Annotated in this window: 103 protein-coding genes, 2 tRNA genes and 2 pseudogenes (1 of these 107 cut by a window edge); 50 read left to right on the forward strand and 57 right to left on the reverse strand. The window is 54.7% G+C overall.

Annotated features, from left to right (window positions below; genetic code table 11):
• Positions 1–44 precede the first annotated feature (44 nt).
• Positions 45–1,247 carry a zinc metallochaperone GTPase ZigA gene (gene zigA, locus KP708_RS03400; protein ID WP_215750395.1) on the reverse strand — a complete coding sequence of 401 codons (1,203 nt, stop codon included), beginning with the start codon at positions 1,245–1,247 and terminating at the stop codon, positions 45–47.
• A gap of 89 nt (positions 1,248–1,336) precedes the next feature.
• On the opposite strand from zigA, the gene KP708_RS03405 reads away from it, so the two are divergent.
• Positions 1,337–1,942 (forward strand): DUF1826 domain-containing protein, encoded by a 606-nt coding sequence (locus KP708_RS03405; protein ID WP_215750396.1) that lies wholly within the window; start codon positions 1,337–1,339, stop codon positions 1,940–1,942.
• Between the two features lie 324 nt (positions 1,943–2,266).
• Here KP708_RS03405 and KP708_RS03410 read toward each other — a convergent pair whose 3' ends face one another.
• The 5 genes from KP708_RS03410 to KP708_RS03430 all read right to left on the reverse strand — a co-directional run bounded on the left by KP708_RS03410 (position 2,267) and on the right by KP708_RS03430 (position 15,483).
• Positions 2,267–2,491, reverse strand: a complete 225-nt coding sequence (locus KP708_RS03410) for a hypothetical protein (RefSeq protein ID WP_252347409.1) — start codon at positions 2,489–2,491, stop codon at positions 2,267–2,269.
• A 256-nt stretch (positions 2,492–2,747) separates the two neighbouring features.
• Complete coding sequence (locus KP708_RS03415) at positions 2,748–10,397, reverse strand: GH36-type glycosyl hydrolase domain-containing protein (protein ID WP_252348075.1); 7,650 nt, start codon at positions 10,395–10,397, stop codon at positions 2,748–2,750.
• Positions 10,398–11,713: 1,316 nt separating this feature from the next.
• Complete coding sequence (locus KP708_RS03420) at positions 11,714–13,960, reverse strand: xanthine dehydrogenase family protein molybdopterin-binding subunit (RefSeq protein WP_215750398.1); 2,247 nt, start codon at positions 13,958–13,960, stop codon at positions 11,714–11,716.
• A gap of 12 nt (positions 13,961–13,972) precedes the next feature.
• On the reverse strand, positions 13,973–14,980 hold the full coding sequence (locus tag KP708_RS03425; RefSeq protein WP_215750399.1) for a xanthine dehydrogenase family protein subunit M: 1,008 nt from the start codon (positions 14,978–14,980) through the stop codon (positions 13,973–13,975).
• Positions 14,977–15,483 (reverse strand): (2Fe-2S)-binding protein, encoded by a 507-nt coding sequence (locus KP708_RS03430; RefSeq protein WP_202208280.1) that lies wholly within the window; start codon positions 15,481–15,483, stop codon positions 14,977–14,979. Before KP708_RS03430 ends, KP708_RS03425 begins: the two co-directional genes overlap by 4 nt.
• A gap of 271 nt (positions 15,484–15,754) precedes the next feature.
• Between KP708_RS03430 and KP708_RS03435 the strand changes: the two genes are divergently transcribed.
• The 4 genes from KP708_RS03435 (at position 15,755) to KP708_RS03450 (ending at position 19,595) form a co-directional block, all read left to right on the forward strand.
• Positions 15,755–16,981: an MFS transporter gene (locus KP708_RS03435; RefSeq protein ID WP_215750400.1), complete on the forward strand. Its 1,227-nt coding sequence runs from the start codon at positions 15,755–15,757 to the stop codon at positions 16,979–16,981.
• A 132-nt stretch (positions 16,982–17,113) separates the two neighbouring features.
• A complete protein-coding gene (locus KP708_RS03440) occupies positions 17,114–18,250 on the forward strand; it encodes an acyl-CoA dehydrogenase family protein (RefSeq protein ID WP_215750401.1) in 1,137 nt (378 codons plus the stop codon).
• Positions 18,247–18,978 carry a PIG-L family deacetylase gene (locus KP708_RS03445; RefSeq protein ID WP_215750402.1) on the forward strand — a complete coding sequence of 244 codons (732 nt, stop codon included), beginning with the start codon at positions 18,247–18,249 and terminating at the stop codon, positions 18,976–18,978. The genes KP708_RS03440 and KP708_RS03445 overlap by 4 nt, the downstream gene beginning before the upstream one ends.
• The gene (locus KP708_RS03450; RefSeq protein ID WP_215750403.1) at positions 18,975–19,595 is read left to right on the forward strand and encodes a class I SAM-dependent methyltransferase; all 621 of its coding nucleotides are present in this window, start codon (positions 18,975–18,977) and stop codon (positions 19,593–19,595) included. Before KP708_RS03445 ends, KP708_RS03450 begins: the two co-directional genes overlap by 4 nt.
• Here the strand turns inward: KP708_RS03450 and KP708_RS03455 are convergent.
• The 7 genes from KP708_RS03455 to KP708_RS03485 all read right to left on the reverse strand — a co-directional run bounded on the left by KP708_RS03455 (position 19,477) and on the right by KP708_RS03485 (position 26,576).
• Positions 19,477–20,751, reverse strand: a complete 1,275-nt coding sequence (locus tag KP708_RS03455) for a glycosyltransferase family 2 protein (protein ID WP_215750404.1) — start codon at positions 20,749–20,751, stop codon at positions 19,477–19,479. The genes KP708_RS03450 and KP708_RS03455 overlap by 119 nt on opposite strands.
• A 762-nt stretch (positions 20,752–21,513) precedes the next feature.
• Positions 21,514–22,284 (reverse strand): ABC transporter ATP-binding protein, encoded by a 771-nt coding sequence (locus KP708_RS03460; protein ID WP_215750405.1) that lies wholly within the window; start codon positions 22,282–22,284, stop codon positions 21,514–21,516.
• Positions 22,278–23,273 carry an ABC transporter permease gene (locus KP708_RS03465; protein WP_215750406.1) on the reverse strand — a complete coding sequence of 332 codons (996 nt, stop codon included), beginning with the start codon at positions 23,271–23,273 and terminating at the stop codon, positions 22,278–22,280. The genes KP708_RS03460 and KP708_RS03465 overlap by 7 nt, the downstream gene beginning before the upstream one ends.
• The gene (locus KP708_RS03470) at positions 23,273–24,349 is read right to left on the reverse strand and encodes an ABC transporter substrate-binding protein (RefSeq protein ID WP_215757148.1); all 1,077 of its coding nucleotides are present in this window, start codon (positions 24,347–24,349) and stop codon (positions 23,273–23,275) included. Before KP708_RS03470 ends, KP708_RS03465 begins: the two co-directional genes overlap by 1 nt.
• 23 nt (positions 24,350–24,372) lie before the next feature.
• Positions 24,373–24,918, reverse strand: coding sequence for a flavin reductase (locus KP708_RS03475; RefSeq protein ID WP_202208262.1), 546 nt, complete (start codon positions 24,916–24,918; stop codon positions 24,373–24,375).
• A complete protein-coding gene (locus tag KP708_RS03480) occupies positions 24,908–25,594 on the reverse strand; it encodes a peroxiredoxin-like family protein (RefSeq protein WP_215750408.1) in 687 nt (228 codons plus the stop codon). Before KP708_RS03480 ends, KP708_RS03475 begins: the two co-directional genes overlap by 11 nt.
• A gap of 97 nt (positions 25,595–25,691) precedes the next feature.
• The gene (locus KP708_RS03485; protein ID WP_202208258.1) at positions 25,692–26,576 is read right to left on the reverse strand and encodes a LysR substrate-binding domain-containing protein; all 885 of its coding nucleotides are present in this window, start codon (positions 26,574–26,576) and stop codon (positions 25,692–25,694) included.
• A gap of 142 nt (positions 26,577–26,718) precedes the next feature.
• Between KP708_RS03485 and KP708_RS03490 the strand changes: the two genes are divergently transcribed.
• From KP708_RS03490 to KP708_RS03510, 5 genes are read left to right on the forward strand one after another with little or no spacing between them, the layout of a single operon-like run.
• Positions 26,719–27,813 (forward strand): LLM class flavin-dependent oxidoreductase, encoded by a 1,095-nt coding sequence (locus KP708_RS03490; RefSeq protein WP_215750409.1) that lies wholly within the window; start codon positions 26,719–26,721, stop codon positions 27,811–27,813.
• A gap of 3 nt (positions 27,814–27,816) precedes the next feature.
• A complete protein-coding gene (locus KP708_RS03495) occupies positions 27,817–28,812 on the forward strand; it encodes an NAD(P)-dependent oxidoreductase (RefSeq protein ID WP_215750410.1) in 996 nt (331 codons plus the stop codon).
• A gap of 19 nt (positions 28,813–28,831) precedes the next feature.
• Entirely contained in the window at positions 28,832–29,638 is an 807-nt protein-coding gene (locus KP708_RS03500; protein WP_202208252.1) for a class II aldolase/adducin family protein, read from the forward strand.
• Positions 29,639–29,652: 14 nt separating this feature from the next.
• Entirely contained in the window at positions 29,653–30,249 is a 597-nt protein-coding gene (locus KP708_RS03505) for a cysteine dioxygenase (RefSeq protein ID WP_215750411.1), read from the forward strand.
• Entirely contained in the window at positions 30,246–31,853 is a 1,608-nt protein-coding gene (locus KP708_RS03510; RefSeq protein ID WP_215750412.1) for a rhodanese-like domain-containing protein, read from the forward strand. Before KP708_RS03505 ends, KP708_RS03510 begins: the two co-directional genes overlap by 4 nt.
• 52 nt (positions 31,854–31,905) lie before the next feature.
• Here KP708_RS03510 and KP708_RS03515 read toward each other — a convergent pair whose 3' ends face one another.
• Together KP708_RS03515 and KP708_RS03520 are read right to left on the reverse strand one after the other, a co-directional pair.
• Positions 31,906–33,075: an acyl-CoA dehydrogenase family protein gene (locus KP708_RS03515; protein WP_215750413.1), complete on the reverse strand. Its 1,170-nt coding sequence runs from the start codon at positions 33,073–33,075 to the stop codon at positions 31,906–31,908.
• Between the two features lie 44 nt (positions 33,076–33,119).
• Entirely contained in the window at positions 33,120–34,058 is a 939-nt protein-coding gene (locus KP708_RS03520; RefSeq protein ID WP_215750414.1) for an ABC transporter substrate-binding protein, read from the reverse strand.
• A 186-nt stretch (positions 34,059–34,244) separates the two neighbouring features.
• On the opposite strand from KP708_RS03520, the gene KP708_RS03525 reads away from it, so the two are divergent.
• The 4 genes from KP708_RS03525 (at position 34,245) to KP708_RS03540 (ending at position 37,670) form a co-directional block, all read left to right on the forward strand.
• Positions 34,245–35,084: an ABC transporter permease gene (locus tag KP708_RS03525; protein WP_202208242.1), complete on the forward strand. Its 840-nt coding sequence runs from the start codon at positions 34,245–34,247 to the stop codon at positions 35,082–35,084.
• Complete coding sequence (locus KP708_RS03530; RefSeq protein ID WP_215750415.1) at positions 35,081–35,815, forward strand: ABC transporter ATP-binding protein; 735 nt, start codon at positions 35,081–35,083, stop codon at positions 35,813–35,815. The genes KP708_RS03525 and KP708_RS03530 overlap by 4 nt, the downstream gene beginning before the upstream one ends.
• Positions 35,816–35,842: 27 nt before the next feature.
• The gene (locus tag KP708_RS03535; protein ID WP_215750416.1) at positions 35,843–36,448 is read left to right on the forward strand and encodes a nitroreductase family protein; all 606 of its coding nucleotides are present in this window, start codon (positions 35,843–35,845) and stop codon (positions 36,446–36,448) included.
• Positions 36,449–36,584: 136 nt separating this feature from the next.
• The gene (locus tag KP708_RS03540; protein WP_215750417.1) at positions 36,585–37,670 is read left to right on the forward strand and encodes an LLM class flavin-dependent oxidoreductase; all 1,086 of its coding nucleotides are present in this window, start codon (positions 36,585–36,587) and stop codon (positions 37,668–37,670) included.
• A gap of 39 nt (positions 37,671–37,709) precedes the next feature.
• Here the strand turns inward: KP708_RS03540 and KP708_RS03545 are convergent, their stop codons facing one another.
• The 4 genes from KP708_RS03545 to KP708_RS03560 form a co-directional block, all read right to left on the reverse strand.
• On the reverse strand, positions 37,710–38,054 hold the full coding sequence (locus tag KP708_RS03545) for a ferredoxin family protein (protein WP_215750418.1): 345 nt from the start codon (positions 38,052–38,054) through the stop codon (positions 37,710–37,712).
• Positions 38,051–39,610: an FAD-binding protein gene (locus KP708_RS03550; RefSeq protein ID WP_215757149.1), complete on the reverse strand. Its 1,560-nt coding sequence runs from the start codon at positions 39,608–39,610 to the stop codon at positions 38,051–38,053. The genes KP708_RS03545 and KP708_RS03550 overlap by 4 nt, the downstream gene beginning before the upstream one ends.
• On the reverse strand, positions 39,607–40,620 hold the full coding sequence (locus KP708_RS03555; RefSeq protein ID WP_215750420.1) for an ABC transporter substrate-binding protein: 1,014 nt from the start codon (positions 40,618–40,620) through the stop codon (positions 39,607–39,609). Before KP708_RS03555 ends, KP708_RS03550 begins: the two co-directional genes overlap by 4 nt.
• Before the next feature lie 183 nt (positions 40,621–40,803).
• Positions 40,804–43,200 (reverse strand): TonB-dependent receptor, encoded by a 2,397-nt coding sequence (locus KP708_RS03560; protein WP_371822739.1) that lies wholly within the window; start codon positions 43,198–43,200, stop codon positions 40,804–40,806.
• A gap of 343 nt (positions 43,201–43,543) precedes the next feature.
• Here KP708_RS03560 and KP708_RS03565 point away from each other — a divergent pair, with 343 nt between their 5' ends.
• Both KP708_RS03565 and KP708_RS03570 read left to right on the forward strand, forming a co-directional pair.
• Positions 43,544–44,674 carry an LLM class flavin-dependent oxidoreductase gene (locus tag KP708_RS03565; RefSeq protein WP_215750421.1) on the forward strand — a complete coding sequence of 377 codons (1,131 nt, stop codon included), beginning with the start codon at positions 43,544–43,546 and terminating at the stop codon, positions 44,672–44,674.
• 30 nt (positions 44,675–44,704) lie between these two features.
• Positions 44,705–46,885, forward strand: a complete 2,181-nt coding sequence (locus KP708_RS03570) for a TonB-dependent siderophore receptor (RefSeq protein WP_252347412.1) — start codon at positions 44,705–44,707, stop codon at positions 46,883–46,885.
• 1,196 nt (positions 46,886–48,081) lie between these two features.
• Here the strand turns inward: KP708_RS03570 and KP708_RS15690 are convergent.
• The gene (locus tag KP708_RS15690) at positions 48,082–48,462 is read right to left on the reverse strand and encodes a hypothetical protein (protein WP_252347413.1); all 381 of its coding nucleotides are present in this window, start codon (positions 48,460–48,462) and stop codon (positions 48,082–48,084) included.
• 223 nt (positions 48,463–48,685) lie between these two features.
• Here KP708_RS15690 and KP708_RS15990 point away from each other — a divergent pair, with 223 nt between their 5' ends.
• The gene (locus tag KP708_RS15990; protein WP_305798407.1) at positions 48,686–49,840 is read left to right on the forward strand and encodes a CatB-related O-acetyltransferase; all 1,155 of its coding nucleotides are present in this window, start codon (positions 48,686–48,688) and stop codon (positions 49,838–49,840) included.
• 248 nt (positions 49,841–50,088) lie between these two features.
• Here the strand turns inward: KP708_RS15990 and KP708_RS03590 are convergent, their stop codons facing one another.
• The 8 genes from KP708_RS03590 to KP708_RS03620 all read right to left on the reverse strand — a co-directional run bounded on the left by KP708_RS03590 (position 50,089) and on the right by KP708_RS03620 (position 55,782).
• Entirely contained in the window at positions 50,089–50,616 is a 528-nt protein-coding gene (locus KP708_RS03590) for a hypothetical protein (protein WP_215750423.1), read from the reverse strand.
• Positions 50,617–50,618: 2 nt separating this feature from the next.
• Positions 50,619–51,329 carry a hypothetical protein gene (locus tag KP708_RS03595; protein WP_215750424.1) on the reverse strand — a complete coding sequence of 237 codons (711 nt, stop codon included), beginning with the start codon at positions 51,327–51,329 and terminating at the stop codon, positions 50,619–50,621.
• Positions 51,326–51,457, reverse strand: a complete 132-nt coding sequence (locus KP708_RS15925) for a hypothetical protein (RefSeq protein ID WP_256445249.1) — start codon at positions 51,455–51,457, stop codon at positions 51,326–51,328. The genes KP708_RS03595 and KP708_RS15925 overlap by 4 nt, the downstream gene beginning before the upstream one ends.
• Before the next feature lie 73 nt (positions 51,458–51,530).
• Complete coding sequence (locus KP708_RS03600; protein WP_215750425.1) at positions 51,531–51,746, reverse strand: hypothetical protein; 216 nt, start codon at positions 51,744–51,746, stop codon at positions 51,531–51,533.
• Between the two features lie 130 nt (positions 51,747–51,876).
• Positions 51,877–53,562 carry a hypothetical protein gene (locus KP708_RS03605; protein ID WP_215750426.1) on the reverse strand — a complete coding sequence of 562 codons (1,686 nt, stop codon included), beginning with the start codon at positions 53,560–53,562 and terminating at the stop codon, positions 51,877–51,879.
• The gene (locus tag KP708_RS03610) at positions 53,562–54,938 is read right to left on the reverse strand and encodes a hypothetical protein (protein ID WP_252347414.1); all 1,377 of its coding nucleotides are present in this window, start codon (positions 54,936–54,938) and stop codon (positions 53,562–53,564) included. Before KP708_RS03610 ends, KP708_RS03605 begins: the two co-directional genes overlap by 1 nt.
• Entirely contained in the window at positions 54,935–55,141 is a 207-nt protein-coding gene (locus tag KP708_RS03615; RefSeq protein ID WP_215750427.1) for a hypothetical protein, read from the reverse strand. The genes KP708_RS03610 and KP708_RS03615 overlap by 4 nt, the downstream gene beginning before the upstream one ends.
• Positions 55,142–55,539: 398 nt before the next feature.
• On the reverse strand, positions 55,540–55,782 hold the full coding sequence (locus tag KP708_RS03620; protein WP_215750428.1) for a DUF5681 domain-containing protein: 243 nt from the start codon (positions 55,780–55,782) through the stop codon (positions 55,540–55,542).
• Positions 55,783–56,074: 292 nt separating this feature from the next.
• On the opposite strand from KP708_RS03620, the gene KP708_RS03625 reads away from it, so the two are divergent.
• Positions 56,075–56,428, forward strand: a complete 354-nt coding sequence (locus tag KP708_RS03625) for a hypothetical protein (protein WP_215750429.1) — start codon at positions 56,075–56,077, stop codon at positions 56,426–56,428.
• 91 nt (positions 56,429–56,519) lie between these two features.
• Here KP708_RS03625 and KP708_RS03630 read toward each other — a convergent pair whose 3' ends face one another.
• The 10 genes and pseudogenes from KP708_RS03630 to KP708_RS03680 all read right to left on the reverse strand — a co-directional run bounded on the left by KP708_RS03630 (position 56,520) and on the right by KP708_RS03680 (position 62,625).
• Entirely contained in the window at positions 56,520–57,467 is a 948-nt protein-coding gene (locus tag KP708_RS03630) for a hypothetical protein (RefSeq protein ID WP_215750430.1), read from the reverse strand.
• A 112-nt stretch (positions 57,468–57,579) separates the two neighbouring features.
• A pseudogene (locus KP708_RS15700) lies at positions 57,580–58,334 on the reverse strand (IS5 family transposase); the annotation flags it as partial.
• 154 nt (positions 58,335–58,488) lie between these two features.
• Positions 58,489–58,671, reverse strand: a complete 183-nt coding sequence (locus KP708_RS03645; RefSeq protein WP_215750433.1) for a hypothetical protein — start codon at positions 58,669–58,671, stop codon at positions 58,489–58,491.
• 69 nt (positions 58,672–58,740) lie between these two features.
• The gene (locus tag KP708_RS15930) at positions 58,741–58,908 is read right to left on the reverse strand and encodes a DUF2256 domain-containing protein (protein WP_215750434.1); all 168 of its coding nucleotides are present in this window, start codon (positions 58,906–58,908) and stop codon (positions 58,741–58,743) included.
• 305 nt (positions 58,909–59,213) lie between these two features.
• Positions 59,214–60,212 carry a DnaB-like helicase C-terminal domain-containing protein gene (locus tag KP708_RS03655; RefSeq protein ID WP_215750549.1) on the reverse strand — a complete coding sequence of 333 codons (999 nt, stop codon included), beginning with the start codon at positions 60,210–60,212 and terminating at the stop codon, positions 59,214–59,216.
• A gap of 358 nt (positions 60,213–60,570) precedes the next feature.
• Positions 60,571–60,666: pseudogene (locus KP708_RS15710) on the reverse strand (hypothetical protein); the annotation flags it as partial.
• 147 nt (positions 60,667–60,813) lie between these two features.
• Positions 60,814–60,904, reverse strand: a tRNA-Ser gene (locus KP708_RS03665).
• 40 nt (positions 60,905–60,944) lie between these two features.
• A complete protein-coding gene (locus KP708_RS03670; RefSeq protein ID WP_215750435.1) occupies positions 60,945–61,574 on the reverse strand; it encodes a phosphoribosylanthranilate isomerase in 630 nt (209 codons plus the stop codon).
• Positions 61,571–62,281: an orotidine-5'-phosphate decarboxylase gene (gene pyrF / locus KP708_RS03675; protein ID WP_215750436.1), complete on the reverse strand. Its 711-nt coding sequence runs from the start codon at positions 62,279–62,281 to the stop codon at positions 61,571–61,573. Before pyrF ends, KP708_RS03670 begins: the two co-directional genes overlap by 4 nt.
• A gap of 8 nt (positions 62,282–62,289) precedes the next feature.
• On the reverse strand, positions 62,290–62,625 hold the full coding sequence (locus tag KP708_RS03680; RefSeq protein WP_046901703.1) for a lipopolysaccharide assembly protein LapA domain-containing protein: 336 nt from the start codon (positions 62,623–62,625) through the stop codon (positions 62,290–62,292).
• Positions 62,626–63,208: 583 nt separating this feature from the next.
• Between KP708_RS03680 and KP708_RS03685 the strand changes: the two genes are divergently transcribed.
• From KP708_RS03685 to KP708_RS03705, 5 genes are read left to right on the forward strand one after another with little or no spacing between them, the layout of a single operon-like run.
• Positions 63,209–63,724, forward strand: coding sequence for a protein-export chaperone SecB (locus KP708_RS03685; protein WP_252347416.1), 516 nt, complete (start codon positions 63,209–63,211; stop codon positions 63,722–63,724).
• 50 nt (positions 63,725–63,774) lie between these two features.
• Positions 63,775–66,975 carry a glycosyltransferase gene (locus KP708_RS03690; RefSeq protein ID WP_215750438.1) on the forward strand — a complete coding sequence of 1,067 codons (3,201 nt, stop codon included), beginning with the start codon at positions 63,775–63,777 and terminating at the stop codon, positions 66,973–66,975.
• A gap of 4 nt (positions 66,976–66,979) precedes the next feature.
• Positions 66,980–68,401, forward strand: a complete 1,422-nt coding sequence (locus KP708_RS03695) for a M20/M25/M40 family metallo-hydrolase (RefSeq protein WP_215750439.1) — start codon at positions 66,980–66,982, stop codon at positions 68,399–68,401.
• Position 68,402: 1 nt separating this feature from the next.
• Positions 68,403–69,401 carry a 4-hydroxythreonine-4-phosphate dehydrogenase PdxA gene (pdxA, locus tag KP708_RS03700; RefSeq protein ID WP_215750440.1) on the forward strand — a complete coding sequence of 333 codons (999 nt, stop codon included), beginning with the start codon at positions 68,403–68,405 and terminating at the stop codon, positions 69,399–69,401.
• Entirely contained in the window at positions 69,398–70,099 is a 702-nt protein-coding gene (locus KP708_RS03705) for a pyridoxine 5'-phosphate synthase (RefSeq protein ID WP_215750441.1), read from the forward strand. Before pdxA ends, KP708_RS03705 begins: the two co-directional genes overlap by 4 nt.
• Before the next feature lie 33 nt (positions 70,100–70,132).
• Here the strand turns inward: KP708_RS03705 and KP708_RS03710 are convergent, their stop codons facing one another.
• A complete protein-coding gene (locus tag KP708_RS03710; RefSeq protein ID WP_202207579.1) occupies positions 70,133–70,732 on the reverse strand; it encodes a hypothetical protein in 600 nt (199 codons plus the stop codon).
• A gap of 189 nt (positions 70,733–70,921) precedes the next feature.
• On the opposite strand from KP708_RS03710, the gene KP708_RS03715 reads away from it, so the two are divergent.
• Positions 70,922–71,146: a DUF3126 family protein gene (locus tag KP708_RS03715; protein ID WP_215750442.1), complete on the forward strand. Its 225-nt coding sequence runs from the start codon at positions 70,922–70,924 to the stop codon at positions 71,144–71,146.
• 11 nt (positions 71,147–71,157) lie between these two features.
• Here KP708_RS03715 and KP708_RS03720 read toward each other — a convergent pair whose 3' ends face one another.
• Positions 71,158–71,691, reverse strand: coding sequence for a DUF2939 domain-containing protein (locus KP708_RS03720; RefSeq protein ID WP_215750443.1), 534 nt, complete (start codon positions 71,689–71,691; stop codon positions 71,158–71,160).
• 97 nt (positions 71,692–71,788) lie between these two features.
• On the opposite strand from KP708_RS03720, the gene KP708_RS03725 reads away from it, so the two are divergent.
• From KP708_RS03725 to pyk, 4 genes are all read left to right on the forward strand, one after another.
• The gene (locus tag KP708_RS03725) at positions 71,789–72,562 is read left to right on the forward strand and encodes a HesA/MoeB/ThiF family protein (RefSeq protein WP_215750444.1); all 774 of its coding nucleotides are present in this window, start codon (positions 71,789–71,791) and stop codon (positions 72,560–72,562) included.
• On the forward strand, positions 72,559–72,936 hold the full coding sequence (locus tag KP708_RS03730; protein WP_215750445.1) for a DsrE family protein: 378 nt from the start codon (positions 72,559–72,561) through the stop codon (positions 72,934–72,936). The genes KP708_RS03725 and KP708_RS03730 overlap by 4 nt, the downstream gene beginning before the upstream one ends.
• 79 nt (positions 72,937–73,015) lie before the next feature.
• Positions 73,016–73,945, forward strand: coding sequence for an SH3 domain-containing protein (locus KP708_RS03735; RefSeq protein ID WP_215750446.1), 930 nt, complete (start codon positions 73,016–73,018; stop codon positions 73,943–73,945).
• Positions 73,946–73,969: 24 nt separating this feature from the next.
• The gene (pyk, locus tag KP708_RS03740) at positions 73,970–75,400 is read left to right on the forward strand and encodes a pyruvate kinase (RefSeq protein WP_215750447.1); all 1,431 of its coding nucleotides are present in this window, start codon (positions 73,970–73,972) and stop codon (positions 75,398–75,400) included.
• A gap of 51 nt (positions 75,401–75,451) precedes the next feature.
• Here the strand turns inward: pyk and KP708_RS03745 are convergent, their stop codons facing one another.
• Together KP708_RS03745 and KP708_RS03750 are read right to left on the reverse strand one after the other, a co-directional pair.
• Positions 75,452–76,330 carry a prephenate dehydrogenase/arogenate dehydrogenase family protein gene (locus KP708_RS03745; RefSeq protein ID WP_215750448.1) on the reverse strand — a complete coding sequence of 293 codons (879 nt, stop codon included), beginning with the start codon at positions 76,328–76,330 and terminating at the stop codon, positions 75,452–75,454.
• Entirely contained in the window at positions 76,330–77,499 is a 1,170-nt protein-coding gene (locus tag KP708_RS03750) for a lysylphosphatidylglycerol synthase domain-containing protein (RefSeq protein WP_215750449.1), read from the reverse strand. The genes KP708_RS03745 and KP708_RS03750 overlap by 1 nt, the downstream gene beginning before the upstream one ends.
• A 138-nt stretch (positions 77,500–77,637) precedes the next feature.
• On the opposite strand from KP708_RS03750, the gene hpnA reads away from it, so the two are divergent.
• From hpnA to hpnC, 3 genes are read left to right on the forward strand one after another with little or no spacing between them, the layout of a single operon-like run.
• Complete coding sequence (hpnA, locus tag KP708_RS03755) at positions 77,638–78,633, forward strand: hopanoid-associated sugar epimerase (protein WP_215750450.1); 996 nt, start codon at positions 77,638–77,640, stop codon at positions 78,631–78,633.
• Complete coding sequence (locus tag KP708_RS03760) at positions 78,633–79,775, forward strand: glycosyltransferase (RefSeq protein ID WP_215750451.1); 1,143 nt, start codon at positions 78,633–78,635, stop codon at positions 79,773–79,775. Before hpnA ends, KP708_RS03760 begins: the two co-directional genes overlap by 1 nt.
• Positions 79,772–80,632, forward strand: coding sequence for a squalene synthase HpnC (gene hpnC, locus KP708_RS03765; protein ID WP_215750452.1), 861 nt, complete (start codon positions 79,772–79,774; stop codon positions 80,630–80,632). The genes KP708_RS03760 and hpnC overlap by 4 nt, the downstream gene beginning before the upstream one ends.
• A gap of 39 nt (positions 80,633–80,671) precedes the next feature.
• Here hpnC and KP708_RS03770 read toward each other — a convergent pair whose 3' ends face one another.
• Both KP708_RS03770 and KP708_RS03775 read right to left on the reverse strand, forming a co-directional pair.
• Positions 80,672–81,847, reverse strand: coding sequence for a pyridoxal phosphate-dependent aminotransferase (locus KP708_RS03770; protein WP_215750453.1), 1,176 nt, complete (start codon positions 81,845–81,847; stop codon positions 80,672–80,674).
• A gap of 83 nt (positions 81,848–81,930) precedes the next feature.
• Positions 81,931–82,374, reverse strand: coding sequence for a cupin domain-containing protein (locus KP708_RS03775; RefSeq protein WP_215750454.1), 444 nt, complete (start codon positions 82,372–82,374; stop codon positions 81,931–81,933).
• 136 nt (positions 82,375–82,510) lie between these two features.
• On the opposite strand from KP708_RS03775, the gene hpnD reads away from it, so the two are divergent.
• The 4 genes from hpnD to KP708_RS03795 all read left to right on the forward strand — a co-directional run bounded on the left by hpnD (position 82,511) and on the right by KP708_RS03795 (position 87,381).
• Positions 82,511–83,386 (forward strand): presqualene diphosphate synthase HpnD, encoded by an 876-nt coding sequence (hpnD, locus tag KP708_RS03780; RefSeq protein WP_215750455.1) that lies wholly within the window; start codon positions 82,511–82,513, stop codon positions 83,384–83,386.
• 5 nt (positions 83,387–83,391) lie between these two features.
• On the forward strand, positions 83,392–84,687 hold the full coding sequence (gene hpnE, locus KP708_RS03785) for a hydroxysqualene dehydroxylase HpnE (RefSeq protein WP_215750456.1): 1,296 nt from the start codon (positions 83,392–83,394) through the stop codon (positions 84,685–84,687).
• Positions 84,688–84,760: 73 nt separating this feature from the next.
• Entirely contained in the window at positions 84,761–86,749 is a 1,989-nt protein-coding gene (gene shc, locus KP708_RS03790; protein WP_215750457.1) for a squalene--hopene cyclase, read from the forward strand.
• The gene (locus KP708_RS03795; protein ID WP_215750458.1) at positions 86,749–87,381 is read left to right on the forward strand and encodes a hypothetical protein; all 633 of its coding nucleotides are present in this window, start codon (positions 86,749–86,751) and stop codon (positions 87,379–87,381) included. Before shc ends, KP708_RS03795 begins: the two co-directional genes overlap by 1 nt.
• Here the strand turns inward: KP708_RS03795 and KP708_RS03800 are convergent.
• From KP708_RS03800 to KP708_RS03810, 3 genes are all read right to left on the reverse strand, one after another.
• Complete coding sequence (locus tag KP708_RS03800; RefSeq protein WP_215750459.1) at positions 87,349–88,710, reverse strand: sodium:solute symporter family transporter; 1,362 nt, start codon at positions 88,708–88,710, stop codon at positions 87,349–87,351. The genes KP708_RS03795 and KP708_RS03800 overlap by 33 nt on opposite strands.
• An 85-nt stretch (positions 88,711–88,795) precedes the next feature.
• Positions 88,796–89,596, reverse strand: a complete 801-nt coding sequence (locus tag KP708_RS03805) for an RlmE family RNA methyltransferase (protein WP_046901679.1) — start codon at positions 89,594–89,596, stop codon at positions 88,796–88,798.
• The gene (locus KP708_RS03810) at positions 89,593–90,717 is read right to left on the reverse strand and encodes a Ppx/GppA phosphatase family protein (protein ID WP_046902098.1); all 1,125 of its coding nucleotides are present in this window, start codon (positions 90,715–90,717) and stop codon (positions 89,593–89,595) included. The genes KP708_RS03805 and KP708_RS03810 overlap by 4 nt, the downstream gene beginning before the upstream one ends.
• 158 nt (positions 90,718–90,875) lie before the next feature.
• Between KP708_RS03810 and KP708_RS03815 the strand changes: the two genes are divergently transcribed.
• From KP708_RS03815 to KP708_RS03825, 3 genes are all read left to right on the forward strand, one after another.
• Positions 90,876–90,949: transfer RNA gene (locus tag KP708_RS03815), tRNA-Gln, on the forward strand.
• 150 nt (positions 90,950–91,099) lie between these two features.
• Positions 91,100–92,593 (forward strand): IMP dehydrogenase, encoded by a 1,494-nt coding sequence (gene guaB / locus KP708_RS03820; protein WP_202207559.1) that lies wholly within the window; start codon positions 91,100–91,102, stop codon positions 92,591–92,593.
• 56 nt (positions 92,594–92,649) lie between these two features.
• On the forward strand, positions 92,650–93,984 hold the full coding sequence (locus tag KP708_RS03825) for an RsmB/NOP family class I SAM-dependent RNA methyltransferase (protein ID WP_215750460.1): 1,335 nt from the start codon (positions 92,650–92,652) through the stop codon (positions 93,982–93,984).
• Here KP708_RS03825 and KP708_RS03830 read toward each other — a convergent pair.
• Positions 93,926–94,456 carry a GNAT family N-acetyltransferase gene (locus KP708_RS03830; RefSeq protein WP_202207557.1) on the reverse strand — a complete coding sequence of 177 codons (531 nt, stop codon included), beginning with the start codon at positions 94,454–94,456 and terminating at the stop codon, positions 93,926–93,928. The two genes, KP708_RS03825 and KP708_RS03830, sit on opposite strands and share 59 nt — an antisense overlap.
• A gap of 97 nt (positions 94,457–94,553) precedes the next feature.
• Between KP708_RS03830 and KP708_RS03835 the strand changes: the two genes are divergently transcribed.
• A complete protein-coding gene (locus tag KP708_RS03835; RefSeq protein WP_215750461.1) occupies positions 94,554–96,377 on the forward strand; it encodes a sodium:proton antiporter in 1,824 nt (607 codons plus the stop codon).
• Here the strand turns inward: KP708_RS03835 and KP708_RS03840 are convergent.
• Positions 96,374–96,883 carry a L,D-transpeptidase gene (locus tag KP708_RS03840; protein ID WP_215750462.1) on the reverse strand — a complete coding sequence of 170 codons (510 nt, stop codon included), beginning with the start codon at positions 96,881–96,883 and terminating at the stop codon, positions 96,374–96,376. The genes KP708_RS03835 and KP708_RS03840 overlap by 4 nt on opposite strands.
• A gap of 157 nt (positions 96,884–97,040) precedes the next feature.
• On the opposite strand from KP708_RS03840, the gene KP708_RS03845 reads away from it, so the two are divergent.
• Complete coding sequence (locus KP708_RS03845; protein WP_086633203.1) at positions 97,041–97,775, forward strand: response regulator transcription factor; 735 nt, start codon at positions 97,041–97,043, stop codon at positions 97,773–97,775.
• A 17-nt stretch (positions 97,776–97,792) separates the two neighbouring features.
• Here KP708_RS03845 and KP708_RS03850 read toward each other — a convergent pair whose 3' ends face one another.
• The gene (locus KP708_RS03850) at positions 97,793–98,590 is read right to left on the reverse strand and encodes an exodeoxyribonuclease III (RefSeq protein WP_215750550.1); all 798 of its coding nucleotides are present in this window, start codon (positions 98,588–98,590) and stop codon (positions 97,793–97,795) included.
• An 80-nt stretch (positions 98,591–98,670) separates the two neighbouring features.
• On the opposite strand from KP708_RS03850, the gene KP708_RS03855 reads away from it, so the two are divergent.
• From KP708_RS03855 to KP708_RS03870, 4 genes are all read left to right on the forward strand, one after another.
• Entirely contained in the window at positions 98,671–99,678 is a 1,008-nt protein-coding gene (locus KP708_RS03855) for a dipeptidase (protein ID WP_215750463.1), read from the forward strand.
• Positions 99,679–99,992: 314 nt separating this feature from the next.
• On the forward strand, positions 99,993–101,912 hold the full coding sequence (gene uvrC, locus KP708_RS03860) for an excinuclease ABC subunit UvrC (RefSeq protein ID WP_371822742.1): 1,920 nt from the start codon (positions 99,993–99,995) through the stop codon (positions 101,910–101,912).
• Between the two features lie 109 nt (positions 101,913–102,021).
• Complete coding sequence (gene pgsA, locus KP708_RS03865; RefSeq protein WP_202207615.1) at positions 102,022–102,624, forward strand: CDP-diacylglycerol--glycerol-3-phosphate 3-phosphatidyltransferase; 603 nt, start codon at positions 102,022–102,024, stop codon at positions 102,622–102,624.
• Positions 102,625–102,725: 101 nt separating this feature from the next.
• Complete coding sequence (locus KP708_RS03870) at positions 102,726–103,331, forward strand: hypothetical protein (RefSeq protein WP_215750464.1); 606 nt, start codon at positions 102,726–102,728, stop codon at positions 103,329–103,331.
• A 52-nt stretch (positions 103,332–103,383) separates the two neighbouring features.
• Here KP708_RS03870 and lexA read toward each other — a convergent pair whose 3' ends face one another.
• Positions 103,384–104,109: a transcriptional repressor LexA gene (gene lexA, locus KP708_RS03875; RefSeq protein ID WP_215750465.1), complete on the reverse strand. Its 726-nt coding sequence runs from the start codon at positions 104,107–104,109 to the stop codon at positions 103,384–103,386.
• 307 nt (positions 104,110–104,416) lie between these two features.
• Between lexA and rpmG the strand changes: the two genes are divergently transcribed.
• Positions 104,417–104,584 carry a 50S ribosomal protein L33 gene (gene rpmG / locus KP708_RS03880; protein ID WP_046901668.1) on the forward strand — a complete coding sequence of 56 codons (168 nt, stop codon included), beginning with the start codon at positions 104,417–104,419 and terminating at the stop codon, positions 104,582–104,584.
• A gap of 115 nt (positions 104,585–104,699) precedes the next feature.
• On the opposite strand, the gene KP708_RS03885 is transcribed toward rpmG, so the two are convergent.
• Together KP708_RS03885 and eno are read right to left on the reverse strand one after the other, a co-directional pair.
• On the reverse strand, positions 104,700–105,029 hold the full coding sequence (locus KP708_RS03885) for a septum formation initiator family protein (protein ID WP_046901667.1): 330 nt from the start codon (positions 105,027–105,029) through the stop codon (positions 104,700–104,702).
• A 147-nt stretch (positions 105,030–105,176) separates the two neighbouring features.
• On the reverse strand, positions 105,177–106,457 hold the full coding sequence (eno, locus tag KP708_RS03890; RefSeq protein ID WP_064272901.1) for a phosphopyruvate hydratase: 1,281 nt from the start codon (positions 106,455–106,457) through the stop codon (positions 105,177–105,179).
• A gap of 102 nt (positions 106,458–106,559) precedes the next feature.
• Here eno and KP708_RS03895 point away from each other — a divergent pair, with 102 nt between their 5' ends.
• Positions 106,560–107,045 carry a DUF3429 domain-containing protein gene (locus KP708_RS03895; protein ID WP_252347418.1) on the forward strand — a complete coding sequence of 162 codons (486 nt, stop codon included), beginning with the start codon at positions 106,560–106,562 and terminating at the stop codon, positions 107,043–107,045.
• Here the strand turns inward: KP708_RS03895 and kdsA are convergent.
• The 4 genes from kdsA to tpiA form a co-directional block, all read right to left on the reverse strand.
• Entirely contained in the window at positions 107,033–107,857 is an 825-nt protein-coding gene (gene kdsA / locus KP708_RS03900; RefSeq protein ID WP_215750466.1) for a 3-deoxy-8-phosphooctulonate synthase, read from the reverse strand. The two genes, KP708_RS03895 and kdsA, sit on opposite strands and share 13 nt — an antisense overlap.
• Entirely contained in the window at positions 107,854–109,485 is a 1,632-nt protein-coding gene (locus tag KP708_RS03905) for a CTP synthase (protein WP_046901663.1), read from the reverse strand. The genes kdsA and KP708_RS03905 overlap by 4 nt, the downstream gene beginning before the upstream one ends.
• Before the next feature lie 62 nt (positions 109,486–109,547).
• Positions 109,548–109,889: a preprotein translocase subunit SecG gene (gene secG / locus KP708_RS03910; protein ID WP_215750467.1), complete on the reverse strand. Its 342-nt coding sequence runs from the start codon at positions 109,887–109,889 to the stop codon at positions 109,548–109,550.
• A complete protein-coding gene (gene tpiA / locus KP708_RS03915) occupies positions 109,886–110,680 on the reverse strand; it encodes a triose-phosphate isomerase (RefSeq protein WP_215757151.1) in 795 nt (264 codons plus the stop codon). Before tpiA ends, secG begins: the two co-directional genes overlap by 4 nt.
• 123 nt (positions 110,681–110,803) lie before the next feature.
• Between tpiA and KP708_RS03920 the strand changes: the two genes are divergently transcribed.
• The 4 genes in view from KP708_RS03920 to trpD are tightly spaced (at most 48 nt apart) and all read left to right on the forward strand, a layout consistent with a single transcriptional unit that may run on beyond the window.
• The gene (locus KP708_RS03920; protein WP_215750469.1) at positions 110,804–112,741 is read left to right on the forward strand and encodes a peptidylprolyl isomerase; all 1,938 of its coding nucleotides are present in this window, start codon (positions 110,804–110,806) and stop codon (positions 112,739–112,741) included.
• A complete protein-coding gene (gene trpE / locus KP708_RS03925) occupies positions 112,741–114,153 on the forward strand; it encodes an anthranilate synthase component I (protein WP_202207545.1) in 1,413 nt (470 codons plus the stop codon). The genes KP708_RS03920 and trpE overlap by 1 nt, the downstream gene beginning before the upstream one ends.
• Positions 114,154–114,201: 48 nt before the next feature.
• Positions 114,202–114,798, forward strand: a complete 597-nt coding sequence (locus tag KP708_RS03930; protein WP_215750470.1) for an aminodeoxychorismate/anthranilate synthase component II — start codon at positions 114,202–114,204, stop codon at positions 114,796–114,798.
• On the forward strand, positions 114,795–115,343 hold the 5' portion of the coding sequence (gene trpD, locus KP708_RS03935) for an anthranilate phosphoribosyltransferase (protein WP_215750471.1). The gene runs 543 nt beyond the window's last position; 549 of the gene's 1,092 nt are visible here — the first part of the coding sequence; its start codon is at positions 114,795–114,797; its stop codon lies beyond the right edge, outside the window. The genes KP708_RS03930 and trpD overlap by 4 nt, the downstream gene beginning before the upstream one ends.

Consider the following 115,343-nt stretch of genomic DNA (forward strand, 5'->3'; position numbering starts at 1 on the left):
TATTCTACCGTTCCGTCTGGCCTATGAGGTAAAATAGCTGGCAATCAGGACCACAGAGGGAATGGATCAGGAAGATGGTCATAGTGCCATGGCATGAAAATTTCGTCCTGTGACGGTGGGACAAGGCAACCGTCTAGTGCGGTACGAATTGCAACCTCGTCCATGCCAGCACCAATAAAGACCAGTTCCTGCCGGCGATCGCCATAAATATCGTCCCAGTATTTGGCCAGTGTCGCTCGCCAGCCTTCATCATCAGGCCAGTTGTCATGCGGGACACTCGCCCACCAACGCCCAGCCGCCTGATGCCGCGCCAATGCACCCGCAATACTCAGATCTCCGACCCAATCCGGGCGGGTTGCAAGCCAGAAATAACCTTTTACCCGCACTACCCCATGCCATGACTGCTCGATGAAGTCTGCAAACGCTTGAGGTTTGAAAGGCCGATGGGCACGGTAGACAAAACTGGAAATTCCGTATTCTTCCGTTTCGGGACGATGTTCAGCATGCCCGTACAACTCTTTGAACCACAAGGGGTTCTGGTGTGCACGCTCGAAATCAAAGCGACCCGTATTCAGAACCTGGTTTAAAGAAACCTTGCTCTGGCTCGTTTCAATCACGGTCGCATCCGCATTGAGGGATCGGATGATCAACCGTGCAGCGTCTGCCTGCTCAGCAGTTGCCGTATCGATTTTATTGAGAACAATGACATCCGCGAATTCGATTTGATCAACAAAAAGATCTACGAGCGCACGTTCGTCTTCCTCTCCAGCAACCTCGCCCCGATCACGAAGAAAATCGCTTGATCCATAATCCTTCAGCAGGTTCACGGCATCCACAACAGTCACCATCGTATCGAGCCGAGCGACGTCGCTCAAACTCCGGCCTTCTTCATCACGGAATTCGAAAGTGGCCGCGACGGGCAGGGGTTCTGCGATGCCCGTTGACTCAATCAGAAGGTAATCAAACCTTTTTTCTTCTGCCAGTCGCGTCACTTCGGTCAGAAGATCGTCCCGCAACGTGCAGCAGATGCATCCATTCGTCATTTCCACGAGCTTCTCGTTGGTCCGGGACAGATTGCTCCCGCCATTACGGATCAGTTCGGCATCAATGTTCACGTCACTCATATCATTGACGATGACCGCCACTTTCAGGCCCTCGCGATTGTTGAGAACATGGTTGAGAAGCGTTGTCTTGCCAGCCCCCAGAAAGCCGGAGAGAACGGTCACAGGCAATCGGAAATCCGACATAAAGTAAGCCCTTGAAGAGGAGGAAAAGTTGCTACATTTGCCAATAATAGTTATGTTATAACATATCAATAGCAAGGATAAGCTTTTCCATGCCGTCATGTCCCACCCGCTGCCGTCTGGAGCATCAATCGTCGTTCAGAAACATCCTGCTTCCTCACAGCAGCATTGGTCTTCATCCGTGCGATATGTCTTCATCACTAACCCAGGCGACAAAAGATTATCTGACGGAGGGAGCTCAATCTCTGACAAGACGAGGTTACCTACCCGATCTGGAAAAACAGCTGCAGAGCGGATTTTCAGAACGCACACGGCCACTCCTGACGGATATTTTGGAAACAGCCGCACTTTACAGGGATATTTCCGGACACCAGGCGCTACGTGTACGACTGGAAAAGATCACAACAGATAGTTGTCGGAAATTCCACGTTGACTGCGTCGATCTGCGTTTGCTTCGAACCTATGCTGGCCCCGGTGTGCAATGGACAACTGACAACGGATCAACCGTGCATCAGGCGCCCACAGGTGCCCTTGTTTTTCTCAAAGGAAAGCACTTTCCTGGGTGGGAGAAAGCAGAGAAAATTCTCCATCGCTCACCCCCTCTCTCAGATCGTCCGCTCAACGAGCGTGTCAGACTTTTGCTCACTTTTGACGAAGCCAGCGCCTGTGCAGATGCATCTCTCGAAATGGCCGCGTAAAAATTGGCCTAGCCTATTTCAACACTAGCCCGCCCAGATATCTGCACGCAGGCATACTTCCCGTCTTTTGATGTCAGAACAAAGGACCATGGGCGTCGAATGGTATGTTTGTTGCAAGATAGCTTTCGCGCACTTGAGCGAAACCTTGCAAGTCTGGACGTGCGTTCTAAGGATGAAGAGTTAACCCACGGTTTGGATTGAACTGCGAGACGTCCAGACAATGATGATCTGCCCCAACGCGGAAGATGCCCCCCGAAGCCCTGCTATAGCTTTAGGGAAGCAAGCACGGGTTGCTCATCTTCTGCTACCGGGAGAGCCTAAACCTTAATTGGTTGGATTTTCAGGCGCATCAGGAAGAACTGGCGGCTGGTCGGGATTCGGATCGGGGGAGCCTTTCTCGGGCGGATACCTTTTGCCGGGCTTTTCTTCTTCCGGGGGCTCATCCGTAATCGGGCTTTTGTCGGGATACGGATCAAACGGCTCCCGCTCATCAGGAGAACCAGGAGCTTTTGTTGGATTTTTAGGGAGAGTGCTGCTGTGGAAAGACATGATCGCCTCCAGTGGTAAGATCATTCAATGGCTCAGCACGATAAGAGTTCAGATCACGTTAAAAAGACGGCCAGGCATCTGTCATAGCGTGTGGTGATACGCTACCAACCTCTGCGACATTCGAACATGACCTCAAGGCGGCTGAGGTGGCGGGGTTTGCGTCCTAGAATGCAGGAGTTGATCCCTTTTCCGTTAGATGGGCCGCCCTGAGCCTTATGAGGCTCAGGGAAGAAAACGATTGAGTCACGCCACGCTCTCAACCCTCTGGAATAAGAGCTGCCGATTTTCTGAGCACGAAACTTAAATTGTGCATAAGCCCATCATCTTGCATGTAGAATGGCTGTGTGAATGCAGTTGGCTCCCCATCGACCAGCATAAAGAGATCTCCCTGGCAGACATGGTCAGGGTTTTCTATCTGGATATGATAGTCCGATGTCTTCCAGCGCAGCTGGACTGTGTATGACGGCCAGGCTGAGGGGAGGTGCGGCTTAAGTGACAACCGATCTCCTTCGATCTGCACTCCCAGCAACGTCTCCACCCCAACCCGTTGCATCCATCCTGCTGACCCGGTGTACCAAGACCATCCCCCACGACCGACATGCGGGTCAGAGGAATACACGTCTGCCACCACGGCATATGGTTCGACCTTGTAACGGTCCGCTGCTGCTTGATCCCGGGCATGGTGAACGGGATTGAGCGTAGCAAACATCTCGTRTGCCGCATCGCCGTCCCCCAGAAGGGCAGTCGCCATAACCGTCCAGAGAGCAGCATGCGTGTACTGACCGCCATTCTCCCGGATACCTGGCGGATAGCCCCGAATATAACCCGGATCAGGCTCTGACGTATTGAAGGGAGGTGTCAGGACCATGATGATCTCCTTGTCCAGATCAACAAGCTGCTCCTGAACGGCTTGCATGGCCTGTCGGGCTCGGGCGGGAGATCCGGCCGCTGAAATTACTGCCCAGGACTGAGCAATGGCATCAATTCGCCCCTCGCTGTTTGCATGACTACCTAGAGGGCTGCCGTCGTCGAAATAGGCGCGCCGATACCAAGAGCCGTCCCACGCTGCCTCCAGCGCAGTTTCAAGTTCTGCCATGATCCGCGTCCACTTCGTGACGTGCTCAGTATCCTGCCGAGCCCGGGCCAGTGGAAGAAATGCTGACAGCGCAGCATGCGTGAACCATCCCAGCCAGACGCTTTCTCCGCGCCCGGCTTCGCCAACGCGGTTCATCCCGTCGTTCCAGTCGCCGGTTCCCATAAGCGGGAGGCCATGCGCGCCTCTTTGCAGGCTGTGATCGAGCGCAAGAACGCAGTGAGCATAGAGAGACGCTGTTTCGTCCGTGACTTCCGGCTGGAGAAAACGCTCATGCTCTCCATCGGCCAGAACTGGAGCCTCCAGAAATGGAATTTCCTCATCCAGAACCGTCGTGTCACCACTCACGCGAACGTAGTGCGCAACTGTGTAAGCCAGCCAGGCACAGTCATCAGAAATCCTCGTGCGAACACCATTTCCCTTTTGGGGAAGCCACCAGTGTTGGACGTCTCCTTCAGGAAACTGTCTGGATGCAGCCCGAAGAAGATGCTCACGCACCAGTTGAGGAGCCGACAGAACAAGAGACATCCCATCCTGAAGTTGGTCCCGGAACCCATAGGCACCGCTGGCCTGGTAAAAGCCAGCCCGTGACCAGATGCGGCTGGACAGGGACTGATACAACAACCAGCCATTCAGCATGATATCCATGGCGCGATCAGGTGTGTGGACCTGTACGGCCCCCGTGATCTTGTCCCATCTGCGATGAACTGCATCCAGAACCGTATCCAGATTTTCTGTTCTATACTGCCGAACCAGTTGACGGGCATGCTCAGCATTTCGTCCCTGACCCAGCAGGAAGACAATTTCCGTGCTTTCCCCAGGCTCAAGCGTAATGACAGTCTGCAATGCAGCACAGGGGTCAATACCTGCCCCGACAATACCCTCAAGCGGACCTCCACGGATAATGGCTCTCGGGGAAGAAAGAGTGCCATTGCGACCGATGAATGTACGCCTGTCATCCGTGCTTGAAGTCTGCTGACTGGCTAGATCCGCAAATGCGATCTTTTCCCCAAACGTCTCGCCCCACTTGTTCCTGACAAACAGCGCGCCCGTGTCAGGATCCTGCTCGGTAAACACAAAAGGTGCCGTCGTGCTGCGAGACTGCCCTAAAACCCACTCGGTATAGGTGGTCACCCTCAAAGTGCGGGAGCGTGAGGACGTATTGGTCAGTTTAAGTCTGGAAATTTTTACAGGATCTTCAAGCGGAACATATTGCAGCAGGCTCGCGGCAATCTCGTTGGCATGACGATCAAACCGGCTATATCCGCGCCCGTGTCGGCAAACATAGACAGCATTGTCATCAGAGCAGACGGCGGCCAAAGGGGACCAGAACTGACGACTTTCTTCGTCGCACAGATAAAAGGCCTCGCCAGTCGGGTTAATAACCGGATCATTGGACCAGGGTGTTAGCTGATTTTCTTTGCTGTTTTCAGCCCAGGTGTAACCGCTGCCTTCCGCCGAGACCTGAAAGCCAAAATGAGGACTGGAAACAACATTGATCCAAGGGGCAGGGGGCCGGGTTTTTCCGCGGATGATAACAGCATATTCCTTGCCGTCTGACGTGAACCCTCCATATCCGTTTGCCAGTTCAAGCTGGGGTGCTTCAGGCGCTTCCTGTGGTCCATGGTAGGCTTTGCAGGGACGTACAGCAGTCTGCACAACTTTTGTGCGCTGCATCATCTCGATATGGGTTATCTGATGTTGCAGGTTTCCGCCTTTCCCCGTCAAAACGACGTAGGCCACCGAGAACAGAAGCTCCCTGACTGTCTCTGACATGAGACTTCCGCGCAGAAGACGAACCGTTCCAGTCTGCCCGGATGATCGAACAAGCGCTTCGAGAGCATGTTGTAAATCCTGGGCATAAGACGTCGGATGGTCATTCAGAATGACGAGATCAAACGCTAGTCCCTTGAAATTCAGATAGTCATGCGCCGTGAGAAGGGTACGGGCGAGATCGAAATCCTCGTTTTCAGTGATGACCAACAGCAGGATCGGCAAATCACCCGAAACGCCCTGTCCCCATAGGTCTGCCTGTTTACCTGCGCCCCGTTTGATACGAACAGCAGACGAGCGCAGGGTGGGCCCCTGAAACAGAAGATAACCCCCAAGCTGCTGAAACAGGTCTGCCTGTACGGGCTGGATATCGAGATGCCTCAAGTGAACCTGAGCATGCGTCCAGGCCAGTGTCAGGGCACGATCAAGATCAGCCTCACTCTGGTGACGCTCAATACTCTGCATGAGCGCCTCACGTGTGGACGCAACGATTGTCCAGAATGACACATGCCGCGTAGAGCGTGCAGGAATTGTCAGCTTACACCGAGCAGAGAAAATGGGATCCAACACCGTTCCGGTTGATCCAGAGAGCGGGCCTTCCTGAATTACGGCAATCGGCGCCCGCAAATCCCGTCCACGGCCAATAAAACGAGAGCGATCAGTCTCGATGGAAAGAGTGTTACCCCCAACAATCAGATGCGCGGCCCAGATCTCCGCATCAGAAGGATTTCTTTTTCGCCGGGTTGCAATGATAGCCCTGGAGGAAGGAAGATATTCCGTCTGTACAAACATCTTGGCAAACGCAGGATGGCTGATGTCCATACCGGGCGGGCACAAGGCAAGTTCAACGTAAGAGGTTACGTTGACTTCAACTGTTGATGTACCGGAGTTCCGCACCGAAACACGCCGAAGTTCTGCGTCGTCTTCCGCTGAAACCAACACCTCCATCGTCGTCGTCAGTTTGTTGTCTTGCCGCGTATAGGTGGCACGATCTTCCCGGAATTCGATATCGTAGCTTTCGGCTTCTGCTCCGGAAGGCTGTAATCCCGCGGTCCAGAAGTGATTGTTTCCGGGGCTCTGGAGGTAAATATAGTTCCCTAGGTTATCGAGTGTAGAGTCCTGTCTCCATCTCGTAACAGCCTGATCACCCCACTTGCTGTATCCGGACCCTGCGGCCGTCAGCATCACGCTGTAGCGTCCATTTGAAAGAAGATGAGTCACAGGAGCGCTTGTGTCTGCTGTCCGCAGATGACGGCCTCCAGACTGCACCTGTACAGTCAGTGCAGCAGGCGCGAATTCTTCTTCCTTCAATGGGGTTGTAATCGCACCGCCTGTTGGTGCGCGCTCCTGAAGCAGGAGCTCCGCAGCCCCGATAATAGGCTCCGCATGGAAGCGGGATCGCATGAGGCCCTTCAGAACCGTGTCAGCTATTGCAAGGATCGACATGCCCTGATGATGGGCCATGTAAGAGTGAATAATTGCGACGGTCTGATTGGGTTGCAGGCGGGCTTTTGTATAGTCCAGTGCCTCATAAAACCCATAGGTTCCCTGCGCTCCAGCCGCCTGCAAAACCCGAAAATTTTCCGTAGCCAGCCGTGCATCAACCATAGTGGCCAAGGCAGTGGCGTAAGGAGCGATGACCAGATTTTGCGCCAGTCCTCTTTTCATTCCTAATCCGGGGACGCCGAAATCGGAATATTGATAATTATAGTCCAGATCCCGCGCATTGTAGGCAGATTCCGAAATACCCCAGGGCACACCGCAGAACTGGCCATACTCAATCTGACGACGGACAATCTGGCGGCTGGTTTCTTCCAGAAGACTGTCAAAGGGGGCGGCCATAATCAGGGAGGGCATGAGATACTCGAACATGGACCCCGACCAGGACACCAGAGCCTCCCCATGGGCGACTGCGGCGAGGGGCCTTCCCAGACGGAACCATTCCCACGCAGGGATATCGCCTTTTGCAATGGCAAAAAAGACAGCGAGCCTGGCTTCCGAAGCCAGCAGATCGTAGCAGTTATTGTCGAGAGTGCCTTCATTGACGACAAACCCGATTGAAAGGAGTTTCCGGTCGGAATTTCTGAGAAAACCAAACTCCATTTCCAGTGCCATGGTTCTGGCGATCTGTGCAGTTTTACGGAGTTCGTCATGAAGTAAAGGATTGTTCTCCAGATCCCTGCGTTCACTCTGAATGCAGGTTTGCGCAGCGTGCAGCCAGAACAGAAGGTTCTCGGCTCCTGTGATAGACGGGCCCTTTCCCGCACTCCCTGCCATGGCACGCCTTTGCAGCAGATGCGCCAGTTCCTCCGCCTGACTGACAAGCATCTGCACTCGGTACGCAACCGTGATCTGGCTGGCATGACCTTCCTTCATATTCTGCAGGAGGGTCTCAATGAGTTGAGCGATTTCGGAAGAGCGGAAGGTTCCACTGCCTGACGTAGCTTCTTCGAGTGCCAGGTTGAGAGCATCCTGCACACCCTCCCGCCAGGTATCGGACTTTCTTCCTTTTTGAATCCACTCTTCGCAGGCACCAGCCAGCGTGATCAGATGGCCAGCAAGGTTTCCGCTATCGACCGTTGAGACGTAAATGGGAGGAAGCGGAGAGAGGTCAGTAGTACTGTACCAGTTATAGAAATGTCCCCTGAAGCGAGAAAGCTTCAGCATGGTGTCAAGGGTAGCCCTTAGACGCGCGGTTGCGTCAGCAACACCGATCCATCCAAAATCGCATGCTGCGACGATTGCGAGAAGATAAAGTCCCATATTGGTGGGAGACGTACGATGCGCGACCAGAGGGGCAGGGGTTTCCTGGAAGTTATCTGGCGGAAGCATATGATCAGCGTCAGAAACGAATGTTTCGAAATACCGCCATGTTCGCCGTGCCTGCATTCGCATGAAAATGGTTTCGGCCTCAGTAGCCTCAAGCCTGCGAGCCGAAGGACGATACTGGCTGACCTTCCATGCAATTGCTGGTGACAGGCTCCAGGCAAGGGCAAATGGAAGAATGACGATCCAAACCCACGGCGCTGCCACGAACATGACGCCCACCGCGAGGAAAGCAGTCAGAACAGCCCCGCTCATCTGACGGAAATATCCCTGCATCTCTTCACGTGGAGCCTCTGCCGCCTGCGCTGCCGTCACCCATTGGAGAAGATGCTTTCTGGTGACGAAAACACGTCCTAATGTTCGGGTAATGGCATCGCCCATCAGGCACGCTTGGTCAGCCAGAAATGCAAAGCATAGAGCAGTTGTCAGAGCGGTACGTTTGAGATCGACTGTCAGAAGAGAAAAATAGCTCCGAAAAGTTTCTCCTCGTCTTCGCCTGATAATATCAACCAGAAGAGGTAAAGAGGCCGGAATGGCGAGCGTCGAGACAATGCAGAGGCTCCAGACGACTGCATTATGTAGACCGAGAAACCAGCCTGCAAAGAGGGCGCTGACAGCCATGGGGGCTGAAAGGCTGCGACGCAGATTATCCAGCATCTTCCAGCGCGCAATGCCCGTGAGAGGGCGGGTTTTTATCCGAATGGTTGGGAAATAGCCCATCCATGAGAATATCCATGGAAGAAGCTGCCAATCTCCCCGCACCCAACGATTGAGGCGGGCCACAGAGACCAGATAGTCTGTTGGATATTCCTCAATAACCTCAATATCGGTCACGAGACCTGCGCGGGCAAAAACGCCTTCGAAGAGATCATGGCTGAGAAGCGTTCCATCTGGAACCCGGCCAGCTAACGCAGCTTCGAAAGTGTCAATTTCGTAAATACCTTTGCCCGCAAAAGAACCCTCTGCAAACATATCCTGGTACAGGTCGGATACGGCGGCCGTATAAGGTTCTATTCCATTCGGGCTTGAGAAAACCCTCTGAAAAAGTGTGCTCTGTCGCGCTTCCGGCAAGGATGGCGTAACCCGCGGCTGGAGAACCGCATATCCCTCCGTGACGCGCCCTTCTTCTGGATCGAAACGGGCATTATTGAGCGGATGCGCGATCTTGCCGACGAGCCGCCTGACAACCTCATGTGGCAGACGTGTATCGGAATCCACAGTCACGATATACCGTACGTCCTGAGGGATGCTCTGACCGGACAGGGTTAGAAAACTGGTATCCGTTGCGCCACGGAGAAGGCGGTTCAACTCATGGAGTTTGCCACGTTTACGCTCCCATCCGATCCATTTCTCTTCGCTTGCGCTCCACACCCGCCTACGATGGAGAAGGAGAAATCTTGTCCCGGCAGGCCCCGCTTCATAAGTCTGATTCAGGCGCGCAATCTCTCGCGTAACAACATCAAGAAGATCCTGATCTCCTTTCCGGCTTTCTGTGGGAGAGTCCGTCCAGTCTGTCAGTAGTGCAAAATAGATCTCACCATCGCGGCTGGAGAGATAATGCTTCTCAAGGCGGTTCACCATTTCCACGATGGAGGACCGTTTTGTCAGCAGGGTTGGGACGACAACCATGGTTCGCAGATGCGCTGAGACGCCCTCTTTAAGCTCCAGCGCGGGAAGCTCTGACACTCTGATGGCCCACATCAGGAAGCGGTTCACGCCGGCAACAACAGCATCCGTCGCTGGAATAAATCCTAGAATAATCAGGATGAGAGCTGCATGACCTGAGAGGTTTCCGCTCATGAAGGACAGGAAGGCCGACAAGAGCAGAAGCGTCAGTAACGTAACGCCCAGGCTGTATCCTGTTATGCCCAGCTTGCGGCATGCCTGTCCGACTTGCACACGGAGAGGTGCGTGGAACTTCAGCTGCGCTTCGAGCCACGGACGCCCTTCTGCCAGAAGGTAATAGCCGGGGTCTGACCGACGAGGATCAAAATTCTCCTCCTCTTTCGTCATCGCCGCGAGAGACGTCACCTTCTGCGCGATTTCACATTCCGTATAGTTAGATCCCTTGGCAAGCGCCTCAACAGCTTTGCTGTATAAATTCCGGGTTGCAGCATCCATCTCGGCAAAGCCGGCATGTCGATAAAGTATTTGGCTTACTGCGCTAATTTTTTCGACAATGCTGTTCCAATCCAGCATGGTCGTTAGCCGCATACTCGTGATAATATTTCTGATAGTGGCGTTTAAAGAGCTTTGTTCTTGTAATTCTTCATGAACGATCTGATCCAGATCTGTTCCTTTTTCCTGCAATATTCCTTCCAGCCACAAAAATGCCGGATCTTTCTGTGGATCTCGCCCTTTCAAACGATGCGCAAATTGTACAAGAAACGCCGGGCTTAATATTTCCGTATTGATTTTGGAAAGGCTTTTAAGGATTTTTGCATTGCTGGCCTGAACATCAAGAAACAACGTATTAGCAAGGTTATCAGCCTGCTTCCGTTCTTTCAGGTTCTGACAGATTTTGTCTGCTACGCGCCGCAGGTTCTCAATCAGGACTATTCTGATCTGCGTGGGGATGGCCCAAAGCTCTCTGATTAAGAGAGGTCTGTTTTTCTGATAGGCACCCAAAAACTGACATATCGTTTTAGGCTCAATATGGCTGTCCGTATGAGCCACAAGCGCCCAGGCTATTTCGAACACCCTCGGTAAACCGGAGAATGGCCCAAGGGAAAGTTCAGGGAGGTCTTTGTAATATCTGGAGGGAAGATCAAATTTAATGGCCTGTATCTGCGCGTCCATCAGGTAATAATTATCGATCAACCATCCCCCGGCGGGGGTAATCTGCTCCCCTCTCTCGGATGCCTGAGATAAAACGATGTTTGATTCCAGAAGAACCTTGGCATTTTCGTCTAATCGGCCAGGCAATATATTTTCGTGCGTGGCAACAACAATATTTTCATGATTTTCTGCCAAGCTTTGAGCATGCTGCAACAGTCGATCACCACTAAAAAGATCGGACCGAATAATCCTTCCATCATGAAACCGAAACGAATTTGCGGCAGTTTTCCTGGAAAAAATAGCCATTTCTGCGGTTCCTTTAGGCGGGAAGCATCCAGCCATTGTTAAGACTGTGTTGCAGAGGTACTTCTAGAATGTATATTTTTCGTTATATTTCTGATCGTTATGTATTACGAAATTAACAATTTTACGGAAGTTATGATTACCTAAAACGACACACTAAAAACATAACGCGCGATCAGTATGTTAGTTAGCGGTCTGAAAATATTTCCTGAGAAAAGAGAAACAGGCTCAGCTCACGCGCCTTCGATCTGACGAGGAACGCTGTTTCAGATCAAAAATATCAATTCCTGCTGGACCTAAGTAACGCGGGAATGAAAGACCTGGAGACAGACAGGTTATGATCAGTGAGAAACAGCAGCTCTATAAAACGTGTTGCTGAACCGTGTTATTTGATTTTTGACTGCGGTTTCTCCCTGTTGGACTCATATAAGCCCAACAGGATACGAGCCTCAGCTTCCAGGGATGATAGGAAGATTGCGATAGCGGTGGCCTGTTGCATGAAAGATGGCATTTGCAATCGCCGCAGCAGTCCCACACATACCAATCTCTCCCACACCCTTGACGCCAAGAGGGCTCACTTCCGGATCGTTTTCCTCAACAAAGAGTACATCCATGTCCGGAATGTCTGCATGTGCCGGGATATGGTATTCGGAAAAGTTGTGATTCATGAAGCGACCAACGCGCTCGTCCATCAGAGATTCCTCGTGAAGGGCCATCCCGGTTGCCATCACCATGGCACCACGAACCTGACTGGCTGCCGTCTTGGGATTCATAATACGGCCAGCCGCAACGGCATTGACCAGCCGGGTTACACGTATGATGCCGAGGTCCTCATCCACACGAACCTCGCAAAAGACTGCGCTATGGGTGAAACGGGCCTTTCTCATCTGGCTAAGAGTTCCGCGCAGTCCCGGTTTCGCAGTTTCTTCAACTTCGAGCATTTCTTGACCAGTCAAAGAAATGGCTTCTGGTAGGGAAAGTTTAAGTGTTTCACTTGTCTCTGCGCTTTGAAGGAACCCATCTTTCAGCACTATGGTGTTGTTCAACAGCCCTTCGGTCAGCCACGCGGAATTACTACCATTTTTGCTGAGCGTTTTGAACAGCTTCTCTCGCAAACTCTGACATGCAAGCCAGACCGCAGCGCCAGCCGAGGCGGCTGTCCAGGAGCCGCCTTCTGTCGGGCACTCAGGGAGAGTTGAATCCCCCAGTTCGATATCAATTTTTTCGATAGGAACGCCAAACGCCTCGGAGGCTGTCTGTGCCAGGATCGTATAGGTTCCTGTCCCGATGTCAGATGCGGCTGTTGCAATACGCAGACGCCCATCAGCGGTCAGGGTGGCGCGAGCAGAAGTGGGGGAGAACATCGCATCCCAGATGCCTGTCGCCATACCCCAGCCGACCAATTCCTTGCCATCTCGCATACTTTTGGGCGCCATTGGACGATCATGCCAGCCAAAACGTTCCGCGCCCTGAAACATGGCCTCTTTCAAGGCTTTGCTGGTCAACGGCATGTCATGCATGGCGTCGACATCGGAATAGTTGTGCAGGCGGAATTTCAAGGGATCCATGTTGCAGGCATAGGCCATTTCATCGATGGCCATTTCAAAGAGATTGACCCCCGTGGCTGCACCCGGTGCCCGCATATCGCTGGATGTATAGGTATCACGTGGCGCGACTTTGTAGTCGGCTGTTGCATTGGGACATTTGTAATTGATCAAACCCCAGACAACGAGATTCTCCATATTATGCTCAAAGCGGGAAGTATCTGTAACGCCTTGGACGATCATGGATTGCAGGGTTCCGTCCGGCGTGGCGCCGAGCGCGATGTCCATAATAGCCTCCGGGCGGAAGACATGCGTAAACATTTGCTGGCGTGTCAGGGAAACGCGTACCGAACGCTTCAGCATTTTCGCACCTAGTGCTGCCAGAAATACATTGTGCTGCGCGCGCAGGCCTGATCCGAAAGCGCCACCCACATAGGGATTACGAACGCGTACTTGATCTTTCGAGAGAGAAAGCGCGCTTGTCAGGTAAGCCTGTACGGCCTGCGGGCCCTGCGTTTTGTCCCAGACTGTAAACGTCCCATCGTCCTCGACAATAACGGTGGTAGCGTGCATTTCCATGGGATTGTGATGCTCAGGCGCCAGATGATAATGACCTTCAACCTTCACAGGGCTTAAAGCGTATGCCTCCGCTGCATTGCCGCGTGATTTGGGCGGCACGTAATTGCTACGAGGTTTCTCAGGCATGTATTTCTGATGCAGGGCGGCTTCGAAGTCCGCATTATGGGGCCAGCGCTCATAGTCGACTTCCACAAGCATCGCGGCCTCGCGCGCGGCTTCGAATGTTTCTGCAAAGACCACAGCCACCGGCTGACCATTAAAACGAATTTCCCCATCGTGGAGGGGCCGGTAAGGCGAGCCAGGAACGCCAAGACCATCGACATAGGATTTCTCGAAAAGAGCCGTGTGCGGTCTGTTAAGGTGGGTCATGATCTCCACCACACCCGGCACCGCACGAGCGGCTTCATCACGAATGGCCTCGATCTTCCCTCGGACAACAGGGCTGTTCACGATGAAGCCATACAGCATACCTGCAGGATGCGGTTCGGCAGCATATCTGGCTTGGCCTGTCACCTTGGCAAAGCCATCGACCCGAGAGACGGATTGTCCAATTTTTGCTGACACAAGAGTCATGTCCGGCCTCTTTCAGAAAATGCTTTTGTACGTCTGGGACTGGGGAGTGCCCCCGGCAGCCTGAAACAAAGCCCGGATGATCACACGGGGGGCGAGTTTGAGCTTTGCCGCATTGTCGCGATCTGTGACTGCACCTTGCAGAAGACATTCGGCCACATCCCGGAACAGGGAGGGAGACGGCGCTTTCCCTTCAAGAAGTGCCTCCGCTTCGGGAACACACCAGGGTTTTGTGCCAACGCCCCCCATGGCAATACTGGCCTTCCGGATCGTAGTGTTTTCAACTTGCAGACCCACAGCGACCGATACGATGGCAAAGGCAAAAGACAGGCGATCACGGACCTTGAGATAGGTGTGATTTTTGCCGAAAGAGATGGGCGGCAGATCTATGGACGTGACAATTTCGCCTTTACGCAGAACGTTGTCCTGCCACGGTGTATCTTCCGGAAGGCGATGATAGTCGCGTAAGGCAACAGCGCGCTCACCTTCCGGGCCGATAAGATTGACCGTCGCATTCAACGCAGCCAAGGCGACGCACATGTCCGAAGGGAAGGTGGCAATACAGGCGTCACTGGTCCCCAGAATGGCCATGATCCTGTTGCGTCCGCCCTTCGCAGAGCATCCCGTTCCGGGAGAACGTTTATTGCAGGCCATATCGGGATCATAAAAATAATGGCAGCGCGTTCTCTGGTTCAGGTTTCCGCCGTTCGTCGCCCGGTTTCGAATTTGCGGACTGGCCCCAGCAAGAATGGCAGACGCTAAAAGAGGATAGCGTTCTGTAACAAGCGGATGCGCCGCAGTGTCAGCATTGGTGACAAGAGCGCCGATACGTAGACCCCCGGCAGGTCTTTCCTCAATCTGGCTCATGGGCAAAGCATTGAGGTCCACGACATGCTCGGGCCGCTCAACGTCGGATTTCATGAGGTCAATCAGATTTGTGCCGCCTGCGAGATATCGCGCATGGTCAGGGATATGACTGGCGTTCTCGAAGGTCTCGGGACGAGAATAGGAGAAATGCCTCATGCTGCTTCTCCGGCTCGGTTCTGAAGCTGCTGCGAAACAACCTGTTCGATGGCATCGATGATGCCGTTATAGGCTCCGCAACGACAGAGATTGCCGCTCATGAACTCACGGATTTCTTCACGAGTTCTGACATGCCCTTCTTCCAGGAGCGCCACAGCAGACATGATTTGCCCTGGCGTACAGTATCCGCACTGAAAGGCGTCACGGTCGATAAAAGCTTGCTGCATAGGATGCAAATGACCGTCTGAACCAAGGCCTTCGATCGTGGTGATCTCAGCGTCCGGTATTGAAACGGCAAGGATGAGGCAGCTTTTCACGCGCTTTCCATTAACCAGCACAGTACAGGCGCCGCATTGCCCGTGATCGCATCCCTTCTTTGTGCCTGTCAGATCAAGACGCTCCCGGAGCAAATCCAGCAACGTCACGCAGGGTGGAAGATCAGCAGTGTGGCTCTTACCATTTATTTTGAGGCGACATGGGCTGGCGACAGACAGATCAGTCATTGGAAATCGCTCCGTTCAGCGTCAGTTTTTCGGCTGTTCAGAGTGTAAGAGTATGTGCTCCGGTGAGTTTCATATGAATTTCGTGCACCCGAAGCATGAAATCTTTATCGGCCCAAAATATAAGCTGATATTTGAGGGTAAACCGGCCTTTCGTGTCGATTAGAGATTTCTTTTTCTGTTTTTCCGTAACGTATCCGTGACTTGCTCGTTCATGATGGGAGCGATGGAGATCCAGTTTCCGCCGCTTTTTTAAAACACTTTGACTGGAAACATGGTGACGGAAAACAGAGCACAGACCCAACAACGAAAGGATGACCTTTCGCTAGACGGACTGAGTTTTCTCCTCGCGGACGTACAGGACAATCTGGGTAACTTCCTAACGGCTTTTCTGACGATCCATAACTGGCCTTCGAACCGGATTGGGGCCGCCATCGCTGCGGGTGGGCTGGGGGCGGTTCTGGCCCGTTCTGTAGGAGGCTGGGCTTTGGATATCGTCGCCTGCCGGCGCGTGATGCTTGCCATCTGCTGTGGTGTGACTTTTGTCTCTGTCGCCATCATGGCCTGGGCTCCGGTCTTTTATCCTATTGTTCTGGCACATTTCATCGCCGGTGGAGCAGGAGCACTTTTTACGCCAATTCTGGCAGCAATCAGCCATCATACCGCAGGAGCCAGCGGCTATATCGGACGTATGGGCCGCAATGAATCTTTTAATCATCTGGGCAACGCGTCTTCCGGATTTTTGATGAGTCTTCTCGGAAGGATGTTAGGGCCGGTAGCGCCCTTATGGGGCGTTGGTGGCCTTGCGGCGGTCAGTCTTCTTCTTGTCGCTGGCTTTTCAGCTCAGGCGGACGAACCGTCAGGTCAATCCCGGGAAGCGGCATCCTTCAAAGAGACCTTGCATGCTATCCGCACGCTACTCTCAGAGCCGCGGCTGGCGATCTTCCTGACGACTTATCTTCTTTTCAATGTGGCAAATGGCGCCGTGGTCCCGCTTATGATCGAGCGTTACGCCTTTTTGCATCTTGGTGACCCTGCCATCGTCACAGCGATCTGTATCGTCGTCGCTCAGATCACCATGGCACCCATTGCTTTTCTCGTCGGCAAGAAGGCTCCGCAGTGGCCGCGCAAGCCTCTTTTTATTCTGGCACTTTCCCTTCAGCCCGTACGCGATGGCTTGGTGGTTCTGAGCGCAGGGTGGCCAACTCTTGCTCTTGTTCAAATTTTGGATGGACTGTCTTCAGGCATTATTCTGGTACTGTTCTACGCCATTCTTTCGGATATTGCTTCGGAAAGTGGACGACGAAATCTGCTGATCGGACTGGGTTTGGCTCTGGGGACCATCGGCGCGCTTCTGTCCAATCTTGCAGGGGGCGCTCTGACGTCAGGATACGGATTCAACACAACTTTCCTGCTCCTCGGTCTTACGGGCGCGGCTGTAGCCTGTCTTTTTGCGTGGGGCATGCCGGAAACCCATCGCACAGGTTCATATCCCGCATGATGTGGTCTGTGCCGCTTATAGATATTGCACCCCAGCCCTCAAAAGAGTGACCGGGAGAGGGCTTTCGAATGGGGATCTCAGCCCAGCCGCCGAGCGTTGCCTAAAATGGGTTGTGCGGAAGGATACTCGGGCATGTCGAATTCAGGTCAGTGTTTCTCTGACGAAGGCCTTGTTGCTTTTCGAGCCACGCTGCAAGACCTCTTTAAAGACTGGAAAGACAGGCCCTTCAGTTCAACAGAAAATCTTTTCCCCAAAGACCTTTTGAAATCCCTTCAGGAAATCGGGGCACTGGATGCCCTTCTTCCTGCAGATGAGGGCGGCTTCGGACTGGCCTGCTCAGCGGAAGGACATGGTGTTCTTCTGACTCTCCTTCGACGGACGGGCTATCTGAGCCTGTCTCTGGGGCGATGTCTGGAAGGGCATGTGAATGTTATTCGTCTTGTCACGCTGTATGGCACAAGGCAGCAGTGTCACACACTGAGCCAAACTCTGAAAAAAGGCGTTCTGGCAGGCATATGGGTCACAGACGGCAACCCTTCCGTGCTGATCAGCAAAGACGATGGGGGTTATAGGCTTTCCGGGATCAAAGGATTTGCCAGCGGCGTCAGTGAAGTCGGCTTAGCGCTGATCACAGCCACCACAGAGCAGGGCACGTCCGTCATGGTTCTTGTGCCCACCACTGACCCTAAACGCAGGCTCTCCGGGCCTGGCAAGCTTACCGGTATGCAGGCAAGTGGGACAGGCGCTTATGATTTCACGGATCTGCCTGTGGCTGACGAGAATGTTCTGGGCGCTCCGGGAGACTATCTTCACCAGCCTGAATTTTCTGGCGGGGCATGGCGAGGATCAGCAGTTGCCCTTGGAGGCATGGACCGGCTGGTCGATCTGCTGAGGCAGGAGCTTGTGGCGCGGGAGCGGGCAGATAATCCCCACCAGCTGTGCCGGATCGGAGAAGCCCTCATTCTGCAAAAAACTGCTGCCCTCTGGATCGAGCAGGCGGCTCTTGCCGCGTGCGGGAGCGTAGCGATGAGGCCGGAAGAGATCGTCGCTACGGTCAATCTTGCGAGACTTGCTGTCGAACGAGCAGCTCTGGAACTGATCACGCTTGTACAACGAGGTCTTGGACTCTCCGCTTTCGTGAAAGGCCGCGCGGTTGAGCAAGTCATGCGGGATCTGGCAACGTATCTGAGGCAGCCAGCCCCAGACGAAGCGCTGACCGAAGCCGCCGCCTGGTTTGTCAGGCACGACTGGCCGGAGACACGTTTGTGAAAATCAAGGACATGCTTCGGCACTTTGCCACCTTTCCAGTGACCTCTCTCGACAGGATGGCGCCGGGCACCACGCTTGTCCTCTCTCCCCATCCGGATGATGAAAGTTTGGGATGCGGGGGCTTCATCGCCACTGCGGTAAAAGAAGGCAGGCCACCAGTTGTCGTCATCGTTTCTGATGGCTCTGCATCTCACCCCGGTTCCGTGACGTGGCTACCCTTGCGCCTTGCAAGCCTTCGTCAGGAAGAAAGTAGACAGGCCTTAAAGGCGCTTGGCTTGGCTCCTGACCGACTAATGTTTTTAGGATTGGCAGATACCGCAGTTCCAATGGACGGACAGGACTTTGATGCTGCGATCCATCACCTTCTTGAAATCGTCGGCCGCCATAATTGCCAGACAGTTCTGGTTCCTTGGCGTCATGACCCTCACTGCGATCATGAAGCCGTCTGGATCATGGGGCAGAAACTGAAAGCTTTGCGACCGCAACTGCGAATACTGGCTTACCCGGTCTGGGGGCTAACCCTTCCACCTGAGCAGGAGATCAAAGAAGGCCCCCCTACAGGATGGCGGCTCGATGTAAGGGCCTTTCTAAACAAAAAACGGGAGGCTATTCGAGCACATCGAAGCCAAAGAGGACTGGTTATAGAGGATGACCCGGATGGTTTTGTCCTGCCAGATCAGCTTCTCGAAAAAATGCTCCAGCCTTATGAACTCTTCATCGCATCATGAGCAACGAGACCTGGAAGCCGGAAGTCTTCGACAAGCTGTTTCAAAGCAACCCTGACCCATGGGATTTTGAAAACAGTCCATATGAACACAAGAAACTGGCACGGGTTCTGGACTGCCTTCCAGCCTCGCCGATTTCCTTTGCCGTAGAACTTGGATGTGCGATCGGCGTCAGTACACTTGCGCTTTCGAAGCACTGCAAACGCATTCTGGCCGTCGACGCATCGGAAAATGCGCTTGCTATCGCAAAGCAGCGCTTGGGAAAACAGGAAGACGTGTGCTTTCTTAAAGCTTTTTTGCCGACAGGCTATCCGATCGCTGAAGCGTCCGGCTGCGATCTTCTCCTTATTTCCGAAGTTCTTTACTTCCTGACGGCCAGCGACATTCAGCGCCTTGCGGCCATGGCTACGAAGAGCCTGACACCGGAGGGACATATCCTGATCGTAAACTGGACGGGGCAGACCGATACCCCGTGTACCGGCGATGAGGCTGCCGAAGGGTTCATTCAGGCCTGTCGTGAAAGACACTGGCACCCTGACCTGTCAGAGCGAGGCGAGGGGTATCGTATTGATCGGCTGTCGCAGATTGCAGATTTTCAGGGACACGATGCTTTACTATAGAAAGAAAGTTGAGAACCCGTTCAGCACGTTCATGGTGTCTTTGCAGCTCATTACGACGAATACGGATAACGGGTAGTTCCGGATATGGCTGGTTGGACATGGATAACCGGCTTTCGCGCAAGTATTTGAGTTCTTTGCGGATACGAAGAAGACGTCTCGAAACCGGTTCGAAAATATCGTCGATACATTCGTCCTGTGCGATCAGTCTCCGGGCAAGAGTTTCCGCCATACCTCCTTGAGCGCGCCCCTGAAGACGCGCGGATACATACACTTTAACGTCCAGGGCATGGCGAACCGGAATCCCGTTCTGCCGCAATGCCTGATAAAATCCACGATCTTCTCCAGATGGGATGTGCGGAATCCCACCGACCTTGCTCCAGGCCTGGTGCGTGACGGCGATGCTGGCTCCTGAATGTTCAAGATGCCGGGGCCAAGGGTCGTAAGGTTCAGGATTGAGCAGCAGCGCGATCTGTTCGAGAAGTGCCCCATAAGCCTGTTCTGCCTGCTCGTCCTCGTGAAGATGTGCAGGAATCTTCTTATATTCATCTGGCAGGAGAAGAACCCGGCCAAAAACAGCATCGACCGGATACCGGACAAAAGCCGCAAGAATGCTTTCGATCCAGTCAGAGGCAACTTCACTATCGGCATCTGTAGTGAAAAGAATGGCATCGGACGAGGCGGCTCTGGCAGCATGAGCCATCGCATCCCGTCGTGCCAGACCTGCACTTGCCAACGCCGCATCATAGAAAACCGTGACCGTTTCCAGTTCGAACGGCAGCTGATCAATCAGAGAACGCGCTCGCAGACATGTATCATCTGTGGTGTTGTTGATCCAGAGAATAACCTTGTCTGCCTTATACTTCTGCGCTGCCAACGCCAGAAGACAGGGAACAATATAGTCTTCCTCATTGCACACTGGGATCGCGACAATTCGCTGTTTTTTCCAGACCAGCGAGTGTCTGCTTGCCGATGTAAGGCTTAAATTGAGGACCGGGTTTTCTGGCCCGTAAGGACGTCCCGAAGGCTCACCAGGAGCCGGAGTGTAAACTTTTCTCTCTGGAAAATATGATCTTTCAGATGCCTCTTCTTCGGGGAGATCATCCGTAGTCTTCGCTGTTGTCGGAGTTCCGAGGCCGGCGCTATTGAGAAAAGACATGTTCGCCTCCGTTGAGGAAACGAATCAATGGCTGAAGGCACCAAGAGTTCAGATCAATTTAAAAAGATATGATTTATTCTTGAACAACCGAGCACCAAGAAAATACGATCTTCGTAGCCGGTACCGTAATTTGAACTTCGTAGTGCCAGATTTGACGGGCACTTCTGAAGTTTATCACTCCATCCTGTTAATTCATTCGAACCGCAGGGCAATCCTTTTCTCGTATACTAAGGCTGGCGGGCCATTGGTTATCGTATCTGGATAACCCAAAAAAAAGTTTCTCTCGGAGCCTTGGCTGAAAAAAGCAGTTTTTAATGACTCTGTAATATCTGTTGTTAGGCACTCTCTATGCGCGCCACCCTTTCGCTCCTGGGGTAGGGTTCGCATGCTCCGTGCGCCGTTCGCCCAAGGAGGGTGCAACATGCCGAGAAAGAGACATAGCAAGAAGCATCAACGCCACCAGCACGATGCACGTGACCAAGATAATCCATTTATGTCTCATGACAGGCTCCCGTTTTCATGTCTGGCTATGAATACCAGAAAATAGGGCGTTGCGGGGCTTGTTGGTGACGGCGACAAAGCCACTCTGTGAGCAAGCTGATATGAGCCTATCTGTGAAACGCTGGCGTCGGGCGAGTTACACGACGCCCTTAGAAGCCATGAACTCGCCCGACCTGTAAAAAATCATCATCTGCTGCGTATGAAGCTAGGCCGCCCTTGGTGGCACATTGCACGAAATACTATGCAAAGTAGAGAAAATCTTCAGAGCATGGCAGCTTCAAGCTGAAGCAGGATATCGGCTCGTAGCTTCTGAAGGGAAGGGTCATCCCGATGGCGAGGTTGAGCCCCGTCAATGCGTATATCCGCTATGATTTGAGCAGGCCGCGGACTGAATATAATCACGCGCGTTGCCAGAAGAAGGGCCTCTTCAACGTCATGTGTGACCATCAGGGCTGTAAAGCCCTGGGAGCTCCAAAGACGATACAGTTCAGTCTGCATGGCCAGACGGGTCAGGCTGTCAAGTTTGCCGAGGGGCTCATCCAGAATGAGTAACCGTGGATGATTGATCAGGGCACGGGCCAGAGCAACGCGCTGGGCCATGCCACCAGAGAGTTGATGCGGCCATGCTGCGGCAAATTCTTCCAAACCGACAAGGCGAATGGCGGCGTCAATCGCCTCCGCATCTTTTTCCTTCCGAATATCCAGTCCAAGGGCAATGTTGCCACGCACTGTCCGCCATGGATAAAGCGTAGGGTCCTGGAACATGATGATGCGGCTGGGATCAGGGCCAGCAATGGGAACTCCATCGGCCAGAAGTGTTCCGGCATCTGGCGCTTCCAGCCCCGCCACCAGACGCAGAAGGGTTGATTTTCCGCATCCCGATGGTCCGATCAAGGCTACGAATTCACCCGGCGCCACATCGAGGCTCACATCCTCCAATACAAGTCGCGAGCCTGACGGCAGATCGTAGCTGTGATGAACATGGGACAATGTCAGCCCAAGAGGCGCCTCTGGAGCGGAGGAATTTACCATTTGAGCCCGTCCTTCTGCCACTTGAGAAGATGATCCCTTACCTTGAACAGCAATGTCATGAGCGTTGTGCACATCAGGGACATGACGCACAGAGCCGCATACATGTTCGGATAGGCCGCCCAGCCCTGAGCCCATTGCATGTAGAAGCCTAATCCTGATTTCACTCCAAGCATCTCAGCCACAACCAGCATGGCGAAAGACGCACCCAGCCCCATGAAGAGACCGACAAAGATCTGTGGGGTTGCGGCCGGGAGCGCGACACGAAGAACCAGAAAGCGATTTCGGGCTCCCATGGTTCTGGCAACATCGTAATAGGCCGGATCAACAGCCGACACGCCTGACCATGTCAGAACAGCCACTGGAAAACCCGCTGCGAGCGCCATGAGAGCCTCACCCGCCAGTCGTGTTGAGGGAATAACGACAAATGCCAGGGGAAGAAGGGCAACGGGTGGCAATGGCCCAACAACCCGCATAATCGGTCGAACCCAGTAGCGGACGTAATGAGAACGGCCTAATGCGACGCCGACAATAATCCCCAGGATGGAACCAGAAACATATCCGCCCGCGAGAAGCAGCAAGGAATGAAAAAGACTGTCTCCGAGGCGTTTCCAGTCCGTCAGGAACACATCAAGCAGATCCTGGGGTGTTCCGAAAAATGGTCTCGGCAGCAGCAGAAGCTTGGCCTGTACCGTTTCCCACACCCCCAGTCCGATCCCGAGAACAAGCGCCCATGGAGCACGGTTCTGTAAGCGGCCAATCGCGGCAAGAACAATCAGAAAAAGGCCTACTGCCGCCAAGAGCGCTGCGAACTGGTTTGTCGCGGGGAAATCATCCGCATCAGGCCACTTCCACGTTACCAGCGCAGCGAGCAGCCATGCTGGACCCGCGCCCCATCGCCAGAAAAGAGAGCGAGACAACACTCTTGTTTGTGTTGCCTCCGGTGGGTTTAACGATTGCGATTGTGGCGCTGCAAAGGACGTCTCGCTCATCAGCTGAACAGGTCCTGAGTGACGCGCTGTGCGTAGCGATCCGTATTCAAAGAAGGGCGAAAAACCCCAATCTGTTTAAGCGCTTCCGCATAACGTACGATTTCCTGCCTGAAATTTCCTGTCAGGGTCTGATGGTGATGGCCCTGCATCTGGAGCATCGCGGCCAGATCCTTGACACTGACCTTCGGAGCATAAGGCTGGAAAATGGTAGCGGCTTCTTCAGGGTTGCAGGCCAGCCACGCGCCAGCGTCCATAATCGCGCGCGTTACTGCCGCAGCGACCTTGGGCTCATTCCGGATAAGGCTCCCTCGCAGGCCTATAACGCAGCAGGTCAGGTGAGCCCATTCGCCTTTCATGTTATTATCAATGTCCAACAGGCCGAATTGACGACGTTGCGGATAGGAGAACGGGTCAGCATCCGAAATGGCCTGGACCTCTCCACGCTGCAAAGCCAAAGGCAGCAGATCCGCCGGGAACTGTCTCCACTGAACGTCTGTTTCCGGATCCAACCCGGCTTCTTTCAGGCGAATACTGAAAAAATTCCGATCCGGACCACCAATATCCGTCACGCCGACGGTTTTACCTTTCAGGTCGGCAAGCGTTTTGATCCCGGTGGAAGGAGTGGTCATGAGGTACATGCATCCCGCGTGCAGCCCCGCCACAAGTTTGACGTCAAAGCCCTGCTGAAGCGGCTTGAGCCACCGGAGAGCCATACCAGGTGCGCCATCAGCCTTGCCTGTTGAAAGCGCCTCCAGCAGCTGATCGGTCGCTCCTGCAAAATTCACGTAATCGATGTTCAGATTGTATTTCTTGAAAAACCCTTTTTCCTTGGCCACGGGAACGGCGGCCGTGCAGATCGAAGCTTCGTTCCATGCAATTGTCAGGTTGCGAGGCGATCCGGGAATGGGTTCAACAGTGGCGGGGCCCGCAGCCKGACACTGATTTTGCGCTCCTCCCATATCCATGTGGTCCATGGACTGTGCGAAAGCACGGTGTCCGTGAATTCCCAAAGCAGTTACACCGGCCAGAGAGCCAGTCAGGACAGTGCGGCGCGAGGGATGGAGCGCATTGAGCATTATTCTTTATCCTGAAAAATCATTCAGGCCCGCTTGACGGGCAGATGGTGAAAACCCCTGGAAAACCAGGCGAGACCGTGGTTGGCGTCTGTGCTGGTGGAAATGGATTTGACGGCACAGAACAGAACATCGTGGGTACCTGCGCTCTGAATGGCGTCAATCTCACAGTCGAGCGTGACGAGTGCATCTGACAGCAGTGCGGATCCGGTTTCACCAAGAACCCAGTTGCCGTGAGCAAACTTCTCGTCAGGTTCCACGGATCGGCTTGCAAAAACCCGCGCCAATTCATGATGGACTGGTGAAAGAACACTAATTCCAACCACCCCATTCTTCAGGAACGACTGATGAGAGCGGTTACTGCGATTAAGGCAGACCAGGACCGTCGGGGGTGTGTCGCTGACGCTGCTGATAGCGGAAACGGTCAATCCCTGACGTCCTCCCGGTCCATCCGTCGTCACCAGCACAACAGGAGCACCGAGCAAACTCATGGCTTCACGAAACAGTTCCTGGCTGACGGCAGGCGTGTCGAGAGTGTTCTGTGGAAATAGGGTGACGGTATTATGCGGCATGAGAGACGCCTCTGTTTTCAAGCCCGAGGGCTTTCAGGATGGTTAGAGTTTCAGTTCGGCGCATCCAGTCTGGGGAGATATCGATAAATCTCACCACCCGTCCGGGGCTAAGAACCAGAACCGTTGGTTTGGGAAGCTCCCAACTGGATGTACCATTCAGAGCTTCACTGCGACCGCCTTTGGAAATGGCGGCTTCCCGCGCAGCGTCATCAAAGACATAGGTAATGCCCAGAGCCCGGGCCAACGTCAGGCCTGCATCATTCAGAACCGGGAAAGACAGGGCATTTCGCGTTCTGATGCTAGCGAGTTCAGGAAAAGGCTGGGAGGACACCGCAACCAGCGGAATGCCTGCGGCCTTCAGAAGGGGCGCTAGGGTTTCTGAGTAGTAGGGCAAAGCCACGTTACAGGCTGGACAGCCTGCGAACCTGAAAAAAATCAGGACTGCTGACCCTGACAAGACCAGATCATCCAGTGAAATCGTGGAACCATCTGCATCCGAGAGAGTATGCGGAGACAGAACGTCCCCGGCTTTTGCGTGCGCTGTTTGAGAATGAGACCGGACAAGAGCGTCCCGCTGAGCAATATTTCCAGCCAAAGCTTCAGGAGACCACGCTCTGCGACGTTCGGTCTCAAGAGCTTCATACCGGCTTTGAAGGGAAGACGTGGAAGTGCTCATGCTTAATATACCCCGAGGGTGACCTGATCGGTGCACCATGCGGGATAATTGAACACGGATTCCAAAGAGTTTTTCTTATGTGGCAATTTGCGCGCGATCATTGATCTGCTGTCGCCTGAGCCAGCAGTTCGGCCAGATCCTGTGCGGCATCCGGCAGGCCGTTTCTCTGAACGAGAATGGTCTCGATCTCCGGGACTTCCGGTAAAATACCCGTCGGCAGGATGGAAAGCCCTTCCGCTGTCGCAAAACGCCGTGTCCGGCAACTGGCCCCCAAGCCGCTCCGGACACCAGCACGCATGGCGGGAAGGTGAGGAGTTTCCAGCACAATGCGGTAATCTCTGCGGGCCTTTGCAAGGGTTCTGAGGGCCGCTTCCCTGAAACGGCAGGGAGGTTCCAGCAGAACAAGCGGGATTTCAGACTGATCCAGAACGCCGGGATCACCAATCCAGACCATTCTGTCATGCCCGACGATACGCCAAGACGAATTGGGACGATCCCCATGCTGGCCGAGGCACAGCACGATATCCAAGCGGGAGCGGTCGAACATTTCCAGCAGCTCCGCTGAACCGCCCACGCGCACGGTCAGCCTGCACCGGGGATGTTCGAGACGGAAACGGGCAAGAACGTCGGGGAGGATAGTATCAGCAAAGTCCTGCACCATGCCGATCGTGATCGGTTCCGGTTCTGAAACATCGCCAAGTTTGTGCATGATCCGGTCATTGAGGGCGAGAAGCTGCCGCGCATAGGCCACGAGTTCTTCACCCGCAGGTGTAAGAACCAGCTTTCGCCCATCCCGTCGAAAAAGCTTCTGCTGGAGCACGTCTTCCAGTCGCTTCATCTGCAGACTCAGGGCGGACTGGGTCAGAAAGATCGTCTCTGTTGCCTGCGCCATGGAGCCGGCCTCCACGATCGCGACGAAAGACCGCAGAAGTTCAGTCGGAACATTGCGTGCCATGCGCTGGGGAAGGGACGTGTGGGACATAGCAGCGCTCCGTGCTGGAGGCATGGTAGTATATTTAACCATGCAAAAGTGTGGCATTTGTGTTTCTTGCTTGAATTATGACGTAATAAAATGAGTATATTGTCAATACAACAATTTATTATAGTCTTTTAGGGGCTTAGCCATGCCTGTGGAATTCATCGGGTTCGTGAGCAGTCAGAACCATTCTGAGATCATTCCGCCGGCGGAGCCGGTCATTGATCTCTCCCATATCGAAACTGCCGCCAAAATTCATGAGAATGGCGGTTTTGATCGGGTGCTGATTGCTTTCCACTCTAATTCTCCCGAGAGCATCCTGCTTGCCCAGCATGTTGCTGCCACGACGCGGACGCTTGGCCTTATGGTCGCACATCGCCCCGGGTTTACGGCACCGACTCTGGCTGCCCGCCAGTTTGCAACGCTTGACCAGATCAGTCGGGGCAGAGCTGCGGTGCATATCATCACAGGGGGAAGTGATACGGAGCTTCAGGCTGATGGTGATCATACCGTCAAGACGGAGCGATATGAACGGACCCGCGAGTACCTTGAAATCGTGCGCCGCGAATGGAGCAGCCAGAAGCCATTCGATTATCAGGGTAAATTCTATCGCGTTCGAGGTGCCCAGTCCCGGGTGCTGCCGTATCAGGGTGATGCCATTCCGGTTTATTTCGGTGGCTCCTCGGAGGAAGCCATCGCAGTAGCAGGTGAGCAGGCTGATGTTTATGCTCTCTGGGGTGAAACCTATGAGCAGGTTCGTGAAACTATAGCCCGTGTTCGCGCTGCGGCGGAAAAGGCCGGCCGTAGCAATCTGCGGTTTTCGCTCTCTCTTCGGCCAATATTGGCTGAGACAGAGGAAGCCGCGTGGGCCAAAGCCGATGCCATTCTCGAGAAGGCCCGGGCTCTTCAGGAAAAGACGGGCTACACCCGCTCCACTATCATTCCGAATGAAGGATCACGTCGCCTTCTGGCTGCGGTCGAACAAGGCTCAAGGCTGGACAAGCGTCTCTGGACGGGCATTGCAGCACTAACAGGCGCCAAGGGAAATTCGACGTCTCTTGTAGGAACGCCGGATCAGGTGGCTGAAGCACTCCTTGATTATTACCGCTTGGGAATTTCGACGTTCCTGATCCGTGGGTTCGATCCGCTGGTGGATGCCTACGACTATGGGCGCGATCTGTTGCCGCGCGTTCGAAAGCTGGTTGCAGAAGAAGATCAACGCACCGGTCTGAAGGCTGCCTGACGCATGAGAGACGCCTCCGTACCCTTGACGGTCATCAACCAGATCGGACCTGAAATCGGGAAACTCCTCACCGGACTGGACCACCATGTCCGGGTCATCACTCAAAACAGGGATGTGCCCGATCCATGGAATACGGGTACGGCTGATATCCTGCTGACTGGCCCGTCAGTAGCATGGCGAAATGCTCCTGCGAGCCCACCACCGAGCTGGAATTCTTCCCTGCGCTGGGTGCAGATTGCTTCGGCTGGAATTGACGGTTTTCCAGAATGGCTGCTTCAGGGGCGAGAGATTACGACAGGTCGCGGCAATGCGGCTGGCCCAATTGCTGAGTACGTCCTTCTTGCCCTTCTGGCCCAGGCCAAGCGGTTCGAAACGTTCAAGCCCTTATCTCCCGAGGATTGGGGCCAGCAGGCTTCCGTCGTCAAGCATGAGACGCCATTGGGATCGCTGGCAGGGCGGACACTTGGTCTGGCGGGGTATGGGGCCATTGGGCAGGCAATTGCCCGTCTGGCACGGAGTTTCGGGATGTCCGTTCTCGTCTGGCGCAGAAGCGCTTGGACAGATGGAGAAGCCGTCCGGGAAGATGTGCAGCCTGTAGCTGATCTCGGGACGCTGTTTGAACGCTCCGATCATCTGGTGCTGGCTCTGCCGCTGACTTCAGAAACGGACAGGATCGTGGGAGCGGCTGTTTTGGCGCGAGCAAAGCCCGGGCTGCATCTCGTCAATGTGGCACGTGGAAAGCTGATAGATGAAGCAGCGCTTCTCAGCAGTCTGGATCATGGACGTGTCGCGGCGGCTACGCTTGATGTTACGGCGCCGGAGCCTCCTCCTGCGGGGCATCCTTTTTATACCCACCCCAAAATTCGGCTGACGCCACACATTTCCTGGTCCGGGCCAGACGTGTTGGCCAGTCTGGGGCAGCGCATTACCCGAAATTTCGAAAATTTCCTTCAGGGGCGGCCGCTGGAAGCCCGGTTGGATCTGATCCGCGGATACTGATTTCTCAAGGAAGACTCTCATGAGTGCGACACAACATAACATCTCGTCCCTGCAGGAAGTCCGTGCACGGACTCACCGGCTTCAGCCCCGCAAGCCTGCGGCGACGTTTGAAGAGGAGCGGCTACACCGTAAGCAGCGTCTTGCCGCGACTTTTCGGCTATTCGGACGCTATGGCTTCGATCAGGGGCTTGCGGGGCATGTGACAGCACGTGATCCTGAGTTCCCGGAGCGGTACTGGATCAATCCGCTGGCCGTGCATTTCTCGCAGATCAAGGTTTCCGATCTTCAGCTTGTGGATCATGAAGGAAATATCCTGATCGGGGATCGCCCGATCAATACAGCGGGCTTCACCATTCATTCGGCTCTGCATCGAGCGCGTCCGGATGTGGTCGCTGCGGCGCACACCCATTCCACATATGGCAAGGCGTTTTCTGCATTAGGGACCGAATTGCTTCCCATCACGCAGGATTCCTGCGCTTTTTACGAAGATCATGCAGTCTTCGATCCTTTCAGTGGGGTGGTTCTGGATGACAGTGAAGGCGACCGTCTGGCCGCGACGCTGGGAAACCGGAAAGCTTTGATCCTTCAGAACCACGGTCTTCTGACCGCCGGGCCGACCGTTGAGGCCGTGGCATGGTGGTTCCTGGCTATGGACAACGCTGCCCATACCCAGCTTCTGGCGCAGGCCGCCGGACCGCTGAAGCCTATTGCGCCGGATATTGCACGGCTGACCGCCAGCCAGGTCGGAACTGCACAGGGCGCCTATTATTCGTTCCAGCCTCTTTGGGACTGGATCGTCGCACTTGAGCCAGATCTGCTCGATTAAGGACTGCTAAATCAATGACGAGTATTGAGCCATTACGAGAGTTCGTTTCCGGATTTACGCGGCTTTTCGAAACACATTCGGACGCGGCGTCCATCCAGAAAGCGGGTGCAGAGCTTCTGAAAACCCTCGTCTCGCAAGATGACTGGTTGCCCGAAACTTATACCCGGCCGCATCCGGAACGCTACAGCCAGTATCTCCTTCACTGTGATCCACTGGAGCGGTTTTCTGTCGTCAGTTTCGTCTGGGGTCCGGGGCAGAGAACGCCTTTGCACGATCATCGCGTCTGGGGGCTGATTGGGATGCTGCGCGGGAAGGAAAGCGAAACGCAGTTCACACGAAAGGACAACGGAAGCTTTGAAAAAGGCGAAACGGATTTCCTCGAACCGGGTGAAGTCGCGTTTCTTGCGCCGGGGGTGAATGACTATCATCTCGTGGCCAATGCCCTGCCAGATAAGACATCAATTTCCATCCATGTGTATGGCGCCAATATCGGTGGGGTTTCGCGCGCCGTCTACGATGAGACCAGTGGCACCGAGAAGACCTTCATATCCGGATATTCGAGCGAGGATGTTCCCAATCTCTGGGATCGTTCCAGGAGCAAAGCTGCATGAACAGCATTACAAACCTTCTGCCAGTGACCTCTTCGGAAGACGTCCGGCAGAGCCTGAAAAACGGTGCTGAAATCGCGCTGCTGGATGTTCGGGAAGAGGGGCCATTTGCCTCGGCGCATCCGCTCTTTGCGGTCAATCTGCCTGTTGGGCGCATTGAGGAGCGCATTGCCGGGCTGGTACCCCGCAAGGATGCACCCATCGTTGTTTATGATAACGGGGAAGGCCGTACGGCAAAAGCTGTTCGACTGCTCCAGTCCCTTGGATATTCGGACGTCTCGGCGCTGGAGGGTGGTCTGGAGGGCTGGAAACGCTCCGGGGGTGAGATCTTCATTGATGTGAACGTCCCGTCCAAGGCGTTTGGCGAACTCGTCGAGCATGTCCGTCACACACCATCTCTCCCAGCGCGTGAGGTCCATGACAGAATCAAGCGCGGCGATGATCTTGTCATTCTCGATGCACGCCGGTTCATCGAATACAATGTCATGGCCATCCCTGGCGGTCGTTCAGTTCCGGGCGGCGAACTGGCGTTGCGGGTTCGGGATATTGCGCCTTCGCCGGAAACAACCGTGATTGTGAACTGTGCGGGACGGACAAGATCCATCATTGGCACGCAGTCCCTCGTCAATGCTGGAATTCCCAATCCGGTTTTTGCGCTTCGAAACGGTACGATTGGCTGGACGCTGGAAGGGCTTTCGCTCGAACATGGAGCCTCCCGTAAAGGAACAGAAGTCTCAGAGCAGAACCATCAGGCGGCCCGAGCGCGTGCTGAACTGCTGGCAGACAGGACGGGCGTCCGCTCCCTGACTGCGAAGGGACTGGAAGAACTGCTGGCCGATCCCAAACGCACTGTCTATCGACTGGATGTTCGTTCTCCTGAAGAATACGCGGAAGGTCATCTCAAGGATTTCCGTTCCGCACCAGGCGGCCAGCTTGTGCAGGCTACGGACGAATGGGTCGGAGTTCGGCATGGAACCATTGTTCTAACGGACGATGATGGGGTCCGGGCCAGAATGACGGCTCATTGGCTCCGACAACTGGGATGGAACGAAGTTTACGTTCTGGAAGAATGGAACGAACAACCCCTCGAAACTGGTCCGGAAGCCCCCTTACTCTCACGGCCATTGCCGGAGGTGAAAACGCTTTCCCCTGCAGAACTGCATAAGCGCCTTGAGGCTGACGACGTTCTGGTTCTGGATCTCGCCACCAGTCCAGTTTTTCGCAAAGGACATATTCCGGGCGCGAGGTTCGTCATCCGCCCGGATCTGGTATCTCATCCTGTCATTCGGCAGGCCAAGGAAATTGTTCTGGTCTCACCGAATGGTATTGCTGCTCATCTGGCAGCGCCGGACATTACCGGAGAAAATCGTCAGGTCCGGGTTCTAAAAGGGGGGACGGAAGCCTGGCAGGCTCATGGTTATGGGCTTGAAACAGGGTTTGATGACGCACAGGCTCTCTCAGCTTCCGATGATGTTTACAAACGTCCTTACGAGGGAACGGACAACGCATCAGAAGCCATGCAGGCTTATCTGGACTGGGAGTTCGGACTGGTCTCTCAGCTTGAGAAAGATGGAACCCACGGTTTCAGGGTTCTGGAAGACATCTGAACTTCGCTCAGATCCTTCTGTTTCCCGGCGACAAGGAAGTCGCCGGGCTTTTTTATCCCTGAATTTTCAATGCCTCACGGCCTGCTGCCAACAGGGCACTATCTCCCTGTGGTGTATGGATGCGCCCGCACAGAACATTTCGATAATGCCGCTCAAGCGGATTATCCTGGCTCAGACCGGGATTCCCGATGGCGGCAACCGCTTTGCCTACAGCTGTAATGGCATTTTCCGTGACAACCTGTTTGACGAGTCCGGCGCGGGCATCACTTTCTGTGCCTTGTTCCGAGAGAGCGATCGCATGGCCAATCAAAGCTTCGCTCGCCAGAAGGAGAGCATCGATCTCCCCCAGCAAAATCTGAAAACGAGGCAACGTTGCAAGGGATGCCCCGAGATTGGAAGGTACGCGGTTATGAAGAAATTCAACCAGCCAATCCCGCGCTGAAATGGCGATGCCATTATAAAGCCCCGCAATGACAACGGCATGCCAACTCGCAATCGCGACGGGACCACTCTTTTCTGCAGGAGAAGGCGCCAGCAGACCCAGATACCGTTCCGGGATCTCCACATCATCGAAGATGATCGTGTGGCTTCCCGTAGCGCGCATTCCGAGCTGATGCCAACTTTTCTCGATCCTTACACCTCTCAGGTCCAGAGGAACGAGAACCGGCCCGACTTTTGGTTCGGCGTCATCAGTTTTCGCCCACACTACACCCCACTGAAGCGCTGTAGACCCTGTTGAAAAAATCTTGCGCCCATTGATGCGCCATGCCGAGCCATGACGGCTAACTGTGGTGTCAGGCACTCCACCACGGGCAGGGGTTCCCAGTTCCGGCTCTACACGCAGCGCATTAATCAGCGCGCCTTCCTGATGAATGCTTTCGAAGAGCTCCTGTTTGACATCCTCTGACCACTGAGACGAATGAGAGAACGCGCCGGATTGCAGATATTGCATGGCCAGAATGAGAGCAGTTGAGGGGTCACCCTGCGCAAGGCGGCCGATAATCTGCGTCACTGTCCGTAAAGAAATGTCCTGGCCTCCAGCAGTCTTCGGCAGTGCCAGGGCAAGAAAGCCGGCTTCATGGAGATCGTGCAGGTTCTCAGTCGCAATGTTGCCGGTGCGATCATAACGTGGTGCACGTTCCACAAAGACCTGAACCAGTTCGTCGAGCGTCTTGTCCGTAGCGGCAGGATTGGTTGCGGGGGAAAATGGACTGTCACCCATGACGTTTCTCCGTCTTTCCTCATCTGGCAGATACTAGAGCGTATTTATTGGGGTGTGGAAACCGTCAGGTCGAAAGCATCTTCGAGCTTCCCTGCATCAGTCAGGAAACCGCCCGAACGATAAGCGTCTAAGGTTGTCTTCTCCTGTTGAATGATTTCTGGAGTTAAGGGCGCAGGAGAAGCGATAAGACGTTTGGCTACAGCCGCAGCAACAGGAAGAGGTAAACCCGTCTGTCGCGCGAGAATAGCCGCATACTCAACCTGATGTTTTGCCCCCCATGCATAGGCGGCCGTCACGCGCTTATAGAAATCTGCCAATTGAGCGTGTTTTGTCACCAGGGCTTCGTTAGTGGCGACAAAAAAGCTGTTGTTAGGCATGACATTTCGACCGTCCACGATGTTCCGTGCATGACCCTGAATGACAGCAAGTGAGACGTACGGCTCCCAGGTGGACCACGCATCAATCTGCCCTGTATCAAGCGCGGCCTTGGCCTGAGCAGGGGCAAGAAACACGATGTGAGGCGCGGGGGCAGGGATAGAACCGGAGGCAATCAGCCGTAGAAGAAGGAGATGGCCGATTGAGCCTTTGCCTGTCCCAATCCTTTTCCCAGCCAGATCTGCCGCAGTGTGAATGGGGGAAGATGGCCCGGTTACCACCGCAGTTGACTCTCCCCCACCTCTGGGAGGCACCAGAAAGGCGGCTTTGATAGGGAGATGAGCGCCCCAAGCAAAAAGGAACGGGCCATCTCCTGCAATTCCTGTGTCAACAGCATTTGCGGCGAGTGCCTGCAAAAGTGGAGCGGCAGCCTCAAATTCGGTCCATCGAAGAGTGTAGGGCAAGTTTTTGTCTTGTCCGGCGGCTTCGAGAAGGGCTTTCTGCTGCCCTTTCTGGTCGGCAACGATCAGGGTCTCTTCAGCATGCGCAAACGAGGTTCCCAACAGAACCGCAGCCATAAAAGGCAGGAATTTTCTCGCAGAAGCCATGAAAAACAACTCGTTCAGATCTGGGAAATGGACCCTGCGTATAACAGGAGAGCCTGTAACCTGACGGCATGTTTCTCCAGGCACAATTAAATCACGTCAAACATTGGTATTTAGAATATTAACCTGACACATACATGTAGAATAGGGAAAAATATCCATCCATTGCTGCCTGTGAGAGGACGCCCGATGTCAGATACCATCACACTGACTGGAACGTACAAGACTGCCGAAACCAAGAGAAAGGCTCTGAGTTTGCGGAGGCTTGTTTCCATAAGGCGCTTTGCATCTCCTCTTGTGCTGGTCTGCCTCTGGCAGGTCGCATGCTCCCTTGGGTTTCTTTCAACACGACTGGTCGCATCTCCGATCCAGATTGCGGTAACAGGCTGGACGCTGGTGCGTGACGGGACGCTTCCTTTCAATCTTGGCGTTTCGCTTTTGCGGGCAGGAAGCGGTCTGGGCATTGCCATCAGCGTTGGCGTGGCTTTAGCGCTTGTTTCGGGGCTGTCCCGTGTCGGGGAAGACGTTGTTGATGCCCCCCTGCAGATTTTGCGGACGTTGCCCGCTCTGGCGCTCGTTCCATTGTTCATCCTATGGTTCGGCATTGGCGAAACACCCAAGATCCTGCTTGTTGCCCTCGGGGCGACGTTCCCGATCTATCTGAACCTGCATAAGGGTATTCGGTCCATTGATCCGAAACTCGTGGAAATGTCGTCCACGCTTGGCCTGTCACGGTGGCAGACGATCAGGGATGTCTTCCTTCCCGGGGCATTGCCTGATTTCCTGACCGGACTGCGGTATGCCGTGGGGGTCTCCTGGCTGATGCTTGTGGTGGCCGAGCAGGTGAATGCGGAAAGTGGCATTGGACACATGATGATGGACGCTCAGGACTTTCTGCGCACGGACATCATTCTTGTGGGGCTACTGGTTTACGGTGTGCTCGGCCTGATATCGGACCAGATCGTGCGCTTTCTGGAAAGCACCCTGCTGGCCTGGCGGCCCGATGGACGGAAAGGGCGTACGGCATGACACACGCACAAGCGTATTCGAAAGCTGATCGCGGTACAGCAGTGATTGTGGAGCAACTGACGCGACGGTTCAACAATGGCCCTCCTGTTCTGGATGGACTGGATCTGGCGATTGCTCCTGGTGAGTTTGTTGCTCTGCTGGGGCATAGCGGTTCTGGGAAGTCCACGTTGTTGAGAACGCTGGCCGGACTTGACCCCGTGACAGACGGAGCTGTGACCAGACCACGTGACGTTTCAGTCGTGTTCCAGGAGCATCGGCTTCTTCCCTGGAAACGCGTGTGGAAGAATGTTGTGCTGGGGCAGGAAGACAAATGCATCCGACAGCGTGCGGACGCCGTTTTGGAAGAAGTAGGCCTGGCTCATCGAAGCAATGCGTGGCCGCTCACGCTCTCCGGCGGCGAAGCACAGCGTGCGGCGCTTGCCCGTGCCCTCGTGAGAGAGCCCGCATTTCTAATGCTGGATGAGCCATTCGCAGCTCTGGATGCTCTAACGCGGCTAAAGATGCAGCACCTTGTCGCAGATCTCTGGAAAAAACACAGGTGTGCGGTTTTGCTCGTAACCCACGACGTGGACGAAGCTCTTCTGCTTGCCGACCGGGCTGTGGTGCTTGAACGCGGGCGCATTCGCGTAGATGTTCCCATTACCATACCGCGTCCTAGACGACACTCTGATCCAGCGTTCGAGGGGCTGCGTAGTCTGTTACTCAATGCGCTGGGCGTGCATGCTGCATAAGTCCGTATTTCTGATAAGGCCAATTCCATGACGACTGCCCCTGACCGTGCTCCGGAGTCTTCTATCCTGCCGGTTATTCTCAATCGCTGGTCTCCACGGGCCTTTCAGCCTGAGGAAATTGATCCGAAAGACCTGCAAGTTTTTCTGGATGCGGGACGTTGGGCACCTTCAGCTTACAATCTCCAGCCCTGGCGCTTCATTCACGCACGCCGGAACACGCCGGACTGGGAACGGTTCCTGTCATGGCTGATCCCGTTCAACCGAAGCTGGGCCGAAAATGCCTCAGCGATCATTTACATAGTGTCCAGAACAATCACCATCTCTGATAGAACAGGTGAACCTTCTCCGGTGCCGACGCATGCTTTTGATGCCGGTGCCGCTTCTGTTCTCATACAGCTTCAGGCCTCACAGGCGGGATGGGCCGTTCATCCGATCAGTGGCTTCGACCACGATCTGACTCAGGCAGGACTGGAACTTCCGGAGGATTATGAGGTGCATGCAGCTCTTGTGATTGGCCGTCAGGCCGATGCCGCCGCCCTGCCGGAAGGGCTCCGTCAGCGTGAACAGCCTTCCGATCGCCTGCCGCTTGAGAAAGTCGCTTTTGAAGGACGTTTCAGCCCTGACGGTCAGTAAGACAAAGACCGCGCCTTTCCTTCTTTAGGGAGGGCGCTTTCGTCCAGTTTTTCTAATGAATATCCTTTTCCGAAATCACGATTATTTCGAATATTTTTATTTTACGATGAAGAGATAATGCAAGTGGAGAAGCGTTATGGTTAACTTCATCGGTTATATTGGTTTCAATAATAGATCTGAAATTCATGCAGGCGTGCGCGATCGCGCGCTGGACCTTTCCTACGTTCGCGAAGCCTTGCAGGTTCAGGAAGAGGGCGGCTTTGACCGCGTCCTGATTCCGTTTGGCTCCAATTCTCCCGAGAGTCAGCTTGTGGCCGCTTATGGAGCGGCTTTAACCAGCCGGCTGGGTTTTCTGGTCGCACATCGCCCTGGCTTTACGCAGCCAACACTTGCCGCTCGGCAGCTCGCAACGCTTGATCAGCTTTCGCAGGGCCGTGTGGCCGTCCATATCATCACCGGGGGCGCAGATACTGAAATGGCCCGCGACGGGGACGTCGGTACAACCAAGGCAGAACGTTATGTCCGCAGCGACGAATATCTCGATATTCTGAAGCAGGAATGGAGTGCTTCCACACCGTTCGATCATGACGGGCGTTTCTACCATATTCGGCAGGCACAGAGTTCCATCCACCCGCAGAATCTTCCGGTTTTCTTCGGTGGCACTTCTGCTGAAGCTCTGGATGTCGCGGGGAAACATGCTGACGTTTATGCAACGTGGGGGGAAACGTTGGACGCAACCCGCGAGATCGTCAGTCGTGTACGGTCTTCTGCTGCCCGCCATGGTCGAACAATTGGTTTTTCCCTCTCTCTGCGTCCAATTATCGCGGATACGGAAGACGCTGCATGGAAGCGGGCAGAGGAGGTCGAAAATCTTGTGCGTGCGGCCCGAGAGCAGTCTGGATTGCCCGTCACAGGTCATCAACCGCCGAATGATGGTTCACGCCGCTTGCTAGAAACGGCGACTACTCGCCGGCGGGATGAACGTCTCTGGACGGGTGTTGCCAGCCTGACCGGCGCTGCCGGAAATTCGACCGGGCTGGTTGGGACGCCTGAACAGGTCGCAGACGCTCTGGTGGAATATTACAAGCTGGGTATCGACAACTTCCTGATCCGGGGATTTGAGCCGCTGGAAGATGCGCGACGTTACGGTCGTGATCTTATTCCGCTTGTCCGGGAGAAAATTGCTGCTCTTGAAGCGCAGCCATCACGCGCTGCCGGATAAAAAATAAAAGGGGAGACCTTTGTCTCCCCTCAATGGGTCTCAGGGTGATCTGGCACGTCGAAAGACGTCTTCCATACGCCAGTGCTGATTTCTCAGCTCTTCATAATCTGACCACTCATCCCAGCCGGAATTCCGGCGATACTCCCCAAGCAGGCCTGATGCTTCCAGCATCTCCGCATCCTGTGGATGCGCCTGGGTGGCGTCTGGATGAACGTAAATGGCGTCTGTTTTGCAGTAAAGCTCGCACAGGAAACAGGTCTGGCAGTCTGCCTGATAGGCAATGATGGGCGGCTGTCCTTCGCGAGGGCTTAAAACATCGCGTGGGCAGACCTCCACACAGATATTGCAGGCCGTGCAACGGGTCTCAACAATCAGTTCAATCATGAGGGTACTTTCGCTGGGACCGAGCGGGTCCACGGTTTTGCAAGGCCGCCGCTCAGAATATGGGCGGGCATGGCTACACTTTCAGCATCACAGCGATAGTGAAGTCCCCGGCTTTCCTTCCGGGCCAGAGCGCTTGCCGTACACCAGCGCGCAACCGCCGTGAGGGCCTTCAATTCCTGATGTCGAAGCCGTGCGCGCGCTCCTGCCTGATGGACATCGCCAAGCGACAGACGCTCCCACGCGTCTTCCAGTGCCTGAGACGACTGTTTCAGGGATGATGCTGTTCGGAAATACTGTTTATTTGGAGACAGCATTTCACGCTGAACAGCGTGTTCGACGGCCGTGGAATCCCCGGCAATGGCTTCGTATTCTGGCAGTGTGACGGGCTCTTTCAGGGAGCGTCGCTGCCTGCGTGTGTAAGCAACAGCAGCCTCTGCTGCGATGCAACCGGAAGACAGGGCCCAGGCCGCATTGACGGCACCACCTCCTGATATGGCCCCAGTTACAGGTTCTCGCGAAGCTACATCGCCAGCGACATAGAGCCCCGGAACCCCACAGCCACTGTGCCTGTCCATGACGCGGATGCCGCCGACGCCGCGAATTGTTCCTTCACCCACCAGAGAAACGGGGAATTTTTGGGAAAAAGGATCTATTCCAAGGCGCTGAAAAGTTATCGGCACATTTGGAGAAATCTGCGGCAGCTGTCTGCGAATGTCCTCTGGGACGCCCGAGAGATCACAGAAGACCTGCCCCTTTTTCAAAGCTCTGGCGAGAAAGCTATTGTCGTGTGAGCCAGGCGGTCGTTCAAGTTCATGACCGGCAGCATCATAATATCGCGCAAAACTATAGATCATGGTTCGGGCCATTGTCGTGTTGGCCGGAACGATCGTGAAAAAGGCCGAAAATTCCATTCCGGAGAAACAGGCCCCAGCATCAGCGGCCATCAGAAGCCCGTCTCCGGTATTGTTTGCACTCCCCAGAAGGTGGGACCGGAAAGCACACCCTCCAGTTGCCAGAATGGTAGCACCAGAGCGGACGATCCATTGATCATGTCCTGATTTCAGAGATACCCCCGTAGCGCCCGCGAKACTGGTATCCCCATGGCGAAGCAGGGCCAGGGCAGGGCTATGATCCAGTACAGTGACACCACAATCCAGCGCCTTCTGGCGAAGAGCGCGAAGATATTCCGGGCCACGCAGGGCATGGTATCTGATTTTCCCGTTATCATCCTGCGTATAGCGATAATGGCTGGCAATGGTGGGCAGGGTTCGGAATGTCCGGTCAATAATGGTTTCCATCCAGTCCGCGTCGCCCAGCCCCTTTGCGGTTTCAAGGCGCCGGGCAATGGCATCGCGGCGAAGAGTTCCGTCAGGGGGGATGAACCAGTGCCCCGGGCCAGCAGAGGCTGCTACCCCTGCAGTTCCACAATATCCTTTTTCAGCAACAACAACTCTGGCGCCCGTCTGAGCTGCGGTAATAGCCGCCCAGCATCCTGCCAGCCCGCCACCGATAATCAGAACGTCTGCCTCCAGCCGAAGAGACGACGAGAACTTCACAGACGGGAACTCTGGCGATCCAGCGCGTCAGAGAGAACAGGAGAGAAGATTGGCGCGGGATCTGTTCCAGGGGGAAGGAAACCGGTTCTGACAAAGGTGTTTGCTATCTCCTGCGCCGAGGTAATGTCGTTTTTATGCCAGGAGCGCAGATGATAGGGTCGGTTCTGGTTTTGCAGATAGTTCAACACCAGAGGTTCAGGCACCTGTATTACGGGTGATACAGCGCGCGCCCAGCGCGGCTTATCGTGACTTAAGATGGAATAAGCCTTGTTGAGCCGCCCAAGATAATCTGCAGCAGCGACGCGGAAGGCCTGATCTTTCAGACGGAGCGGATTGGCACCAATGAAATAATGGCCTGAAAGAATGTCAGCAGCACTTTGCAGGATGCGAGCCGTTCCGTCAGATTCCAGCATCTGAATGGCATATCCATATGTTGCCCATCCATCGAGGCTGCCTGATTTCATGGCCGTTAGCCCTTCGCTGATGCTGAGCGCGACAGGCGTGATATCGTGCCAGGAAAGACCATGCTGTTCCAGCATCCGGATCAGAAAGTAATGGGCTGTTGTGGCCTTGATATAGCCAATTCTCTTGCCTTTAAGGTCCTCGATTGATTTCGCAGTCGACTGTGTCGGAACAAGCAGGACCTGATCGGTTGTCGGCCCCTCCAGCGTTGCAACGATGGAAATCCGTGCTCCGGATGTGGCCGCAAAGACCATCGGAATTTCGCTCCAGCCGCCGATATCCAAGGCATCGGCATTAATGGCCTGAGCAATGATGTTTCCTGAATTAAACTCGCTGAAACTGACCTTGTAGGGAAAGTCATCAAGTCTCGTTTCTTTAAGAAGCGTCTGGTCCGCCCCGCGGAACGTGGCCGCTCTCAGCGTAATGTGGGAGATGTCTTCTGTCTGAGCCGCCAGCCCCTGGGGCAACAGTCTCGAACCCGCAGCAGCAGCAGCAGATGCGAGGCCAAGAAAACTACGACGCTTTACGGCAGACGGAGACAGGGGCATGAAATCACACCTAAATATTATTGCTTTTGCACGTTGAAATTATTATTTAAACCAAACATAAAAATGCATTGATTAAATTTCCAATGATAAAAATTAATCAATGCATTTTATTATTCTGAATAAAGATATTTTCCCCCACCTACAAACCTCCTGAACCAAGATTTTTAGGTAGGGTTATTTCTGCTAGAGGGTAAACTTCGCAGTCACATAGATTGTTCTTGGGTCAGCGAACTGTGCCGATTCATAAACGGGCACGCCCCCTCCCTGAACAAACGTTGTGCTTTGCAGATACCGCCGATCAAGCAGATTTCGGGCAGTAGCCTGCAGGAACCAGCGCTTGTCAGGGCTGGTCCAGCTTGCCATGGCGTTTACATAAGTCTGCGGCGTCAGACGGTTCTGCGGATTGGTTTGAGAACTGGTGTAAAGCGCAGTCTGGAATGAAACATCCGCGCCAATCCGGAATACTCCGGGCAGCCGAACCGGAATTTTATAGGTTAGAGATCCCATCGTCTGGAACCGTGGGGAGAAAGGGAGGGGAGCGCCTGCATACGGCGTATTGTTATAGACTTGACCGCTAGCAAGAACTGTCCGGCTAACGCGCCCACGGAATTTATCTAACGCAGAATAAAGGTAAGACGCTGTGTAATGCAGATCCAGATCGCGGGTAATCTGGACAAAAGTCTCTGCTTCGGCGCCTACGGAATGACCCTTTCCTGCATTAAAACGCCGCGCAAGCCCATTTGATGGATCTGTGGTGGTTAGCTGGATGTCGTCAAACTGGTTCCAGAAGAGAGCCCCATTGAAATGGACGCGACCGGGCAGGGGATCACTTTTAAGGCCCACTTCGTAGGTTGTAACGATCTCCGGATTATAGGGTGTGGAGGCCTGAAGGCTTCCGGACGCCGTTGGGCTCTGTGCCCGAAAATCATATCCTGCTGATTTCCCACCCTGAGAGATGGAAGCATATGTCATCAGGTTTGGACGAACCTGATAAGTCAGCGTGCCTTTCGGGAGAAGTTGGACCCAGCTTTTACGATCTGAAACCTGCCAGGCCAGATCACCCGGCACTCCCCAGAGAATATAGGAAAGCTGGTTGGCCGGCGTTGACTGGTGCGAAGGACCTGGCGCCAGATAATTCAAAGTCTCAGAATTTGAATGGTTCTCCCAGTTAAAGCGCAGCCCGGCAGTGAAGGTCAGGGCACGCGTGATATGGTAATTCGCTTCCCCATAAAGCGCCCAGTTTCGTGTGACCTGATCAATGACGGCATAAACTGGTGCATAACGGATCTTCGCCGGATCATTGGTTGCCGTTCCCGAAGAATTATTGGCCCAGCGTTGAGTGAACCAGTCTTCATACATAAAGTATGCGCCGACATTAAAATCAACCTTGCCGTAATCTCCGTGAAGCTTCAGCTCCTGAGAATACATTCTATCCTTGTAATAAAGAGGCTGGGATGTCCGGGAATAATAATCGCCAGTGTTGTCGTAAATTCCTTTGTCGTCGTATCCTCTGATACCCGTGATGGAATAGAGTTTCAGATGTGGGGAAAGCGTATATCTCACGTTCCCGATGAAACCAGCTTCACTGTAGTTATTTTTCGGAAAAAGCTGGTTATAATTCCCGTAGATATAAGGGTTCAGAAGGTTTCCGACACCCTTGTTGGTGCTGCCATCTATTGTGCCATCGAAAGCAAGGGTAATGTCCAGATCCTCGTTCGGCGTGAAGCGTAGCTTCCCGCGGGCCTGGGTATAATCGATGTTATTGGTGTCTTTCCCGACCGTATAGTTATGATCGATCCCACCTCGGGCATGACGGCCAAATGCTATGCTGCCATAGACTTTGTCTTTTACGAGAGCACCACTGGCTGCAACACCAATCTGGTATTCGTTATAGGTTCCATATCCAGTCTGCGCGACGAAGCGCCTCTGATTGGTGGGAACGAGGGTATTGATCCTGACAGCTCCCCCCTCCGACTGATGTCCGGAAAATACGACAGGACCACGGTCTACTTCGATGTCAGCCACATCAAGAAGTTCCTGCATGTTGCCCATGTTTCGAGGAAGGTAGACCCCGTCGAGATAGGTGCCAACTGAGGGTTCACCTTGTGGATCAATCTCACCAATGCCTCGAATAAAGTAATTCAGAACTGCGTAGCCTGGCATGTTGTTCGGAATATAAAGATTGGGTGTGAGTCGGGCGAGTTGCTTGGTATTCTGAACGCCCAATCGTTCGAGCTGTGATGCAGTCAGCAAACTTGCCGATTGTGGCGTCTTTTGCAGGGCTGCGGCTCGTCGCGCGGCGTAAGATCGCCCGTGAACTGAAAACGATTCACCTAAGCCTTTGGCTTGCACTATCGCTGGACGAGTGGGCGAGAGCCGCTGTTTTTGATGCGTGTCCCGCGATGACGAGGCTGGGTGCTGTGTCGTATGGAGCGATCGGGAAGGGGTGGTCGCAGCATGAGCCTGGTGGATAATGACGCCCATGAATGCTGCGATGCCGCATGTTGTCCCCAAAAGGGAAGGCAGCGAATTCCTACCTGTAGCAGGAAAAAAAAGTTTTTTTTCAGAAAGAAAAGGCATGCCTCAGAAACACCTACAAAACGCAATACTGTCCCTGAAATTCTATTTCTTATCCTGTCGATAAGCATACAATTAAAATGTAGATTTATTTAAATGTGTTGCTTTTTTCTGATTAATTGATTTAATTTTGTACTTCTAAACTGCAATATTATAAACAAAAATATTTAATATCCTTATCTTATAGTTTTTTATTCGAAATATTCCATTGTCGCATTTTGTGGGTCCAACAAGGCTGACATGGAACGTGGAAACATTTCATATCTTCAGGACTAAGGTTTCCATTTTTAAGATTTATGAAAATAAAAAGTAATTAAAATAAAATCACTTTCAAATGGAGTGGTTTATGCCTGTCGAATTCATTGGTTACGTCAGTGCGCGTGAACAGACAGAAACTCTGGACCTTCCTGGGTCTGCTGTTGATCCCACATACATTGCTGCCACGGCGTTGCTTCATGAGCGTGCCGGTTTTGACAGAGCATTGGTTGCGTTCCATTCGACCTCTCCTGATAGCGTTCTGATTGCCCAACATGCAGCATCCGTAACATCCAGGTTGGGGATGCTCATTGCGCATCGTCCGGGTTTTACAGCCCCCACATTGGCCGCAAGACAGTTTGCAACATTGGATCACCTCAGTAGAGGACGCGTAGCTGTCCACATCATAACGGGCGGGAATGATCGCGAACTCGAAGCTGATGGAGACCATCTGTCAAAACCAGAGCGCTATCAACGAACTGCGGAATATCTGAAAATTCTTCGCCGAGAATGGGCGGGGGGATCACCTTTTGATCATGATGGAGAATTCTATCGTCTGCGTGGCGCCTCTTCGGCTGTGCTGCCCTACCAGTCGAGCGGTATCCCCTTATATTTCGGTGGAGCCTCCGAGGAGGCGATCAAGGTCGCAAGCGAACTCGCCGACGGATATGCCTTATGGGGGGAGCCCCTGGCCAGTGCTGCAGAACTCGTTGGAAAAGTACGCGCGGCTGGTCAGAAGTATAATCGCTCCTTGCGGTTCTCCATCTCGTTTCGTCCAATCATTGCAGATACGGAAGAAGAAGCATGGGCGCGCGCTGCGGTCATTCAGACGCAAATTGAAAAACGACAGGCAACCATTCTGCCAACACAAAGCGGAATAGCCCTTGACCACGCAGGCGCGCACCCAACGGCCGACAACCTTCCAACAAATGAAGGGTCCCGGCGACTACAGGCGATTGCTGCGAAATCTGTACGACATGACGAACGCCTCTGGACGGGTGTGACGCAGGTTACTGGCGGTCGGTGGAATTCCACGTCTTTGGTCGGAACGGCGGAACAGGTCGCCCAGAGTTTACTCGAATACTATCGTCTCGGGATTGAGACCTTTCTCATCAGGGGTTTTGACCCCCTGACGGATGCCATTCGGTATGGCCGGGATCTCATTCCCAGGGTCCGATCTCTGGTGGAGCAGGAAGACAGGCTCCGTCGCACTTCAGGCTGAAACTTTAAATCTTTCAAGGATATACTTATCATGCGGCGTTTTAGCCTGCGCGCTCTTCTGCTTGTTACTTTGCCCGATCTATCGTCAGCCGCGACGATCCATCACGCTCTACGGAAACAGGTACAAATACATAATCATTCGACCATTCCCCCCATAGCGAGTGCGTCGCCACAGCGGGCTGTGCCGCATGATATTCGAAGTCAGACACAGGAATCCGTGACGGTTCATGTCACACGTCATGCGCCCAAGTTGGCGCGTAAAGTCCCTCTGGGGGCATTCGGGACCAGATCTGAGTTCGATACGCCTTTTTCAGTCAGCACAATCTCTGCCGATCGAATTGAACAGATGCAGGCTTCGGATATCAATGACGTCATGCGGTATGAGCCAGGGGTCCAGGCGAATTCAAACGGCTCCTCCACGGCGTCCGGGTCCAGCGTCAGAGTTCGTGGCCTCAACCTGGACTGGACGAATGGTTACAAGATTGATGGTCTGGCCATTCCCTACTGGTACATTGACCTACCGTTGGCCAATTTTGATCATATTCAGGTGATCAAGGGTGCTTCAGCATTCATGTACGGGTTTGGCTCACCAGGCGGTGTGCTTGATTATCAGTTGAAAGCTCCGGTTGAGACACGAAAGCTGACGCTTGAAGCAGGTTATCGCTCCGATGCGGTGTTTCGGCAGATGCTGGATGTTGGAGGGTCTCTCGACAATGCCCATCGCATACAGACGCGATTTGTTTTCGCCAGCGAAGTCGGAAACCAGGTGAATGACAGCTTCCTACGCAATCTGTCCTTGTCTTTCACAACGAATGTCCGGATTACGAATAATCTGCACTGGCATTTCAATACGTTCTATCTGAATACCCTTCAGAAAGGGATGGTGAATACGATTGCATCTGCCAACGGGGTCGGAGCCGTACGGACGATGAGCGGTCGCGAGGCATTTGGCGCCAAAGACTCCTGGAAAACAAATGACATGAAGCGCTTTAGTACGGGCTTCGACTGGGATTTTTCCCGGAACTGGAGCGCTCATCTAACATACGGCTACACCCATCTCGATGAAAAATTCCCGTCCAACCAACTGACGTTTACGGGAACAAACGGCGATTATATGAGCCGCGCTTTCGAGATGGTGCGTGTGCTGACTTACCATCAGGTGGATGCGACCACTCAGGGACACTTCGAGACAGGGCCACTCCACCATGATGTAATCGCCGGCATCACCTGGCTGCGGCAGATGTTTGATGCAGATGCCAATTCAGGCGCTAAAAATCCTGTTGAATACGGCAATATCTTCCGTAATCGCCCTACATTGACGAGCGCAAGCAACTTTAATCCTCGCATGTATCGCTACATTGATTACCAGCAGGTCGCTCCGTTCTGGAGCGACACAATCACTTATCATCGCTGGTCTCTCATGGCAGGAGGGCGATATACGAACTATCTGGAAAACGACTTTTCGACGTCAGGCCAGCAAACAGCCGCCCACAGAAATAATCCCGTCACGCCATTGGTGTCTCTCAGCTACAAAATCACCCCGGAGATAAACACCTATTTTAGCTGGGTGCAGGCCATGCAATCTGGAGGGCAGGCGGGGGCTTCCAACGTGAATTATATGCAGGTTTTCGGACCAATCCGTAGTGACGAGTATGAGCTAGGAGTAAAAATACAGAAAAAAGCATGGAATGGAACGCTCGCAGTGTTCCGCATGGACACGGGAGCGGCTTACACCAACGCCCAGAATTATTATGTTCAGGAGGGACTATCCCGCTATCAGGGGGTCGAAGCCGCTGGCTCCTGGTTGGTAACGCGCAATCTGAATATCAACGGCAGTATTGCGTATTTGGATGCGCGATATGTTCAAGCTACCGCAGGCTACCAAGGGCATAAACTGGAAGCCGTTGCTCCATTTCAAGCCGCATTCAATACGGAATATCGCCTGGAAGCCATCAAAGGCCTAAGCGTCAACGCAGGCTTCAATTACGTTTCCCGGAGTTGGTTAGATGCGGCAAACACAATTCGGCTACCGTCTTATATTGTGGGGAATATAGGTGCCGCTTACAGCACAAAAATTGGCAATCACCATGTAGTTTTAAGGGGGACAGTAGAAAATATAGGAAATGTTCGTTATTGGCTCAGCCGTGGGAACAGAAATTTATTTCCTGGAGCGCCCAGAACAATTTCTCTTAATGCTCGCTTTGATCTCTAAGTTCTGGCTTTGTAGAAGACACATCGCGAAGTGATAGGGCGCCTGCTGCCATAAAGACGCTGGAAAAAGCCTCTCCAGATCCGTGACACCACGGAGATTTATGCTGCTGGTGCCTTTAGAGAGCCCCTTCAGTTGCCCTGAACCCTTTTGATTGCCCTGCCTTTTGAGCGCTACAACAGGATCTGGCTCGAGACGAGAGTGCTAATGTCAATGCCGAGCAATTGTAATTCATCACAATCCCAGAAGATTCTCTTGCCTACCCGACACTTCATAGATTTCTGCCGCTATTTTTGCATACGCAAGCTGACCCAATAGCACCGTCCTGCTTGTTAAATTGGTTACTGTCTTTGGGGGAAGATAAATACCTTCGAGTGCATGAAAGAGTTGCGACACCGCGCCACCCGTCAGAGGAAGTCAGGCGTAAGGGCATTCTTGGAGATCAACTCACTGGCTTCGGCTGCGCACCACACAGCATTCATAACTGATTCTTTCAAAGGGCGGTGCATGACGAGAGATCTTGACCAGATTATGACCCGCCACACGCGAAGCATGCCATGTTGAGATCACACTGGAACTCAGAAGTTCAGCGCGAGGGAAATTCTATTGCTCTTCTCAAATAAAAGTGGAAAAAATGTCTTCAGATCATCGGAGGTAATATGAAAAAAATAGTTGGAGCACTCATCGGCGCAGCCTTCATCTCGTTCTGTATCAAACAAATTCCTTCGTATCTCATTGCGGAATTTGCAGAGGAAGCAACAGCGAATATCCTTGAATGGTGCATGATTGTAAAACACCGCCTCACCCCAAAGGGTGCGAAATAGAAGCTCTACGACTTCCATTCGCGCAAAAGAGGCGGGGAAACGCCCTCTGGAATGATGGCAAGACTGGCACTCACCTTAGACCACACGGCCAACAAAATCCGGCTAACTGTACGATTGCTGTAAGTGTAGACCAGATTAAGCTTAGGTCACGTTGACAAAAGACTTGTCGGTCTGAGGCAATATCTGATTCACTGGTTTCCTCAGTAAAGGCAGGGTAGTGGAGGGGTATGGCCCGAGGCGATCAACGTTATTGGTCCGCTTCTGCCTCCTGAGGGCGAACGGTTGAGCATGACCCGCGGGAGATAACCGCCGGTTTCTCAATGGKATGCTGCATGWCYTGCGCGTCGTTTGTCCGTGGCGAGACATGCATGAGCGCTACGGCAAGTGGAACTCAGTGTATATATGTCCGGTTTTGCCGTAGGGCCGGACAGGACCGTATGAGACGATCTGTTGCAAACCCGTATTGATCTGAGGTTGACCAATGACTGGCAGCATACGGTCGACAGCACGGTGGTGCCGGCCCCATTCATAGGCCACAGACGCAAAAGCGGGGCCCATACGGAAGCATTTAGTCGCCCACGCAAAGGGGCCGAAGTGCCGCCTCAGAAAGCAGACTGGTAGCATTACCGCAACCGCATCCAGCGGATGTTCAACAGACACAAGCAGATGCGCCGTATCGCAATCCGCTACGACAAAACTGCCCTGTCGTTCATGAACTTCCTCGGCCTCGCCGCCGCAAGGCTCGGGGCTGAGCATTTTGTCAACGTGACCTAGTCAGGCAACGACAAGGCTACGTTGGCACTCGGGATGTCCAGAAATCAGTACAAGGGGAACAGCATAAAATTCGCGATATTCCCTCTCGAAGCCCAAAAGAAAGTGGCCGCATATTTCATTTTTTAGACCTAGTCCTCTCCATATGACATGATAAAACTTAATTGTAAGAAAAAGATACGAATCGTTATAAAATACTGGAGAGAATATGATTACCCCAGATGGTGCCTCAGAAGAAACAATGACTACAAATCATCCAGAAAAATTAGATATAGCGATAGAAAAAGAAACCGAGGCAGGAATACTAAAAAAATTAATCGACGAAACCGTATGGCTTTACGGGACTTCATCCGGGCATATTTTCGGTTCTTTTTTCAAATTTAATGAAAATGGCACCATCACGGGTTATCAGCACCCGATTGAAACATCTTGGGGAATAAAAAACGGAAAAATTGCTATTTTTAGCGACCTTGGTGAGACAAGCATTCTTTTAGACGTTCTTATAGAAAGCGGATCTATAGTAGAGCTTTCTGGAAAATTTTTGTTGCATGACGAAGGTAACGAATTAAGAGTATTCAGAAAATCCGAACACATCGTGAATCATTATCCTGTAATGATATCATGGACAAAAAAAATGGAAGATTTCTGTTTTGAGAAAAGGATATTTTTGGCGCCAGGATTTAATATTCGTGGTGTAATACCTTTTGGATCAAGTATTAGGTTTGATCATAAAATTCTTGTAGAGCCCTATTCTTCTCTTCCACGAGACGGATTTTGCAGTATGGGAGCATTTTCTTACACCGAAAGTAAACTTGCGCAGAACTTCGTTATAGGACGATATTGCAGCATAGCTGAGCGTGTTCGTCGAATGGGAGACGATCATCCGTCCAAGCGTTTGACTACAAGTACTTTTACATATGGTAATATCTGGGAAAAACTTGCTCGAGAGGACTTCGGAGCGGATTTTAAAATAGAAGACTACCCTGTTGAGCATCCCATTTGTGCTAGAATTGAAAATGATGTTTGGATAGGTTCGGGCGTATCAATTAGAGACGGTGTGACGATTGGGACAGGGGCAATTGTTGCCTCCGGAGCAGTGGTTACAAGGGATGTTCCTCCTTACGCAGTCGTTGGGGGTGTTCCTGCTAGAATTATTAAGATGCGTTTCTCAGATGCACTGATTGAACGTCTCCTCGCTTCCAAGTGGTGGGAATATAAATTTACCGATATTCCAGCATGTTGGTCCGATGTCCCGCGGACCTTAGACGAATTGAAAGAAAAAATAGTTAAAGGCGAAATCGGAAAATTTCTTCCTGAGAAAATCGATTTGGTAAGTGAATTTGTACGTATATCATTAGCCTGATGACTTATTGACCTAGCTTCGACTTGTTGGATAACGCAATGATAGTGAAAAACGTTGTCCAACAAGCATAGAGTTGCGATAATTCCCGCATGATCTTCCTCTATCTCGTCATGGCTAAGGGGAGGCTTTGCCGGTACCTGCTTTTCTCGCTGTAGCTACGTACGATGACGTCATTTTGCATCATGTAGAATATACGGCGCTGACCATTGGATAAGCACTGTTCTGTTGGCTGTAGCATTCTTTACGCCTTACACCATTCGCCGATACCGCGCGGAAAAGACAGATCGGTTGGCTTCCTGCTGGCCTGGAGCCTGCATGGAGTTCGTCAGTTGCGCGATCTGATTAACGACAGCGTCAACGTTCTGGCCGGGGAAAATCGCTTTGCCCATGCGCTTCGCTGCGAAGAGGTGTGCCTGATCCGGGTTTGATCCAACGTAGGACAGCATGGCCCCGACCGCGTTTTTCCCGGCTACCGTGTTAGCGAGATCGTCCGCGCGCGCGGCGTTCTGTTCGCGCACGGCCTGCGCGGCCCCATATGCGGCATCCGGGTCAGCGGCCATTGCGGCGCGGGCCTTGGCGTAATCTGTGCGGCCATCTGCGCCCGTGGCTCCGAGAAGAGCATTTCCCTGCGCCATGTCAGCATCATACTTCGCCTGCTGGATTTTATTACCGAGCAGAGCATTGCGAAGACCGACAGCCTGAGATGCGAACTCAAGCGGATTGGTCTGCTGCGTGAGCGGTGTCGGCATGAGGGCGTTTGTGTTGAAACCTGCCATGGTTAAGCACTCGTTCCAGATCCGCCAAAGGGATCAGATGAAGAAGAACCAGAGCCATTTAAAAGCGCATTGTACATGCTGTACTGACTGGCCGTATTGCCCAAAGACGAGAGACCATTAGCCAGCGCATTGCCCGCACCCATGGTTGTTGTCATGGCACCATTCGCGCCTTCCATACGGACCTGAGCCGCATTGTTTGCGGCCGTCATGGTGTTGTTGCCTTGCTGGTTGAGGGCGTTGTAGCCCTCCTGTGCCAGTGCGTTCGTGTCGTTGAACTGGTTCTGATACGTGCTGTCAGCGAGGCCGGAGGCATAAGCCGCCGCACCCTTCTGGGCTGCCCCACTATTTGCCAATCCTCGGGCGGCGGCGCTGTTCGTTGCAGCCTGTTCGCCTTGCTGAAGGTTGAACTTGTATCCGGGAGTGGCCTGAAGCTGGCTTTCTGTCAGTCCATTCGACAGCGCGTTGATCGCGGAGTTGCCTGTAGAGGCATAGTTTCCGAGCAAGGCGTTGGCGGAAGTTGCACTGTCTGTGATCGTCGGCGCGACTTCCTTAGCCGTGTTGGTCCCAATTTCACGCGCTTTTTTCTCGGCACTGACCTGCATCGCCGTAGCAGCCACCGTGCCCGCAGCAGAAGCCGCGCCTCCTACGGCAGACCCAATATCAAAACAAACCCCCGGCAAGTAATCAGCCTGAGCAACGGAATGGCGGATCATGGGCGCTTCATCCTGTAATCGGCGGTATTGCGGACAGTCCCGTCCGGCCATGTGATGGGGGTTGTGTTGACGCGCTCCAAGCCAAGCCGAGCCGCGCTGTACCGGGCGCACAGATGCTCTGATTTCATAACCCCAATCAGTTCCTGAACCTCGGGGTGATCAGGGTTGTTCCAGGCTGAAGGGATTTCGCGACGACGGACATCAGGGCTTCATGATCGCAAAGATCATGCTCTCGTCTGAATGTGACCCGTCACGTGGTGGTCGGGCCGTAACGGAGAGAATAGCGGAATCCTGTGCCCGGATGGACTGGGCCTCCAAAAGCGTTTGCTGGGCAAGAGAGAGCGTAACGCCGCAGAGGCGGAACTCTGAGCCTGAGCGGCAGAAAGCATAGCCATATCGGCCTCTACTTCGATCCACGCTGTATCGGTGCCGGGCGCTGATCCGGTCCGCTCCCAGAGGCGACGAAGGAAGGTCTGTTCTAATGCCGTCAGTGTGCCATCTGCATTGCAGATCTGATGAGGCAGTGGGCAGTTGAGATCACGAGCGCTCATGACCGTACCGGATCAAGATCAAGAAAGACGCCCATCAGCGTCGTATCTCCCGGGTCAGTCCACGTTAGCCGGTATACGCGATCATGCGCCATTCCAAGCCGCCAGAGCGTGGGCCAGCAATAAGGGCGGTACTGACTTTCATTCCCGAATGCATCCAGGCTGCACTGCTCGTGCCATAGCCCTGCAGAGACGTCATAAACCCACGAAGCCGCTTGCCCTGGGATCGTCAGGACATAGAAAACGTGCCCTTCCTGCTGATAGACGCTTGCCACAGCTCCCAAGAGGTCCGGCATGGCCTGCAAGGCACCTTCAACCGGGAAGGTTGAAACCGGAACGCCCGTTGTCTGCTGCCCCATATAGACACGGGCATATCCAGCCCGGTCCCGGCCAAGCCACATAACGCCGCCGTTGGGTGCCGCCCCAGTCGTCGGGATCTTGGCAATGGTGTAGGGGCTGACACATCCGGTTTCGAGCGTCACGCCCTGAACGCGCTGGAATGGGAAGTCTGCCGCGCCGCTGTCATACCAGAATTCAACCTGTGACCGGCTGAACAGCCAGATGTACTGCCCCACAACACACTGACCGATAATCGTACCCAGGCTCGTCGCATCGCTTGCGACATAGAGGCTATCAAATGGCGTCTGGTTCTCGTCAGCAAACTGCGCCGGAGACGTGTACCAGTTCGTTGTGTTCGGGTTCACGAACAGAAAGAACGTGTCCAGAATATCGATGGTCGGCGAGCCGTAAAACGCATCATCACTGATCTTCACCAAAGCGCCATAGGGGTTGGGAGAAGACGTCACAATCGAAATGGACGCCGCAGCATCAATGTCTGCCGTCGTGGCCTGCGACAGGCTGAGTGTCGTAATGTCCGCGTCTGGATCGGCCGTGGACAGGATCGTGAGAACGGTATTTGCCGGTGTATCCGCCGAGGTCGGTGCAGAAAGTTCCATATCGGTGTAACTGGAGTTCGCAGCATTGGCTGACGTCGCCAGAATGGTTGTGCCGGCCGCAATACCTCCACCAATGATCGTACAGCCGCCGACGTTAGAGACGACGCTCTGAACGGTAATTGTCTGCGTACCTTCTGCCGCATCTCCGGACGTCGTGACGGACAAGGCTGACGACACGCCCGTGACTGTCGTTCCGTCAGCAATCCCGGTACCAGACAGGGTGTAAACATAACCCGCAGACAGCGTAAACGCGCTCATGACCGTCAGAGACGACGAGCCCGAACGGGTCGCGCTATTCACGGAATAGCTGAATGTGGTCGTGCTGCCTTTTGAGCTTCCTGGGGAAGATGGCATGGAACAGAACCACCCATTTCCTGAGCTTCCATCCACGATGAAAAGGCACGTTCCGTTGTCACTCATCCGGACAGGCGTTGATCCGGGCGAAATGGTCCCGATTGAGGTCAGTGCGCCGTCCTTGTACAGGCGCGAGACCTGACTGCCCGCGACAACAATCAGATCACCTTGCGTCGTTTGGTAAAGGCATCGGATCGCACCCGTCATCTGGGCAATTTTCCGCAGCCCGGGTGTCAGATAGTAGGCAAACCGGACTGGCTCGCCCTCCTCAACAGGAACAGGCTCGCCATACAGGTTCAGGCAGCGTTGTGCCGCCACAGAGACGGCCCGCGCATCATACGAGCCGCCAGATAGATTGAGGCGTTGCAGGGCCATTACTGGATCGCCTGTAGTGCGACGACTTTGTATTTTCCCGTACTGATGCACACATACAGGTTCAGATCGTCCGCATGCATTTCACCAGGAGTGCAGGTGGACGTTGAACTCTCACCTGTGCGGTTCGTGTTGATCAGGTTCGATACGACGGCACCACCACTTTTGTCGATGGATGCCAGCGTTTTGGCTTTTTCATCGAAGTATCGAATGAAAAATCCTGTATCGGTGCTCGTCTGACGCGTGGCAGAAAATTCGTCGTATCCAGTGGGTGCAGAGCCAACAAAACCCTTCTTCGCGGTGACGATCTGGGCCGTCTGGTTGCCCATCTTATCCAGCCAATAGATTGCGTTGCTGCTTTCATCAAATGCCTGCTGGAAAAACCCGGCTTCACCAGCGCTGGCTTTGTACTGCTGGATCTGATTGGTCGCCTCACGAATTGAAAGCCCCGTCGTCCACGGCAACCAGGAACCGTCATAAGCTGCATGCATGATGGACAGCGCAACGGAGTTCACGTTCGTGCCCGCAGCGCCGCCACCTGTCAGAAACAGCCCGGTCGTCCACTGTCTATCGGTCACTGCCGCATTGAAGTTGGTGTCAATCTCGAAGGCCAGACCGTGGTTTCCGGAGACGTTTAAAACCCAGTTCTCAACTTCGGTACTGATATCAATCGATGCCGTACCACCAGATCCCGTATCCGCCCCGACATACCGGCAGGCAATCCAGTTGCGGTTCACGTTCGCGTTCTGACCGTTCGCGCGGTTGGGAAGGCATTCGATGCTTTCCGCCACCGTTGCCCCCGTATTTGGCTGTGGAATGGCAGCAGGGTCATAGACGGATTTTCGATCTGTCGCGATCAGGTAAGGGTTCGTGTAGGGACTGATGAGTGTCCCGGTTCCAGCGCTCGGAACGCCGATCGCATTGCCTGTGATCCGGTTACCATTCAGCAGCCACGTTCCAATTTCCTTGCCCGTGTAAGCGCCTGAATTGATTGTGTAGCCATACGCTGAATACGGAAAGTAAACCGGAAAGCGGTTTGCCGCGGTCGAAAGTGCGTTCTTGACGGCCGTTCCGCTGTCCGTCCCGCCTGCGACTGCGCCATAGTTCACAACGTTGATCTGCTGGCCCAGAAGAGATGCGAGGGACTGCGTGATGCCGCTCGTGGTCGTGATGCTCTGGGCGCCATCAAGCGTGCCACCCGTGATGGTCGGAGATTTCAGGGTGCCATTGCTCACGTCAGCTTTGGTCGCGAGGGCTGATTTCATACCCGTCGGCCCCGAAAGCGTAACGGGCGGAGAGAGCGTCGGAACAGACTGTGCGGATGCAAGGCCCGGTGCGCCGACGAAGAGGGCGAGAGCCAGAATACAACGGTTCATCATAGTCTCTGGATCTCCAAGCCGGGCCAGTAGAATGGGGAATTGACGGGGGTAAGAATTGCTGGAACGCCCAATGTCGGAGCGTGGAAATTGGCGGTTCGGATCGTATTCACGGCTGCATGTGCAAACGTTGCTACGGTGGGAGAGGCTTCCTGTCCATTGATGGAGCCAACCGGGCTGCGAGGCACCACATCAAGGCGTCCCAAGATTTATGAGGTCTCCTGCCTTTGTGGTCGCGACGCGGACCTCAGCCGGGAATGACTCATCGAATCGGCGGCGTCCGGTTGTGGGTTCACTGCGTCCTGGACGGCCTTACGCGCCTGGCTCGCCTCGAGAAGCATGTGCCAGTTGGTGCCGACCTTCATGAGCGCAGAGACAACTGCCCCCCAGTTCAGGGCGACGTCATCCATGCCCCACCGACGATGTGCGACCTAGTAAGCGCGATTCCCGCCATTCTCAAGATAGGCTCAAAGCCCCATCTGGTAATCACGCGGAAGGCAGCCATAAGCCGAGATCTGAAGCTCAGCCATCACTCAACTTGCGAATAACGGTCTGGTAAGGCTATCCACCTTCCGCATTCTCAAATGCCACTGTGTCCTTCGGTTTACCCCAAGCGCGGTCGAGCAGGGCATTGGCAGCAGATACGCGCGCTTTCAGGTACGGTTGCTTTGCCTGCGATCTGTGCCAGCGCTTCGATGGCCGTGAGGGTGTGAGACCGCGCAAGCTCGACAACCTCTTTCAGAGCCTTGGGTCGCCCTGATGGATTGCCGGATTGTCCTTTTTGGAATGGCTTGCCTGCTGGCGGTTTTCTCCGCTTCTTGCCGCTGTTTGCAGTGGGTTCGGTCATAGTCCAAACCTATCATCAGGCCCCAATCAGCACAAGCGAAACTGGTATCAGGGTACCACAATAGATTTCAGAGACCTCATACTGGGACAGAACACTCTTTTCCTGCTGGAATGAATGCCAATTTGCATAGGGGTTTATGGCTCGAAAGTCTTATGGAGTATCGCCGATTCCGGCGCGGGATTTCAGGGCTTTCGGCATGCAGGAATCTTAGTACAGGTGAGGGTGGCTGTATAAGGAGAAAACTGCTGTAATCGTGGATGAATTCATGCCTTTACATTGAAATGGACGCGTGATGTTAAACGATATTTATAAGCTACCCGGCATAATGAAGACGTGGGATCATAAAGCTCGCTATGCGATTGACGCCGCCCATAAATACGAAGGCTCTCCTTGGCTGGTAAATATTTTCTCAAGCGAGAAATCAAGTGCCGCAGAAGCTGCCAACGAATTAGCCAAAAGGTTTGGCTGTGTGCGTCTCTATGAGTGGGGAAAATACGTCACCGACAAAGGAAATATATCGGCTCCGTGCTGGATCGCCTATTGGTGGAATGACGTGGATTATGTTGGCGACAAGCCAACTGGCTCAGGCTACGGAATTCCTGATGGAAACCTTCAGCCGGTTCCTTACAGCCCAGTTACTCCATAATGACAAAATCAGGCTGGGCGTACGACTGCTGCGATTAGAGCTCCGAAACGGAACAGTCGGGGCTCAGTAGATCTGGCCCCGACTCACAAGATTAATTTTTAGCTGTGTAGATCATGCTGCTTGCCGCGAAATGAGCTGTATCGGAATTAATAACTGCAATCCCCGGTGCGGAACTCAACGACACATTAGGGTCATACTGCGCGGTGGACGAAGAATTCTGGGCAGAAGATGTACCAAGAATATTCTGTGTTCCAGCAGACTTGGTCATATCTGCCAGTAATTCGGAAGATGAAATTGATTGTGAGTAACCGCGAAGATTGCCTGCGTCAAAAGGATATGGATATGGTGAGGGTCCTGAGGGATGATATTCATTCGAGCTATAATTATTATTATTTCCACTCACACTAACCGAAGTGGCATCCGGATAATATTCTATAGTATTATTGTTGCCATTTATATGAGATGTTGATACACTATAGTCCAGCCAGATGGTTGAATTAGATGCATTAATAGTGGCTTCCTTGCCAGAAACGTTGATTATGTCATTAGACCAGGATGAAGATATCGTATCATTATCTCCTTTAACCCAAACGGAAGCATTGTTTTGATTTATATTCACATTGGACGATGAAGCATTTACTATATTTGACGTCCCAGTTAACCCAATTGTATCGTTATTCCAAATAGTAGAAACAGTGTTGTTATCACCAACGACCGTAACGCTATTGTTATCGGCGTTAAGATTAACATTTCCGCTCTGAATATATGCTGTTTCATTATTTCCATTAAAGCCAATGGTATTGTTTTTCCAAGATGTACCAGCACTAACATTGTTTCCAGCAATAGAAACACTATCACCATCTTGGTTTAAATTGACCCTACCATTCGAAATAAATGCGGTTTCGTTAGTGCCCGTAAACCCGACGGTAACGTTATTATTTGCAGTCCGCACCGTGTCGTTAGACCCGACAACTGTTAGAGAATAGTTGTCTTGGTTGATTGTGTAGTCACCGTTGTCAAAATACTGCGTATCGCCCACGATTCAATCTCCCACTGATGGCACGCTGAAAACGCATGCAATCATCGGAAATATATTAGAAACGAAACGATACATAAGATTCTCTGGTAAACTTAAATTTACAAGTCAAGTGCTAGGTCACGTTGACAAAAGACCTGATCCAGAGCCTTGCTGCGGCGAGGTTGAGGAAACTGATGAATGACAAAGCGGTCTTGTCGTAGCGGGTTGCGATACGTCGCATCTGCTTGAGACGGTTGAACATCCGCTCGATGTGGTTGCGATCCTGGTAGCGCCGCCAGTCTGTTTTCTGCGGGACACTTCGGCCTTTGCGTGATGGAATGACCGGCAGGATCCCGTGGAGCAGCAGATCCTGGCGGAAACTGTCACTGTCATAGCCCCGATCAGCCAGCATGGCTTTGGGGGGCGGGACAGGCAGCTTCATCAGGGCGTCTGTGGCTTTGTAGTCCGAGACCTGGCCTGCGGTAAGGACAAAGCCAAGAGGGTGTCCCTGGTTGTCGCATCGGGCGTGGATTTTGCTCGTAAAGCCGCCGCGTGATCGACCAAAACCCTCCGCATGAGCCCCCCTTTTGCGCCCGTAGCCTGTGAATGGGCGCGGACCACAGTACTGTCGACCATATGCTGCCAGTTATCGGTCAGGCCGAGGTCTACCAGGGTTTGCAGCAGGGCATCCCACACGCCCTGTTCAGCCCAACGGCGAAACCGGACATAAACCGAGTTCCATTTGCCATAGCGCTCATGCATGTCCCGCCACGGACAACCGACGCGCAGGACATGCAGCATCCCATTGAGAAAAAGGCGGTTGTCTCCGGTCGGGCGGCCCCAACGCCCATGCTCAGGCGGTAAAAGCGGACCAATGATCGCCCACTCCTGATCCGTCAGATCCTCTCGTGCCATGCCCGCTCCACCGTACTGCCCTCATTAAAGACATCAGTGAATCAGATCTCGCGCAGATCGTATAGATCCTTTTGTCAACGTGACCTAGGCCCAGCACCTGACTGACTTCAGCTTCTTAACTCAACGGTCACGCACCTAATTTATCCCGCGACGCCGCACATTTTTCCTGAAGCCGCTGCATAGCGTCTGACGGCATCGGCGCGGTCATCATGGACCTGTAGTTAATGCAGGCTGCCGTTTCATGGAGTTGCGGTTTGCGCGTGCACCCTGCGAGAATTACCACGGCTAGCGATGCGAGAATGAGGCGCATGAAGCTCTCCCGGGTTGGTCATATTTCGTGAAGCGCGAGATCGTTCGCAGAGTTCGAAGTCCAAGATTTTCATGACTTCCGAGTGCCTTTACAAGCCTCGGAGCAATACCGGACCTGATCCCAATCCTTCGCCCACTTCTTGCGCCAGGTGAACGGGCCATCACAGACCGGGCAGACTTTCGAGGGAAGGTTCTGCTTGGCGGGTTTCCGCTCGATCTTTCCTTTGCCGCGCGACATCAGAGCCGACGCCGATTCCTGCTGACTGCGAGAACAACAGCTGTGAACATTGGTATTCCGATGGCTAACAGCCTGCCAGCTGACCCATGAGGACCGCTGGTGGCCAAAATCCCAAAAGCAACGCAAAAAGTCGCGCCACCAATGATCGCCAAATACTTATTCGTCATGACGTCACTCGTATTCGTCCTTAGAGTCGCTTTAATTCATATTTCGCTACGCTGGCGCCAGACAAACATTACACGGCACTCAGCGGCAAACCTCAACTCTTTCCTAGTGCAGCAGGAGTTTGAGGTTGCCACACCTTATCAACACTTCTCTCCGTTATTTCGACACTCCTGAAGCGGCACCGGTTCAATCACCAAGCCCACGCCACGTTCCCCTTCAGACACATCTCGGAACCATGTTGCAGGGCCGTCGAACCACATATCTACAACACCGCCCATGCCGCCTCGATTTTTGAGGATGAGAACTTCACCCTTACCCCGAGACCTTTCGAGAGCAGCTTCAAACTCGACCGCACGCTTTTGATAGGCCTGTTCACCTTCGTTCAAATTACGAACAACCTGTCCGTCATGACCGAGGCGGAGCCGTAAAGCCGCTTCTTCTCGATAGACAGCCAGAATGCACCGCGCGTCCTGCTCGATAGCACCGCTGTCTCGAATATCGGCCATCCCTGGGCGCCGATCTTCGCGGTTTTCGGACTGTCGGTTGAGCTGCGAAAGGGCGAGCACTGGAACCTTCAGCTCGCGAGCCATTCGCGCTATCTCGCCACTGATTTCCGTCATCTCGGCGACACGGTGACCAAAACGGCGCACAGCATCGCTCCCTCGCAAAAGACCAATGTAGTCAATCACGACAAACTTCAGGCCATCGGGTTCTCGCGCCATGCGGCGAGCACGAACTGCGATCTGCTGAACGCTCAGCCCTTCACGATCATCAATAACAAGCGGGATCTTTCTCGCTGCCATACCCGCAGAAATGATACGCTCGAGCGTATGACGAGAGACTTTTTCGGGCTGATTATCGCCCTCGATCATACCGGTCAGAACGGTTTGCAGAGGCAACCCACATTTGGCCGAGATGGCACGAGCCATGAGCTCTTTGCTGTCCATCTCTCCAGACCAGTAAAGACCGCGGCCTTCCTGCAAAGCCATACGCACAGCAATACCCAAAGCGAGAGAAGATTTCCCCATAGCCGGGCGCCCAGCCAACACATACATGCCACCCGGGCGCAGGCCGCGCAGGCGCTTGTTCAGCTCGGCATATCCACAATCCAGACCGGACAGGAACGTGCGGCCTTCCAGGAGGCCTCCAGATCTCCAATGACCTCATGAGACGCCTGACTGGCTGTCTTTTAGCCTGTCGTGTTCCATCCACACCCGCAGAGAGACCCTGAAGCTGCTCCTGGAGCCGACTGATGATTGCGCTGGCATTGTCGTCTTCGGTTTCGTTCTCCGCGTTCAGAACCTTTTGAGCCATGCTTCTGAGGCTACGCCGCATCGCAAGATCCACGATTTCACTAGCGTAGGAGCGCAGCGAAGCATGAGGGCAGGGAATGCCATTGTTCATCCCGTTCAGATCGTGCATCTGGCAAACGGACTTCTGGATACGACCCAATCGTATAGGTTTTCTCTTTGCCGTCGTTTCATAACGCCACCGCCAGTGCTTTCCACCTGCGGGCGTCACCTGAAGATAGAGACCCTTACTGTAAGATTTCTCTTTCGGCTTGGCTGCGCGGGCCTGCGAATCTGTCAGCATGGCTATACCCGGTCTCTTCCTAAATTATACCCGGCCTAGAACAAGACAGAGTGAGACAAAACGAGAACGAGGAAGAGAACAGAATGCAGGAAAACGCTGACTTAACCAAATTTTTGATACTGATTAATATTGTTTGTGAAGGGTATGTGGCGGAGAGAGTGGGATTCGAACCCACGGTACGCTATTAACGTACACACGCTTTCCAAGCGTGCGCCTTAAGCCGCTCGGCCATCTCTCCTGTCGAGCGAGGTGGTGTTTACGAAAGGTCTGTTTGAAGATCAACCCCTTATGCGGGCTTTTTCGACAAATTGCTCAATTAATTTGTGAGATTTTTCGCCCACCTGGCTTTCAACGCCGGAAGACACATCCACAGCGGGCGCCGAACTGGCGTTCAGAGCCTCCTGAACGTTGAACGGCGTTAGTCCTCCAGCAAGCATCCAGAAAGCGGGAGCTTTCCACTTCCGGGTCAAGGTCCAGTCAAATGTTCGCCCGAGACCGCCTGGGCGATCATCTCCAGCCTGCCTGGGGGCTTCGATGACATACCCGTCAACATCAGCCTGAATGGGGAGATCAGAGAATGACTTCACCCCGCGCGCTAACCAGACGGGAAGTCCAAATCGACTTCTGATTTCTTTCGCACGTTCAACTGAATCGTAAATCTGCAAAACATTGAGCGGCACTGTTTGCAAGGTACGCTCAATTGTTCTGTCGTCGGCTTTGACGAATAATCCTACGCGGGAGGGCGCAAGGACGTCTGACACACTCTCATGCAGCAGACGCGCTTGCTCCGGCAATACATACCGTGGTGATGCGGGGTGAAAGACAAACCCAACCCAGTCTACAGCTAGGTTGGCGCAAAGCTGCATTGTCTCTACATCTCGCACACCGCAGATTTTGACTTTCGTCATACGCTCGCAAGCTCAGCCATAATAGCCGCCGCAGCCTTTGCGGGGTTTGGCGAACGCGTGATCGGGCGCCCCACAACAATCCAGTCTGCCCCGGCTTGCGCCGCCTGAGTAGGCGTCATGATGCGCTTCTGGTCATTTGATGCGCTGCCCTCGGGCCGGATACCCGGCACAACCAGAACGGGATCGTCGCCCAAAGCATCTCGCAGAAGGGTAATTTCATGTGCCGAGCAAACAAGGCCATCCGCACCGGCACTGATCGCCAGTTTACCAAGGCGCAGAACCTGCTCCCGCGGCGTAGCATCCACCCCCGTTTCTCGCAGTCCAGCTTCATCCATACTCGTCAGAACGGTCACGGCCAGCAACTTGGGACGCTTTTCGTCACCCGGAAAAGCTTGCTCCAGCGCTTCGCGGGAGCGAGAGATCATCTCGGCGCCACCACAGGCATGAATTGTCGTCAGGGCAGGGCGCAACGGCGCCAGCGCAGACAATCCCGATGCAACAGTATTGGGAATGTCATGCAGCTTGAGATCCAGAAACAACTCATGCCCAACAGACACGGACTTCACAGCCTCCAGACCACAGGCATACGTGAATTCGAGGCCAAGCTTGATGGCATCAACAGCATGCCCAAGACTTGAAGACCATTCTTCGGCCTGCGTTCGGCTGTTTGTATCAAAAGCGGCAATCAGCCGGGTGCGCTTGGTCATGGGTGAAGTCAGATCCGGTTTTCAGGTGAGGGGACTGTTGTGGGGGCAGCCGCAACGGGAGGCGTTTGCAGGCGATCAAGGCGCTGATGAAGCTCCACCAACTGGCTTTCCAGTGTACGGACATGTGCCTCGGAACGACGGGCCCTGGAGCGTTGACGGAATTCGCCCACCCATCCAGTGAGAAACCCGAAGATCAGCCCCACGACACCAATGCCCAGTGCGAGCGTGCCCACTGAAAGATGCCAGCCAAAAGAGATCAGCCAGATCGGTTCCAGATCAGTGTTGCTCAAGGCGAACACGATCAGTACGGCCAGAAAGATGACGATAAAAAGAAGTCTCAGCATAGGAATGTCCTATTCGTGCTGCCCGTGGCGCAAAAAGCGCACCATGGGAGGATTGATTTCCTGTCAGCACTCATGATGTGCTTGCGTTTGGAACATAACCAAGCACCGATGCTGACGTTCCTTTAAGGCGATAACATTCTCAGCGCCTCACTGAAAGGGAGAGCTGTGTCCGAAGTCATCCCCCTCCGACCGACACTTCCGAAAGCTGATCTTCTCTGGGCTGTCATTGCTTCGCAGGGAAGGCGCAAAGTCATCGCAGATGTTCATATGTCCCAGAAGGCAGCTGAAGCTGACCGCCAATGGCGCACGGCTCAGGTCAGGACTTACTCGCGATTTCTCATCAGTGAACAGCAACCACCGCCTGTGTATCATATTGAGCGCATACGCCGGGCCGAATTACCCAAACGATGGGCGCCGTTGCCAGCTTTGGGAATGCTCCGGGGGAGGTTCATTTGAGATCAGCAGAAAGTGTTGCCGGGTAGCCAAAATGCTGCCCTCATGACACAAGACTGTTTCAGACATGTTGCTGCGCTTTCAGACGACTACGCAGGACACCGTGCATAGCTTACAAGGTAAGGTCAGGATGAACGATCACGATCACGCAGACACACTTCAGGGCGCTTTGGGCGTTTCTGCAAGCCCGGCTGCTGCCCCTACACTCGTCCTTGGCTCTCAATACCTTCGCACACTGTCCATCGACGTACAGAATACGCCTGACATCTATCGCGATATTTCAGGCGAGCCCCATATCGGCATGACGGTAGACGTGACAGCCCGGCAGCTTCCGGGAGGGCACCCGAATTTTGAAGTCACCCTCGTGATCCGTGCCCAGGGTCTGGATGCTCCGCAGTCCGCCACACACAATGCCCGCACGCTCTATGAACTTCAGATCGCTTATGCGGGTCTCTTTGCGCTTTCCGGTCTGGTCACGCAGGCAGACGTCGAACCTCTGCTACTGGTCAATGCTCCTGGGTATCTGTTCCCGTCTGCAAGAATGATCCTGCTTAATACGATCCGGGAAGCTGGATTTCCTGTCGGCAATATCCAGCCAATCAACTTCCATGACCTCTGGCAGAGCCGCCGCACTCAGCAGAAATGAGATATCGACAGGTCCTGAAGTAAGAGTTTCGCGCAGAAGAGACGGTCCGCATGAGCTTGAAAGACTACATCCTAGCTTCCCCGGCTTTTTCCGGCAGCCGTCCTCCCGTGTGGGGACGCTTTGATGCGGAATGGTATCGGACACGCTACGCCCACATTCTGCGCGAAGAAAAGCTTCTCAATGATGATAATCTGCCCCTGAACCTCAGCAATGAGGCTATGGAAAATCATTGGCTCGAGACGGGGGCCAGTAAAGGCCTTTCTCCAAACCGCTTCTTCGATGAAGAATGGTATCTCCGCCAAAATCCAGACGTGCGAGACGGGATCAGCTATGGCGTTTTTAGCTGTGGCTTTCTGCATTATTGTGAAAGCGGTTTTCGCAGCCGCTCACCGCATTGGTTGTTCTCAGAAACTGATTACTTCAGTCGCAATCCGGATCTAAGCCTGCCAGTTCTGATCTCGCAGGGTTTCAGCAACGGATATGACCATTACCTGACCGATGGGGAACACGAGCACAGACAGGCGCATCCTTTCTTTGAAACCTCTGTTTTCCGTATGGCAAGCCTGAGCCGGGGCCTGTCATATGATTATGGAAAAGGCGATTTCAGACAGTTCCTGATGTCATCGGAGGCTGGCCTATGCCGCAGTTCCTGGTATTTTGATCCAGAGTGGTATCTTGCTACCTATCCAGAGGTTGCAAAAGCCGTGGAGCAGGGCCTCTTCCTCAATGCTCTTCACCATTACCTGACAAATTCAAATCCGGTCGCTTACAATCCGAATCAATGGTTCAGCGAAGCACATTATGCCCAGCTTTATCCGGATGTTGCAGCTATCGTTGCGGATGGCGGCTTCCGAAATGGGTATGAGCATTTCATCCGGTTTGGCGCACGAGAAATGCGCATCCCGCAGACAGGCGTGGATTTGCAGGCATTTACACACCAACCTGGAGTTCAGCGAAAGCTGAGAGAACGGCATTTCAGGGATATTTTCGCATTGTGGGTGCAGTCACAGAGCACCCTCGGTGTGACGGAAGATATTCCGGACGCTTCAGCCGAGCAGTACCAGAATCTGGATCTGAAGCGCGCAGAAACACTGATTCCGTCCATCGTCCGGGCTCCCCTCGATTTCCGCCTCATTCGGGCCCCGGAAGTCAGTGTCATCATCCCAGTTGCCAATCAGTTCCTAGACACGCTCTCCAGTCTCGCGGCACTGCACGCAAATGGCCCAGGAGTGGTCGAGGTCATTATTGTTGATGCAGGATCGACAGATGAGACGGCACAGATCGAGCGGTTTGTAAAAGGTATCCGCGTCCTGCGTCCGTCTTTTCGGGCAAGTAGCAGCGAACAGGTCAATCTAGGCGTAGAAGCAGCACGTGCACCCATCGTTCTTCTCATGGAACCAGGGACGCAGCCTTTTCCGGGCTCTCTTAAAGCCGCACTGCAGGCTTTTAACTCTCCGGACATTTGGGCCGTTGGTGGCCAGTCCCTTGGCCTTGACGGACGCGTGCTGGAAGCCGGAACAATCGTATGGCGTGATGCCTCAACGTTGCGCTTTGGCACGGGAGCCAAAGCAAACGAACCCGCAATTGGCTTCTGCCGTCAGGTAGATGCCATTTCGGTCGGAATGATGCTCTGCAGACGAGAAAGGCTCGCGGAATGCGGCAGCATTGACCAGAATTGCATTGGTTCAGAAGCCCGACTGCTTTCTCTCTGCCTGGCGCTACGTCAAGGTGGCGGGAAAATTGTCTACGATCCTTCAATTCTGGATCGCACCAGACCGCCCAGCGCACTTCCTTCAGACTTCCTGAAACGCAATCAGGACTGGCTGCGCCGTCGCTTCTCGTCTCTGCTGTCACGGCATCCCATGCAGGGAAGCTCCCTGTTCAAAGCCCGCTTTGCATCAGGTGTTCCAACAGTTCTCTTCCTGTGCGACCGACTTCCACATCGCTCGCTGGGTTCTCCCCATCTGCGACGTCAAGACCTTGTTCTGGCCCTCAGTCAGAAAGGGCACCACGTTACGGTCTTTCCGATAGATGGAGATGTCACGGATACCGTAACAACCGCTTTGGATTTTCCGGCCAACGTCGAAATTATGAACGACAGCGATATTTCTGAGCTGTCTGATTTCCTGCGCGATCGCAGCGGATCTTTTGATATGATCTGGGTAAGCGGTAGCAGCGCGCTCCAACGCACTGCGGCGATTTTACGCGCACATGCCGCCACTCTCCCTGAGCTGAATATTGTACTGGATCTGGATGGGACACAGGCGGAGGAAACCTATCTTCGAAAGAGGGTTGGAGCAGTTGATGATCATGAGCAACTGCTTGATGATCTTGATCATGAGCTGACAGATGCCTGGATGTGCCAGGCTCTGGTAACCAGCCACAAGACGGAAGCAGAAAGTCTCCGTCAGCTTGGTTATGGGAATGTACGGGAACTAGAGCAGTTTCCGATCACATCCTCTGCAATGGCTCCTGGTTTTAATGAACGCTCAGGTATTCTGTTTGCTCTGCCCGTACAGGATGCAGGAAATGCCGTACATGACGGCCTGAACTGGTTCATGCTCGACGTTATTCAGAAGCTGGAAGGGCGACTGCCACCAGAGGCAACCGTTCTGATGGCCGGGCACCGAGGGGACAATGTCGATCTGACGCCCTATACCCGCGCATCGCACGTCGAACCGCTGCCTTCACTGATAAACATGAACGCTCTGTATCGTTCACGGCGCATTCTGATTGACCCTTCACGCGTCATGAGTGCTTCTGCCAAAGAAATTCTCGAGGCGGCTGTGGCAGGCCTGCCTGCAATTTTGACAGAAACAACGCGTGCACATCTCAACTGGGAAGATGGAAAGGACTGTCTGTCTGGCGGTTTTTGTGACCCTGACAAATTTGCTGACGCGATCGTACGCCTGTATCAGGATGAAGCGCTCTGGAATGACATCAGCAGCCATGCCCGTAAGTCTGTTTTGGACGCGTCCAGGTCAGCACGTTTCGACCAGCAGCTCGACAGCATTCTGGCATTGGCAAGCGGAAAAGATGCTTTGCCGCTTCAGACCCATCCCCCACGCATGATCCGGCAAAACAAACCTGCAGGACCAATTGCACCTGCTCCTATCCGCCTGCAACCGCGTAAAATATCTGACACTCCCGCACCCTCAGCCCTCTCCGATGAGGACGATTACGGCGAGACGCCTGCTTCAGTCACGCTCTCCCCCCGCGTCGGAATTTCATTACCGCTTTCGGAACTTTGACCTAATGACGACCACTTCTCACACTTCCGCTCTGGATGCTGTCCTCTCACATATCGACACGACGCTTGATGCTTCTGTTGAACGACTTTTCAGCCTTCTGCGGATCCCCAGCATCTCTACGCAGCCATCACACGCTGCGGATTGCCGCAAAGCCGCGGAGTGGCTTCGGGCTGATATGGCAAGCATGGGTCTGGCCGCAGATATACGCGAAGTACGCTGGGCAGCTCCCGGACATCCAATGGTCGTGGCTCATGATACGGCCCAGACAGGCAAGCCGCATATTCTGTTTTACGGCCATTATGACGTTCAGCCGACTGACCCGGAGAATCTCTGGAAGGCACCTCCATTCGAACCACGACTTGTGGAAGAACCGTCTGGACGCAAGGTCATCGTGGCGCGCGGTGCCAGCGATGACAAAGGTCAGGTCATGACCTTCCTTGAAGCTTGCCGCGCCTGGAAAACCGTTCATGGGTCCATTCCGGTGCAGGTCAGTGTTCTGCTGGAAGGTGAGGAAGAGTGTGGAGGCAGCAATCTCCTGCCGTTTCTTCAGGAAAATGCTGCCGAGCTGAAGGCCGACATCGCTTTGGTGTGCGACACCTCAATGGCGGACCGTCAGACCCCGGGTATTACGACCTCACTTCGAGGCATGATGGCAGAAGAAATCGTCATCGAATGTGCCTCTCATGACCTGCATTCTGGCATTTACGGCAACGCCGCAGCTAACCCCATTGCACTGCTGTGTCAGATTTTAGCGTCGCTTCGCGATGCTGACGGCCGTGTAACGCTTCCAGGATTTTACGACGGCATTCAGGACCCATCCCCAGAGACACGCGCACAGTGGAAAACACTGTTTCCCGATGACGCGGCCTTGCTGGAAGAAGCCGGCCTATCCGTCGCCGCTGGAGAAAAAGGCTATACAGCCATTGAGCAGACCTGGTGCCGCCCAAGTTGCGAAATCAATGGTATCTCCGGCGGATACGAAGACGAGGGGTTCAAGACAGTCCTTCCAGCGAAGGCAATGGCAAAGGTGTCCTTCCGTCTTGTTCCGGGACAGGATCCAGACAAAATTCGTGAAGCGTTCCGCGCGCATGTCAATGCTGCCCTGCCAGCAGATGCCAAGGTCACGTTCACGGCGCATGGTGGCTCACCTGGCTTTGAAGTCTCCCGTGACAGTCGCTTTCTTGCTCCCACACTGAAAGCACTCACAGATGAATGGGGCATCCCTGCCGCGACAATCGGCTGTGGTGGCTCCATTCCGGTGGCAGGAGAAGTACGGGACGCACTCGGACTGGATGCGCTCATGGTTGGCTTCGCACAATCTGATGACCGTATTCACTCTCCCAATGAGCAATACGGCCTGGACTCCTTCCACAAAGGTGTCAGATCCTGGGCACGCATCATTGCTTCCCTCGCAGACGTAGGCTGACATGAACGCTCCGATTGCCCTGACCCTCGGTGATCCGGCTGGGATAGGGCCGGAGCTGGCCGCCCTGGCCTGGTCGACCCTGCGGGAGACTGGACCAATTTTCTTCTGGCTTGGTGATCCGGCACTCCTCAATGACGCCGTACCCTTCAGGCTGATTGAAGCGCCGGAAAATGCTCATGAGGTATTTTCCGATGCTCTTCCTGTTTTGCCAATCGAATGCCTTGCCCCGGTCGTTCCTGGAAAGCCAGATTCACGCAATGCCCCAACGGTTATTGCCAGTATTGAACAGGCAGTCCGATATGTTCAGAACGGGCAGGCGGGAGGTATAACGACCAACCCGATTGCCAAACATGTGCTGGCCGCGGCTGGATTTTCCTTTCCCGGTCACACCGAATTTCTGGCATCGCTCTGCCATTGCGATGGTCAGGAAGTCATGATGCTGGCATCCCCACATCTCAGGGTTGTGCCAGTGACGATCCATGTGTCTCTGCGTCAGGCGATCGAGAGCCTGACAATAGAGCGGATCGTTGCAATCACGCTCGCCACGCATAAGGCTTTACAAAGTGATTTTGGTATCATGGAGCCCCGCTTGGCTATCGCTGGCCTAAACCCCCATGCTGGCGAAGAGGGCATGATGGGCACGGAAGAAAAAACAATCATCGGCCCAGCTATAGCCATATTGAAGTCCCAAGGACTGACCGTGATGGGTCCGTTCCCACCAGACACAATGTTCAGCGCAACAGCGAGGCCGGGCTATGACGCAGCTATCTGTATGTATCATGATCAGGCCCTTATTCCCCTGAAAACGCTTGATATGGCTGAGGGCGTGAACGTCACCATTGGCTTGCCGATTATCAGGACGTCTCCAGATCACGGCACTGCCTTCGATATTGCGGGGCCGGTAGGACGTTCAGACAGTCAGGTTGATCCATCCAGCCTTCTCGCAGCACTCAGACTGGCAGATTCCATGTCCCGTCATAAAAAGGGAGACAACCGATGATTCGTCTTGGTGTTAATATCGATCATGTTGCCACCCTGCGAAATGCACGCGGCGATGCTTACCCAGACCCTGTAGAAGCCGCGAAGCTTGCCCTTAAATGGGGAGGAGACGGCATTACAGCGCATCTTCGGGAAGATCGTCGACACATCCGTGATGCAGACATGCCGCGCCTCAAGGCACTCGCAGCACCGTTGAATTTCGAGATGGCTGCAACGCAGGAAATGGTTCGGATCGCTTGCCTGTTGAAGCCCCACGCATGCTGTCTGGTTCCGGAAAAACGTACGGAAGTGACGACAGAAGGCGGTCTGGACGTCGCAGGCCATCGCGAAGTACTGGCCCCGCGGATTGCGCGCCTGAAAGACGCGGGTATTCGGGTCTCTCTGTTCATTGATCCGGATCAGCGCCAGATCGAAGCTTCGGCGGAGCTTGGCGCAGCGGTTGTGGAGCTTCACACAGGCGCTTATGCCCACAACCAGCCTGGAGAACTTGAGCGCCTTCAGCATGCCGCTGGAATCGTCACAGACTGCGGACTGGAACTCCATGCCGGTCACGGTCTGACTTATGACAACGTGACGCCTGTGGCCAAGCTTCCAGGACTGGCTGAGCTGAATATCGGACATTTCCTGATCAGCCAGGCGGTTTTCGATGGTCTGGGCCCAGCCGTTCGTAAAATGAAATATCTGATCAACTGCCCATAAAAAAAGCCGGGATAAATCCCGGCTTTTTCGTTCTTACTTGGCGGGCTGAATAACCGACTGTGTCTTGTCGTCGGTGAATTTCGGCACATATTTTCCGGACTGGTCGGAGTATGTTGCCGAGGTGCTCTGTGCCGGTGTTGCCGGTGGGTGGAAGGCCGACACCGGACCGAATGGACCTGCATTTACACGATGCATCGTCGACTCTCTCTGGCGAGCACAACCCCGGGTGATGATGGAGCAGATACCGTCAGTGCCGATATATTCGTCGTCATTTCCCGTGTAATGCACTTCGGAAACACGATCATGGTCCAGTCGAAGGACCATACGGCAAGTTGTGCCGCCGCCGCCAAAAGCAGACTGATAAATGCTGATAATGGACTGTGCAGGAATCAGACCTGAATCAGAAGAAATGGTAGGAGTGCTCTGCGTACCATCGTACTGCCAGATCTCTGTCGTATCGTTAAGCTTCTTGGTGCTTCCTGGAAGACCAGCACAGGCCTGAAGATCGTATCCGGTCATACCGACCATCTCGAACTGGGCCTTGTGAGCGTTACGGGAATCAAAATAACCGCATCCGGAAAGAGCTGCCGTTGTGACGAGAGCTCCGAGTGTACGGAAGAGGAAGGGGCGCATTCTGTCTCCTTTGCGCGGGGTCAGGATGAACTGCCCTACACCATTCCGGACAGGACCGAATGGACAGGGCAAAATAAGAAGAGCCCGATTTCTACAACACGAAACCCATTCAGGGTAGGGGAGACGGGTTCCTTTAAGGGTAACGATGAGCTACAGGGCAAGACCTTGCCAAACACAGGAGTGCCACTCATGGCCGATATGACCCCTTCCGAAGTGACACGCCTTCAAACGACGCTGCAGCGTCTTCTAGGATCGCCAAAGCTCGCAGTCGTTAAGCCTGCACGTAAGGGAATGAGTGTTGAACTTGCCGTTTCAGGCGAAGTTATCGGCACGGTTCATCGTGACGAAGATGAAGGCGAAGTCTCATACGCCATTCACATCACAGTTCTTGAGGAAGATCTTCCTCCGGCCTGAACGGCCCTTGTTCAGGGCCGCGGGGCAGACTGCGGCAGTTCAAATCGCGTGATTTTCCAGCCCCAGTGCTCGAACTTCATATGAAGGACGAATGGAGTCTGCCCCGGCTGGTCCACCTGAGCCTCAAACTTGTTCAGGCTCACAAAGTGAGCATGCAGGCCACCAAGTACTGGCCAGCCACCACTGGAAGAATACCCGGAAGATCCCGCAGGCATCAGCTGACGCGCTGTCGTCATAAGAGTAGCGGGAGAAAGCTCCGTATCAATCGCGTTCGATATCGCATTGCCGGCAAAAGAGCTGCCAAAATCCGGCAGATCATCGTCTGAGGCAGGGGCGGGTGGCCTGAACTGCTCCTTGAGGGAATGTGTCAGGGAACTCCAGTCCACATGAGGGATCAGGCGCGCAGGGTTATTGCCCTTCAGGGCGCGATCAATATCCCACAATGCCAAAAACGGAGAAACAGCGTAGGCAGCCAGCACGGCACCCGCTGTAACACCCAGTCCTTGCCGGGCTCGGTATGATATTTTCCAGAAAGAATTTTTCACGCTCGAGCCTCCGCACAGACCCTGAAAATCAGGAGAAGGTAGACATCTGTGAATCTAACGTCTTTCCGTCTGAAAAGTCAGCAATTATCTTGTCCTGATGAACCTTGATTTTTCTGATGCCGAACTTGAGCGATATTCCCGTCATATTCTGCTCCCGCAGGTGGGGGCCATTGGGCAGGCGCGGGTCAGGCAGGCCTCGGTCCTGATTGTGGGAGCAGGAGGGCTCGGAACTCCTCTTGCACAACAACTGGCTGCATCCGGCGTTGGGCACATCGGCCTGATGGACTACGACCATCTGGAGCTTAGTAACCTTCAACGGCAGGTTCTCTACACAACACAGGACATTGGCCGCCCTAAAGCTGAAGTGGCCGCAGAACGGCTTGCAGCGCTCAATCCGTTATCTCGCGTCACGGCGTACTGCACCCGTGCAACAGCAGAGACGCTGGACGAGCTTGTTCCGCACTACAACCTCATTTGCGACGGCACTGACAATTTTGAGACGCGCCTCGCTGTCTCAGATGCCTGCGTAAAATATGGCCGTACACTTGTCTCGGGCGCTATTCAGGGATTTTCCGGGCAATTGGCCGTTTTCAGGCCTCAGACTGGCGGCCCCTGCTATCGCTGCCTGTTCCCCGAAGCCGCACAGACCGAGGCCCCAACATGTGGCCAATCTGGAGTACTCGGCGCGGCAACAGGCGTCATGGGAAGTTTGATGGCTGTTGAGGTGATGCGCGAGCTTATGCAGCTTGAAGGGCGGAATGAAACACGCCTCATGATCTGGGATGCTCTAGGCGCAACCATGCGGAGTTTTGCTCTGGCCCGGGATCCCTCCTGTCCAGTCCACACCGACAACGAAAGCACACCGGCGTGAAACCTCCTGTTTTTCTGACGCTAGCAGACGATTCCTGGCAACGCGCGCACTATGCTTTTATCGTCGCTGCTGGAATGCTCTCCCTAGGGCGTGCAGTTACAATTTTTGCTGGCGGCAAAGGTGTTCACGCACTGGCGAAAGACTGGTCAGGTCTTGCAGGCGTTATCCCCGATGATGAACTTGCCGCTCGCGGCGTCCCGGGTTTCAGTGAATTGCGTGATGCCTTGATCGAATTCGACGTAACACTCATGGCGTGTGAAACCGGACTTGCTCTGACGGGCCTCAAACCGGATGCCCTTATGGAAACCGTTTCCGTACGGGGTATTGTAACCTTTCTGGAGCAGGCGGGAGACCGCCCGATCACGGCACTATGAGTGTATGCCTTGGGACAATTCGACAGTTTTGTGATTTGGTGACTTGCCGAAACCTTCTACCCTTGGCAGGGATGCGGTCATGAGAACGCTTGTCACCCCTCTGTCCCGAACACTCCGTTGCCGTCGGTTTCTGCTGGCTGTCACGACTGGCACAGCTCTGCTGGCCGTCCATCCCGCAGAAGCACGTCACCACAAGCATGAGCACGCGGCGAAGGCTGATGCCTCTACTGCCAAGGCCTCTCATGCAAAAAAGAAGGCGGTGAAAGCCAAGAATGACAGTGCCGGGGCGGTCAAGGCACCTCACCATGCATCACATCACATCTCTGGCAAACATGTCGCCCCTGTAGCGGCGGCCGGAGCCGGAGCGGCAGCCGCCGCGGCCGTTACGAGTCAGCCCGCAACAGCGCAGGCAACGCCGGATGTCCCCTCCACAGACCCGACCGACAAGGGCAGCAACACGGGGCTACCTTTGCCTCGATATGCAGCTCTCCGCGCAGACAAGGTCTATATGCGGCGCGGCCCGGGCGATCGCTATCCCATCGACTGGGTTTATCATCGCCGCGGACTACCGGTTCAGATCGAGCGCGAATTCGATGTATGGCGGCTTGTCGAGGACTCCGACGGTCAGAAGGGATGGGTTCATCAGGCAACGCTTTATGGCAGCCGAACCTTCGTAATTCCGGGCCTACCCCCTGAAGGCGTGAAAGCCCAGACAGGAGAGGCTTCTGCCAAGGACGGAGACCACATTGGTCGTGCAGATGCACGGGTTCTGGGTCACGTCACCACGCAGGAAGAAGCCCGCGCGCATAAAAGTGATGTTCTCCTCATGAGCCATCCGGAGGAAGACAGTAGCGTGGTTGCTGTCCTCCAGCCGGGCACCGTAGGCAATATCAAGGCCTGCCCACAAAGTTCTCAATGGTGCCACGTGGTCGTCAAAGGCTACGAGGGATGGCTGCCACGTCGTCTGTTCTGGGGTCTTCTCCCAGGAGAGACGATTCAATCCAACTGATTTTTCTTGCGAGGACGCCAACATATGACATCCAGCTCCCATCATCGTCGCACGCGGATCGTCGCAACTCTTGGCCCGGCATCGTCCTCGCCTGAGATGATCCTTGCTCTGGCCGAAGCGGGGGTAAATGTCTTCCGTCTCAACTTCTCACACGGTGCACACGAAGACCATGGCGAGCGTCATGCCGCGATCCGTGCAGCAGAAGCAAAAGTTGGCCGACCACTCGCCATTCTTGCCGATCTTCAGGGCCCGAAACTGCGCGTTGGTGTTTTCGAGAATGGCCCGGTCATCCTTGAAGAAGGACAGCCGTTCCGTCTGGATCTGGACAGAACGCCCGGCAACACAGACCGCGTCTGTTTGCCACACCCGGAGATCATTTCTGCCGCCAAGCCAGGCAGCCACCTCCTGCTGGATGATGGCAAGCTCAAGCTGCGCGTCGTCAATGTCATCGAAGGCGCTCTGGAAACGGAAGTTGTCATTGGCGGCAAGCTGTCTGAACGAAAGGGCGTGAACGTCCCTGACGTAACGCTTCCTATCCCGGCGCTGACAGAGAAAGATCGCAAGGACTTCGACTTCGCGCTTTCTCTCGGTGTGGATTTCATTGCACTCTCCTTCGTGCAGCGGCCTGAAGACGTTGAAGAAGCGCGCAATATCGCCAAGGGCCGCGCAGCGATTGTGACGAAGCTCGAAAAGCCACAGGCAATGGATGACCTGGAGCGGATCGTTCGCCTTTCAGACGCGATCATGGTCGCTCGTGGCGATCTTGGTGTCGAGCTTCCCCCGGAAGAGGTGCCCGTCGCTCAGAAGCGCGCTATTGCTGAGGCCCGTCGTCAGTGTCGTCCGGTGATCGTGGCGACACAGATGCTGGAAAGCATGATCGAAAGCCCAACGCCAACACGCGCCGAAGTTTCTGACGTTTCCAACGCCGTTTATGATGGCGCGGATGCTGTCATGCTTTCAGCGGAAAGTGCGGCCGGCAAGTATCCGATCGAAGCAGTTTCCATCATGGCGCGTATTGCATCTCGTGTTGAGCAGGACGTCGAATGGCGTCTGCGCATGGACCGCTCCCGCCCGAAGCCGGAAGGGACGGTTCAGGACGCGATTGTTCAGGCCGCCTGGCAGGTTAGCACCGCGCTGAACGCCCGCACCATTGGCGTTCGGACCCAAGGCGGCGGTGGCGCCCTGCGTATGGCTCGTGAACGTCCTCACTGTCCGATCCTCGCCGTCACCCCTCATCAGGAAGTGGCTCGTAGACTCTGCGTTGTCTGGGGCGTCTTCCCTCAGGTCGTAGAGAAAGAGCATATTGCTCAGAGCATTGAGGAACTGGCTGCACCAACAGCTGCCATGGCACTGTCCATGAAGCTGTGCCGCAATGGGGACCATGTCATCGTTTTGGCTGGCCTGCCTTATGGCGTGGCTGGAAGCACAAATACGCTTCGCATTACAACAGCCTGATTTTAAATCATTTTCCCTTCCTGTGAGTTTTCTTACAGGAAGGGAAAATACTCAGGCCTGTCGATTTTCGATCAGTGTGCGCCGGATGGCTCGACCTCTCTCAATCCGGCTCGTAATCGCTACCTCATCACCTTCACGTATCGCCTGCGCCATACCTTGAGCATCTGCGACGAAGCGATCCAGCGTCTCTAGCAGGACGTCCTTGTTGGCGATGAAGATATCTCGCCACATGACGGGATCAGAAGCCGCAATACGTGTGAAATCACGAAACCCCGACGCTGCATAATCGAGAACGGCTGCACGGATTTCTTCGGAAAGATTGTCCGCCGTATCGCAGATCGTGAAAGCCAACAGATGGGGAAGATGACTCACCATGGCACAAATACGGTCATGCTTGTCATCAGGAAGAATTTTTGTGCGAGCGCCACAAAGCTCCCACAGCGTCTGGATCTTCTCTACGGCAAGCTCATTTGCGCCCTCTGGCGGCACGAGCAGCGACCAGCGGTTCTCAAAAAGCGTTGCAAAACCAGCGTCTGGCCCTGAGTGCTCGGTTCCAGCCATAGGATGACCAGGAACATAATCCACACCAGCGGGCAGGAGTGCCTGTATTGTAGGTCCTAGTTTCCCGCGTACAGATGCGACATCCGTCAGAATCGCTCCCGGTCGCATGTGAGGCAGAAGAGCGCGCGCCGTAGCCTCTACCGCTCCGACAGGAACGCAGATCATCACGCACTCAGCCTGCGCTGCCTGCGCCATATCGTCTGTAACGACGTCGGCAATCCCGAGCTCCCGTACGCGCTCAAGAACAGCAGGATTGATATCAGCCGCGATCAGCATTTCCGCCAGTGCGCCCATTTCCTTGGCGCGCCGCAGGACAGACGAGCCGATCAGTCCAGGGCCAATGACTGCCAGAGAACGAAAAAGCGGCATTACAGGGTACGCGACGCGGCTGCGAAAGCTGCGTCGTCCTCTTTTTCATTTTCACGATTTGATGATCCATCCTTGCTGACAGATCCAGTCATCGCAGTCGTTCTGGCTTTTTTCAGAACAGAAGAGACTGCGTCTTCATGCGAGCCGACAAGAGTGGCCCGTTCCTTACGAAGACGATTCATCTCCACGACCTGCCATCCGAGAAGAACAGGGATGCCGATGAGGATGTCACGCCCGCGACGGAGCAGGGACAGACTAAGGGATATCTGTGAGTCTATTCCAAAAATCAGGCCAAGCGCGACATATGCTGCTTCCTGCACACCGAGGGCAGCCGGAACCAGAAAACCAGCTGACATGATTCCACACACCACTCCCTCAATGGCAAGTGCGGACAGAAACCCGACGTGGGCGCCCAAAAGCTCCAGAGCAGTCCATGTGGCGACTGCACCACCGACCCAGCAACTAAAATGAACGATTGCGCCAAGCATAATTCGATCCGGGCGCCCCCAGAGCGCTTCCAGGCGAGCCTGAAAGATGTCCGTATTTCCGATCAGGCTTTCTCGCCAGTCAGCGGCGATGTGGCGTCCGAAGAACGTGGCAGTTTTGCGGATCATGGACCCACCACGATGCTGCGTCCATATGAAGCCAGCAATCCCAAGAGACAGCAGCACCATGCCGCCCATCAGAGGCCAGATAAATCGTGCCGCTCCCTGATGGCCAACGAGGCAGAGAATCGCAACGAGAATAAAGGCAATCTGCCCCAGAACCTCTGTTGTGATATCGACCAGATTAGCCGCCACACCTTCCGGCCAGTGCAGATCTTCACCATCGACGTCCCGAGCCTGATGCCCGGCCAGGGTCGCACGGACGCCAAGGACCATTCCGCCAAGCTGGGAAAAGGGCAGGCAGGCCCCAGCCGCATCGCGGACAAATCGCGCGCCCGTCAATCTTGCCAGACCGATCTGCGGTACTGCTGCCTTCCAGGCAAGGCCGAGACCTATATCCAGAACAAGCTGGATCAGCACCAGAAGGAAGAAACCTCCGACGCCAACTTTTCCAAGAGCTTCCATGACTGGCTGGATGCCTGCCTTGGCGGCAATGAATGTGAAAAGAGCCACACCCAGAAGGGAGAGAATAATAGGGAGAGTTTTTTTCAACGTCTTCGTCACATACCGTTCGCAACACGCTCTAACCCACAGCTCTGCAATATTCCAGTCTTGCAGACGCTTTCCCCCGAAAGCCACCGGCAGTATGGTGGCCGAAAAATTTCAACCTGTTGCTGATGAGCCGAGGAGAAGATTGCCACCATGAACGATGTCACACTCGTTACAGGGGCTACCGGGTTCGTCGGTTCTGCTGTTGCCCGCGTGCTCCGGGAACGTGGGCACCGCCTGCGTCTGTTCGTTCGCGAAAACTCGGACCGTTCCAACATTGCAGAGCTCGACGCGGAACTTGCCATCGGGGATCTGTCTGATCCGACGACCCTTCCTGCCGCTCTCAAAGGTGTGAAGATCCTCTTTCACGTCGCTGCCGACTACCGACTCTGGGTCCCGGACCCTTCCGTCATGATGAAAGCGAACGTAGACGGCACACGGAACCTTATGCTTGCAGCGCTTGAAGCGGGCGTAGAAAAGATCGTGTACTGTTCATCCGTTGCCGCTCTGGGCCTGAACAAGGATGGGACGCCAGCTGACGAAGAAACATACGTCACGGAAAGCAGCGTCATCGGTACGTACAAACTTTCCAAATATCGAGCGGAACAGGAAGTCCTGAAGCTGGTTCGGGAGAAGGGCCTACCAGCCATTATCGTTAATCCATCAACCCCTATCGGCCCGCGGGACATCAAGCCAACACCTACGGGGCAGATGATCCTCGACTGCGCCTCGGGCCGAATGCCTGCGTATGTTGAGACTGGACTGAACATCGTTCATGTAGACGATGTTGCTGAAGGCCATGTTCTCGCTTTGGAACGCGGCAAGATTGGCGAAAAATATATCCTTGGTGGCGAGAACATGATGCTGGGAGACCTGTTCCGGCTCACCAGTGAAATCGCCTGCGTCAAGCCGCCCCGGGTCAAGCTCAAGCAATCCTGGCTCTATCCAGTTGCCGTGGTTTCCGAATGGCTTGCGCGAGGATTTGGGATCGAGCCTCGCGTGACGCGCGAAACACTCGCCATGTCCCGGAAGCTTATGTTTTTCTCATCGCTCAAGGCACAGAGAGAACTGGGCTATGCACCCCGCCCTGCACGGGATGCGATCGCTGATGCAATTTCCTGGTTCCGTCTGCATGGACGTATGAAATAATGCTGTTTGGAAGCGCACTTACCAGTCTTGGAGCCTGGATTTACCTCTCACTCTTCCATGGGAAATTCTGGCAGGGTGGTCCAACTCTCAAAGCAGGCTCGTCACCGCCTTGCGCACCAGATGTTGCGATCGTGGTGCCGGCACGTGACGAAGCTGAGTCCATTCAGTCTTGCCTGAAATCTCTTCTGGAACAGGACTACGATGGCAAACTTTCCGTCATTCTCGTGGATGATAACAGTACGGACGGAACCGGGGATCTGGCACGCGCCGTACCTGACCCCCATAACCGGCTGATTGTCCTCACCGGAGCGCCCCGGCCGCCTGGGTGGAGCGGCAAGCTGTGGGCCGTGAACCAGGGTGCCCAAGAGGCCCTGAACCACATTGGGCCTTACGGCTATATTCTATTCACCGACGCCGATATCATGCATGCGCCGCAGCATCTGGCCACGCTTCTGGCCAAGGCCCGGGAAGACGATCTCGACATGGTCTCAGAGATGGTCGCCCTTAACTGCGAGAGTTCGGCTGAACGCTTTCTGGTTCCAGCTTTCGTTTACTTCTTCGCCATGCTCTATCCGTTTGCCTGGACGGCCAGTGAACGGTCCCGCATTGCGGGAGCAGCGGGAGGAACGATCCTTCTTCGTAGACGCGCTCTGGAGCGGATTGGCGGCATTGAAGCCATTCGAGGTGCACTGATTGATGACTGCACACTCGCAGCACATGTCAAACGATCAGGCGGTCGTCTCTATCTGGGACACAGCGAGCTTGCGTGGTCAGTTCGGCCCTATCGCGGCGCTAAAGACATCTGGGAAATGATTGCCCGGACAGCTTACGTCCAGTTGCGCCAGTCTCCATTGCTGTTGCTGGCGACCATTCTGGGAATGACGCTGATCTGGCTTCTCCCTGTCGGGCTGGCGCTTTTTGGTAAGGGGCGCACGAGAAAAGTCGGACTTCTGACCTATCTCGTGTCTTGCGCAACCTTTCTGCCAACCTTGAAAAGGTTTGGTCTCCCATTATGGCGGGCGCTACCGCTACCATTCGTCGCGGCCTTTTATATGGCTGCTACCGTCGGCTCAGCCATAGACCACCACAGAGGGGTCGGCGTACGCTGGAAAAATCGTTCCTATACGGATGAGGCATCGTGACAGAAGACATCTGGGGGACGAAAGACGTCACCTCCGCCAAAGGCAAGACTGACGAAAATTTTCCTGTCGGCTCTCTGCTGATTTCCCGGCGCCTGCGCCCGTATGTTCACACATATTACAATTTCGCCCGCGTTGCCGATGACATGGTGGACACTCCCGACCTGACGCCCCAGCAGAAAATTGCGCGGCTGAAAGGGATGGCTGCCGTCATTCGTGGGGAAATCCAGGCACCTCAAAGAGCGGACGCGCAGACAGCCGTAAAATTAAGAGAGGTGCTTCTCAAAACAGGCGTTCCGCTTGAGACGGCGACAGATCTCCTTGAAGCATTCTGCATGGATGCCGAGAAGACACGTTATGAGAGCTGGCAGGAACTCCTGCATTACTGCCGGTATTCGGCTAACCCGGTCGGGCGTTTTCTTCTGCTGCTACACGCAGAAGGGCAGGAAACTCTGGCGCCATCAGACGCTCTGTGCTCCGCATTGCAGGTCATCAACCATCTTCAGGATGCATCTGAAGATCTGAAGACGCTGGATCGCTGCTATATTCCGCTTCCATGGCTGGCTGAAGAAGGCGTTACCATCGACGATCTTCGGCTTGTGCGAAGCAAGCCAGGCCTACGCCGTGTTTTTGATAGAATGCTGGATGGGGTGGATACGCTGAATCGCGAAGCCCGCGGATTACCGATGCTGATCAAGGATCGCCGGATGCGGCTCGAAGCTGCTGTTATTGTGGAGCTATCGCATATTCTGACGCGCAAACTGAGACGTCAGGATCCTGTTGCAGAACGCGTTTCTTTGACGAAATCAGACGGCGCAAAGGCACTGCTTCTGGCTATGCGCTACTTTCCATCGAACTAAATAAGATGAGGGAAGGCTTCAGGCCTCCCCTCAGGCAAATCAGCCGATAATACGGTCTAGCGCCGCACAAAACTTCTTCATGTCACTCATCGAGCCAACCGTAATACGAGAGGCATTTGGCCAGATCGGCCAGGAACGACCAATGATGATGTTTTCCTTCAAGAACGCATCCTTGATCGGTGCCGCAGGACGCTTCCAGTCAATCACGAACATGTTCGCATCAGAAGGAATGAAGCTGATTCCCTTCTTCTGAAGGTGCTCATACGTCATGGCGCGGGCTGCAATCATCTCACGACGGCGCGCATCAATGTCTGACGTCATTGTCAGGCTCTTCGTGCCGCAGATTACAGCAGGGACTGGCAGCATGTGCGTCTGGTTCACGCCATCATACCGCATCATTTTTTCATGCAGGGCCGGTGGCGCCATGCTGAATCCCAGCCGCAGACCGGCCATGGCGAACATCTTCGAGAACGTCCGCAGGACAACTACATCGCGTCCTTCAGCAACGAGCGAAACGGCGCTCGGGGCGTCAGAGAAATGGATGTAGGCTTCATCAACCAGAACAATGGAGTCTTTAGGCTTGTTCGCAACCAGCCAGCGAATATCTTCCAGCGGCGTGATGGTGCCGGTCGGATTGTTCGGTGAGCAGATGTAGTAAACGCCGGCATTCGGATTAGCCTTCAGCATCGCCTTCACATCGGTCTTATAACCGTTCGATGCGTCCAGCGGCACCTTGGCCAACGGAATCTTGAGCCACTCAGAAGCCACCCATCCGGCTTCGTAGCTTGGGTCAGCTGTGACCAGACCGCGCGTCGGGGAACAGAACGTCACGATCGTACGACAGAGCGGGTCGGACGAACCACCCCATGGCAGAATGCAATTTTCTGGGACGTTGTCGATCTTGGCAGCTGTGCGGATCAGATCTTCGCGGGTATGGCCACTCGGATCATACCGGTTTCCCTCGAAAACGGCAGCGGCACCCGCCTTGGCAGCTGCTGGAAAAGGACCTGTCCAGCATTCATTGCTGCCGATGCGGACCATCTTGGTGACATCACCGGGCGGCAGCGCGGTGAGGGGGGAAGCCTCCGCACGCCCAACAAGGGACCGAACTGCCATGCCTGCACTCATCAGTGCAGCCACGCGGCCCAGACTACGACGGGAATAACCGCGTGAGAGAAGATCGTCTTTTGCTTCAGGGGACAGGCAGTCGGTCATGCTCGGCTCACGCTCCTAGTGTGTCTGAAAACATACTAGAAACGAAACGATCTGTCTGTCAAAGCCCGAAATGAAATCGGATTTCAGTATTCCGGTTTCTGCTTGTCCACGGGGATAAAGGTCGGCTTCCCCTCAACGCCCGCATAGGTCAGCAGAAGAACGGTCGGGACATCTCCTGACACACCACGGTGCACATCATTCACTGACTCCGCAAAGGCTTCGCCCTGATGAAAGGTTCTGGTTTTGCCACTCTCACGGTCTTCAATTTTCAGCGTTCCCTGCAGGACATAACCAGCGTTTGGAAATGGATGGACATGCCAGGGCAGGGCCGTATGAGGCGGAATGGTCAGCCGGATCATGCTCACTTCAGGCTGGGACGTGGAATACGGCGTGTAGGTTACTCCGTTCCAGGAATGGGATGCGTTCAGCAGGTGATCAGCATGGGCGGTGACTGTCGACGATTCTGCATGGGCAACTGAACCCGCAGTCAGGCAGGACAGAAGGATCAGAGACAAACGGAAATTCATCGGATACTCCTTTAGGCAGAGTGTTGCCATTTGGCATCATACAAACGTATGGCATCCCATTCCGTTCGTGTCGGCTTTGTGACATCCCGGTTTGGGGCTAGAACGCAGAATTTCTGAAACAGAACAGGTGACAGACATGGTTTTCAGCAGGGCGCGTGCTTTTTCTGGTCTTCCCTGCGCGCAGGCCGATCTTGACCATGTTGCGCACATTGTCACAGCCTCCGGGACATCTTTTGCCAGAGGTATGAAGGTCTTACCGGCTGCGAGACGGCAGGCCATGTTTGCGATCTATGCGTTCTGCCGGCAGGTCGACGACATTGCCGATGGAGACGCTGGCGTCGCTGATCCCGCACAGGCCTTGCAGGAATGGCATGAACGCATAGACCGGCTGTATCAGGGAGAAACGCGAGACGCGCTGGACCGTGTTCTTGTCGCAGCGATCTTCCGTTTCCAACTGCAAGCCAAAGATTTCCACGCAGTCATTGATGGCATGGCCATGGACTGCGGCGCCCCCATTGTCGCGCCTGACGAGAAAACCTTGGATCTGTATTGCGATCGTGTTGCCTCAGCCGTGGGCCGCCTCTCGGTTCGTGCCTTCGGAGACTCTTCTGCTGCGGCTGACCGTGTCTCCAAACATCTGGGGCGGGCCCTCCAGCTTACCAACATTCTGCGCGACATTGCTGAAGATGCAGCGCGAGACCGGCTGTACCTTCCGTCAGAACTGCTGGAACGCTTCAACGTACCCAATAATCCAAAAGAAGCTCTGTACGCACACGGCCTGGATGATGTGGCACGTATCCTGAGCCGCCGCGCTCATGATCATTTCCGTGAAGCACGCCGCGCAATGAAAGAATGCGACAGCACCGCCATGCGTCCAGCACGCATGATGGCAGCGTCTTATGAGCCTGTCCTGAACGCCCTCGAAAAGCGTGGATGGAAAAACCCGGAGCTTTCTCCGAAAGTCAGTAAAGGCTGGCGGGCAGTCCGCGCTCTGGCGGCATACGTGAAGTAAGCCCGATGAGCCACGTTCATATTATTGGCGGAGGCCTGTCCGGTCTGTCTGCTGCCGTAGAACTTGCCGCCCAGGCCCAGGTCACGATCTATGAAGCGGGCCCTGCCTGTGGCGGACGCGCACGCTCTTTTCATGACCGCACGCTTGATACCCTGATCGACAACGGCAACCATCTTCTGCTGTCGGCCAACGGCCTGACATTCCGGTATCTGGATATTCTCGGCGCCCGTCACACACTGGCAGGCCCCGGTATTCCGATCTTTCCCTACTATGATCTGGCAGAAGATCTGGCTTGGACACTTCGCCTTTCCAAAGGAAAAGTCCCGTTCTGGGCATTACCTGGCGGTCGCCGCGTTCCAGGCATGAAGCTTTCCGAACTGGCGTCCCTCGGGCGTTTCCTGAAGGCTGATGACACAACCATTGTGGAAGAATGCCTAAAACCCGGTCAGTTGAGCCGACGCCTCCTGGAGCCTTTCGCCATTTCGGTTCTGAACACAGACCTGCACACTGGTAGTGCACTGTTGTTGGGAAACGTCATCCGGAAGTCTCTGGCACAAGGCGGTATGGCCTGCTGCCCCTGGTTCCCAAAAATTGGCCTATCTGAAACACTGGTCGACCCAGCGATTTCATATCTGATCCGTTACCATGCGACGGTCCGCACGGGCGTTCGTGTTAGCACCATCATCAGAGAGAATGGCCGCGCGACTGCCATTGAGACGACGGAAGGCCGCATTGAGCTTGGACCGGAAGACCACGTCATTGTCGCTACACCCGCTCCAGTAACCCAGAACCTGTTGCCAGAACTGGTTGTGCCAGACGCGTTCGAGAGCATTGCAAATGCGCATTTCAAACTTGCTGCGCCCGTAGAGGCGAGGGGCGTCGTCGCTCAGGCAGGTTTTGTAGGTCTCGTGGGTGGTATTTCAGAGTGGATCTTTCTGAAAGGCGACGTCCTTTCCGTCACGGTTAGCGCCGCTAATCGCTACGCAGATCGGGACAGCAACGAGATGCTTGCCACCATCTGGTCTGAAATCCGGCGTGCTCTTGATCCTATCCTGCCTCAGCCACTCCCGGTCGCGATGCCACCTGCTCGGCTGCTACGGGAAAAACGCGCTACATTCGCCGCGACACCAGAGCAAAACCGCCGTCGCCCCAAAGCGAAGACAGACACCGTAAATATGGCACTTGCGGGAGACTGGACGGATACGGGGCTTCCCTCAACAATCGAAGGGGCCATTCAATCCGGACTGGCAGCTGTCAGCGCTCTGGGTTTCCGTTCTGCCGTGAAAAACACGGAAACGTGATGAGTGCTCTCCAAACCATGGCTGTAACACAACTCCCGAGAATGAGGGCTGCATGTCCCGGGAGACCTGAACAATGCTGATCTATCCTGATGAAAAGGAGGACCGTGTGAGCGAGACCCTTTCCCACAAGCCTGTCGACGCCGAAAACGTCAACCGTGCCATTGAGGGGGCCCATGCCGCTCTGGGCAATCGCCAGAAAGACGACGGACATTGGGTTTTTGAACTTGAGGCAGATGCGACCATTCCTGCCGAATACGTTCTGCTAGAGCATTATCTTGATCGTATTGATCAGGAAAAGCAGGACAAGATCGGCGTTTATCTGCGCCGCATTCAGGGCGAACATGGGGGCTGGCCGCTTTATTTTGGTGGCGGCTTTGACTTGTCCGCAAGTGTAAAAGCTTACTTCGCGCTCAAGGCCATCGGGGACAGTATAGACGCGCCACATATGCGTCGCGCCCGCGAAGCCATCCTGGACCACGGCGGGGCCGCCCGGTCCAATGTGTTCACACGCATCCAGCTTGCCCTGTATGGTGAAGTGCCTTGGGATGCGACGCCTGTCATGCCGGTTGAGCTCATGCTGCTCCCGCGGAAGGCGTTCTTCTCAGTCTGGAACATGTCGTATTGGTCACGATGTGTGCTGGCGCCGATGCTGGCAGTGGGAGCTATGAAGCCTACTGCCATCAATCCGCGTGGCATTCATATTCAGGAACTGTTTGTCAAACCACCTGAGCTGGTCAAGGACTGGATCCGAGGCCCATACCGCTCAATCTGGGGACGGGCTTTCAAACATCTGGACTCTGCGCTTCGGCCTGTCCTGCCGCTCATTCCTAACCGCATCCATGAGAAGGCCATCAAGGCTGCCATCAACTTTATCGAACCGCGCCTGAGTCGTGGCGGCCTTGGAGCGATCTACCCTGCCATGGCCAACGTGGTCATGATGTATCGCGCGCTTGGCGTGCCCGATAGCGATCCGCGCGTGGTCACGGCATGGGAGTCCATTCAGGACCTTCTTGTTCAAAAAGAAGACGAAATTTACTGCCAGCCCTGCGTTTCACCTGTGTGGGATACAGGACTGTCAGGGCTTGCCATGATGGAAGCGGCATCCGGTGCTCATCCCACCAAACGGGACGAAACCATCGCGAAGCTCAAGAAAAGCGCTGAATGGCTGCGGGACCGCCAGATCCTGGATGTCAAAGGAGACTGGGCGGTCAACACACCCAATTTACGTCCGGGCGGTTGGGCTTTCCAGTACGAAAACGATTACTACCCGGATGTGGATGATACGGCTGTTGTCGGTATGCTTCTGCATCGTGTTGATCCTGAAGAGAACCGTGAAGCCATTGAACGCGCACGGGAATGGATCATTGGGATGCAAAGCACCAATGGTGGGTGGGGCGCATTCGATATCGATAATGATCTCGAAATGCTGAACCATATTCCATTCTCGGATCATGGCGCGCTCCTGGACCCACCAACCGCCGATGTGTCCGCACGGTGCATTTCTTTCCTTTGTCAGCTTGGTCATCCGGAAGACCGGCCAGTCATCGACAAGGCACTGGATTACCTGCGCAAAGAGCAGGAAAAAGAAGGCTGCTGGTTCGGTCGCTGGGGTACGAACTATATCTACGGCACCTGGTCTGTTCTCTGTGCCCTGAACATTGCGGGCATCTCCTATGATGACCCGATGGTGAAGCGCGCCGTCACATGGCTGGAAGATGTTCAGCGTGCGGATGGCGGATGGGGCGAAGATTGCGCAACCTATGAAGGCGCGCCTCCAGGCACATACAAGGAGAGCCTTCCGTCACAGACCGCCTGGGCTGTTCTCGCGCTGATGGCTGTAGGCCGCCGTGATAGTGAAGCCGTTAAGCGCGGCATCAACTTCCTGACATCAAAGCAGGATGATAACGGCGAATGGCAGGAAGACGCCTATAACGCTGTTGGCTTCCCGAAGGTATTTTACCTCCGCTATCACGGCTATAAACAGTTCTTCCCGCTTCAAGCTCTTTCACGTTACCGCAATCTGGGAACCAGCAACACTGGTCGCGTGGAATACGGTTTTTGATGCTGGGTGTTCTAGTGGGAATGAAGCAGGAAGCGCGCATCATTCGCCGTTTCCTGCCGGACGCACCGATTGCTTTGAGCAATGCTACAGCATCAGGCGCTGTGGCAGGAGCCGAGAGGCTTCTGCGCGCTGGGGCCACACGTCTGCTATCCTTCGGGTGCGCTGGCGGACTGTCAACCAGCGTGAAACCGGGCACGATCATCGTGGCAGATCGTGTTGTCATGAGCGGTACAAGTTACGAGGCCGATGCGGGTCTGAGCATACAGTTCGGAGCAGACCATGCCCGTCAAGGGCGCATTCTTCATAGCGACAGCCTCATCGAAACGGCGGAAGAAAAATCCCGTCTCTACGAAACCACAGGCTGCATCGCCGTCGATATGGAAAGCGGCGCAATAGCCAGAACCGGCAAGCCTTTCGCAGTCCTTCGTGTCGTCTGCGATGATTCAACCCGCAGCCTGCCGCCAGCTGCACGGGATGGCCTCAAGGATGGCGCCATCCATCTTGGCGGACTGTTGTCCTCTCTCGTCAGGCAGCCATCGCAGATTCCTGCGCTCATCGAGCTGGGCAAAGATGCTGCCATGGCTCAGAAAGCAATGGCCTTATTTCTGGAAGCCCATCCGCCGCAGCTGTGAGAAAACCCTAGCTCCCGCAAAAGTCGCCAGAACGCCTGCGGGCACCAGCCAAGGGAAGGCGATGGGATGACCTCCAATCCTGACCATCGCCAGACCGGCCAAAACAACAACGGCTGTTAGAAAACCGGCAATCCCATTTGCCTCATCTCGTGAATGTCCGACCATAGCCAGCAAAAACACTCCAAGCGTCGCACCATAGCTGTAAGACGCGATTGAGAGCCCGAATACGACGGCAGAGCCAGTCGGGTGAGAGAAAGACAGCGCGGTCACAACAAGAAGAACAGCCCAGAAACAGGTCGCCGTCCGCAGGGACAGCGTCTTCTTCGGAAAAAAATCGCTTTTTGTCGCGGCTGCCATTGAATTCATGGCGCTGGAAAGAGATCCCATTGTCGCAGCCAGAATACCAGCTACGAGCAGTCCGCGCAGAATAGGGGGCAATGTCAGAACAAACTGCGGGAAAAGTGCGTCTGGGGCACCGTGATAATCAGGCCAAAGCGCCCTTAACCCCACCCCGACAAAGGAGAGCAGGGCGAACAGCAACGCCACGACAAACACACTTCCAATCATCGCTGCCCGCGCGCCGTTGAGCGTCTTTGCTGCGAGGCAACGTTGAAGCATGAGTTGGTCTGTACCGTGTGAGGCAAGGGAAAGAATTGCGCCGCCAACAACAGCTCCGGCTACGGAAAAAGGATTGGTGAATGCTGGCAATCCCGCAGTAAACATGGGAGCCGCATGAAAAATATCAGTCCCTGAGCGGCTGAACAGCACGACCCCACACGCGACACTGCCGCCGAGATAGAGAAGCAATTGAAGCGTGTCGGACCAGACGACAGCCTTCAGACCACCGGCCAGCGTATAAGCCAGCGTGAGAATGACAATCCCCATGAGCAGGACAATATCCGGAATGGGATAGCCGATACTCGCACACAACAGGGAAACCGGAATCATGCCAGCGTACAAACGCACACCTTCGGCAAGAAGGCGCGTCAGCAGGAACGTGCCAGACACCAGCTTCTGAAGACGCGTTCCGAACCGCTGACCGACATACCGATAGATGGATGTCGCGCCCCGCTCATGCAGAGGCAGAAACCACCAGGCAACAGCCACGCGTCCGAGCAGATACCCGACTGCCAACCCCAGAAAGACATATCCGTGCAGGTATGCCACGCCAGAAACACTGACGATCGTCAATGTGGAGGTTTCGGTTGCAACTAACGAAAGACAGATAGCCCAAGGCGGAAGATCTTTATGCGGTTGCCGCGCCAGAGTGAGCGCAAAAAGCGGCAACGACACGAGATAAAGCAGGATGACAGTAAGGCTCTGGATCATCCTGTCCGTTCTGTAGGTGGAACGTGATCCGGTCAAGCACCGGAACTGACGAGCGCCTTTAAAAAAGCGCTCGTCAGTTCAACGATCAGCCTTCGTCGCTTAGTCGCTCGGGGCGGAAACCCGTGGCAATGACATAAAGTTCGCTTGATTCCTTACGGGAAGCAGGCGGCTTAACATGCTTGACCGAAGAGAAGGCTTTCTTCATGGACTCAAGCATCTGTTTTTCAGACCCCCCCTGAAAGACCTTGGCCACGAAGCTTCCGCCTTCAGCCAGTACCTGAACTGCAAAATCCAGTGCACCCTCTGCCAGTCCCATAATCCGCATATGGTCTGTTGCGGCATGGCCCGTTGTGTTGGGAGCCATATCAGACATGACAAGATCTGCTGGACCGCCGAGAATTTCTTTCAAGCGATCAGGCATTTCCGGATCTGTGAAATCCCCTTCAATGATCTCGGCACCGCTGACGGGATCGACAGGGAGGAGGTCCACGCCTGCAATGTTGCCAGCACCACGTTTGACTGCAACCTGAGACCAGCCGCCTGGGGCCGCTCCCAGATCAATGACGCGCGCACCGGGCTTGATGATGTGAAACCGATCATCAATTTCAATCAGCTTGAAGGCTGCACGTGAACGCCAGCCCTGTTTGCGGGCTGCCGCAACATAGGGATCGTTGAGCTGCCGGTTCAGCCAGCGCTGCTGTGCCGTGGTGCGCCCACGAGCTGTTCTGAGGGTGACGACCTTATTACGGGCTGTCTGTGAAGTAGAGGCGTCCTGAGTAGCGTCAGCTGCACCTGGTGCGGCAGCACTCTTGAGAGCTTTTCCAGGGATGCGCTTGGGTCCCGTATCCTTTTTGGAAGAACCGGAGCGGGATCTGGGCGGCTTCATATCGTGGCGTAATTCCCGAGAGGGCCCCTCGAACGGGGCGTTACATGTCGATGGGTCCTGCGGCGTTCTCTAGTGAAACGCTGACCATGATCGCGGGCCATACGCAGCAGCATGCCATCACGCAACCCCCGATCGGCAATCGTGACCTCTTCTATAGGCCAAGTCCGATGAATTGCCTCGAAAATTGCGCAGCCCGGAAGAACATACTTTACGCGATCCTGTCCGACACAGGGATGCATCGCCAAATGATCGCGCGAAAGGCTCCGGAGCGTATCGATGGCACTTCGCATGATTTGTCCCGGCAAAGTCAGGCCATCAATCGCCGCGCGATTATAGCGGGGCAGGGCCAGAGCAACACCGGCAAGGGTCGTGACAGTCCCTGACGTACCAAGCAGGCACGCATTCCCCTGTGCGACTTCACGGCGGATGCGATGAACATTCTCAAAACCTACAAGGTGGCTCTGCACGTGAGAAACCATCTCTTCATAGGAAGAGCCATGGCCTTCACCGAACATCTCCTGAAGCGTGATAACACCCACAGGCATACTGGTTGTGCCAATCAGTGTCTGAGACTTACGTTCTTGATCAACACGCACCCATGCAACTTCAGTGGAGCCACCACCAATATCAAACAGAACGCCACGTTCGGATTGAGAAGGTGGCCGTGACGGCATCCGGAAGAGGGGAGAACAACTCTCCAGCGCGAGCTCTGCTTCCTCACGCGCCGTAATGATATCGATGGTCAGACCGATTTCACTCTGCACACGTTCAAGGAACTCGCGACCATTCACGGCGCGACGGCAGGCTTCGGTGGCCACAGCGCGAACATGGGAGAGGGGCCATTGCCGCATACGCTCGACACAAATACGCAAGGCATCGAGCGCGCGTGTCATAGACTCTTCAGCCAGTCGGCCGCTGACACGCAGACCTTCGCCCAGCCGAACGGATCTGTTGAAACTGTCCACGACCCGAAAACCATTCGGTGTGCCTGCGGCAATCATCAGCCGACAGTTATTCGTCCCAAGATCAATCGCCCCAAAGAACGGACCGGCCTGACGGGCACCAGACGCGCGAATTTGCGCCTGACCTGAAAGCCTTTGCTCCGTTCCTTGCCTCATCATCTTGTTTAGGCTCCCGATTTTGCCCGTGCTGGGACCTTGAATATGCAGCATGAGACGGGAAAACGTCTTACCGCAAGAAAAATATCAGTTTTTTTAAAAAAAGTGGAAAGACCCCCTTGCGTCACTCAGCCGTGATGGGTAAACACCCACTCACCGCTTGGGAGATAGTTTAGCGGTAGAACTACCGGCTCTGACCCGGTCAGCCCTGGTTCGAATCCAGGTCTCCCAGCCAACAAATTCCTTAAAATCTACCGCAAAAAAGAGACTTCCCCTCTAGGGGGGAATTAGTCTATGAGGACCCGCCAACGGCCGGCTGGGCCTCTTGGCCCCCGGTTCAGACTTCAAGCGTCCCACGACGCATGACCAACGGGGGCCAGCGGGCATGACATCCTCTTCCTGCACAACTGATTTTAACGCACGCATACGTGAAGCACTGGCGTTCGACGATGTTCTCGTCGAACCGGCTGAATCGTCCGTGCTTCCGGCCCAGACATCCACCCGCACACGCCTGACGCGCACCATTGAGCTGAACATCCCTTTGATGTCCTCGGCCATGGACACAGTCACGGAAGACGGAATGGCCATTGCCATGGCCCAACAGGGCGGCATGGGCGTTATTCACAAGAACCTCTCTATTGAAGAGCAGGCCGAGCAGGTCCGCCGCGTCAAGCGCTTCGAATCTGGGATGGTGGTCAATCCTGTCACCGTTGGGCCGGACCAGACACTGGCTGAAGTCAACGCCATCATGGCTCGCCACGGTGTCTCTGGCCTTCCGGTTGTGGAAGAGGGAACCGGTATCCTGGTTGGCATCCTGACCAACCGTGACGTCCGTTTCACCACAGACCTGAACACCCGCGTCCGTGATCTGATGACGAAGGACAATCTTGTCACGGTTCTCAATGGCGCTGCCCCTGAAGAAGCTCGCGCTCTGCTGCATCGTCACCGCATCGAAAAGCTGTTGGTCGTTGATGAGGGCGGTCGCTGCATCGGCCTCATCACCGTCAAGGACATGGACAAGGCGACAACGCATCCGCTCGCCATCAAGGACGCGCAGGGACGGCTTCGCTGTGCCGCAGCTGTCGGCGTTGGGGAGGACGGCCTGAACCGTGCTGCCGCCCTCGTGGAAGCCGGTGTGGACGTTATTGTGGTTGATACCGCTCATGGCCACTCCCACGGCGTTCTAAGCACCGTCCGGACACTGAAGGAGCGTCACCCAGGTCTTCAGGTCATCGCAGGTAACGTCGCGACCCCGCAGGCGGCTCGCGCCCTTATTGAAGCCGGAGCAGACTGCATCAAGGTGGGCATCGGTCCGGGGTCCATCTGCACAACGCGCGTTGTTGCCGGTGTGGGCGTGCCGCAGTTCTCCGCCGTCATGGAAACGGCAGCAGCCTGTCATGAGCTTGATGTTCCGGCCATCGCCGATGGTGGCATCCGGACATCCGGTGACATTGTAAAGGCCATTGGTGCCGGTGCTGACGTCGTGATGGTTGGCTCGCTGCTGGCCGGCACGGACGAGAGCCCAGGCGAAACGTTCCTGTATCAGGGCCGCTCCTACAAATCGTATCGCGGCATGGGGTCCCTTGGGGCTATGGCCCGGGGCTCTGCTGATCGGTACTTCCAGGCTGAAGTGCGCGATACACTGAAGCTAGTTCCGGAAGGCATTGAAGGACAGGTTCCTTACAAGGGTGGCATGGCACCAGTCGTGCACCAGCTTGTTGGTGGCCTGAAAGCTGGCATGGGCTACACCGGATCTGCCACGGTTGCGGAACTTCAGGTGCGCACCATGTTCCGTCGCATCACAAATGCGGGCCTTCGTGAAAGCCATGTCCATGACGTGACAATCACGCGTGAAGCCCCGAACTATCGCCGGGACTGACATTTCCTGTGCATTGGCCTCTCGCTTTGAGAGGCCAAACCGGCTACGGGGGCGATATGACCCCCGCAGCTCGCCTTTCCGGCGCCATTGATCTGCTTTGTGCGATCCAGAATGCGCCCCGCCGTCCCGCAGACGCTACCGCTAACGCTTTTTTCCGTGAACGCCGTTATATAGGCGGCGGAGACCGGCGCGCCATTTCCACGCTTGCCTGGGATGTGCTGCGTGGCTGGCGGCGGCTGCACTGGCACCTGGAAGGCAGCCAGGGCGAAATTTCTCCACGCCTGCTATGTGCTGCCTCCATGCTGCTAACCGGCACAACGATGGATCAGGTTCGCATGTTATTCAGTGGCGAGCGGTATGCTCAAAAGCCTCTGACGCCGCGTGAAGATGTGAACCTTAAGCATCTGGAAGGAAAAGAACTTTCTACCCAGAAGCAGCCTGTAGCAGTCCGCCTCGAATATCCGGACTGGATTGAGCCAGCCCTACGCGAAACTTTCGGATCCCGCATGGCTGACGAAATGGAAGCCATGCTCGGAACCCCGACTTTGGATCTTCGCGTAAACCTTTTGAAGGGCACCCGCGAGGACGGTCTGCGCGCTCTGAGGAGTGAGGGCCTGAATGCCGTCCCAACCAAGCTGTCGCCGTGGGGCCTGCGCCTCGATGGCCGTCAGCCGGTTACGGCAGCACAGGCCTTCAAAGATGGACTTGTAGAAATTCAGGACGAGGGCTCACAGCTCGTTGTCGCGGCAGCTGGCGCCCGGCCGGAACACCGCGTTCTGGATTACTGCGCTGGAGCTGGCGGCAAGACTCTTGCCCTTGCCATGACCATGGAGAACAAGGGCCATATCGTTGCCTGTGACGTTCATGAAAAGCGCCTTGAAGGGGCTGTCAAACGTCTGCGTCGGGCAGGGGTGCATAATGTTGAGCGGCACCTGCTCACCACMGGCGACAAATGGGCCAAGCGTCGTGCCGCAAGCTTTGATCGCGTCCTGGTGGATGCACCCTGTTCAGGCACCGGCACATGGCGCCGCAACCCGGATGCACGACTGCGACTGACACCTGAAGACATTCAGGAACTTGTTATCAAACAGTCCGAAATCCTTGATCGCGCAGCATCTTTGGTCAAATCCGGCGGCCGGATGATCTATGCGACGTGCTCTCTTTTGGCCGCTGAAAACGGGCAGCAGATTGATGCATTCCTGAAGCGTCGGACAGATTTTGTTCGTGTAGCTACGGAAGACCTACCCGATCTTCTGCCAGCCGAACTCCGCGAAAAGGCTCAGTTTTCCCTGACGCCCCTTCGTGACGGAACGGATGGCTTCTTTGCCTGCGTCATGCAGCGGGTTGAACAGAAGGCTGAGACGGCACAGGAAGAAGCTCCTTCCACATAACAAGCGCATCCACATACCCTTGCTCAGGGTGGTTGAACGCACCGGGTAGCGTTCCAACCACCCTGAAACCAAGATGCTTCCAAAGCGCAATGGCTCGCAGATTGGTGCTGACGACAAAGTTGAACTGCATCGCCCTGTATCCGAGCGCCTGCGCCTCTTTCAGGGCATATCGTCCCATTGTCGCTCCGGCACCATATCCTGTAGCTGCGACAAAACCAGCATTGGCGACATGCTGACCGCCGCCCTTCTGATTGTCCTGCACATAGAATGTGCCCACAATCTGGCCGGTCTTTGTCTCGGCAACATACACACGATGCTCGACGGCCATCCAGTACGCCAGAGCCTGACGACGGCCCCACGTTCGTGGTAGAGCGTACGTTTCCCCAGCCTTGAGAACAGGTGCCAGCAAGCGCCAGATACCCTCCCGATCCAGGGACTGTGCCGGACGAATGGTCAGGATCGTTTCAACCATCGGATAACACTCTCAAAATCACGCAGTTAGGCCCGACACATTATCCGGGTTATGATACGGTTTCCAAAATCAGCACGGGACCGACGCGCTCTTACACATGCAGTATGATATTTTCATCGGCATCGCCTCGACCTTCGGGGCCGGAATGCTGGCCCAGTGGGTTGCCTGGCGGTTTCGCCTTCCCGCAATCGTGCTCCTGTTCACCATTGGGCTTCTGTTCGGCCCTGGGCTGGGAATTGTGCACCCCTCAGAGACGATGGGCTGGGTCTTCAGGCCACTGGTCTCCCTCCTGGTTGCCATTGTCGTGTTTGAAGGCGGCATGGCTCTGGATATCCGGCAGCTCCGTGAGGCCGGGGAAGGTGTCGCACGCCTGACGATGCTGGCCTTACCCATCAACTGGGTTCTGGGATCACTTGCGGCCCATTACGTTGCCCACCTTGAATGGGGCACGTCGATGCTGTTTGGCGCCATCATTGTTGTGACAGGCCCAACCGTGGTGCTCCCGCTTTTGCGTAGTGCCAAGCTCCAGCCTCGTGTCGCGGCGTTCCTGCGATGGGAAGCCATCGTCAATGATCCACTGGGAGCGATTCTCGCAGCCGTTGTGCTGCAGCTCATGCTTCTGCACGTTGACCTGCATACCGGCGTCTTTTTTACCCACACACTTCCTGATCTGCTCGCTGCTGCAACTGAGTCGATTTCGGCGGGCATTCTTCCAGCCTATCTGATCCGTTATCTCTTCACTCGCGACATGATGCCGGAAATTCTCAAAACGCCGGTGCTCATCTCAATGGCACTGCTGATTTTCACGGCCTGCAATCTGGAAATGGAAGGCGCGGGCCTGGTCGCGGTCACTATCTTTGGCATGGCATTGACCAACCTTCACATTCCAGGGGTCGCAGAACTGAGGCGCATCAAAGAATCGATGGTGGTCCTCGTCGTGTCGGTACTGTTCATCCTGCTGACAGCAGATCTTCATCGAGACGTTCTCAAGCACCTTTCTATTCCCATTCTGATGCTGACGCTTGTCGTACTATTCGTCGTCCGTCCGGTTGGAATTTTCTTTTCCACCCTGGGCACCAGTATGCCCTGGAAGGAACGCCTCTTCGTCGGGTGGATTGCTCCCCGAGGCATCGTCGCGGCCGCTGTTGCGGGCGCTGCTGGTATTCGCCTGAAAGAAACGGGCTACCAGTCGGCTGACCTCATTATGCCAGCGGTCTTCGCCGTTATCGCCGTGACCATGATCCTTCATGGCTTTTCGCTTCGTCCAATCGCGCGTGCTCTCAAGCTTACGCTCTCGAACGATCCGGCCATTGCCATTCTGGGGGCGAGCAAATGGTCCATCGACCTTGCAGCCTGCCTTCGTCGGGAAAACATACCCGTTCTTCTGGTGGACAACCGATCCAGTGCGCTTATGGCAGCCGCACAACTCGACATTCCGGTTCTAAGAACTGAGCTACTGTCCCAGCACGGGCAGGAAGCACTGGAAGAACGACCGGCAGACTACCTGATCGCAACGACCGGAGACGGCATTTATAACGGAATGATCTGCGGACATCTCGCGCCAGCCATGGGGCGGGAGCGGGTGTTCCAGATCAGCCCGGGTGTGGCCCGACTGGATTTTTATCATGGGCTTTCCCGTGACTCCCGAGGAAAGGTTCTTGGAGAACCCGCTTGGAATTACACCCTGTTCGACACCCTGTTCGAGCAGGGCTGGCGCTTCGTATCGCGCGCCGCCAATGAGGCCAATGCGGCAGGCTTTGGAGCGGACGACAATCGCCTCGATATCCTTGTCAGCAGACGCTCTGCCATTCTCATTCGTTCGGCAGAAGATCCGACTGTCATCACTCCGATGCCTGGGGACCTGATGATCTCGATGGTACCGCCGACTGACACTCCGCACACAGAGGAAGAGGCAGCTTAAGGCGCTTCCACGACAATAGCTGTCAGACCCTGTTCCAGCACATAACGCAGGTCCTTTTCCTGCAATGCAATGCAGCCTTCCGTCACACCGCTGACGGGAGGCAGATGCAGGAAAATTGCAGACCCACGTCCCGACTCGATGGTGACGTCATTCCACCCCATCACAATGCAGAGATCATAGACATGGTCATCTCGGCACATTTTCTCACATGATGCAGGGTGAGGAAGTGTCACCGGACGGTTATAATCCGGGTGCGACCCGTCATCACACCAACCATCCGAAGCAGCAATCGGCTCGATAGGTAAACCCGCGCCGGAAACAGGCTTTTCCACGCGATCTGCGCGATACAGGGTACGGCGGAGGGGTAATTCACCTACAGGGGTCGCGTGATCGCCTTCACGCTTGTCAAGGCAAATACCACCAGCCCCGATCAAAGCCGGAATGATTACATTACGAAAGTGAAGAAAAGCGCGGCCCTCAGTGATTCTCAAAATAGCTTTAGTCATGTTGCTGTTCCCTTTCGGATAAGTATTTGTCATATCTCAGATGGCAAGTGTGCTGCTGGTCCTGCGGTGCAGGATAGGCAGAATTGGATGCGTGGCCTATTAACGCGAACACATGCGGATGTGACGTTTTCCGCCTAGATAAAACGAGACAGGTATTATGGCAGGTCCCCGGCCCATCCTCGTGGTAGATGATGACGATACGCTACGAAGCCTGCTGACAGAGCAACTCCAGCACGGTGGCGAACTTGAGGCTGTGGAAGCAGTCTCCGTGGCAACAGCAAGGGAGCTCCTCAAGAAGCCTGGTGCCCGTTACGACGCCATGCTGCTGGACATCACCCTTCCAGACGGAGACGGCCGCGACTTCTGTGCGGAGCTTCGTCGCGAAGGCGTTCGGATGCCGATCATTATTCTGACCGGTTCAGACGATGAAAGCGATGTTGTCCGCGGGCTTGATGCAGGCGCAAACGACTATGTCGCAAAGCCATTCCGTATCGGGGAACTACTGGCGCGGCTTCGGGCACAGCTCCGGATCTTTGAAAACAGCGAAGATGCCGTTTTTGAAATCGGCCCTTACGCGTTTCGTCCATCGGCCAAACTTCTGGTTGAGACGGCCCGCAATCGCCGCATTCGCCTGACAGAAAAAGAAGCCGCGATTCTCAAGTACCTTTACCGGGCCGGTCAGCGACCCGTCGCCCGTCAGGTGCTTCTGAACGAAGTCTGGGGTTATAACGCTGCAGTCACAACCCATACGCTTGAGACGCATATCTATCGTCTTCGCCAGAAAATCGAGCCAGACCCCACCAAGACGTCCCTGCTGATCACTGAGGGTGGTGGGTATCGTCTTGACCCGGAAGGCCGCACTGTTGCTACGGCCGAATCACTGACAGCCTGATTCTCAGGCTCTGCCGGTCAGGCTGGATCGAAATCCAGCACGACCGGCACGTGATCTGAAGGGCTGTCCCAATCGCGAACATCCCGCAGAACACGAATATTCCGAAGGCCTGGCATTAGATCTGGCGTAAGCCAGACATGATCTAGACGCCTTCCACGATCTGACTTCTTCCAGTCCTTGTTCCTGTAGGACCACCATGTGTACAATTTGGTGGGCTCAGGCGTGATACGTCTCATGGCGTCCTCAAACCCTGTCGCCATCCATGTATTAAGTCGCTCGGTCTCCGGCGGCGTATGGCTGACGATTTTCAGAAGCTGACGATGGCTCCAGACATCATGCTCCAACGGAGCAATGTTGAGATCTCCAACCACAATGCTGCGCACTGGTGGACTATCCGTGAACCATTTCGCGGCTTCTTCTACAAACGCAAGTTTGTGGGCAAATTTTTCGTTTTCTTCCGGATCCGGGATATCGCCACCCGCAGGGACATAGAAATCATGCAGCATTACTGGCCCGCCAGGTGTCTGGATTGATGCCGCGATGTGCCGACAATCGCTCCGGCTGCACCAGTCAGGCGTATTCGCAACTGAGTCGAGGGGCAGGCGGGACAGGATCGCAACCCCGTTATATCCCTTCATTCCTCGATAGAGCTGATGCGGAAAGCCAAGCTGCATAAGAGCTTCGGCCGGGAAGAGCGGATCGGGAACTTTCGTCTCCTGAAGGCAGACGATGTCCGGATTTTCCTCCTCAACGAGCTTCTTCAGCAGCGGCAGACGAAGCCGGAGGGAGTTGATGTTCCATGTAATCAGACGCATCACCATTGGATCGTCTGAATTGAGCGCTTTGACAAGCACCTCTTGCGTCAGACCCGCTCACACCCGATCTAGGACGGATCATGACTGAACTGCACGACACGCTTCTGACTTTCGATACCCATATCGACATTCCATGGCCCGATCAGGCAGATGCCTGGTCTCTGCACACGGACCGAAAAGTCGATGTAAAAAAATGTGATCAGGGCAAACTTCGCTCTGTCTGCCTTGCCGCCTATATTCCGCAGGGACCACGCGATGGAGCGGGCCACGAAGAGGCCTGGCACCGTGTTCAGGCGATGCTCAAGGTCATCAACGCCCTCGGCGGACATGAGGACGGACTGAGCGCAAATGTCTGTCGAACCGCGGAGGATGTCCGTTCAGCATTCCAGTCGGGAGTCCTCGCTATTGTTCCCGCCATTGAAAATGGCCATGCGCTTGGTGGTGTACCGTCCCGGATCGGCCAACTGGCCGCAGAGTATGGTGTCAGATACCTGACCCTGACCCACAACGGGCATAATGCTCTCGCAGATGCGGCCATTCCGAGAAGAGACCTGAATGATAGTCCTGAACTTCATGGGGGACTGTCTGAACTGGGCCGAGAGACCATTCGCGAGATGAATCGCCACGGTGTGCTGGTGGATGTGTCACACACGGCAAAATCCACCATGATGCAGGCGTCAGAACTTTCCACCACGCCGGTATTCGCCAGCCACTCCTGCGTCCGAAGTCTCTGCGATCACCCGCGCAATCTCGACGATGAGCAGCTTGATCGTTTGAAAGAAACCGACGGTCTGATCCAGATCACCGCCATGGGGTCTTTTCTGCGCAAAGGCGGCGGAGGAACCGTGGAGGATCTGGCGCGCCATGTTGCCTATGTCGCAGAGCGCATAGGTGTACGGCACGTCGGCGTGTCATCCGATTTCGACGGCGGCGGAGGCATACCGGGCTGGCAGGATGCCACACAAACTCCTGCCGTAACTGAGGCCTTGCGTAATGTGGGCTTCGGGGCGGATGAACTGGCTGCTATCTGGGGTGGTAATATGCTTCGCCTGATGGAAAAAGCCGAACAAGCATCAATTTCAGCCTGAAAAAGCACGTTCGTTCAGCAAAAAAGTTCTCTCTAATGGGAACAGAACGGGACCATTGAGACTTAATGCGGAGTGCACTCATCCACTATGCTTGGGAAAGTCGTCATGTCCCGTTCAACAGGAGCCTCAAACTGAAAATTTTTCTGCCCCATGACGGAACGGAAAATATTTTCCATTATTATCAATATCTTACGTTTACTGATTAAAATTTAGGCAATCTGATGGCAAGGCCGGGAAACCTTGGCCTTCATGATTCTGTCATGGAGCAACCCACAGACTTGTCCACAGGATCAGTGGATGACTGAAGAACTGGCATGACTGACCCTACGCCCACAGAGACAGAAACCTCAATGACGCCTGAAGAAGCTCCTGTTCCCGTTGTGAAAAAGCAGGGCGTCGAGGCTATTCGGGATGCTTTGAAAACCATTCCCTACAGCCCTGGCGTGTATCGCATGCTCAGCGAAAAAGGGGAGGTTCTGTATGTGGGCAAGGCGTTAAGCCTCAAGAAACGCGTTTCTTCCTATACGCGTATAGCCCAGTTGCCGGAACGTCTGCGCCGCATGGTGTCCATGACGGTCTCAATGGAGATTGTCATTACCCGGACAGAAGCTGACGCTCTTCTGCTGGAAGCGAATTACATCAAGCGCATGAAGCCGCGCTTCAATATCCTGCTGCGGGATGACAAGAGCTATCCGTGGCTAATGCTGACTGAAAACCATGAATTTCCTCAGCTCACCAAACAGCGCGGAAAGCCCGTCAAAGGCGCGACCTACTGGGGGCCATTTGCTTCAGCCTGGGCCGTGAACCAGACGCTAAACCTTGTACAGAAAACTTTCCTCCTCCGATCATGCTCCGATGCGGTTCTCAAGAGCCGAACACGACCCTGCCTGCTGTTTCAGATCAAACGCTGCTCTGCCCCCTGTGTGGATCGTATTTCCAAAGAAAATTACAGCGAGCTGGTCGTGCAGGCGCGGCAGTTTCTCTCGGGTAAGAATACTGAGTTGCAGCAGGAGCTTGCCGTTGAAATGGAACGGGCATCCGCAGCCATGGAATATGAGCGGGCTGCTGCCATTCGGGATCGTATCCGCGGATTTTCCAGCATCCAGAACTCAGGGACCATCAATCCGACGTCCATTCAGGATGCAGACATCGTAGCAATCTGGCAGGACGCGGGGCAGACCTGCATTCAGGTCTTTTTCATTCGCGGCAGCCGTAATAACGGAAACCGGGCCTTCTATCCTGTTCACGCAGAAGAAGAGACCCCGGCTGACGTGCTGTCTGCCTTCCTCCTTCAGTTTTACGACAACAAGCCTCCACCACCAGTAATTCTGGTGAATCAGGAAATTTCGGAACAGAAGCTCGTCGAGGAAGCTCTCAGCATCAAGAGAGAGCAGAAGGTGGAAATCGCCTGCCCTCAACGCGGTGAGAAGAAGAGCGTCGTTGACCATGCCGCCCTGAACGCACGGGAAGCTCTGGAGCGAAAACTTGCGGAGAATACGGGTCAGCGCAAACTTCTGGAAGGCGTGGCAAAGGTTTTCAATCTGCCTGAAACGCCTCAGCGGATCGAAACATACGATAACTCACACATCATGGGTCAGGCGCCTTATGGCGTCATGGTCGTGGGTGGCCCAGAAGGCTTCGAAAAACGCTCTTATCGGAAATACGCCATTAAAGGCCCAGTTACTCCAGGCGATGATTTCGGAATGATGCGGGAGGTCATGGAGCGCCGGTTTGGGAAAAACAGAGAGGAGGGGGACAGGCCTGAGGACTGGCCCGATCTGTTGCTGATCGATGGTGGACTGGGCCAGTTCAACGCTGTTCGCAATGTCTTGGCAGACCTTGGGGTTACGGGAATTCCCATTGTGGCGATTGCCAAAGGCCCGGATCGTGATGCTGGCCGCGAATGGTTTTTCACTGAAACACAGTCACCGTTCCAACTCCAACCGAGAGATCCGGTTCTCTACTATCTTCAACGCCTGAGAGATGAAGCCCATCGTTTTGCCATTACGACACACAGGGCAGGGCGCTCCAAAGGGCTTCGGAAATCCGAACTGGATGATGTTCCGGGAATCGGAGGGGCCCGAAAGAAGGCCCTTCTGAATCACTTCGGGTCAGCCAAGACCGTAAGACAGGCCAGTCTCGAAGAGCTTGAAACTGCACCCGGAATCAGTTCGGGAACGGCCAGAGCCATCTACGGGCACTTCCATCCCGAATGGCTACGGACACAGAGCTGACAATTCCGTGAGGTCTCCCTTTGAACACCGGCTTGGCATAAAAAATACACACATTCAGAGCGGATTGGCGCATACCGGAGACGGATAAACTGTTCTAGACTGCTTTGTGATGCTGACTGATCTGCCAAACGTCCTGACTCTGCTCCGTATTGCGGCCATTCCTGTTCTGGTTGCTTTGCTGGCGCTGCATTCCGCACTCGGTAACGTCGCAGCCTGCGTTGTATACACGGCTGCCTGCATTACGGATTATTTGGATGGTGCCCTGGCACGTCGGTGGCAGATGCTGTCCGAGTTGGGGCGGATGATGGACCCGATTGCTGACAAGCTCCTTGTTGGCGCACTTCTGCTCGCACTGGCAGGCCTGACAGTACTCCCAGTGTATTCCCTCTACGCGGCCATCATCATTATGCTGCGCGAAATTCTTGTTAGTGGCCTACGTGAATACATGGCCTCCCAGCGCGCAACACTTCCATCCACTCGGCTCGCGAAATGGAAGACCGGCATTCAGATGGTCGCAATCGGTTTTCTGATCGGGGGGGACAAAGCTGCAGTCACGCTGCATATCTCATTCCTGCCCGCCACACTGATCGGTGGTATTCTGCTCTGGATTTCAGTTATCCCAACAGTCCTGAGCGGGTGGGGTTACCTCACTGCCGGGCTCACCCGAATGATGGCTTCTCAGCCGCGCAAGTCTTCAAAGATCGTCTCCTGATCTGGACTAGCCGTGATTATTATTGCAGTTATCGGCTCGTCATCTGGCGCTTTTAATTTATGACAGCTAGAGTTCAGGGATCGACCTTATGGGAGTACACAATGCGTAAGGCCGCTCTACTGGCATTACCTCTGGCCCTGAGCGGCTGTGCGGGCATGGGTAAGTTTTTCAATGACACCGCGCTGTGGTCGGGAAGCAACCCCAATGCTCCCCATGGCGATAGTGAGAACCTTCGCAGAGCACGCGGTGAAGTCGTAGCGGCTGCACCAATCCTGCCAGAAGGCGGGAATATGTGGCCTGGCTCGCCTCAGCCTCTGCCAACCCTTAAAGACGTGGTAAACCCTGACAGCGTATTTAATAAGGCTCTCGGCGATCCAGCCACGTATTTTGGTGGCGCCACACTCGACAAAAATTTCATGGGCGGTATCGCCGGTGCCGGTGCTCTCGGCGTCTCTGGGCCGCAGATGAAGCCAGGCGATACCATGTCCGTCGGTGAGAAGATCGACGCAATGCGGGGCGTTTCGGAAGATCGCAGTCACTTTATTCCTACGCTTCCGACGAGCGTTCCGGATAATGCTGGTCGCTTCCTGAACAAAAACCCCGACAAAACAATCATCATCCCGAATGGGGACGGAACGAGCACTCTGATCGCTCCTGACGGTAAAGTCCGCGTCGTGCGCGGCGTACCGTCAGTTCCTAATAAATAATCATCAGAAATTATCTGCCTTGCCGGAGCATTAATCCGACAAGGCAGTTCTTTCAGTAATGCCTGAAAAGGGCGACCAGCCGCCCCTGTATGCGCACACGCGCAGCAGGTAGAATACGTGTCTCGTATTCCCGATTAGCGGCTTCCAAAGCAATCGTAGAACCACGACGGCGCAGCTTCTTGAGGGTCACTTCCTGATCATCAATCAGCGCGACAACGATCTGACCATTATCCGCCACTTCGCCGCGACGGATGATGGCAACATCACCGTCCAAAATGCCAGCTTCAATCATGGAATCACCCGCGACTGTGAGAGCATAATGCTCTCCAGTGCCGAGCAGGGACGATGGCACCTGAATCTGTGCGCTATCATCCTGCAAGGCCTCAATAGGGAGGCCGGCAGCAATGCGTCCATAAAGTGGAAGCTGAACGCTTGTGTTTTCAACGGGAGAGCGAGGCGCCTCGGAAAATGTCCCGGGAAGATCCTGACGACCACCCTCAACAACTGTTGGAACGAAAGGCGCCGGATTAGCCACGGCATCCACAGCAGGGGCCTCAAGCCCCATATGCGGCAGACGCAGAACTTCAAGCGCTCTTGCACGATGGTGATGCCGTCGTAGGAAGCCACGCTCTTCAAGTGCGGAGATCAGGCGATGAATCCCCGATTTGGAACGAAGCTCTAGGGCGTCCTTCATTTCATCGAAGGAAGGGGAATAACCCGTCCGCCGAAGATGTTCGTCAATGTATAGCAAAAGCTGGTGCTGCTTACGCGTCAGCATACAGGCGCTCCCATGCGCCTCGGTGGAGGCAAAATCTGAAGATTGAGACACTGCATAAACTTATGCGACGCTCTTTTGTTCCTTATAGGTTCCCGTTCGTCCACCTGCAAGAACATCTACCAGGCATCAACAAAGCTTTTATCTGGCTAAAAACCTTGGTTTTTGCGGAAAAATGCACCTTATCCTTGGATTTTCTTCAGAAAGCCTTGACCTAGGACATACAAATCAGCATGTTGCGCCGAACTAGATCAACCTGCTGCTTTGGCACTTGCGAGCGGCATCAGGACGGCGCAAGCCCGAGGGTATCATGGGAAAAAGCAACGTTATTCAGATCCGTCTCGTCTCGTCGGCTGACACCGGCTACTTCTACGTCACGAAGAAGAACGCACGTTCTGCTACGGGCAAGATGGAAGTCCGTAAGTATGACCCGGTTGCCCGCAAGCACGTGACCTTCCGCGAAGCCAAGATCAAGTAAGATCTCGCGGATCATACGACGTTAAAAAAGGCGGCCTTTGGGTCGCCTTTTTTATTGGCTCAATTTCTGACGAATAGACTTTTCCAAACATAAAAAAAAGAGCCGAGAACAGCTCTTAAAATAGTTTATCGTGCGGACCGTAGGGGATAACGATATCACCGTTACGCGTCAGATTGAGCATGGCACGGGAACGTTCATCAAGAATGTCAGCATCAAGAGCCTTCTCTTTCAGAGCTAGCACTCGACGGTGCCATACCGCCTGTTCATCCTTGGCATCCTGCTGCGCCTGGATAGCCTGCTGCTGAAGCACAAGCTGATCCTGATAGGCACGGATACCATGAGCGCCATGAAGGGCGTTCCACCCGAAATAAGCGGTCAGGGACAGAAAGAGCACAGGGGGGGCAACCGCGCGGATGGCACGTTTGATAAGTCTGACGGGTCTCACGCGGGGTAACAGGCTCCCTTGGCTTGAAAACTTCCCAACAATCTAGCTCAGAGAGAGGCTGCGAAACAATCACTGTTGTTCAAGACAGTAGATTATTTTAGCGCGCATATAAAACCGGCCTCCTGAATGGAGGCCGGCTTTTGTTGATCAGGCGGACTTGAGAATGCTGCGACCCGCATAACGGGCTGCGCTTCCAAGCTGCTGCTCAATACGGATCAGCTGGTTATACTTAGCCGTACGGTCAGAACGGGAGAGGGAACCCGTCTTGATCTGACCACAGTTCGTAGCAACAGCAAGATCTGCAATCACGGCGTCTTCAGTTTCACCGGAACGGTGGCTCATGACGCAGGTGTAGCCAGCCTTATGCGCTGTCTCGACTGCTTCCAGCGTCTCCGTCAGCGTGCCAATCTGATTAACCTTCACGAGCAGGGAGTTCGCTGTCTTGGCCTTGATGCCGCGACGAAGGCGCTCAGGATTGGTCACGAACAGATCATCACCAACGAGTTGGAGACGATCACCCAGACGGGACGTCAGCTCAGCCCAGCCTTCCCAGTCATCCTCAGCCAGACCATCTTCAATGGAGACAATCGGATACTTCTTGGCGAGATCTTCGAGGTAAGAGATCATGCCTGAAGAGTCGAACTCTTTGCCTTCACCCTTCAGGTTATAACGGCCGTTGCTGTAGAACTCGGTCGCTGCGCAATCGAGGGCAAACGTCACGTCATCGCCTGGACGATATCCGGCAGCCTCAACGGACTTCGTAATGAAGCTCAGAGCTTCATCAGCAGACTTCAGACCCGGAGCAAAACCGCCCTCATCACCAACATTGGTGTTGTGACCAGCAGCAGACAGACCCTTCTTGAGAGCAGCGAAGATTTCAGACCCCATGCGCACGGCATCAGCCAACGTCGGCGCACCAACTGGCTGGATCATGAACTCCTGAATGTCGATCGGGTTATCCGCGTGTTCGCCACCATTCACGATGTTCATCATGGGAACCGGAAGCGTGTGCGCGAAAACGCCACCGACATAGCGATAGAGCGGCAGTTCCAGCTCTTCTGCCGTCGCCTTGGCAACCGCGAGAGAAACGCCGAGAATTGCATTCGCACCAATGCGGGACTTGTTCGGCGTGCCATCCAGCTCGATCATCGCGTTGTCGATTGCGATCTGATCTTCGGATTCGGCACCCTGCAGCACTTCAAGGATTTCGTCTTCGACAAAACCACAGGCCTTCAGAACACCTTTGCCGTTGTAACGGGACTTGTCCCCGTCACGCAGCTCAACGGCTTCGTGGGCGCCAGTGGAAGCACCGGAAGGAACTGCGGCGCGACCGCGGGCACCAGACGACAGCTCAACCTCAACCTCAACGGTTGGGTTACCACGGCTGTCCAGGATCTCGCGGGCGGTGATATCAACAATGGCGCTCAATGGAAGCTCTCCTGGATATGCGTGAACCGGGGGTGGCTCATAACCGTTCGGGACGGACCACACGTCTCGTCTCAAAATCAGAACACAAGGTCAATCGACGACATGCGTCTTCCTTTCCTCGCCCTGATCCTCGGTTTGGCAGGACTTATACCTTTCCTGACCCTTGGAGGGTGGATTTTCCTCGCCGGACTTTTCTCCCCACTTCCACATCTAACCGTTATTCTTCTGGCCTATGGGGCATGCATCCTGTCTTTTCTCGGTGCAGTCCACTGGGGCCTCGCCATGGAACGGCCAGATATCATCACAGTTCAGGGAACAGCAGATCGCGACCGCCAGAGACTCCTTCTGGGAGTCTGCCCTGCACTCTGGGCATGGCTTTCACTGTGCGTCGGACTGCTTGGAGGGCTGCGCGCCGGATACCTGCTTGAGGTTATCGGTTTTCTGGCAACGTTTGCTGTAGAACGAATGGCCTGGAAGAATGGCGCACTGCCACCGGGGTACATGCCCCTAAGGGGCGTTCTGACGGTGGGGGCTGTCATGAGTCTCCTTATGGCAGCCCTGGCGCCGTTACAGAATTATACGTTGTAAGATTTGGCCAAAGCGTCAAACGCTTTAAGGCGGGTCAACAATGCCCGCATTTCTGAAAGCGGCACCATTGTTGGACCATCACTCGGAGCATGATCCGGGTCCTGGTGTGTCTCGATGAACACTGCCGCAACACCGATAGACAACGCGGCACGGGCGAGGGGTTCAACGAACTCCCTCTGGCCGCCTGTAGAGGCCCCTAGGCCACCCGGTTGCTGCACAGAGTGGGTGGCATCAAAAACAACCGGATAGCCCGTCTGAGCCATAATTGGCAGGCCACGCATATCACTGACGAGCGTGTTATAACCAAAGCTCGTGCCACGATCACAAAGCATGATTCGCTCGTTACCGGTTGAAGCCAGCTTGGCCGCGACATTTGCCATATCCCAAGGTGCCAGAAACTGACCCTTCTTGACATTGATGGCACGTCCAGTTTCACCGGCAGCAAGCAGCAGATCAGTTTGCCGACACAGGAAAGCAGGGATCTGGAGCACGTCCACCGCTTCCGCAGCGACAGCACATTGCTCGGCAGCATGAACATCCGTCAGAACAGGAACGTCAAAGCGTTCACGGATAGAAGCGAGAATATCCAGCCCCATCTCCATGCCTACACCGCGGGCCGCATTCACGGAACTACGGTTCGCTTTGTCATAACTGCTCTTGTAGATCAGCCCGATATCCAGCTCTCGACATACCGTGGAGAGAGCATCTGCCATCTCCACAGCATGATCTCGGGATTCAATCTGGCACGGCCCGGCAATCAGCGTGAAGGGCCGGTCCTGACCAATCTCGAGCTTTCCAATCTGGAAGCTCACTTGCTTTCAGCCCGCTTGCGAGCTGCCCCGATAAATCCGGCGAAAAGCGGATGCGGATCAAACGGCTTGGACAGCAGTTCCGGATGATATTGCACGCCGATGAACCAGGGATGATCCGGGTATTCCACGACTTCTGGCAGAACGCCGTCCGGAGACATTCCAGAGAAACGCAGACCCGTCTTTTCCAGGCGATCCTTGTAGTGAAGGTTCACTTCCCAGCGATGACGGTGACGCTCCCGAATATCGGTCGTGCCATAGATCTCCGCAGCACGTGATCCTGCAGCCAGCTTGGCCGGGAATGCACCGAGACGCATCGTGCCGCCAAGATCACCGCCTTCACGGCGGCGCATCAGCTCATTGCCGTTTGCCCATTCCGTCATGAGGCCAACCAGCGGTTCACTCGTGGGGCCGAACTCGGTGGAAGACGCTTTCGTGAGGCCTGCAAGCGAACGGGCACATTCAATCACGGCCATCTGCATACCGAAGCAAATGCCAAGGAACGGAATGCCGTTTTCACGCGCATAACGAACGGCCTGAATTTTGCCCTCTGCGCCACGCTCACCGAAGCCACCCGGAACCAGAATGGCATCCGCATCCTTCAGGCGCTCGGCAATATCACCTGACTTCTCGAATTCTTCCGATTCGATCCAGTCGAGTTTGACGCGTACATTGTTCGCGATACCGCCATGCAGCAGGGCTTCCGCCAACGACTTGTAGCTATCCAGAAGCGCCGTGTACTTGCCGACGACAGCAACCTTGACCTCGCCCTCAGGCTCACGAATCGCGTGGACGATCTTTTCCCAGCGCGTCAGGTCCGGCGAGCCTTCGAACGGCAGACCGAAATAACGCAGAACTTCGCGATCCATGCCTTCGTTATGGTACGAAATCGGGCACGCGTAGATCGTATCCACGTCCAGCGCCGCAATCACTGCTTCAGAACGGACGTTACAGAAGTTCGCAATCTTGCGGCGTTCGTTTTCCGGAATCGGACGATCCGAACGACACAGCAGAACCTGCGGCTGAATGCCGACATTCTGCAGTTCCTTGACGGAATGCTGCGTCGGCTTCGTCTTCAACTCACCGGCTGAGGGGATGTAGGGCAGGAGCGTCAGATGAACGCACATGGTCTGGTTATGGCCCAGATCATTGCGAAGCTGACGAATGGCCTCAAGGAAGGGAAGGCTTTCAATGTCGCCAACCGTTCCGCCAATTTCCACCAGAACGAAATCATACTCTTCCGTCCCAGCCACCACGACATCCTTGATGGCGTCCGTGATGTGCGGAATGACCTGAACGGTTCCGCCCAGATAGTCGCCGCGACGTTCGCGGGCGATGACATCGGAATAGATGCGACCTGTTGTGGTGTTGTCTGCACGGCGGGCATGGACGCCCGTAAAGCGCTCATAATGACCAAGGTCGAGGTCGGTTTCGGCCCCGTCGTCAGTAATGAACACCTCACCATGCTGATACGGGCTCATCGTGCCCGGATCCACGTTCAGGTAAGGGTCCAGCTTACGCATGCGGACCTTGTAACCGCGTGCCTGGAGGAGAGCAGCAAGAGCCGCAGAAGCGATACCCTTGCCGAGAGAAGATACCACACCGCCGGTGATGAATACGAAGCGCGTCATGGGCGCTCCTCATACACCGAAGGTGGGGGCGAGGGGAAGCGTCGAGATGCTTCCCGATTCAGTTAGTGAGCAGGCGTCTCGGCAGGAGCCGGAGCAGCAGGGGTTGCAGGCGCAACAGGAGCCGTCGTCGGGGCAGGCGGATCTGCAAGGATATCATGGCCGCCGACACCCGAGGAAGCACCGCGGTTCAGAAGGGCCAGAACGAGGCAGAGCAGCATGAAAACGCCAGCAAGCACAGATGTCGCACGCGTCAGCAGCGTTGCCGTGCCGCGGCCAGTCATGAAGGAGCCCATGCCCTGGCTGCTACCGATGCCGAGGCCGCCGCCTTCACTGCGCTGGATCAGGATCGTACCGATCAGGGCCAGTGTGACCAGCAGATTGATGACAAGCAGAAAAGTGGTCATGAACGATAGGGTCCGGACAATGGTTGGGAAGAGAGACGGAGCGATGCCGCTTCGGCAATGCGCAGGAAGCTTCTGGCTTCCMGGCTGGCACTACCAACCAGCACTCCGCCAAGCACCCCGATGGAAAGAATAGTCGGCGCCTGGGCCGGTGTTACGGAGCCGCCATACAGGATTGGCACGCGAATGTCATCCATCTTGAGACGGGACTGCAACAGACCACGCAACAACAGCAGCGTCCGTTCAAGCTCTTCCCGCGATGGAGTGACGCCACTCCCAATCGCCCAGACAGGCTCATAAGCCAGCACACCATTGAAATTATCGGTCAAGGAACCGTCAATCTGACTGGCCAGAACAGTTGCAGCACGACCATCCTGCCGCTCGGCCATTGTTTCCCCGATACAGACAACAGGAATCAGCCCGGCAGCTTCTGCCGCCTGCACCTTTTGCCTGATCAGGGCGTCGTTTTCACCATGGGCCTGCCGACGTTCCGAATGCCCCAGAAGAACATAACGCGCGCCTGTATCGGCGAGCATTTCAGCCGAAATATCACCTGTGTGAGCCCCGGAAACCGCAGTATGACAGTCCTGCGCTCCCAGCATTACGGATGCTCCTGCGCCCTCAAGTGCCTCAGCCACACGGTCCAGTTGCGTGAAGGGTGGGCAAATGACCATCCGTACATCGTCAGGCAGCGAACGCGCACCTTCGGCCACAGCTGTTGCAAGTTGCAGTGATGCCTCCCGCAAACCATTCATCTTCCAGTTCCCGATGACGAGTTTCGGCGTTACATTCATGCTTCCTCCTGGGGGTGGCCTGTCAGCTTCTGGTCAAGCGCGGCTCACGACATTATGGTGCGGCAAGTTCTAGCGGGCCTTCCCCGTCCGCACCATCCCGCCATCCGGATCCGTCCTGACCCTATGATTACCACCCTACGCCACCTCCTTGTTGACTCCTGGGCCGGCCGTGCCGCCGCAATCCTGATTTTCCTGGCCTTCATCGGGTGGGGTGTAGGAGACGTTTATTCCAATATGGGAACAAGCAGTTCCAATGCGATCGTCAAGATCGGGAACAGAACGATCACCCCGGATGATCTTGCACGGGCACTCTCCGCACAGCTACCAGCGGCAGCCCAGCAGATGGGACTGTCTGATCCTTCACATCTGCCAGACGGTACGAAGCAGCAGATTGCACGTCAGGTTCTTCACAATATCGTGATCCAAAATGAGGTACAGCTTGCAGGCGAGCGTGCCGGCATGGTTGTGCCAGATGAGTTGATCCGGAAAGAAATTTTCGCGATCCCGGCTTTTCACAATGCAGCAGGTCAGTTTGATCGCAGCATGCTGAATGACCGACTGGCCCGCATTGGCATTACCGAAAAACGCCTGATCCAGATGATTCGCGAGGATATCATTTCCCGTGCTCTGCTTCAGGGGATGGGCGCTTCCGTTCAGGCACCAGAATCCCTTCTGAACCGTCTGTTTGCCTTTGATGCAGATCAGCGCGTCATGGATGTCCTGCGCGTTCCGTTCACCTCAACAGCAGTGTCAGCGGCCCCAACCGACGAGCAGCTTCATCGCTACTACGACAATCATCCGCAGGATTTCCGCACCACGGAATATCGTCATGCCAAGATGGTCATAATGACGGCGGACAGCGTCGCCAAGACAATTGAAGTGCCGGATGACGTTCTACACAAGCTGTATGATTTTCAGTCCCGCACGTACAACATGCCGGAAACACGCACGCTTCAGGTTCTGACGTTCCAAGACGAAAGCAAAGCCAATGCTGCGGCTACGGCATGGCGCAACACCAATGCGTGGAACGCGATCCAGAAGGCCTATCCGGATGCAGCGGCTGTCGCTCTTCCGCACGTCCGCGAGAGCGACATTCCGAACCCCGAACTCGCCAAGGCAGCTTTTGGAGCGCCCGCTAATCAGATCAGCGGTCCGACGAAAACGGCAGCAGGCTGGGTCGTATTCAACATCACGGATGTCGTCGCCCCTCATCAGACCACTTTCGAGCAGGCTAAGCCTGAACTGCGCGATCAGGTCCAGAAGCAGGAAGCTCCCGAAGCACTTCAGGCGCGCCTGAAGCAGTTTCAGGACGCGATTGCAGGCTCCACAACGCTTGAGAAAATTCCATCCAACCTTGGTGCGGTGCCAGCAGCTGGCTCGCTTGATTCCCATGGCCTGATGCAGGACGGAACCCCGGCACCAATCCCGGGCGACGCAGGCCTGCGCCAGTCCATCGTTCAGCATATCTTCTCTCAGAAGAAAGATGCCCAGCCAGTTGTTGTAAACGGCCCGGATGGATCTGCCTTTGCCGTTGTGGTGGACGAAGTCCATCCTGGAACACGCCGTCCGTTCGCTGATGTGCGGGATCAGATCGTTCAGGCATGGACAGCAGAACAGCAGCGTCATGCCGCTGACACACGCACCACGGCCCTGTTCACGGAAGCCAAGAAAAGCACACTGGCAAAGGTACTCGAAGGTCAGGCTGAAGCGTCCAGCCTTCGCAAGGATGTGACAATTTCACGCATCCACCCGGACCAGTCTCTTCCTCAGAATGTTCTTCGTGCAGCATTCGGCCTAAAGGTCGGCACGACAGGCATGTATGAAGGGCCGGATGCTTTCTGGATCGTCAACGTGACAGGACAGAAGCCGGGGACAGAAGCAGACTCTGCATCTCTGCAAAAAGAGCTGTCGGCCCAGTATGTTCAGGCTCTTCAGGCTGATATCCCTGCTGCCCTGAATGCCAGCCTTGAAAAAACAGTGCCCGTGTCGCACCTGAACACCAACCTCTTCAATCAGGTCGTGGCGTCCACGTCACCGGGGACCGCAGGTGGAGCGCAGTGATGAGCATCGTTCACAGCATTGAAGCCGCGGACCTTTTAACACCAGTCTCAGCCTATCTCCGTCTGTCACGCCTCTCTGATGATCCGTACCGGATGCTTCTGGAGAGTGTGGAGGGGGGAGCCGCACGTGGTCGGTATTCCGTGATTGCACTTCTGCCTGATCTGGTCTGGAAGTGCCGTAACGGTGAAGCGGTTCTGGACGGGACGCCCTTGGAGGGGAACCCGCTGGAGACCCTGAAGGACATTATCGACCAGAGCCAGATGACGCTGCCGGTCGATATGCCTCCCATGATCGGCGGTGTCTTTGGCGTTCTGGGATACGACATGGTGCGGCAGATGGAATTTCTGCCAAATGCCCCCATCAACGATCTGGACCTGCCGGAAGGGATCATGATCCGTCCGCAGCTCTTCGCGGTCTTTGACTCCGTGCGTGATGAGCTGACCCTTGCAGTGCCGATCCGGGGCTCAATGACGGAAGCAGAAGGTCATGCGCTTCTGGATCGTGCGCGTGAAGCACTGGCTGCCCCGCTTGAAAATGCCAGCGAGACACTTCCAGCAGGAAGTGAGTTGGCACCGCCGTCATGCAATATGACGCAGGAGCAGTTTGAAGCGAACGTCCGCAAGGCACAGGATTACATCGCGGCTGGAGATGCCTTCCAGATTGTCCCGAGCCAGCGGTTTACGACACCGTTCCCACTTTCACCGCTTGCCCTCTATCGCAGCCTGCGCCGCGTCAATCCGGCACCGTTCCTGTTCCTGATGGAGCTGGAAGATTACGCGCTGGTCGGATCTTCCCCCGAAATTCTTGTTCGTTTGAGGGAAGGGGAAGTCACGGTTCGTCCGCTAGCCGGGACACGTCCTCGTGGAACGGATCGGGAGCATGATCTGGCACTCGAGAGAGAACTGCTCGCCGATAAAAAAGAGCTAGCTGAACATCTGATGCTCATTGATCTGGGCCGCAACGATGTCGGACGTGTTTCCGAACTTGGCACAGTAGAAGTGCCGGATCAGTTCGTAATCGAACGCTACAGCCATGTGATGCACATCTCTTCAACCGTCACAGGGCAGATCAAAGCAGGAAAAACGGCCATGGATGCCCTCGTCGCGGCATTCCCGGCAGGAACCCTGACCGGAGCACCAAAAATCCGCGCCATGCAGATCATTGATGAGCTGGAACCGACCCGTCGGGGGCCATACTCAGGATGCGTCGGATATTTCGGAGCAGACGGAGAAATGGATACCTGCATCGGGCTCCGTATGGCCGTTCTCAAAAACGGCCAGATGTATGTTCAGGCCGGCTGCGGTGTGGTCGCGGACAGCGATCCCAACTCCGAATTTCGTGAAACGCAGGTCAAGGCGAGGGCTCTTTTCAGGGCGGCCGAAGTTGCTGTCTCCAACGCAGCAAAATCCTGAAACAATGTTGCATTTGACGTAACGAAACGTGAAGGCCATCCTGTTGCCATGATCCTGCTCATCGACAACTACGACAGCTTCACATTCAACATCGTCCACCATCTGGGCGCACTGGGTGTTGAATGTGATGTGAGACGAAATGACGCACTGAGCGTGGACGAGGCGCTTGCGCTCAATCCGTCTGCCATTGTGATTTCGCCAGGTCCTTGTGCACCAGACGGTGCGGGGATCTGCTGTGAGCTGATCCGAGCCGCGGCCGGAAAGTTTCCCGTATTTGGCGTATGCCTTGGACATCAGGCCATCGGTCAGGTTTTTGGCGCTACTGTCGTTCGTGCGCCCTTACCGATGCACGGAAAGATCAGCCCCGTAAATCATGATGGAACCGGTGTTTTTGCAGGCTTGCCGCAGCCCGTTAACGTTGTGCGTTATCACAGCCTGACACTCGATCCTGCAACTATTCCCTCGGAACTGATCGTCAACGCCTCTACAGAAGATGGCGTGATTATGGGCATCCGCCACCGGGATTACGACATTCACGGTGTACAGTTTCACCCTGAAAGCATCGCATCCGTTGCGGGCCGTGAACTTCTTTCCAATTTTCTGACTATTGCCGGAATCCAGCACAAAGCTACTGAAGCGACATGACAGGAAAGACAGATTTTGCAGCCGTGCTTCGCAAGGTGGCTGATGGCAAATCTCTGGCATCGCAAGAAGCTGATGCCGCATTTTCTGCCATCATGGCCGGCTCCGTAGACGCTCCTTTACTCGCCGCATTTCTGACAGCTCTCAAAGTTCGCGGTGAAACAGAGGCGGAGCTGACAGGCGCAGTTCAAGCTGTCCGACGATATATGACGACCTTGCCTGACGTGCCTGATAACACCCTGGATGTCTGCGGAACGGGCGGAGATGGGCTAGGGACGCTCAATGTCTCCACTGCGGTTGCATTCGTCCTGGCAGGCCTCGGCGTTCCTGTGGCCAAACATGGCAACCGGGCACTTTCATCCCGCTCCGGCGCCACGGATGTACTGGAAGTTCTGGGAATTCCACCCACCGATGACCTGACACTTCAGTCCCGTCGGCTACATGAAAACAATCTGGCGTTTCTGGCGGCACCTTTTCATCACCCCGCGATGCGTCATGCGGCTCCCGTGCGAAAGGCTCTCGGCTTCAGAACTCTCTTCAATCTGCTT

Source organism: Gluconobacter sp. P5H9_a (assembly GCF_018812085.1).
In the GTDB taxonomy this organism is placed as follows: domain Bacteria; phylum Pseudomonadota; class Alphaproteobacteria; order Acetobacterales; family Acetobacteraceae; genus Gluconobacter.

Excerpts from the sequence above, each read along its gene's own strand:
- KP708_RS03930 (WP_215750470.1), top strand. The coding sequence starts at position 114,202 with ATGATCCTGCTCATCGACAACTACGACAGCTTCACATTCAACATCGTC.
- KP708_RS03835 (WP_215750461.1), top strand. The coding sequence starts at position 94,554 with ATGCAGTATGATATTTTCATCGGCATCGCCTCGACCTTCGGGGCCGGA.
- KP708_RS03510 (WP_215750412.1), top strand. The coding sequence starts at position 30,246 with ATGAACAGCATTACAAACCTTCTGCCAGTGACCTCTTCGGAAGACGTC.
- KP708_RS03410 (WP_252347409.1), bottom strand. The coding sequence starts at position 2,491 with ATGTCTTTCCACAGCAGCACTCTCCCTAAAAATCCAACAAAAGCTCCT.
- KP708_RS03455 (WP_215750404.1), bottom strand. The coding sequence starts at position 20,751 with ATGTCTTTTCTCAATAGCGCCGGCCTCGGAACTCCGACAACAGCGAAG.
- KP708_RS03670 (WP_215750435.1), bottom strand. The coding sequence starts at position 61,574 with ATGACGAAAGTCAAAATCTGCGGTGTGCGAGATGTAGAGACAATGCAG.
- KP708_RS03545 (WP_215750418.1), bottom strand. The coding sequence starts at position 38,054 with ATGATTGAACTGATTGTTGAGACCCGTTGCACGGCCTGCAATATCTGT.
- shc (WP_215750457.1), top strand. The coding sequence starts at position 84,761 with ATGCTGATCTATCCTGATGAAAAGGAGGACCGTGTGAGCGAGACCCTT.
- KP708_RS03705 (WP_215750441.1), top strand. The coding sequence starts at position 69,398 with ATGATTCGTCTTGGTGTTAATATCGATCATGTTGCCACCCTGCGAAAT.
- KP708_RS03850 (WP_215750550.1), bottom strand. The coding sequence starts at position 98,590 with ATGCGTCTGATTACATGGAACATCAACTCCCTCCGGCTTCGTCTGCCG.
- KP708_RS03810 (WP_046902098.1), bottom strand. The coding sequence starts at position 90,717 with ATGATGAGGCAAGGAACGGAGCAAAGGCTTTCAGGTCAGGCGCAAATT.
- KP708_RS03870 (WP_215750464.1), top strand. The coding sequence starts at position 102,726 with ATGCGTAAGGCCGCTCTACTGGCATTACCTCTGGCCCTGAGCGGCTGT.
- KP708_RS03775 (WP_215750454.1), bottom strand. The coding sequence starts at position 82,374 with ATGAATTTCCGTTTGTCTCTGATCCTTCTGTCCTGCCTGACTGCGGGT.
- KP708_RS03560 (WP_371822739.1), bottom strand. The coding sequence starts at position 43,200 with ATGCCTTTTCTTTCTGAAAAAAAACTTTTTTTTCCTGCTACAGGTAGG.
- zigA (WP_215750395.1), bottom strand. The coding sequence starts at position 1,247 with ATGTCGGATTTCCGATTGCCTGTGACCGTTCTCTCCGGCTTTCTGGGG.
- KP708_RS03745 (WP_215750448.1), bottom strand. The coding sequence starts at position 76,330 with ATGCCGCTTTTTCGTTCTCTGGCAGTCATTGGCCCTGGACTGATCGGC.
- KP708_RS03760 (WP_215750451.1), top strand. The coding sequence starts at position 78,633 with ATGCTGTTTGGAAGCGCACTTACCAGTCTTGGAGCCTGGATTTACCTC.
- KP708_RS03435 (WP_215750400.1), top strand. The coding sequence starts at position 15,755 with ATGGTGACGGAAAACAGAGCACAGACCCAACAACGAAAGGATGACCTT.
- guaB (WP_202207559.1), top strand. The coding sequence starts at position 91,100 with ATGACATCCTCTTCCTGCACAACTGATTTTAACGCACGCATACGTGAA.
- KP708_RS03800 (WP_215750459.1), bottom strand. The coding sequence starts at position 88,710 with ATGATCCAGAGCCTTACTGTCATCCTGCTTTATCTCGTGTCGTTGCCG.
- pgsA (WP_202207615.1), top strand. The coding sequence starts at position 102,022 with ATGCTGACTGATCTGCCAAACGTCCTGACTCTGCTCCGTATTGCGGCC.
- KP708_RS03845 (WP_086633203.1), top strand. The coding sequence starts at position 97,041 with ATGGCAGGTCCCCGGCCCATCCTCGTGGTAGATGATGACGATACGCTA.
- KP708_RS03490 (WP_215750409.1), top strand. The coding sequence starts at position 26,719 with ATGCCTGTGGAATTCATCGGGTTCGTGAGCAGTCAGAACCATTCTGAG.
- hpnA (WP_215750450.1), top strand. The coding sequence starts at position 77,638 with ATGAACGATGTCACACTCGTTACAGGGGCTACCGGGTTCGTCGGTTCT.
- KP708_RS03450 (WP_215750403.1), top strand. The coding sequence starts at position 18,975 with ATGAGCAACGAGACCTGGAAGCCGGAAGTCTTCGACAAGCTGTTTCAA.
- KP708_RS03485 (WP_202208258.1), bottom strand. The coding sequence starts at position 26,576 with ATGTCCCACACGTCCCTTCCCCAGCGCATGGCACGCAATGTTCCGACT.
- KP708_RS03405 (WP_215750396.1), top strand. The coding sequence starts at position 1,337 with ATGCCGTCATGTCCCACCCGCTGCCGTCTGGAGCATCAATCGTCGTTC.
- KP708_RS15990 (WP_305798407.1), top strand. The coding sequence starts at position 48,686 with ATGATTACCCCAGATGGTGCCTCAGAAGAAACAATGACTACAAATCAT.
- KP708_RS03795 (WP_215750458.1), top strand. The coding sequence starts at position 86,749 with ATGCTGGGTGTTCTAGTGGGAATGAAGCAGGAAGCGCGCATCATTCGC.
- KP708_RS03515 (WP_215750413.1), bottom strand. The coding sequence starts at position 33,075 with ATGGGTGACAGTCCATTTTCCCCCGCAACCAATCCTGCCGCTACGGAC.
- KP708_RS15925 (WP_256445249.1), bottom strand. The coding sequence starts at position 51,457 with ATGAAATCAGAGCATCTGTGCGCCCGGTACAGCGCGGCTCGGCTTGGC.
- KP708_RS03625 (WP_215750429.1), top strand. The coding sequence starts at position 56,075 with ATGTTAAACGATATTTATAAGCTACCCGGCATAATGAAGACGTGGGAT.
- KP708_RS03475 (WP_202208262.1), bottom strand. The coding sequence starts at position 24,918 with ATGCCGCATAATACCGTCACCCTATTTCCACAGAACACTCTCGACACG.
- KP708_RS03530 (WP_215750415.1), top strand. The coding sequence starts at position 35,081 with ATGACACACGCACAAGCGTATTCGAAAGCTGATCGCGGTACAGCAGTG.
- KP708_RS03770 (WP_215750453.1), bottom strand. The coding sequence starts at position 81,847 with ATGACCGACTGCCTGTCCCCTGAAGCAAAAGACGATCTTCTCTCACGC.
- KP708_RS03430 (WP_202208280.1), bottom strand. The coding sequence starts at position 15,483 with ATGACTGATCTGTCTGTCGCCAGCCCATGTCGCCTCAAAATAAATGGT.
- KP708_RS03595 (WP_215750424.1), bottom strand. The coding sequence starts at position 51,329 with ATGATCCGCCATTCCGTTGCTCAGGCTGATTACTTGCCGGGGGTTTGT.
- KP708_RS03495 (WP_215750410.1), top strand. The coding sequence starts at position 27,817 with ATGAGAGACGCCTCCGTACCCTTGACGGTCATCAACCAGATCGGACCT.
- KP708_RS03500 (WP_202208252.1), top strand. The coding sequence starts at position 28,832 with ATGAGTGCGACACAACATAACATCTCGTCCCTGCAGGAAGTCCGTGCA.
- rpmG (WP_046901668.1), top strand. The coding sequence starts at position 104,417 with ATGGGAAAAAGCAACGTTATTCAGATCCGTCTCGTCTCGTCGGCTGAC.
- KP708_RS03905 (WP_046901663.1), bottom strand. The coding sequence starts at position 109,485 with ATGACGCGCTTCGTATTCATCACCGGCGGTGTGGTATCTTCTCTCGGC.
- KP708_RS03425 (WP_215750399.1), bottom strand. The coding sequence starts at position 14,980 with ATGAGGCATTTCTCCTATTCTCGTCCCGAGACCTTCGAGAACGCCAGT.
- KP708_RS03520 (WP_215750414.1), bottom strand. The coding sequence starts at position 34,058 with ATGGCTTCTGCGAGAAAATTCCTGCCTTTTATGGCTGCGGTTCTGTTG.
- KP708_RS03420 (WP_215750398.1), bottom strand. The coding sequence starts at position 13,960 with ATGACTCTTGTGTCAGCAAAAATTGGACAATCCGTCTCTCGGGTCGAT.
- pyrF (WP_215750436.1), bottom strand. The coding sequence starts at position 62,281 with ATGACCAAGCGCACCCGGCTGATTGCCGCTTTTGATACAAACAGCCGA.
- KP708_RS03605 (WP_215750426.1), bottom strand. The coding sequence starts at position 53,562 with ATGGCCCTGCAACGCCTCAATCTATCTGGCGGCTCGTATGATGCGCGG.
- KP708_RS03725 (WP_215750444.1), top strand. The coding sequence starts at position 71,789 with ATGAACCTTGATTTTTCTGATGCCGAACTTGAGCGATATTCCCGTCAT.
- uvrC (WP_371822742.1), top strand. The coding sequence starts at position 99,993 with ATGACTGACCCTACGCCCACAGAGACAGAAACCTCAATGACGCCTGAA.
- KP708_RS03920 (WP_215750469.1), top strand. The coding sequence starts at position 110,804 with ATGATTACCACCCTACGCCACCTCCTTGTTGACTCCTGGGCCGGCCGT.
- KP708_RS03735 (WP_215750446.1), top strand. The coding sequence starts at position 73,016 with ATGAGAACGCTTGTCACCCCTCTGTCCCGAACACTCCGTTGCCGTCGG.
- KP708_RS03505 (WP_215750411.1), top strand. The coding sequence starts at position 29,653 with ATGACGAGTATTGAGCCATTACGAGAGTTCGTTTCCGGATTTACGCGG.
- KP708_RS03830 (WP_202207557.1), bottom strand. The coding sequence starts at position 94,456 with ATGGTTGAAACGATCCTGACCATTCGTCCGGCACAGTCCCTGGATCGG.
- KP708_RS03570 (WP_252347412.1), top strand. The coding sequence starts at position 44,705 with ATGCGGCGTTTTAGCCTGCGCGCTCTTCTGCTTGTTACTTTGCCCGAT.
- KP708_RS03525 (WP_202208242.1), top strand. The coding sequence starts at position 34,245 with ATGTCAGATACCATCACACTGACTGGAACGTACAAGACTGCCGAAACC.
- KP708_RS03590 (WP_215750423.1), bottom strand. The coding sequence starts at position 50,616 with ATGGCAGGTTTCAACACAAACGCCCTCATGCCGACACCGCTCACGCAG.
- KP708_RS03610 (WP_252347414.1), bottom strand. The coding sequence starts at position 54,938 with ATGATGAACCGTTGTATTCTGGCTCTCGCCCTCTTCGTCGGCGCACCG.
- KP708_RS03695 (WP_215750439.1), top strand. The coding sequence starts at position 66,980 with ATGACGACCACTTCTCACACTTCCGCTCTGGATGCTGTCCTCTCACAT.
- KP708_RS03805 (WP_046901679.1), bottom strand. The coding sequence starts at position 89,596 with ATGAAGCCGCCCAGATCCCGCTCCGGTTCTTCCAAAAAGGATACGGGA.
- KP708_RS03855 (WP_215750463.1), top strand. The coding sequence starts at position 98,671 with ATGACTGAACTGCACGACACGCTTCTGACTTTCGATACCCATATCGAC.
- KP708_RS03535 (WP_215750416.1), top strand. The coding sequence starts at position 35,843 with ATGACGACTGCCCCTGACCGTGCTCCGGAGTCTTCTATCCTGCCGGTT.
- KP708_RS03715 (WP_215750442.1), top strand. The coding sequence starts at position 70,922 with ATGGCCGATATGACCCCTTCCGAAGTGACACGCCTTCAAACGACGCTG.
- pdxA (WP_215750440.1), top strand. The coding sequence starts at position 68,403 with ATGAACGCTCCGATTGCCCTGACCCTCGGTGATCCGGCTGGGATAGGG.
- KP708_RS03465 (WP_215750406.1), bottom strand. The coding sequence starts at position 23,273 with ATGAGCGAGACGTCCTTTGCAGCGCCACAATCGCAATCGTTAAACCCA.
- KP708_RS03440 (WP_215750401.1), top strand. The coding sequence starts at position 17,114 with ATGTCGAATTCAGGTCAGTGTTTCTCTGACGAAGGCCTTGTTGCTTTT.
- hpnD (WP_215750455.1), top strand. The coding sequence starts at position 82,511 with ATGGTTTTCAGCAGGGCGCGTGCTTTTTCTGGTCTTCCCTGCGCGCAG.
- KP708_RS03480 (WP_215750408.1), bottom strand. The coding sequence starts at position 25,594 with ATGAGCACTTCCACGTCTTCCCTTCAAAGCCGGTATGAAGCTCTTGAG.
- pyk (WP_215750447.1), top strand. The coding sequence starts at position 73,970 with ATGACATCCAGCTCCCATCATCGTCGCACGCGGATCGTCGCAACTCTT.
- KP708_RS03690 (WP_215750438.1), top strand. The coding sequence starts at position 63,775 with ATGAGCTTGAAAGACTACATCCTAGCTTCCCCGGCTTTTTCCGGCAGC.
- hpnE (WP_215750456.1), top strand. The coding sequence starts at position 83,392 with ATGAGCCACGTTCATATTATTGGCGGAGGCCTGTCCGGTCTGTCTGCT.
- lexA (WP_215750465.1), bottom strand. The coding sequence starts at position 104,109 with ATGCTGACGCGTAAGCAGCACCAGCTTTTGCTATACATTGACGAACAT.
- secG (WP_215750467.1), bottom strand. The coding sequence starts at position 109,889 with ATGACCACTTTTCTGCTTGTCATCAATCTGCTGGTCACACTGGCCCTG.
- KP708_RS03840 (WP_215750462.1), bottom strand. The coding sequence starts at position 96,883 with ATGACTAAAGCTATTTTGAGAATCACTGAGGGCCGCGCTTTTCTTCAC.
- KP708_RS03620 (WP_215750428.1), bottom strand. The coding sequence starts at position 55,782 with ATGACCGAACCCACTGCAAACAGCGGCAAGAAGCGGAGAAAACCGCCA.
- KP708_RS03555 (WP_215750420.1), bottom strand. The coding sequence starts at position 40,620 with ATGCCCCTGTCTCCGTCTGCCGTAAAGCGTCGTAGTTTTCTTGGCCTC.
- KP708_RS03565 (WP_215750421.1), top strand. The coding sequence starts at position 43,544 with ATGCCTGTCGAATTCATTGGTTACGTCAGTGCGCGTGAACAGACAGAA.
- KP708_RS03645 (WP_215750433.1), bottom strand. The coding sequence starts at position 58,671 with ATGCGCCTCATTCTCGCATCGCTAGCCGTGGTAATTCTCGCAGGGTGC.
- KP708_RS03895 (WP_252347418.1), top strand. The coding sequence starts at position 106,560 with ATGCGTCTTCCTTTCCTCGCCCTGATCCTCGGTTTGGCAGGACTTATA.
- KP708_RS15690 (WP_252347413.1), bottom strand. The coding sequence starts at position 48,462 with ATGCTCAGCCCCGAGCCTTGCGGCGGCGAGGCCGAGGAAGTTCATGAA.
- trpE (WP_202207545.1), top strand. The coding sequence starts at position 112,741 with ATGAGCATCGTTCACAGCATTGAAGCCGCGGACCTTTTAACACCAGTC.
- KP708_RS03540 (WP_215750417.1), top strand. The coding sequence starts at position 36,585 with ATGGTTAACTTCATCGGTTATATTGGTTTCAATAATAGATCTGAAATT.
- KP708_RS03680 (WP_046901703.1), bottom strand. The coding sequence starts at position 62,625 with ATGCTGAGACTTCTTTTTATCGTCATCTTTCTGGCCGTACTGATCGTG.
- KP708_RS03710 (WP_202207579.1), bottom strand. The coding sequence starts at position 70,732 with ATGCGCCCCTTCCTCTTCCGTACACTCGGAGCTCTCGTCACAACGGCA.
- KP708_RS03460 (WP_215750405.1), bottom strand. The coding sequence starts at position 22,284 with ATGGTAAATTCCTCCGCTCCAGAGGCGCCTCTTGGGCTGACATTGTCC.
- KP708_RS03685 (WP_252347416.1), top strand. The coding sequence starts at position 63,209 with ATGAACGATCACGATCACGCAGACACACTTCAGGGCGCTTTGGGCGTT.
- KP708_RS15930 (WP_215750434.1), bottom strand. The coding sequence starts at position 58,908 with ATGTCGCGCGGCAAAGGAAAGATCGAGCGGAAACCCGCCAAGCAGAAC.